The following is a 112243-nucleotide window of genomic DNA, read 5'->3' on the forward strand; positions in this document are numbered from 1 at the left end:
GCCGCGCCGCCCGCGTACGAGGCGCGCCCGCACCCGCGTTCAGCCGTACAGGCGGGCCGCCTTGAGGGCCATGTGGAGCAACAGGCGGTCCTCGCCCTCGTCCAGGTCCAGGCCGGTCAGCTGCTCCACCCGGGCGAGCCGGTAGTACAGGGTCTGGCGGTGGATGCCGAGGGCCGCCGCGGCGCGGCCCGCCTGGCCCGCGCAGTCCAGGAACAGTTCGGCGGTACGGGCGAGTTCCCGGTGCGCCGGCCCGAGCAGGACCCGGGTCGCCGGGTCGCCCGCCGGGTCGGCTGCCGCCAGGGCCGCCAGCATCCGGTAGGGGCCGATCGCCGACCACTGGGCCACCGGGCCGAACCGGGGCTGGGCCGCGGCGGCCTGAGCCGCCGCCGAAGCCTGCGACCAGGCGTCGGCCAGGGCGGCCGGCCCCTGGCGGGGCTCCGCGATCCCCGCGGTCGCCGCGCCGCCCGCCAGCAGCCGGGTCGCGACGCCGACGGCGGGGGCGAGCACCTCCGCGGAGCGGAGCCGGACCAGGACGGCGAGCGCCTGGCCGGCCCCGTGCCCCGGCCGGGGGGCCGTGCACACCGCCGCCGCGCCCGGTACCGACGCCGGCACCTCGCCGGACCACGGCTCCACGCACACCACCGCGTGCAGCCCGTCACCCCCCGGTCCCAGCGCCAGCCGGAGCGCGGCCACCGCCATGTCCTGCTGCCAGCCCTTCCCGGCCGTGAGCACCGCCCGGAACTCCCGGGACAGGTCGGCCCCCGCCTTCGCCTCCTCGGCGAGCAGGATCCCGATGCGCTCGGCCACCTCCATGGCCGCCGCCAGGGCGTCCGGCCCGGGGCCGGGCTCCTGGTCGAGGAGCCACACGTACCCCTGCACGATGCCGCGGTACCGGACCGGCAGGCAGATCCGCCCCCGGAAGACCCCCGCGTCCGGCGCCGCCGGGATCCGCACCGGCCCCGTGGCCCGCGCGATGCCGAACCCCTCGAACCAGGCCCGCACGGCCGCCGTCGACTGCCGGGTCAGGATCGAGCGGGTGCGTACGGGGTCCATCGCGAGGTCGTCGTCGCTGTCGTGCGCGCCGAAGGCGATGAGGCGGAAATCCCGGTTCTCCAGCGTCGCCGGGGCGCCGAGGAGCGCCGAAATCTCATCCACCAGGTCCTGGTAATCGCCCTTCACCCGGACATTCTCCCACCCGGAAAGCCGGTCTTCAGACAGATGTATGAGATCGGGGACACGGATGCGTGACAGCTGTCGATGGCAGAGGATCAAAGCGATCCTTAGGTTTCACGGTGGTTTTACTTGCGTTTTCCTTACGGCCCCGCCCACCCCCCCGCGCGGACCGTATGCCTGCTTCTGCCACCTGTTGGAGGTGCCCCGTGCTGGGTCCCGCGATCCTCGCCGCTTCGCGCAGCGACAAGATGCGCCGAATCGTCTCTGCCGCCCCGGTGACCAAGCCCGTGGTGAACCGGTTCATCCCCGGTGAGACGGTCGACCAGGTCATCCCGATCGTCGTGGACCTCACGGAGAAGGGCCTGGAGCTCACGCTCGACGTGGTGGGCGAGGACATCACCACCGTGGAGCAGTCCCACGCCGCACGTGACGCCTACCTCGAACTCATCGAGCACCTGGCCGGCCTGGGCCTCGGCGAGAAGGCCGAGATGTCGGTCAAGCTGTCGATGTTCGGCCAGGCGCTGGAGGGTGGCCACGAGCTCGCGCTCGCCAACGTCCGCCCGGTCGTCGAGGCCGCCGCGGCCATCGGCACCACCGTCACGCTGGACGCCGAGGACCACACCACCCTCGACTCGATGTTCGCCATCCACGAGGAGCTGCGCCGGGACTTCCCGCAGACCGGCTGCGTGATCCAGGCGTACCTCTTCCGCACCGAGGCCGATGCCCGCCGCCTGGCCGCCGCAGGCAGCCGCGTGCGGATCGTGAAGGGCGCCTACAAGGAGCCCGCCGAGGTCGCCTACCAGGACAAGGCCGAGATCGACAAGGCGTACGTCCGCATTCTGAAGACGCTGATGGAGGGCGAGGGCTACCCGATGATCGGGTCGCACGACCCGCGCCTGATCGCCATCGCGCAGGAGCTCGGCCGCAAGGCAGGGCGCAAGCTGGACGAGTACGAGTTCCAGATGCTGTACGGCATCCGCAGCGAGGAGCACCTGCGCCTCGCCGCCGAGGGCCACCGCATGCGCGTCTACACCGCGTACGGGACGGACTGGTACGGCTACTTCATGCGGCGCCTCGCCGAGAAGCCGGCCAACCTCCTGTTCTTCCTCCGCTCGATGATCACCAAGAACTAGCCAAGAACCAGGTCAAGGAGTTACCAGCCCCATGGATGCTGTGACCCAGGTCCCCGTGCCGGTCAACGAGCCGGTCCACTCGTACGCGCCCGGCACCCCGGAGCGCGCGCGCCTCGAAACGCAGCTGAAGCAGCTGTCCGAGAACCCGATCGACCTGCCCATGACGATCAACGGCGTCAAGCGGATGGGCGGCGGCGAGCGTTTCGACGTCGTGCAGCCGCACGACCACAAGTCGGTCATCGGCACGTACGCGAACGCCACCCAGGCGGACGCCCAGGAGGCCGTCGACGCCGCCCTGGCCGCGGCCCCGGCCTGGCGCTCGATGTCCTTCGACGACCGCGCCGCGATCATCCTGCGCGCCGCCGAGCTGCTGTCCGGCCCGTGGCGCGAGAAGCTGGCCGCCTCCACCATGCTGGGCCAGTCGAAGACCGCGCAGCAGGCCGAGATCGACACCCCGTGCGAGCTCGTCGACTTCTGGCGCTTCAACGTCCACTTCGCCCGCCAGATCCTGGCCGAGCAGCCGGTCGCGAACTCCGCCGGCGTGTGGAACCGCAGCGACCACCGCCCGCTGGAGGGCTTCGTCTACGCGATCACGCCGTTCAACTTCACGGCCATCGCCGGCAACCTGCCGACCGCCCCCGCCCTGATGGGCAACGTGGTCGTGTGGAAGCCGTCGCCGACGCAGACGCACTCCGCGGTCCTCCTGATGGAGCTCCTGGAGGAGGCCGGTCTGCCGAAGGGCGTCATCAACCTGGTGACGGGCGACGGCATCGCCGTCTCCGAGGTGGCCCTGAACCACCCCGAGCTGGCCGGCATCCACTTCACCGGTTCGACCAAGACCTTCCAGTACCTGTGGAAGACGGTCGGCAACAACATCGAGAAGTACAAGTCCTACCCGCGCCTGGTCGGCGAGACCGGCGGCAAGGACTTCGTCGTGGCGCACCCGTCCGCGGACCGCGCCGTCCTGAAGACCGCCCTGACCCGCGGTTCCTTCGAGTTCCAGGGCCAGAAGTGCTCGGCGTCCTCGCGCGCCTACGTCCCGGCCTCGATCTGGAACGACGGCTTCAAGGAGGCCTTCGCGGCCGAGGTCGACGGCATCACGATGGGTGACGTCCGCGACCTGACCAACTTCATCGGCGCCGTCATCGACGAGCGTTCGTTCGCGAAGAACAAGGCCGCGATCGACCGCGCGATCGCCGACCCGACCTGCGAGATCATCGCCGGTGGCACGTACGACGACTCGGAGGGCTACTTCGTCCGCCCGACCGTCATCGCGTGCACCGACCCGGAGAACGAGGTCTTCACGACCGAGTACTTCGGCCCGATCCTGGCGGTCCACGTCTACGAGGACGCCGAGTTCGACGCGATGCTGGCCCAGATGGAGTCGGTGTCGGCGTACGCGCTGACCGGCTCGATCATCGCCGGTGACCGCTACGCGGCGGCGGACGCGATGGAGAAGCTCCGCTTCGCGGCGGGCAACTTCTACATCAACGACAAGTCGACCGGCGCCGTGGTCGGCCAGCAGCCGTTCGGCGGCGGCCGCGCCTCGGGTACGAACGACAAGGCGGGCGCCGCGTCGAACCTGATGCGCTGGACCTCGACGCGCTCCATCAAGGAGACGCTGGTCGCGCCGACGGACTACGCGTACCCGCACATGGGCTGATCCAGCCCCCTGCTGAACCCCGCCCCCGTTCCGGTACCCCCAAGTCCGGATCGGGGGCGGTTCCAGTTCCAGTCGTGCCCCCGTCCGGTCAGGGGATGAGGACCACCTTGCCGAGGTTGCGCCGCTCCTCGATCAGCGCGTGCGCCCGCGCCGCCTCGGCCAGCGGGACCCGGCCGTGCACGGCGGGGCGCAGCGAGCCGTCCGCGTACGCCTTCCACAGCTCGCGCCGCCAGCCCTCGTACACCTCGGGCCGGCCCTGCGCGACGGCCCGGATCTGGAAGCCGATCATCGAGGCGCCGCGCACCAGCAGTTCGTACGCCTCCACCGAGCCGCCGCCCGAGCCGTACGCCACGAGCCGGCCGCCCGTGGCCAGGGCCCGCACGGCGGGGCCGAGCAGCTCGCCGCCGACCCCGTCGAGCACCACGTCGTACGGGTCGCCCCAGGCGGCGGGTTCGCCGTACAGCACGACCTCGTCGGCGCCGAGGCCGCGCACGAAATCGGCCTTGTCCGGGCTGGAGACGGCGGCGACCAGCCGCCCCGCCCCGCGGGCCCGGGCCAGTTGGAGCGCGAGGCTGCCCACCCCGCTCGCGGCGGCCGTGACCAGTACGGACTCCCCGCGGCGGACCTGCCCGGCCTCCCAGGCGCCCCGGGCGACGAGCCCGCTGCGCACGAGCGCAACGGCGTCGACGGAGCTCGCCCCGTCGGGGACGGCGGAGGCGAAGGGGGCCGACAGGAGCGCGTACTCGGCGTACCCGTGGCCGAAGCACAGCCCGGTGACCCGGTCGCCGACGGCGAACCCCCGCACGCCCTCGCCGAGCGCGGCCACGGTTCCCGCGACCTCGCCGCCGAGCGGTAGCGCCCGGTCGCCCTCCCGCACCTTGCGCACGACGGGCAGCGTGACCCCGACGGCCTCGACCGCGACGAGCAACTCCCCGGGGGCGGGGACGGGCACGTCCGCTTCCTCGGCGAACAACACCTCGGGGCCGCCGTTGACCTCATGGCGGATGCGCAGCACAGGACCTCCCGGACCGGTCGGAATCCGTTGGGGATCCCAACGATATAGGAGATCGTAGGGAAGCCCAATGAATTGCTAGGCTGGGCTCATGACCTCGGCCCTCGCACACATCCAGGCCCTCCCGAGCTGGCTCGTCGGGCGGGTCGCGGAGCGCGGTCGCGGCCTGGTCGCCGAGGCGCTCGCCGCGGAGGGGCTGAAGCTCGCCCACCACGCGGTACTGGCGGCGACCGCCGAGTACGGCCCGGTGGCCCAGGCCGACCTCGGCCGCCGTCTCGGCATCGACCCCAAGGACCTGGTCGGGCTCCTCAACCACCTGGAAGGCGCCGGCCTCCTCCTGCGGGCTCCGGATCCGGCGGACCGCCGCAAGAACGCCGTCACCCTCACCCCGGCGGGCGAGGCCGCCCTCACCCGGTGCGCCGCCCTGGCCGAGACGGCCAACGCCGCGTTCCTGTCCCCCCTGACCCCGGCGCAGCGCGAGCAGCTGACGGACCTCCTGACCCGGCTGCACGAAGCCCCGTAGGGCTCAGACCACGGTCATGACCTGGTCCAGGGACTTTCGGACCAGGTCCGGGACCTCGCAGTCCTCCGCCGGATAGCCGACCGGGATGACCGCGAACGCCTTCTCGTTCTCCGGGCGGTGCAGGGCCTCCGAGAGGAAGCGCATCGGGCTCGGGGTGTGGACCAGGGCCGCCAGGCCGCTGAGGTGGAGGGCGGTCAGGAGCATGCCGACGGCGATGCCGACCGACTCGTCCACGTAGTAGTGCTTGCGCTTGGCGCCGTCCGGCCCCAGCCAGTAGCGCTGTTGGAAGACGACGAGCAGGGCCGGGGCGTCGGTCAGGTGGGTCTTGACGGCGTCCGTGCCCAGGGGGCGCAGGGCCGCCAGCCACTCCTCGCCGAGGCGGCCGTCGTACGAGAGCAGCTCCTCCCGCTCGGCGGCCTCGCGGATCCGCCGGCGCACCTGCGCGTCCTTGACCAGCACGAAGGTCCACGGCTGCTGGTGGGCCCCCGACGGCGCGGTCGCGGCGCACGCGACGGCGTCCCGGACGACCTGGTCCGGGACGGGGTCGGGGGAGAAGTGCCGCACGGTCCGCCGCTCGTCCAGGCGCTCCCTCAGCCACGCGGAGCGCGCGAGGGATTCGGCGCTCGGCAGCCGGTCGGGCCGGTAGGCGACGGGGCGGTACGGCTCTCCGTGGTTGGGGGTCCACTGTTCGGTATCGGGCGACATGGGCCGAGTCTGCCGAGGCGGGCCCGCCGGTGGACAGGAGCGTCCCGGTCGATTCGTGGCGGGGAGACACTGGTTCCATGACCGGTACGCGGACACGGCTCGCTCACACCTCGCAACTGGACCCCGGGACGCGGGAGCGGATCCGGGCCCTGCTCGACGCCGCCTTCGAGGGCGACTTCTCTGACGAGGACTTCGAGCACGCGCTCGGCGGCATGCACGCCCTGGTCCACGAGGACGGCGAACTCGTCGCCCACGGGAGCGTGGTGCAGCGCCGGGTCCTGTACCGGGGCCGGGCGCTGCGGGCCGGATACGTCGAAGCCGTGGCCGTACGGGCCGACCGGCGCCGCCGCGGCCTCGGCGGGCTGGTGGTGGGCGCGCTGGAGGGGGTCATCGAGCGGGCCTACGTACTCGGCGCCCTGTCGGCCTCCGCGGAGGGGGCCCGGCTGTACGAGGGGCGCGGATGGGCCGTGTGGGGCGGCCCGATCGGAGCCCTGTCCCCCGCCGGGCCGGTGCGGCTCGCCGAGGAGGAGGGCTCGACGTACGTCTGGTTCCCGCCCGGCGGGGTCCTGGAGGACCCCGCCGGACGGCTCGACTTCGACTGGCGCAACGGGGACGTTCTGTAGCCGGTTCGTCGGCCCGCCAGCCCGCCAGCCCGCCAGCCCGCCAGCCCGCCAGCCCGCCAGCCCGCCAGCCCGCCAGCCCGTCAGCCCGTCAGCCCGTCAGGCTTTCAGCGCGTCAGCCCGAGATGCTGGGCGTGCCCGTCTCGATGTGGCCCGTGTAGCGGCGCGACCAGGTGCCGTCGTTGTCCGCGAGGATCGTGAAGTCGTACCAGCCGTCGTTGTACGCGACCGCGTTGAAGTAGTCCTCGCGCGAGGAGTTCGCCGGGACGGTGTACGTCCACGGGCCGTCCGAGCGGTAGGCGTTCGAGCGGATCGTGAAGGTGACCGGCGCGGCCGACGTGTTCGCCATCTTGAAGTAGACCGCCGTCTTGCCCGTGCCCGGCTCCACCGCGAAGCGGGCCGCCACCTCGATCGCCTTGCCCGCCTTCGACGCGTCGCCGATGAACCGGCGCAGGAAGCGGTTGGGTCCGTACATCGAGATGTCGTACTTCCCGGAGCCGCTGCCGAATCCGATGTTGAAGTAGTCCGTCGCCGTCGCGCCCGGGTCCACGGTGTACTGCCAGGCCGCCGTGTCCCGGTACTGGTGCGGGTGGATCGAGAAGTGTGCCGCCTGCTTTGCCTGCGCGCCCTGGTTGGTCATCGAGAACCAGGCCAGGATCTTGCCGGCCGCGCCGAACTCGAAGCGGTCCAGGTTGCCGTTCACCTGGTACGGAAGGGCGCGCGCCGGGCGGGTTCCGGCCTCCTGCACCGGGAGCGCGTTGTCCTGCGGCGCCGGGTTGGGGAGCGGGCCGCAGGTCGACTGGCCGATGACCTTGGCCGTCGGGGGCAGTCCGGACGGCACCCCGTACACCGGGCGCGCGAAGTCGAAGACGCCGGTCAGATCGCCGGTCACCTTGCGGCGCCAAGCGCTGATGTTCGGGCAGTTCGCCGGGGTGCCGAGGGCCTCCGTCCACTTCTCCATGAACCGGAGCACCGAGGTGTGGTCGAAGACCTCCGAGCTCACCCAGCCGCCGCGGGTCCACGGGGACATGACGATCATCGGCACGCGGAAGCCGAGGCCGATCGGGGTGCCGTCGATGTACTCGCCCGGGGTGCCGGGCGGGGCGACGGGTGGCGGGACGTGGTCGAAGAAGCCGTCGTTCTCGTCGTAGTTGAGGAAGAGGACGGTGGAGTCGAAGACCTCGGGGTTCGCGGCCAGCGCCCGGTAGACCAGGTCCACGAAGTGCGCGCCGTCGCCGGGCGGGGCGTACGGGTGCTCCGAGAAGGCCTCGCTCGCCACGACCCAGGAGACCTGCGGCAGGGTGCCGGCGACGACGTCCGCGCGGATGGCGGCCGCGATGTCGTCGGGGGTGGATCCGGTGGCCTTGGGGACGGACCCCATGCCGCGGTCCCACAGCGGGTTGCCCGGCGCCGCGTCAGTGAACTTCTTGAAGTAGGCGAGCCCGTTGTCCCCGTAGTTGTCCTGGGCGTTCTGGTACACCTTCCAGCTCATGCCGGCTCGCTGGAGGGCCTCCGCGTACGTCTCCCAGGTCAGTCCGGACTCGTCGCCGCCGTCCTTGCTGCCCGCGTCGACCTTGCCGCTCCACAGGAAGGTGCGGTTGGGGCCGGTCGCGCTCAGCGTGGAGCAGAAGTAGGCGTCGCAGATGGTGTAGTTGTCGGCGAGCCCGTAGTGGAACGGTATGTCGCCGCGGTCCAGGTAGCCGAGGGTGCGGGTGTTGCCGACGCCCATGACCCAGTTGTCCATGCGGCCCTTGTTCCAGGCGGCGTGCTGGGAGGTCCAGCTGTGCGGGAGGTCGCCGTTGCACTGGGCGAGGGTCTCGCCGTCGACACCGCCGGCCGCGGGGGTGGAGCTGAGCTTCCACGGGTACTGGCGGCCGCCCCAGTTCGGCTGGTTGAACATGCCCCAGCCGCCCGGGATGTTGCCTGCGGCGCGGTCGCCGAAGCCGCGGACACCCTTCAGCTTGCCGAAGTAGTGGTCGAAGCTGCGGTTCTCCTGCATGAGGATCACCACGTGCTTCACGTCGGTGATCGTGCCGGTCGCGGCGGCAGCGGCCGCCGACGTCGGCGCGATCGCCGGCAGGGCGGCCCCGGCCATCAGCCCGGCGCCGATTCCCACGAAACCTCTGCGGCTGATCGGTGTCACTGGCTACTCGCCTCCAACTCAAGTGCCCCGCTGGCACATTGACGGAAAGAGTGGCGGGCGCCGGGCCAAAGGTCTACATCCGTGCGGTAAGAAGTCGGTGAACATCCGGTTGGCTGGATTCAGTCCCCGAGGCGGACGAGCGTTTTGCCCAGGTTGTCGCCGCGCAACATGCCCAGGAATGCGTCCACCGTGTGATCAATTCCCTGTACAACAGTGGTGTCCATGCCGATCCGGCCGCTCTGCAGGTGAGGGACCAGGAGGTCCTCCATCTCGTCCTGCAAATTGGTGTGATTGCGAACCAATACCCCTTCCAGACGCAACGACTTGTGCACGATCTCGAAGAGGTTGCGCGGCGCGGCCGGCGAGCGGTCCCCGTTGTACATCGAGATCCCGCCGACCCAGGCGATCCGCCCGTACTCGCGCAGCACGTCGATCGCGCCGGCCAGGTGCTCCCCGCCCACGTTGTCCACGTACACGTCGATGCCGTCGGGCGCGGCCTGCGCGAGCTGCTCGCCGACCGGACCGTCGTGGTAGTCGAACGCCGCGTCGAAGCCGAGCACGCCGGTGAGGTGGCGGACCTTCGCGGCCGAGCCCGCGCTGCCGATGATCCGGCGGGCGCCCAGCAGCCGCGCGATGTGCCCGGTCGCGGTGCCGACCCCGCCCGCGGCGGCCGAGACGAAGAGGTCCTCGCCCTCGCGCAGCGCCGCGGTCCGGGTGAGGGCGGCGTACGCGGTCAGGCCGGTGCCGCCGAGGATGCCCAGGTACGCCTCCAGCGGGACGCCCTCGTGGCCGCGCAGCTTCCGGGTGCCGTTCGCGCCGAGCGTGACGAGGGCGTGCGTACGCCAGCCCTCGCGGTGGAAGACCAGGTCGCCCTCGCGCAGCCCCGGGTCGCGGGAGGCGAGCACCCGGCCCACCGCGCGGCCCTCCAGCGGGGTGTTCAGCTCGAAGCCGCCCTCGCCGCCGTCCATCAGCCCGCGGTGGTACGGGTCCACCGAGAGCAGGAGGTTCTGTACGAGGGCGGTGCCCGCGGCGGGGGAGGGCACGGGGGTCGCCACGTACGCGAAATCGCTCGCGACGGGGAAGCCGGAGGGACGGGCGGTCAGATGGACGGCGTGGGCGGTGTGATCCGTGGTCATGGGGAGGACGCTAGGAAGGAATCACCGGCCCGGGCAGGGGGTTGCGCTCATGGAAGCCGCACATCCATGAACACTGCTCATAGAACGAGGTGGAAGCGCCCATGGCGGGAAGCGCGGGCGAGCTCGCCCCGCACGAACTCCGGATCCTGGTCGCCGTCGCCGAGACGGGAGGCTTCACCGCCGCGGCCGCCCGGCTCGGCCTCACCCAGTCGGCCGTGTCGCACTCGGTGCGCGGCAGCGAGGCCAAGGTCGGCGCGGTCCTCTTCGAGCGCGGGCGCGGCGGGGCCTCGCCCACCCCGGCGGGGGAGCGGGCCGTCGGCCTCGCCCGCCGGATCCTGCGGCTGTACGAGGTCCTCGGCGCGGAGGCGCGCGGCGCCGGCCGGACCGCGCCGGATCGGGACGCGGCGGAGGGCGTGCTGCGCGTCGCGGCGTTCCGCAGCGCGGCCCTGCACCTGCTGCCCCCGGCCCTGGAGCGGCTCACGGCCCGCCACCCCGGCATCCGCCCCGAGGTCCGGGTGGTGCGCGAGCTCGGCGCCGGTACGGCCGGAGAGGTGGCCGCGGGCCGCGCCGACCTCGGCATCGCGACGCTGGACGCGACCGGACCGGCGGCGCGGGACCAGGGAGGGACCGGCCTGCTGACCGGGGTGCTCCGGGAGGAGGCGTACTCCCTGGTCCACCCGGCCGGGCACCCGGACCCGAAGGCGCTGCCCCTGCTGGACTGGGACGAGAACTGCGGCTCGTACACCCGTGACTGGTGGCGGGCCCAGGACTGGATCCCGCGCGCCACCGTCAAGGCGGAGGACGACGGGATGGTGTTGACGATGGTCGGGCGCGGACTCGGCATGGCGATCCTGCCCGAGCTGTCGCTCCGCGAGGCCACGGACGCCGTGGACATCACCGGACTGGGCCCTTCGGGGCCGGTGAGACGCGTGGGATACGTCACCACGCCGGAGTCCGCCTCGACTCTCGCCGTACGGGCTCTGATCAGGGAACTTCGCTCCGAGAAGGCGTGAATCGGAGGCTCGTGGAGGGCCCTTTCGAGGCGCTGTCCGTCTCAGATAGTAGGAAGCCCGACTAATTGCGGAGACATACAACCGGAGCTGCCCTAGCTTTGTAGAAGCCGAACGTCTCGCCGATCCGGCGAATGGCGGTCGAGAGCGCGCGCCCTCGGGCAGGCAACCCCTGCCGCGCACCGCTCCCCGCCTCTTCCGGCGCCTTGAAGGAACCCCTCATCCGTGGCCCCGCCACGCCGTGATCTCAAGGAGTCGATCACCATGACCGCATCCACCGCAGCCCGCCGCGTCCGCCACTCCTCCACCGCCGACGCCGACCGCAAGAACGCCGCGGCCGCCCTCCAGCGCGCCCTCGACCGCCGGGACAACGGCGGCTCGACCGGCCACTGAACGGAACCCGGCGCCCCGGACGTCTTGCGCCTGCACCCTTGGTCCACATGGTGGACGCAAGATGTCTGAGGGCTGGGACAGGGAGTACGGTTCCGACATGTCGACCAGCATCAATCTCGCAGTGATCCCCGGTGATGGCATCGGCCAGGAAGTCGTGGCTCAGGGCCTCAAGGTCCTTACCGCGGTCCTGCCCCAGGATGTGAAGCTGGAGACCAAGGAGTACGACCTCGGCGCGCAGCGCTGGCACCGCACCGGTGAGACCCTCCCGGACGCGGAGCTGGAGGAGCTCAAGCACCACGACGCGATCCTGCTGGGTGCCATCGGCGACCCGTCGGTCCCGTCCGGGGTGCTGGAGCGCGGCCTGCTGCTGAAGCTCCGCTTCGCCTTCGACCACTTCATCAACCTGCGCCCGTCGAAGCTCTTCCCCAACACGGCCACCCCGCTCGCCGGCCGCCCGGAGATCGACTTCGTCGTGGTCCGCGAGGGCACCGAGGGCCCGTACACCGGCAACGGCGGCAGCCTGCGCACCGGTACTCCCGCCGAGGTGGCCACCGAGGTCAGCATCAACACCGCGTACGGCGTGGAGCGCGTCGTGCGCGACGCGTACGAGCGGGCCAACGCCCGTCCGCGCAAGAAGCTGACGCTGGTCCACAAGAACAACGTCCTCGTGTACGCGGGCCACATGTGGAAGAACATCTTCGACCGGGTCGGCCAGGAGTACCCCGAGGTCACCACCGACTACCTGCACGTCGACGCCGCGACGATCTTTTTCGTCACGCAGCCCGAGCGCTTCGACGTCATCGTCACGGACAACCTCTTCGGTGACATCCTCACCGACCTGGCCGCCGCCGTGACCGGCGGAATCGGCCTCGCCGCCTCCGGGAACATCAACCCCACCGGCACCTTCCCGTCCATGTTCGAGCCGGTCCACGGCTCGGCCCCGGACATCGCCGGCACCGGCAAGGCCGACCCGACCGCGACGATCCTCTCCGTCGCCCTCCTGCTGCGCCACCTCGGCTACGAGGCCCAGGCCGTCCGCATCGAGGACGCCGTCTCCGCCGACCTCGCGGAGCGCGACGGGACCTTCCGCAGCACCGATCGGATCGGCGACGCGCTCGCCGCCCGAGTAGCCGGCTGACCCGGCAGCTCCACCTCAGGAAGCCGCCGGGTCGCGCGCACGACGCACCCGGCGGCTTTTCCTGTGCGGCCCCGGGTGCCACCATCTCCCCTGGGCCGCATTCACTCCGCTTCACCCCGCTTCTCCGAAGGCACCTCGCGCGCGATAATCGAACGCGAGACCGCGGAATGCGGGGAAGCTCGGACGTCCTGGTACGCCGTGAGCGCGGTCCGCCCTACGAAACCGGTGAAGGACAAGCACTCATGACGACGCCCACGATCGAGCTCAAGCCCTCCTCGAACCCGCTGTCCGATGCGGAGCGCGAGGCGATCCTGGCCAGCCCCGGCTTCGGCCGCCACTTCACCGACCACATGGTGACGATCAAGTGGACCGAGGGGCGCGGCTGGCACGACGCCGAGCTGGTCCCGTACGCGCCGCTGTCGATCGACCCGGCGAACATGACCCTGCACTACGCGCAGACGATCTTCGAGGGCCTCAAGGCCTACCGCCAGCCCGACGGCACCGTCGCCTCGTTCCGCCCGCGGGCCAACGCGGAGCGCTTCCAGGCCTCCGCCCGCCGCATGGCGATGCCGGAGCTGCCGGCCGACCTCTTCATCGAGGCCTGCGACGCGCTCATCAAGCAGGACAGCGCCTGGGTGCCCTCTTCCGGCGAGGCCTCCCTGTACCTGCGGCCGTTCATGTTCGCGTCCGAGGTCGGCCTCGGCGTCCGACCGGCCAACGAGTTCCTGTTCATGGTCATCGCCTCGCCCGCCGGCGCGTACTTCCCCGGCGGCGTCAAGCCTGTCTCCGTCTGGCTCTCCGAGGAGTACGTCCGCGCCGTCAAGGGCGGCACCGGCGCCGCCAAGACCGGCGGCAACTACGCGGCCTCCCTCGTCGCCCAGGCCCAGGCCGCCTCGCACGGCTGCGACCAGGTGGTCTGGCTCGACGCCGTCGAGCACCGCTGGATCGAGGAGATGGGCGGCATGAACCTGTACTTCGTGTACGGCGACCGCATCGTCACCCCGGAGCTCACCGGCTCGCTCCTGCCGGGCATCACCCGCGACTCCCTCCTCACCATCGCCCGCGACCTCGGCTACACCGCCGAGGAGGGACGTATCTCCACCGAGGACTGGAAGCGGGACAACGAGAACGGCACCCTGACCGAGGTGTTCGCCTGCGGCACCGCCGCGGTCATCACCCCGGTCGGCTCGGTCAAGTCCGAGCGCGCCAACTGGACCCAGGGCACCGGCGAGCCCGGCGAGGTCACCATGAAGCTCCGCAAGGCGCTCCTGGAGCTCCAGACCGGCCGCACCGCCGACACCCACGGCTGGATGCACCCGCTGGGCTAGTCCGCGCAGAGCCGCTCACGACGAGGTCCCGGCCGGGAGGCCGGGGCCTCTCGTGCGTCCGGGCCCGTCCGCCGGACCCCGGGGGCAGGCGCCGCACCCGTGTTCGTGCCACCCGTACGGGGGTACGCCGGGAGTGCTCCGCACCGTCGCCCGCCTCCGGCGCGGCGGCCCTCCGAAGGCAGGGCGCGCGGGCCTCGGGGCCCCGCCCGCCCCCGGTGCCGGCGCGCAGGTCCGGCCCGTACGGAGATGCGCTGCACGGACCGGCGTGCGACGTTGATCGCGCCTGCCGATGCGGCGCCGGACACCGGCTCCGAGCGGCACGGCGCGCCCCCACCGGGGTGAATCTCACGTGCGTCGGCCGTCCGGGCCGACGGGAAGGCGGATCCCCATGAAGCGGTTCGTTGCCTCCGGCCTGCTCTGCGCGGCCGCGGTACTCGGCGCCTCGGCGTGCTCCAGCGACGACAACGCGACGCCGCAGGAGGCAGCCTCGTCGGCCAGCGCCGCGCTGTGCACCAACCTGGTCCAGTTGAAGTCGGACAACGCCGCGCTCAAGGCGCTGAATCCGGCCACGGCCACCAAGGACCAGCTGAAGTCGGCCTACGACGCGGTCCAGAGCGACTGGAAAAAGGTCAAGGAGAGCACCTCGGCCCTGAAGTCCGCCGAGAAGGAGGCCGTGACGTCGGCCGCGGAGGACCTGAAGAAGGCCTACGAAAACCTGCCCGGCGACACCACGGGCAAGGACGCGATCACCCAGCTCCAGCCGCAGATCCAGGCGCTGGACACCGCGGCCAACCAGGCGACGACCGCGAACAACTGCCGCTAGCGGGCGGCGGCGACGGCCGCGCGGGCCCCGGGGGGACGTCCCCCCGGGGCCCGCGCCGTGCACCGGTCCCCGGTGGCCGCCGTCAGTCGACGGAGACCGCCACCTTGCCCGCGGCGTCGCCGGCGGGCGCGGCCGCGCCCGCGCCCGTGCTCGCGGTCCGCAGCGTCAGGGCCGTGTAGACCAGGCCGCCGACCAGGCCGGACAGGACGAAGGAGCAGTCCACTCCGCCGGTCAGGGCGAGCAGCGGGCCCTCGTAGAAGGGGGTGGTCACGGCGAGCAGGCCGACTCCGGCGCCCACGGCCCAGGAGGCGGTGGCGGCCACGTTCCATCCTGCGCGGTACCAGTAGATCCCGCCCACCGAGCGGCGGTTGAAGACCTGGAGCGCGTCGGCGTCGTACTGCCCGCGGCAGCGCACGTGGCCGATGAGGGTGATCACGGCCCACGGGGTGCCGATCGCGGTCAGGAGCAGGACGAACGAGGTCATCGCGGACTGCACGTCCCACTCGAAGGAGCCGACGAAGACGAAAGCGGTGGCCACGGCGGCGGCGACCAGCGTGGCCTTGGCGCGCGTCGCCTTGGGCACGATGGCGTCGAGGTCGAGGCCCATGGAGTAGAGCATCAGCCCGGCGTTGCCCACCGAGCCGGCCGCGGCGGCGGCGAGCAACGGCAGCAGGTACCAGAACGGCGCGGCGTCCACGAGGGGCCCGGCGTAGTCGGTCCCGGCCTTGGCGGCGAGCGCGGTGTAGGTGCCGAACAGCTGCGGGATCAGGAGGCCGATCAGCAGGCCGAGGGCCGTGGACCAGAACACCTTGCGGGAGCCGTGCTCGCGGGGGGAGATGTAGCGGGTGTAGTCGCCGAGCAGGGTGATGAAGGCGACGGGCCCGCTGAGCCCGGCGGCGACGGCGGCGAGCAGCCAGGTCGGCCAGAAGGAGCCGAGCAGGTACGGGGTCTGCGGCGGGGCGGCGGTGGTGAAGTCGGGGGCGTAGGCCCAGAGGCCGACGGCGAGCAGGATCACCATGCCGACGGAGAGCACCTTGCTCATGCGCAGCAGCAGCCGGTAGCCGAAGACGGCCCCGACGACGGTACAGGCGGCCAGCACCCCGTACATCACGGCCCGCGACAGGCCGGTGTCCGGCAGTCCGGTGAGCCGGGACAGGACGCCGACCATGACGTCGCCGCCGATCCACAGGGTGAGGGCGGTGTAGCCGAGGGAGAGCAGGAGGCCGACGACCGAGCCGACGAGCCGGCCGCGGACGCCGAACTGGGCGCCGCTGGAGGTGGAGAGGTTGGTCGCCGTGCGCAGGGATACCAGCGCCAGCGGCGCGGTGAAGGCGATGCCGACGAGCGTGCCGGTCACGATGGCGGTGACCGAGGGCCACAGACCCAGCCCGAAGGACGGGGGCAGCCAGCCGAACACGATCACGCCGAGGCAGAGATTGGAGCCGAGCAGGATCGAGATCAGGTCACGGGGACCGCTCGTCCGCTCCTCCTCGGGGATGGTGTCGACTCCGCGCTGTTCGATGGGCATGGGGGGACTCCCTTGGCAGGGCGGGGGGTGGTTCGCATGTGTTTGAGCGACACTCAATGTGACCTAACCCCTGGTCCCAGGTCAATGCTTCATTGCCGAGAAATGAAGAGTTAGAGTGATGCTCTAACCCATCGACTCAAAAGGTGGTGGATCGGCGTGCGGCTGACCCCTACGGAGCGCGACCGGCTGCTGCTGCGCAGCGCCGCGGAACTGGCCAGGGCCCGCAGGGCCCGCGGCCTCAAGCTCAACGTCCCGGAGGCCACCGCGCTCATCGCGGACACGGTCTGCGAGGCCGCGCGCGACGGCAAGCGGCTCGCGGAGGCCATCGAGGAGGCCCGCAGCGTGCTGGGCCCGGCCGACGTGCTGCCGGGCGTCGCCGACGTGGTCACCGAGGTGCACGTGGAGGCCGTCTTCGACGACGGCTCCCGCCTCGCGGTGGTCTCGGCCCCGATCCGCGGCGCGGTGACGCTCGGCGAGGACGCCCCGGGAGCGGTCGTACCCGGCCCCGGCGCCCCCCAGCCGGAGCCGGCGCTGTACCTGCACGTGCGCAACACGGCCTCCGTGCCGGTGAGCGTCACCTCCCACTTCCACTTCTTCGAGGCCAACCCCCGCCTCGACTTCGACCGCGCCGCGGCCTACGGCATGCGGCTGTGCGTGCCCGCGGGCTCGTCCGTGCGGTTCGACCCGCACGGCGGGGCCGAGGTCGGCCTCGTCCCCATCGGCGGCGACCGCGTCGCGATCGGCTTCGCCGGACTGGTCGACGGGCCCCTGGACGCCCCCGGGGCCAAGGACGAGGCCCTGCGCCGCGCCGCGGCCTGCGGCTACCTGGGTACGGGACCCGGCGCCCCGGCGAACGACTCGGCAGACGGAGAGCAGGCGTGAGCAAGCAGACCAGGCACAGCGACCACTGTGCGCCGGGCAGCCGGCACATCGACCCCCACGAGTACGCCTCCGTCTTCGGCCCCCGCGCCGGCGACCGGGTCCGGCTCGGCGACTCCGGGCTCACCGTCCGGGTCGAGCACGACGCCCAGAAGCCCGGCGACGAGTTCCTGGCCGGCTTCGGCAAGACCGCCCGCGACGGCCTGCACCTCAAGGCCGCCGCCGTCCGCGAGACCTGCGACGTCGTGATCAGCAACGTCCTGGTCATCGACGCCGTCCTCGGCATCCGCAAGGTCTCGATCGGCATCCGCGAGGGCCGCATCCACGCGATCGGCCGGGCCGGCAACCCGGACACCCTCGACGGGGTGGACGTCGTGGTCGGCACCGGCACGAGCATCGTGTCCGGCGAGGGCCTGATCGCCACCGCCGGCGCCGTCGACACCCATGTGCACCTGCTGTCCCCGCGGGTCATGGAGGCCTCGCTCGCCGCGGGCGTCACCACGATCATCGGCCAGGAGTTCGGCCCGGTCTGGGGCGTCGGCGTCAACTCGCCCTGGGCGCTGAAGCACGCGTTCAACGCCTTCGACGCCTGGCCCGTCAACATCGGCTTCCTGGCCCGCGGCTCCTCCTCCGACCCGGCCCCGCTGATCGAGGCCCTGGCCGAGGGCGGCGCCTCCGGTTTCAAGGTCCACGAGGACATGGGCGCGCACACCCGCGCCCTGGACACCGCCCTGCGGGTCGCCGAGGAGCACGACGTCCAGGTCGCCCTGCACAGCGACGGCCTCAACGAGTGCCTGTCGGTCGAGGACACCCTGCGCGTCCTGGACGGGCGCACCATCCACGCCTTCCACATCGAGGGCTGCGGCGGCGGACACGTCCCCAACGTGCTCAAGATGGCCGGCGTGCCGAACGTCATCGGCTCCTCCACCAACCCCACCCTGCCCTTCGGCCGGGACGCGGTCGCCGAGCACTACGGCATGATCGTCTCCGTCCACGACCTCAAGCCGGACCTCCCCGGCGACGCCGCCATGGCCCGCGACCGCATCCGCGCGGGCACCATGGGCGCCGAGGACGTATTGCACGACCTGGGCGCCATCGGCATCACCTCCTCCGACGCCCAGGGCATGGGCCGCGCCGGCGAGACCATCCGCCGCACCTTCGCCATGGCTGCCAAGATGAAGGGCGAGCTCGGCCCGCTCGAAGGCGACGGCGAGGGCGACGACAACGCCCGCGTCCTGCGCTACATGGCCAAGCTGACCATCAACCCGGCCATCGCCCACGGCCTGGCCCACGAGATCGGCTCCATCGAGGTCGGCAAGCTCGCCGACATCGTGCTGTGGCGCCCTCAGTTCTTCGGCGCCAAGCCCCAGCTGGTCCTCAAGTCGGGCTTCCCCGCCTACGGGGTCACCGGCGACCCCAACGCGGCCACCGACACCTGCGAACCCCTGGTCCTCGGACCGCAGTTCGGCTCGTACGGTGCCACCGCCGCCGACATCTCCGTCGCCTTCGTCTCGTCCGCCGCGGCCGCCCTCGGCAGCGACGAGATGCCGACCCGCCGCCGCCGCGTCGCCGTCCGCGGCACCCGCGGCATCGGCCCCGGGAACCTCCTCCTCAACTCCCGGGTGGGCGCGGTCGATGTGGACGCGCGCAGCGGTCTCGTCACCCTCGACGGAGACCCGCTGCGCTCGGAAGCGGCCGAATCGGTCTCCCTCAACCGCCTGTACTTCCTGTGATGCGGCACCGCCCGCACATCAGCACGGCCCGTACGTCGCACAGCCTCTAAGGACCCCTGCCATGACTGCAAAGCCCACGGACCACGGCTTCCGGATGCCCGCCGAGTGGACGCCCCACGAGCGCACCTGGATGGCCTGGCCGAGCCCCAACCCGACCTTCACCAATGAACAGGAGCTCGCCGAGGCCCGCGAGGCCTGGGGCGCCGTCGCCCGCGCGGTGCGCACGTACGAGCCCGTGACCCTGGTCGTCTCGCCCGGTGACGCCGAGAACGCGCGCGCACACGTCGGCGACGACGTACAGCTGGTGGAGCGGGAGCTCGACGACGCCTGGATGCGCGACATCGGCCCGACCTTCGTCACGAACGAGGCCGGCGAGCTGGCCGCCGTGGACTGGACCTTCAACGGCTGGGGCGCTCAGGAGTGGGCCCGCTGGGAGCACGACTCCAAGATCGCCCGGCACGTCTCGGACCTCGCCGGCACCCGTACGTTCAGCACCCGGCTGGTCAACGAGGGCGGCGCGATCCACGTCGACGGCGAGGGCACCGTGCTCCTCACCGACACCGTGCAGCTGGGTGCCGGGCGCAACCCCGAGTGGACCCGCCAGCAGGTCGAGGAGGAGATCCACGCCCACCTCGGCACCACCAAGGCCATCTGGCTCCCCTACGGCCTGGCCGGCGACTACGGAACCTACGGCACCCAGGGCCACGTGGACATCGTCGCCGCCTTCGCCCGCCCCGGCCTGGTGATGGTCCACACCCAGCCCGACCCGGCCCACCCGGACCACGAGCGCTGCAAGACCATCGCCGCCATCCTGCGCTCCTCCACCGATGCGCGGGGACGGCGGCTGGAGGTCGTGGAGATCCCGGCGCCGACCGTGCTGGAGGAGGGCGGGGAGTGGGTGGACTACTCCTACATCAACCACTACCTGTGCAACGGCGGCGTGGTGCTGTGCTCGTTCGACGACCCGCGCGACGAGGAGGCCGCCGAGATCTTCCGCGACCTGTTCCCCGAGCGGACCGTGACGCTGGTTGACGCACGTACGATTTTCGCCGGGGGTGGCGGTATCCACTGCATCACCCAGCAGCAGCCGAAGGTCTGACCTGCGGCGGATCGACGAAGGAGTGGCCCATGGCGGCGGGTGGAGTGCGCGCGGTACGGAAGAACGCGCCGCCGCGCGAGGACGTACTCGTCGCCGCCATGGCCACGATCGCCGAGCGCGGCCTGGAGGGGCTGACCATGGCCGGGCTGGGCCGCCAGGTCGGCATGAGCAGCGGCCACCTCCTCTACTACTTCGGCAGCAAGGACGAGCTCCTGCTGCAGACGCTGGAGTGGAGCGAGGCGGCCCTGGGCGCCAGGCGCCGGGCCCTGCTGGCCCGCCGCGGCCCGGCGCGCGAGCGGCTCCAGGCGTACGTGGACCTGTACGTGCCCGAGGAGGCCCGGGATCCGCACTGGACGCTGTGGCTGGAGGTCTGGAACCGCTCGCAGAACGCCGGCCCGCGGGAACGCGAGCGCCAGGCCGCCATCGAGGGCGCCTGGCACCGCGACCTGGTGGCCCTGCTCGCCGAGGGCATCTCGCGCGGGGAGTTCCGGACCGTGGACCCGGACCGCTTCGGCGCCCGGCTGCGGGCCCTGCTCGACGGGTTCAGCATCCAGGTCGCCGTCGGCCTGCCCGGGATGGAGCGGGCGGACATCCTGGCCCACGTCTCGGAATTCCTTGACGAGGCTCTCGTATCGTGAGACGCGCTGCTCTTGCGGTGAGACGGTGTGACACACTGCGGACGTGCCTGCTCACCTCATGATTATGGACAGCAGCGCGCCGGTCCGCAGGGGCCGCTGAACCGTGGAAGAACTCCGCGGAAGCGGCCCCAGTGCCCCAGACCCGCGCGCAGACCTCTCGCACCCGCGAGGGGTCTTTTCGTTTCCCGGCTCCATTCCTGCCGGGAGCGGGCCGCGCGCGATGATGGGGGCAGTGGAGGCGGCCTGCCCCGGGGCGGGCGTCCGGAACCACTCATCCGACAGGAGTCAGATCAGCATGACGACGACAGAGGCGACAGGGCCGGCGGCGCAGGACCCCGCCGACGACACGGACAGCTTCCACGTCTTCGACACCACCCTGCGGGACGGCGCCCAGCGTGAGGGCATCAACCTCACCGTCGCCGACAAGCTGGCGATCGCCCGGCACCTGGACGACTTCGGAGTGGGCTTCATCGAGGGCGGCTGGCCGGGCGCCAACCCCCGCGACACCGAGTTCTTCGCCCGCGCCCGTGCCGAGATCGACTTCAAGCACGCCAAACTGGTCGCCTTCGGCGCGACCCGGCGGGCGGGCGGTTCGGCCGCCGAGGACCCGCAGGTCCGGGCCCTGCTGGCGTCGGGTGCCCCGGTGATCACCCTGGTCGCCAAGTCCCACGACCGGCACGTGGAGCTCGCCCTGCGCACCACGCTCGAAGAGAACCTGGAGATGGTCCGCGACACCGTCTCCCACCTGGTCGCCCAAGGCCGCCGCGTCTTCGTCGACTGCGAGCACTTCTTCGACGGCTACCGGGCCAACGCCGAGTACGCGAAGTCGGTCGTGCGCGCCGCCCACGAGGCCGGCGCCGACGTGGTCATCCTCTGCGACACCAACGGCGGCATGCTGCCCGCCCAGGTGACCGCGGTCGTCGCGACCGTCCTCGCCGACACCGGCGCCCGCCTGGGCATCCACGCCCAGGACGACACCGGCTGCGCCGTCGCCAACACCCTGGCCGCCGTCGACGCGGGCGCCACGCACGTCCAGTGCACCGCGAACGGCTACGGCGAGCGCGTCGGCAACGCCAACCTCTTCCCGGTCGTCGCCGCGCTGGAGATCAAGTACGGGCGGCGCGTCCTCCCGGAGGGCGCGCTCGCCGAGATGACCCGCATCTCGCACGCCATCGCCGAGGTCGTCAACCTGACGCCCTCCACCCACCAGCCGTACGTCGGCGTCTCGGCCTTCGCGCACAAGGCGGGCCTGCACGCCTCGGCCATCAAGGTCGACCCGGACCTCTACCAGCACATCGACCCCGAGCGGGTCGGCAACACCATGCGGATGCTGGTCTCCGACATGGCCGGCCGCGCCTCCATCGAGCTCAAGGGCAAGGAGCTCGGCGTCGACCTCGGCGGGGACCGCGCCCTGGTCTCCCGGGTCGTCGAGCGGGTCAAGGAGCGGGAGCTCTCGGGCTACACGTACGAGGCCGCCGACGCCTCCTTCGAGCTGCTGCTGCGCGCCGAGGTCGAGGGCCGCGCCCGCAAGTACTTCCGTACGGAGTCCTGGCGGGCCATCGTCGAGGACCGCCCCGACGGCACCCACGCCAACGAGGCCACGGTCAAGCTGTGGGCCAAGGGCGAGCGGATCGTCGCCACGGCGGAGGGCAACGGCCCGGTCAACGCCCTGGACCGGGCGCTGCGGGTGGCCCTGGAGCGCTTCTACCCCCAGCTGGCCAAGTTCGAGCTGGTCGACTACAAGGTCCGCATCCTGGAGGGCAAGCACGGCACGGAGTCCACGACCCGCGTCCTGATCGCCACGACGGACGGCATCCGCGAGTGGTCCACGGTGGGCGTCGCCCAGAACGTGATCGCCGCGTCCTGGCAGGCCCTGGAGGACGCGTTCACCTACGGCCTCCTGCACGCGGGCGTCGAACCCGCCGAATAGCAACGCCGGCCCCGCCGCCCCTGCCCTCGCGGCGGGGGCGGCGGGGGTTTATGTCCAGCTCACACAGGAAAGTGGCGGTTCCGGTAGCGTCGGGGATATGAGGACCAGGCTGATATCCGTACGTCCCGGTCGGCTGCTGGCCGCTCTGCTGCTGGCCCTGTCCGCGACCGCCCTCGTGGTCGCCCCGCAGGCATCGGCGGCCACCGGACCCGCCGCCGTGGCGGAGGCCCTCAAGCAGGGCCCGGTCTACGTGGACCCGCGCGCCGAGGCGCAGCTGCCGAAGGCCCAGGCGGACGCGCTCGCGAAGAAGATCAAGGACGCCGGGAAGCCGGTGTTCGTCGCCGTGCTCCCGGCCGGCTCCGAGTTCCCCGCCGACAGCGTGCTGCGTACGGTCCGGGCCGAGACCGGCATCACCGGGCTCTACGCGATCCGGCTCGGCGACGGCTTCAACGCGGGCGCCGACCGGGCGGTCATGCCCCCCAACGCCGTCCGCAACCTCACGGACGCCGTGAAGGCCGGCGGGCCCGTGGACGCGGGCACCGAACTCAACAACTTCGTCGACCAGGCGCTGGCGCAGGCCAAGGGCAGGGCGCCGGCCTCCTGGGGCGACACCGGAGCGGACGGCGGGGCCCCGGTCGGCGGCCTGGTCGCGCTCGGCGCGCTGGCCGTGATCGGGGGCGGCGGTGCGTACGCGCTGGTGCGTCGCAATCGCAAGAAGAAGGAAGAGGCGGAGCGCGAGGCCATCGAGAAGCTGCGCGTGGTCGTGGACGAGGACATCACGGCCTTCGGCGAGGAGCTCGACCGGCTGGACTTCCACCCCGGCGAGCCCGGAGCGGACGACGCCATGCGGGCGGATTACGAACAGGGCCTCGACTCGTACGAGAAGGCCAAGGACATCATGGCCTCGGTGCAGCACCCCGAAGAGGTCAAGGGCGTCACCCAGGCCCTGGAGGACGGCCGGTTCGCGCTGGCCAGCCTCGATGCCCGCCGTCAGGGCCGGCCGCTGCCGGAGCGCCGTTCCCCCTGCTTCTTCGACCCGCGGCACGGGCCGAGCACCCAGGACGCCGAGTGGTCGCCGGCCGGCGGGGCGGCGCGTACCGTCCCGGTGTGCGCGGCGGACGCCGTCCGGCTGGGCGAGGGCAAGGACCCGATGGTCCGTACGGTCGACACCGAGTACGGGCCGCGCCCGTACTACGACGCGGGCCCGGCGTACGGGCCCTGGGCGGGCGGATACTTCGGCGGCGGCATCCTGCCCGGCCTGCTCGTGGGCACGATGCTCGGTTCGATGATGTCGAGCCCCGCCTACGCCTCCGACATGGGCGGCTACGACGGCGGGGACTTCTCCGGCGCCGACTTCAACTCCTCCGACTTCGGGGGAGGGGACTTCGGCGGCGGCGGTGGATTCGACGGCGGCGGCGGGTTCGACGGCGGGGGCGGCTTCTAGCGGCCGCCCCCCGGGACCCGGCGGCGTCAGGCGGTTCAGGCCTGCTTGATGGCCGAGATGTCGAAGGTCAGCTTCACCTTGTCGCTGACCATGACGCCGCCGGCCTCCAGCGCGGCGTTCCAGGTCAGGCCCCAGTCGGAGCGCAGGATCTCGGCGGAGCCCTCGAATCCGACGCGCTCGTTGCCGTAGACGTCGGTGGCCGAACCGTTGAACTCCAGGTCGATGGAGAGCGGCCGGGTGACGTCCTTGATCGTCAGCTCGCCGGTGATGCGGTACGCGTCGCCGCCGAGCTGGGCCGCCTGGGTGGAGCGGAAGGTCATCAGCGGGAAGGCCTCGGCGTCGAAGAAGTCACCGCTGCGCAGGTGGCCGTCGCGGTCGGCGATGCCGGTGTCCACGGAGGCGATCTTCACCTCGATGGAGGCGGCCGAGCGGGTCGGGTCGCTGCCGTCGAGCTGCAGGCTGCCGGAGTAGTCGGAGAAGCTGCCGCGGACGTTGGTCACCATCGCGTGGCGGACCGTGAAGCCGATGCTGCTGTGCGCGGCGTCGATCACGTAGTCGCCGGTGAGGGCCGCGAGGGCCGGGTCCACGTCGAGGGTGGCGACGGTGCTGGTGGCGGCGTCCTGGCTGCGGCGGTTGAAGAGACCCATGGTGTGCTCCTTGGTGCTGTCGTGTCCGATGTTGGTTGAACTTTCAACGAGAACGACGCTAGACCTATTCCGTTCAAATTTCAACATCTAGGCCGGGTGTATGCGGCCCTTTGTAGAACCTCCACAAAGGAGAGGGGTCCCGCCTGGTGGTGTCCACGCATCTCGGGGCGGTTCTGTCCGGGCCGGACAGCGGAACACTTCCGAGACTGTGTGGAATCAACGGAGGTTTTTCTTCGACCGCTTCGTAAGGTCGATACATGACCGTTGTGGACCAGACTCCGAGCGAGCCGACGGACGCCCGCGGGCGCGTGGCCGAGCTGCACTCCCTGCGCGAGCAGGCGCGGCGTGGACCCAGTGACCGGGCGACCGAGGCGCAGCACGCCAAGGGCAAGCTGACCGCGCGCGAGCGCATCGCGCTGCTGCTCGACGAGGGTTCCTTCAAGGAGGTCGAACAGCTGCGCCGCCACCGCGCGAGCGGCTTCGGCCTCGAAAGCAAGAAGCCCTACACCGACGGTGTCATCACCGGCTGGGGCACCGTCGAGGGCCGCACGGTCTTCGTCTACGCGCACGACTTCCGCATCTTCGGCGGCGCCCTGGGCGAGGCCCACGCCACGAAGATCCACAAGATCATGGACATGGCCATCGCGGCCGGTGCCCCGCTGGTCTCCCTGAACGACGGCGCAGGCGCCCGTATCCAGGAGGGCGTCTCCGCGCTCGCCGGCTACGGCGGCATCTTCCAGCGCAACACCAGGGCCTCGGGCGTGATCCCGCAGATCTCGGTCATGCTGGGCCCGTGCGCCGGCGGCGCCGCCTACTCCCCGGCCCTGACGGACTTCGTGTTCATGGTCCGCGAGACCTCGCAGATGTTCATCACCGGCCCCGACGTCGTCCGCGCCGTCACCGGCGAGGAGATCTCCCAGAACGGCCTCGGCGGCGCCGACGTGCACGCCGAGACCTCGGGCGTCGCGCACTTCGCGTACGACGACGAGGAGACCTGCATCTCCGAAGTGCGCTACCTCATCTCGATGCTGCCCTCCAACAACCGGGAGAACCCGCCGGTCCACGAGACCTCCGACCCCGCCGACCGGCGCTCGGACGTCCTGCTGGACCTGGTCCCCGCGGACGGCAACCGCCCGTACGACATGCACAAGGTGATCGAGGAGCTCGTCGACGAGGGCGACTTCCTGGAGATCCACGAGCGCTGGGCCCGCAACATCGTCTGCGCCCTGGCCCGGCTCGACGGCCAGGTCGTCGGCATCGTCGCCAACCAGCCCGCCCACCTCGCCGGCGTCCTCGACATCGAGGCCTCCGAGAAGGCCGCGCGCTTCGTCCAGATGTGCGACGCCTTCAACATCCCGATCATCACCCTGCTGGACGTCCCCGGCTTCCTGCCGGGCGTCGACCAGGAGCACGGCGGCATCATCCGCCACGGCGCCAAGCTGCTGTACGCGTACTGCAACGCGACCGTCCCGCGGATCTCGCTGATCCTGCGCAAGGCCTACGGCGGCGCGTACATCGTCATGGACTCGCAGTCCATCGGCGCGGACATCACGTACGCCTGGCCGACGAACGAGATCGCGGTCATGGGCGCCGAGGGCGCAGCCAACGTCATCTTCCGCAAGCAGATCGCGGAGGCCGAGGACCCCGAGGCGATGCGCGCGCGCATGGTCAAGGAGTACAAGGCCGAGTTGATGCACCCGTACTACGCGGCCGAGCGCGGTCTCGTCGACGACGTCATCGACCCGGCCGAGACCCGCGAAACGCTGATCAGCGCCCTGGCGATGCTCCGCAGCAAGCACGCCGACCTGCCGTCCCGCAAGCACGGCAACCCGCCGCAGTAAAGCGAAGGAGACCTGCCACCCATGACCACCCAGTCCGCCGACACCCTGCTGCGCGTCGAAAAGGGCAACGCCGCCCCCGAGGAGCTGGCCGCGATCACCGCGATCCTGCTGGCCCGCGCCGCGTCCGCCCCCGAGGGCCCTGCCGTGCACCGCATCGGCTCCCAGGCCCGCTGGCGCCGCCTGGAGCGCACCCCCGGCTTCCGCGCCCCCCACAGCTGGCAGGGCTGACCCCTCCGGGACAGACCGAAAAGGCCCCCCGCACTCCTCGGAGTGCGGGGGGCCTTTCGCGTGGGCCGCGGTGCCTACCGCAGGCGGGCCATGAGGGCGTGCTCGACCAGGGTGATGAGCGCGCTCTTGGCGTCCGCGCGGTGGCGGGCGTCGGTGGTGATGATCGGGGCGTCCGGGCCGATCTGCAGGGCCTCGCGGACTTCCTCCGGCGTGTACGGCTGGTGGCCGTCGAAGCCGTTGAGGGCGATGACGAACGGCAGGCCGCTGTTCTCGAAGTAGTCCACGGCCGGGAAGCAGTCCGCCAGGCGCCGCGTGTCGACGAGGACGACGGCGCCGATGGCGCCGCGGACGAGGTCGTCCCACATGAACCAGAAGCGGTCCTGTCCGGGGGTGCCGAACAGGTACAGGATGAGGTCCTGGTCCAGGGTGATGCGGCCGAAGTCCATGGCGACCGTCGTGGTCGTCTTGTCCCCGGTGTGGGTCAGATCGTCGATGCCGGCGGACGCGGACGTCATCACGGCTTCGGTGCGCAGCGGGTTGATCTCGGAGACCGCGCCGACGAACGTGGTCTTGCCCACGCCGAAGCCGCCCGCCACCACGATCTTCGCGGAGGTGGTGGAGCGAGCCGCTCCGCCGTTAGAGCTTGCGAAGTCCACTGAGCACCCTTTCGAGCAGTGTCACATCTGGCTGGCCGCCGGCAGACTCGTCGCCGCCGGGCTGGTGAATGGCGACAAGGCCCGCCTCCGCCAGGTCGGCGACGAGGATGCGGGCGACACCAAGAGGAATGGAGAGAAGTGCCGAGATCTCCGCGACGGATTTGATCTCCTGGCACAGGCGGCAGATGCGCTGGTGCTCGGGCAACTGCCCTTGCATCCGCGCGGGGTCCGCCGTGGTACTGACCAGCGCCTCGATGGCGAGCTGGTAGCGCGGCCGGGTACGGCCGCCGGTCATCGCGTACGGGCGCACCAGCGGGTTGTGCGCCTTGGGGGCCTGCTGCTGCGGAGCCCGGAGGGGCTGCTGCGAGGGCCGGTGGGGCGGCTGGACCTGCTGGGGCTGGCCGTACGGCTGCTGCTGGTAGGGATTGTGCTCCGGAACCTGCCGGCTGGGAGCGGAGGGGAAGTTGAAGCGGTTCTGGTCGTGCTGCCCACCCTGCGGCTGCTGCGCGCCGCCATAAGGATGTCCTCCGGGTGTTGTCACGTCTCCTCCTCCGACTCCAAGAACGCAGTACTCCCTGTGGAACCGCGCCACCGCACCCTATGGTGCGATGACGCGAAACGCACTGCCTGTTTGCTAGTTGAGAAGACTTCCCTGCAGCTCCGAGCGCAGTTCCGGCGTGAGGACACTGCCTGCTCGGTCCACGAGGAGGGCCATCTCGTAGCCCACGAGGCCGATGTCGCACTCGGGGTGCGCGAGCACCGCGAGGGACGATCCATCGGACACGGACATGAGGAAAAGGAACCCGCGGTCCATCTCCACAACGGTCTGGTTGACGGCGCCACCCTCGAAGATGCGGGAGGCTCCAGCGGTCAGCGACGTCAGACCGGAGGCCACGGCCGCCAGCTGATCGGCGCGGTCGCGCGGGAAACCGTCGGACATCGCCAGAAGAAGGCCGTCGGCGGAGACCACCACCGTGTGGGACACCCCGGGGGTGTTGTCCACGAAGTTGGTGATCAACCAGTTCAGGTTCTGTGCCGCCTGGCTCATCGGGCTCACACTAACGCTCCTGGTCATAGCTGTTACTTGACTGCTCAGAACCCGCGCTGCGTCCCTGCTGGACACCGCGCCGCAGGTTGCTCAACCTGCCGCGGACGTCCTCCGGTGCGCGGGAGACCTGGGGGCCGCCCTGCGGGGTCGTCTCCGCCGCGCCCTCGACCAGGTTGGCCTTGGGCACACGCCGAGGGAGACCGGACGGAGTGATCCCGCCCGCCTTCGGCTCACGGAGTTTGGCGGCCTGCTGCCAGCGCTCGTCGTTGTTCGAGCGCCATGCTTCGCTGCCTTCCTCGTCCCGCTCCGGGGCGGCGGGCTGCTGCTGTCGCTGCGGCCGCTGCTCGAAGAGGGATCCGGTGGACTCCGCTTCCTTCTGTGCCGGCTGCCACTGCTGCTGGCTGCCGCGGCGCGGCAGGCCCGCTCCGGTCACTTCGTGGCCGGTGTCGGCAGCGGCGCCCGGACGGTCGAAGCCTACGCGTTCCGGGGCGGGTTCGGGAGCGGCCGGGGGTTCCGATTCGGTCCCGTAGCCCTGCTGGTAGCCGCCGGAGTAGGTGTTCTGCTCGGGCCACTCTGCCTGCGGGGACGGGGATGCGTAGCCACCGTCGTACGCCGGGGCGTCCTGCCGGCGATCCTGGTAACCGGCTTCCGGATAGCCGTAGTCCTGCTGCGGGTACGCCTCGTAGCCCTGCTGGGCCGCGTGGGCCTGCCGGGAGTCGTACGAGGTGTCGTAGCCCTGCTCGGGCTGCTGCTCGTACTCCTGATACGGCTGGTACCCGTGCTCCGGCTGGGGTTCCGCATACTCCTGCTCGGCGAACTCGCCCTGCTGCTCCTGCCCGTAGCCCACCTGGGCTTCGAGCGCGGCCCGGCGCTCCTGCTGGGCCAGGGAGCGGCCGACCGGGTCCAGCCCGGTGCCGTCGCCCTGCTCGTCGGCGCCCCTGCCCTCGTAGCGGGAGTCGTCGAAGCCCAGCTCCGCGGCCGTACGCATCGGGACGGCCTGCTGAGCCTGTTGCTGCGGGATCATCGAGGACACGGTGAAGTCGTCGTCCGGGATCCCCTCGCCACCACCACCATGGGTGATCGCGTCGGGGAGCATGACCAGCGACGTCGTGCCGGCGGCCTCGCCCGAGGGGCGCAGCTGGACCCGGATGCTGTGGCGGTCCGCCAGCCGGCCGACCACGAACAGACCCATGCGCTGGGAGATCGCGGCGTCCACGGTCGGCGGGTTGGCCAGCTTGTGGTTGATGTCCGCGAAGTCCTCGGCGGTGAGGCCGATGCCCTTGTCGTGGATCTCGACCATCACGCGGCCGTCGGGCAGTCGCGTGGCGTTCACGCGGACCTTGGTCTGCGGGGAGGAGAACGTCGTGGCGTTCTCCAGGAGCTCGGCGAGCAGGTGCACGAGGTCGGTCACGGCCTGGCCGTGGATCTCGGCCTCCGAGACGCCCGAGAGCTCGATGCGCTCGTACTGCTCCACCTCGGAGGAGGCGGCGCGCAGGACGTCGACGAGGGGGACCGGCTGGTCCCAGCGGCGGCCCGGTTCCTCACCCGCGAGGATGAGGAGGTTCTCGCCGTTGCGGCGCATACGCGTGGCCAGGTGGTCCAGGCGGAAGAGGTTCTCCAGCTGGTCCGGGTCGGCCTCGTTGTTCTCCAGGTCGGTGATGAGGGTCAGCTGGCCCTCGATCAGCGACTGGTTGCGTATGGAGAGGTTCGTGAAGATCGCGTTGACGTTCCCTCGGAGGAGCGCCTGCTCGGCGGCGAGCCGGACCGCTTCCCGGTGGACCTGGTCGAAGGCGCGGGCGACCTCGCCGATCTCGTCCTGGGAGTTGATCGGGATCGGCGCGACACGGGTGTCGACCTTGCCCGGGTCGGTGCGCGAGAGCTGGTCGACGAGCATCGGCAGGCGCTGCTCGGCGACGTCGAAGGCGGCGGAGCGCAGCCGGCGCATCGCGTTGCTCATCTGGCGGGCCATCATGGCGGCCAGGATGAAGGCGGCGAGCAGGGCCACGACCACGATGGCGCCGGTCCAGATGGCGTCGTTGCGGGCCGAGTCGGAGACGGCGACGGAGTCGGTCACGGCCTTGTCGAGAAGGTTCTTCTCGACCTCGGCGTAGCCCTCGAACTTGGCGGTGGACGCGGCCTGCCAGGCCTGGGGGGTGGTGCCACCCGCGATGATCTTGGTCTTGCTCTCGCCGCCGGCGATCGCCTCGGTCATGCCGGTGAGCGCGGAATTGTTCACGATCGGCGGCGCCTTGAAGGGGGTGCCGGCCTGCTCGGCCGCCCGCTTGGCGGCCGCGAGCTTCTCGGCGCCCTCCTGGGAGCGCCTGCCCATGACCTCCTTGAGGTGGTCCACGTCCGCCTCGGTACCGGCCGCGACGTACTCGCCGATGGCGATGTCTTCGAGGTAGGCGTACGAGGAGAAGGCCACGAGCTGGGCCTTGCGGATCTCCTCGTTCTCGTTCGGGCGCACCAGCAGGTGGGTGCCGACCGCGCGCTGGAGCGAGTTGGCCGCCTTCGCGAGTTCGATCGCGTAGACCATGCGGCCGTAGCTGGTGACGTTGCCGGTGCCCAGGCCGAGTTCGTTGGAGAACGTCATGAGGTAGTGCTGGACCAGCACGTACCCCTCTTCGGTCGGGATCGGGCCGTTCGCGCTCGGCGGGTTCTTCTTCGCCGTCTCCTGCGAGGCGTACGCCGTCTGCCGGACGGCCGCGAGCTTGGGCTCCTCCTGGTGGAAGAGCTCCAGGCGGCGCTCCAGCCCGTGGTTCGAGGGGAGGTTCTTCGAGGCCTGGGCGAACTTCTCCTTGGCCGCGTCGGTGGCCGCATAGGCCTTCGCGACGGACTCGTTGTTCCGGTCGCCCTTGAGGAGCGGCTCGGCCGTGAGGTCGCGCTCGTTCAGGAGGGCCTGGCCGTATTCGGCCGCCGCCTGGACGATGCGGGCCGTCTTCTCGGCGTCCTTGGCCTCGTTCCAGGTGTCGACGGAGCCCTTCACCTGGAAGCCGCCCATCACCAGTCCGACGAGGACGGGGACGAGCAGGATCGCGTTCAGGCGGGTGGGCACACGCCAGTTGCGCGGGGAGAACCTGCTGGTGCTGCCGCTCTTCGCCGGTGGGTCGACGGGTACGTCGACGGACGACGCGGCCGCGCGCTGCGGCGGGGTGAAGTTGCCGCGCGCGGGTTCATCCGCGGGGCTCGAGTTGCTTCGCCTCACTCGACCAACAACCTCTCGGCGGTGCTACCAGCTAGTTAGTTGAATTCCAGCACGGTAAACGGTCCTGTTCCAAACACTTGAAATCGGCCATTCCAAGAGCTTTATGTCCCGCATAAATCGGACATAAAGAGCGAGCTGCGCCAAATAAGGTGCCGGTTGTGAGCGCAGCGGCACCAGGCGACCGCACCCTGTGTCCGGCTGGCTGCAATTCTCTGTCGAAACGTTATGAACCGAGAGGGCGGGCCGTGTCCTATGACACAGCCCGCCCTCTCACGTTGTGAAGAACCCGTGGTACTTGAGTGGCGCCCCTTGAGCGCCGTTGCCCGAGTCGTGTTACTTGAGTCGGGCCATGAGGGCGTGCTCGACGAGCGTGATGAGCGCGCTCTTGGCGTCCGCGCGGTGGCGGGCGTCGGTGGTGATGATCGGGGCGTCCGGACCGATCTGCAGGGCCTCGCGCACTTCTTCGGGGGTGTAGGGCTGGTGCCCCTCGAAGCCATTGAGGGCCACGACGAACGGCAGCCCGCTGTTCTCGAAGTAGTCGACCGCGGGGAAGCAGTCGGCGAGCCGGCGGGTGTCGACGAGCACGATGGCACCGATGGCGCCGCGGACGAGGTCGTCCCACATGAACCAGAAGCGGTCCTGTCCGGGGGTGCCGAACAGGTACAGGATGAGGTCCTGGTCCAGGGTGATGCGGCCGAAGTCCATGGCGACCGTCGTGGTCGTCTTGTCCCCGGTGTGGGTCAGATCGTCGATGCCGGCGGACGCGGACGTCATGACGGCCTCGGTGCGCAGCGGATTGATCTCCGAGACGGCCCCGACGAACGTGGTCTTGCCCACGCCGAACCCGCCCGCCACCACGATCTTCGCGGAGGTGGTGGAGCGGGCAGGTCCGCCATTAGAGCTTGCGAAGTCCACTGAGCACCCTTTCGAGCAGCGTTACATCCGGCGTGCCGCCGGCCTCTCCATTGCCCGGCTGGTGGATGGCCACCATTCCGGCCTCGGCCAGGTCGGCGACGAGGATCCGGGCGACACCGAGCGGCATCGACAGCAGTGCGGAGACCTCCGCGACCGACTTGACCTCTCGGCACAGCGTGCAGATGCGCTGGTGCTCGGGAAGCAGGCCGGACAGGTGCATCGGATCGGCCGTGGTGCTGACCAGCGCCTCGATGGCGAGCTGGTAGCGGGGCCGGGTCCGGCCGCCGGTCATCGCGTACGGGCGAACGAGCGGCTGGTCGCCTTCCGAGTACGACGAATCGCCGTACGAGTCGGAGTAGGCGGGGGGCGGGGTCATTGATCCTCCGGGCTGGACAGCAGTGGTCAGCGTGCCGTCTGACGGGGCGGCCGGTGGGGGGACGGTATGACGGCCTGGCGGTGGTACTGGGTTCCGGGGCGTGCCCCCGGTCCCCCGGCCGGAAGTACCGTCCGGCCGGGAGATGTGGCGTCAGATGAGCAGGCTTCCCTGCAGTTCCGCGCGCAGGTCCGGGGTGAGGACGCTGCCGGCGCGGTCCACGAGGAGGGCCATCTCGTAGCCGACGAGGCCGATGTCGCACTCGGGATGCGCCAGCACGGCCAGGGAGGAACCGTCCGAGACGGACATGAGGAAGAGGAATCCCCGGTCCATCTCGACCACGGTCTGGTTGACGGCGCCGCCCTCGAAGATGCGCGAGGCTCCTGCGGTCAGCGACGTCAGACCGGAGGCCACGGCCGCCAGCTGGTCGGCGCGGTCGCGGGGAAAACCTTCGGACATCGCCAGAAGGAGGCCGTCGGCGGAGACCACCACCGTGTGGGACACCCCGGGGGTGTTGTCCACGAAGTTGGTGATCAACCAGTTCAGGTTCTGTGCCGCCTGGCTCATCGAACTCAACTAACGCTCCTGCTGGTAAGTGGGGTCGATGTGGTAACTGCCGGTCGCCGGGCCGTTGGTGCCGGCCTGACGGCCCTGCTGGATACCCCGTCGGAGGTTGGTCAGACGGCCGCGGACGTCGTCCGGCGCTCGCGAGACCTGCGGGCCCGACTGTGCGTCGGACTGCTGCTGCGCGGTGCCGGCCACGAGGTTCGCCCGCGGTACTCGGCGGGGCAGCCCCGAGGTGGTGATGCCGCCGGCGGCGGGCTGGCGCACGCGCTCGGCCTGCCGCATCAGCTCGTCGTTCGGCGAGGACCGCCAGCTGACGGTCGGCGAGCTGCCGGTCGTCGCCTGGGCGGACTCGGCCGCGGGCTCCTGGCCGCGCTGCGGCAGCGGCTGCTGCAGGCGCTGCTGGGGAGCCGGAGCCGGGGCGGACTGCTGCGGCTGCTGGGGGACCGGTGCCTGACCGGAGGACTGCTGGTCCTCCTGGTGGAACCAGTTCGACTCCAGCGTGTCGAAGATCGGGCTGCGCTCGTTGCCGGTGCTCGGGGCCGGCGGCAGCGCCTCCGGCTGGTGGGCCTGCGGCAGCTGCGGAGCCTGCGGCTGCTGGGGGGCGAATCCGCCGACACCGGGACCGCCGGGCCGCGGGGCCTGGAAGTCCGGACGGGCGAACTGGCCCGTGGTGGACGGGTCCGCCGCACCGCGCGGCTGCGGGCGCTCGAACTGCCCGGTCGAGGACATGTCCTGGCCGGCCGGCGGGCGCGGGGCGTTGAAGTCCGGACGGGGGAACTCGGCCGTCGAACCGGGGCCCGAGAGCTCGTCGTGGCCTCGCGGGACCTCGTGGCCGCCGTGGCGCGCCTGGTCGGCGCCCCAGCTGGTGGTCTGCGGGATCCCGGCGGGGCCGCCGTTCGTACCCGGAAGCTCCGGACGCGCGGCGCCACCGCGCGGCGGCAGCTGCGGCCGCGCGCCGCGCGGGGCCGGGGCGGCGGGCGCCTGGGCCGAGGGGACCGGGCCCGTCGGGGCGGACTGCTGCTGCGGGGGCTGCGGGCGCTCGAAGCCGTTGCCCTGCGGGAAGCCGCCCTGGCCGGAGGCCGTGGGCGAGGGCATCGGACGGGAGCCGGGACCGCCGGCCGGACCGCGGCCCGGCAGCGGGGCACCGCCGCCGAAGGCGCCGTCGCCGAAGGCACCCTGACCCTGGGAGGTCGGGGCACCGGGCCTGCCGGCCATGCCCGGACCGCCCTGCGGACGCGCATTCGGGCCACCCGCCTGCGGACGCGCACCGGGACCGCCCTGCGGACCCTGCTGGCCGGGGGCGCCGTCGCGGCCCGGCAGCGCGGCACGCTGGCCGCCGCCGGAGACCTGGCCGCGCTGCTGGCCGGCGCCGACGGGCTGGCGTGCGCCGCCGCCCGGGACCGCACCCTGCGCGGACGCGCCCGGCATGCCCTGCGGAGCACCGGAGCCCGGGCCGCCGGGGCCGCCCTGACCGCCCTGGCCCGGCATCGGACCCGGCTTCTTGCCGCCCTGGGCGACGTCCACCGGCAGCATGACGAGGGCCGTCGTACCGCCCGAGTCGGACGGGCGCAGCTGGATGCGGATGCCGTGTCGCAGGGACAGGCGGCCGACCACGAACAGGCCCATGCGCCGGGAGACGGAGACGTCCACGGTCGGCGGCGAGGCGAGCCGCTCGTTGATCGCGGCGAGGTCCTCGGGGGAGAGGCCGATGCCGGTGTCGTGGATCTCGACGAGCACGCGCCCGTCGGGCAGTGCGTGACCGGTGACCTTGACCTTGGTCTGCGGGGAGGAGAACGAGGTGGCGTTCTCCAGCAGCTCGGCGAGGAGGTGCACGAGGTCGTTGACGACGCGGCCGGCGACGTCGGTGCCGGGCACCGACGCGAGTTCGATGCGCTCGTACTGCTCCACCTCGGACGCGGCGGCACGGAGCACGTCGACGAGCGGGACGGGGCGGGTCCACCGGCGGCCCGGCTCCTCGCCCGCGAGGACGAGGAGGTTTTCGCCGTTACGGCGCATACGGGTCGCGAGGTGGTCGAGCTTGAAGAGCGAGGACAGCTGGTCCGGGTCGGCCTCGCGCGACTCCAGCTCGGAGATGAGCGAGAGCTGGCGCTGGATGAGGCCCTGCGAACGGCGCGAGAGGTTGGTGAACATCGCGTTGACGTTGCCCCGGAGGAGGGCCTGCTCGGCGGCGAGGCGGACGGCCTCGCGGTGCACGTCGTCGAAGGCCGCGGCCACCTGGCCGATCTCGTCGCGGGTGTGCAGGCCGACCGACTCCACGGACGTGTCCACGTCCTGCGGGTCGGACTCGGACAGCTGCTTGACGAGCTCGGGCAGTCGGTCCTGGGCGACCCGGGTCGCGGTGTCCTGCAGGCGGCGCAGGGAGCGGATCATCGACCGCGCCATGACGAAGGCACCGACGAGGGAGACGCCGAGGACGAGCAGGATCAGGGCACCGTTGATGATGGCGTCCTGCTGCGAGGAGTTCTTGAGCTCGCGGGCCTTCTGCTCCATGTCTTCGAGCAGGGTCAGCTCGATGACCTTCATGGCCTGCAGCTTGGTGTCGTCCGCGTCGTACCAGTCCATCCAGGACCGGTTCTTCTCCTTGCCGAACTGCCCCTGGGTGCTCAGGACGCGGCGCGCGTAGTGGTCGGCGGTGCCGATCTCCGTGTTGCCGTCGCCGAGCGCCGCGAGGAGCTCCTCGGGCTTGCCCTGGTAGACGAGTTCGAAGGTCTTCTTCGACTGGCTCTCGCCGCGGAGCGCGGAGAGGGCGTACAGGCGGTCGTTCTCGGTGAGCGTGCCCGCGCGCTCGCTGCTCTCGGGGAGCGAGGCGGCGATGACGGCGCGCTGGATCGAGGCGTACTCCTTGGCGGAGGAGAAGGCCGCCAGGGCACGCGTACGCTTGATCATCTCCGGGCTGGAGGTGGCCTGCGCCATGTCCTGGGAGAGCGAGAGCAGGGAGACGATCAGCGCGTTGTACTCGGTGACGGTCTGCTGGGCGCCGTTCTGGTACGCCTTCTTGCGGATTTCCTCGATGCCGGTGAGCTGGCGGCCGATCTGCAGGATGTTGTTGCGGATCGACTTGAGGGTCTCGTCCTTGTCCTGCGCGCTGTCGACCTTGTCGGTCGCGGCCTGGAAGGCCTTCGCGGCGGCGTCGGTCTGGTCGCGTACGCCCGTGACGAGGCTGTTGGGCTTGCCCGACCTGTCGACCGACAGCGGACCCGCCGACTTGTCCCGCTCCTCCTGGAGCATGGCGGCCAGGTTGGTGGCCTGCCGGGTCATCGTCGTCAGCAGCTGCATGTGCTCCAGCTGGCTGATGTCGTTGAGCGAGTCGTTGATGCGGAAGCCACCGAGCGTGGTGGCGGCGACGACCGGCAGGGTTAGCAGCGACACGAGTCGCGTGCTGATGCGCCAGTTCTGCATGGCGAATCGCGAACCGGGCCCGCTCGGGGCCTTCGGTATCGCCACGTCCTTGTCGGCCGGCTCTTCGCTCTTCGTCTTGCCCCGGGGCTTGAGTCGCGCCTTCGCCTTCACCGCGTTCACCGTGGTGGAGGAGTCGGGGCCGGCGCCTTCGGCAGCCGGCCCGCGGTTCTGGGCGTGCTGGGGCGAGGAGCCACGGTCGGTCCCGCCGCGCGGCTCCTGCTCCGCCGCAGCGCTGCCATCCCTCTTGAATCGTCCCTGCACTAGCGTCGCAACCTCTGGACCAGGCGTCCCTCCGGGCGACCGGTGGGACGGTGTCGAGTCGTGGGGCATTTCGGCCCCATGGTGGTCGTCGGTGACCGGCGCGTCTCCCTCTCCTTGCCGCCGCGCGCGGCGCTGTCTCGCGCCACCTGCGCGCCGGCTGTTCCCGCGGCGGTCCCGCGAATTCCAGCACAGTGGCGGATCTCCAACAAGGTGCGCGTGTCGGCCTGGAGCAGCGATCACGGAATGCGATGGACGGATTACGCGATGTGGTCCGCCTTTCGGGACGAACCGGACTTACGTCGACCAAACGCGGTGGCTGGCAAGGTGTCCCAGTCGAGATGATCAGGAGCGGAATGGCTGATTCAGTGGCGTAATGTCCGTTTCGCCACCCGGAATTGACTGCCTGTTATGCCCGTATTGCCGGGTCACGGGTGAGCAAACTCACATAGCCGTGGCCATTACTTCCCGGTTGGGCCGGGGAATCGGATGTTTAGCCTTGCCCTTTACAGGGTTGAAGGATCCGACAACCCCACCCGACAACCGAGCCGAGGGCCCGAAACACCGTGAAGACGACGATAATGTTCCGCAACATAGCCAACCCCCGCCGCACCACCCTCGCGCACCTCAAGGACGCCGAAGAGCTGCAGGCGATCGAGGCACCGGAGCACGCCGTCGAGCTGCCCGCCCAGACCGCGAACCCGCGCCGCACGATCCTGATGGACGCGCCGGTCGCCGCCGCGCAGTAAGCCACTCGGCAAAAGGAGCGCGAAGCGCCGCCGCCCGCCGCGTTAGCCTGGACACGCAGACTCCAGCCAGCGGAAATACAGAGGGGCAGACGCAACACGTGCGCATCGCCAGGTTCTCCATCGACGGCAATGTCGCGTTCGGCGCGGTCGAGGGCAGCACCGCCCCCGGCGCCGAGGGTGAGCTCGTCCTCGACATCATCAAGGGCATCCCGTTCGCGGACTTCGAGCTCTCGGGCACGAAGGTCCCCCTGAACAAGGTCCGGCTGCTGCCGCCCGTGCTCCCGAACAAGGTCGTGGCCATCGGCCGCAACTACGCGGAGCACGCGGCGGAGCTCGGCAACTCCGTCTTCGACGACCAAGGCCGTCCCGAAGCGCCCATCACCTTCTTCAAGCCCTCCACCTCGGTGGTCGGCCCGGGCGACCCCATCGCGTACCCCTCCTTCTCCCACGACCTCCACCACGAGGCGGAGCTCGCCGTGGTCATCGGCCGCATGTGCCGCGAGGTCCCGAAGGAGCGCGTCAAGGACGTGATCCTCGGCTACACCTGCGCCAACGACGTCACCGCGCGCGATGTCCAGCAGCGCGAGAAGCAGTGGGCCCGGGCCAAGGGCTTCGACAGCTCCTGCCCCCTCGGCCCCTGGATCGAGACCGATCTGGACCCGAGCGACCTGACCATCCAGTGCACCGTCAACGGCGAACAGCGCCAGCTCGGCCGCACCAGCGACATGGTCCGCTCCATCGAGGACCTGATCGTCCACATCACCGAGGCCATGACGCTGCTCCCCGGCGACGTCATCCTCACGGGGACCCCGGCCGGAGTCGGCCCCCTCAACGTCGGCGACGAGGTCGCCGTCACCATCGAAGGCATCGGCACTCTCACCAACAAGGTGATCAAGCGTGGCTAACGCGAACGTCCGCGTACGTTTCTGTCCCTCCCCGACCGGCAACCCCCACGTGGGCCTGGTCCGGACCGCCCTCTTCAACTGGGCGTTCGCCCGCCACCACGGCGGTACGTTCGTCTTCCGCATCGAGGACACCGACGCGGCGCGCGACTCCGAGGAGTCGTACGACCAGCTGCTCGACTCGCTGCGCTGGCTCGGCTTCACCTGGGACGAGGGCCCCGAGGTCGGCGGCCCGCACGCCCCGTACCGCCAGTCCGAGCGCATGGACATCTACGCGGACGTCGCCCAGCGCCTGCGCGACGGCGGGTACGCGTACGACTGCTACTGCACGACCGAGGAGCTGGACGCCCGCCGCGCCGCCGCCCGCGCCGCCGGCAAGCCCTCCGGCTACGACGGCCACTGCCGCGAGCTGACCCAGGTGCAGCTGGAGGCGTACCAGGGCGAGCACCGCCCCTCGATCGTCCGGTTCCGGATGCCCGACGAGCCGATCACCTTCACCGACCTGGTCCGCGGCGAGCTGACCTTCACCCCGGAGAACGTGCCTGACTTCGGCATCCTGCGGGCCAACGGCGCGCCGCTGTACACGCTCGTCAACCCGGTCGACGACGCGCTGATGCAGATCACGCACGTGCTCCGCGGCGAGGACCTGCTGTCCTCCACCCCGCGCCAGATCGCGCTGTACAAGGCGCTCATGGAGCTGGGCATCGCCACCGGCGTCCCCGAGTTCGGCCACCTGCCGTACGTCATGGGCGAGGGCAACAAGAAGCTCTCCAAGCGCGACCCTGAGTCCTCGCTCAACCTCTACCGCGAGCGCGGCTTCCTCCCCGAGGGCCTGCTGAACTACCTCTCGCTCCTCGGCTGGTCCTTCTCCAAGGACCAGGACATCTTCTCCATCGAGGAGATGGTGGCGAAGTTCGACATCCCGGACGTGAACGCGAACCCGGCGCGCTTCGACCTGAAGAAGGCCGAGGCGATCAACGCCGACCACATCCGGCTGCTCGATCCGAAGGCCTTCGCGGACGCCTGCACCCCCTGGCTGCAGGCCCCGCACGCCAACTGGGAGCCGGAGGACTTCGACGCCGAGGCGTGGGCGGCCATCGCGCCGTACGCCCAGACCCGCGTCACCGTCCTGTCGGACATCACCGCCAACGTCGACTTCCTGTTCCGCAAGGAGCCGGTCGAGGACCAGGCGTCCTGGGACAAGGCGATGAAGGGCGAGCCCGCGGCCCTGCTGACCACCGCCCGCGCGAACCTGGAAACGGCCGACTGGAGCGACCCCGAGTCGCTCAAGCAGGCCGTCCTGACCGCCGGCGAGGCCCACGGCCTCAAGCTCGGAAAGGCCCAGGCCCCGGTCCGTGTGGCCGTCACCGGCCGCACCGTCGGCCTGCCGCTCTTCGAGTCCCTCCAGATCCTGGGCAAGGAGCGCTCGCTGTCGCGCATCGACGCGGCCCTGGCGAAGCTCGCCGCCTAGGCGGCGCCCGTACGTACGTCCCTCGGGGGGCGGCAGCCGGAACCCCGGCCGCCGCCCCCCGACGCGTGGTGCCGCCCGCCGACATCGGCAAACCCTGGAGGCGGCGCCGGGAGATGTCGTAGCGTCGGAGGCATGCCGATCCGCGCAGTGCTGTGGGACATCGACGACACCCTGTTCGACTACACCGGGGCGGACAGCGCCGGCCTCGCGCGCCGGCTCGCCGAGGAGGGCATCGCGGAGCGGTACGGGTCCCCCCTGGAGGCGCTCGCGCTGTGGCGGCAGACCACCACCCGGCACTGGGACCGCTTCGCCGCCGGGGAGGTTTCCTTCCAGGAACAGCGCCGTGACCGCGTACGGGACTTCCTCGGCGAGCCCGGGATGGGCCCCGCCGAGGCCGATCACTGGTTCGACCGGTACGTCGTGCACTACAAGGCGGCCTGGACCCTGTTCCCCGACGTCGTGCCCGTACTGGACGCCCTCGCGGGCGATTACCGGCACGGGGTGCTCTCCAACTCCTCCACCGTCAACCAGGACCCCAAGCTGCGCCGTCTCGGCCTGCGCGAGCGCTTCGAGGTGCTGCTCTGCGCGGCGGAACTGGGCGTCAGCAAGCCGGAGGCGCAGGCCTTCCTCGCCGCCTGCGGGGCGCTCGGCCTGCCGCCGGGCGAGGTGGCGTACGTGGGGGACCAGCCGGAGATCGACGCGCGCGGCGCCCGCGACGCCGGGCTGACCGCGATCTGGCTCGACCGGGACGGAGGGCGCGGGCCGGGCCCCGAGGGCGTGCACCGGATTGCCGGTCTCGCCCGGCTCCCGGAGCTGCTGGCCTCGGATACCCGTTTTGGAGCACGGTCAGGCATCCGGTAATGTTCTTTCTGCGCCGCCGGAGCGGGCCGAAAGGCCGGACGGAGGCGCCACTCGAAAGAAGAGCCCCCAGAGGGGTTGACTTTCGGTGGGGTATAGTGTAATTGGCAACACGAGGGTTTCTGGTTCCCTTATTCTAGGTTCGAGTCCTGGTACCCCAGCGCAGTGCAGCAGTAACGCAGTGCTTTGCCCCCGTTGTGTAGCGGCCTAGCACGCCGCCCTCTCAAGGCGGTAGCGCCGGTTCGAATCCGGTCGGGGGTACAGATCCTTCCCGCAAGATCTCATTGGGTAGCTCCCGGACGTCTTGATGCAGGATCGCTAGGGCCCCCGTTGTGTAGCGGCCTAGCACGCCGCCCTCTCAAGGCGGTAGCGCCGGTTCGAATCCGGTCGGGGGTACTGGTCTGGTATAGACCACATTGGGCTATGGTGTAATTGGCAACACGAAGGTTTCTGGTTCCTTTGTTCTAGGTTCGAGTCCTGGTAGCCCAGCGCAGTACAGAGCAAGCCCCCGTTGTGTAGCGGCCTAGCACGCCGCCCTCTCAAGGCGGTAGCGCCGGTTCGAATCCGGTCGGGGGTACGCACAGAAGAGGCCCTCCGCGTTCATCGCGGAGGGCCTCTTCGCTGTTCCCGTACGCACCCCGACGCCAGCCCTGGGCCGGTACAAGTGCGGGCCCGGAGGCGCGTGTTCGGACGTGTGCGGCGTCGTACGCGCCCCCGGGCCCGGGGGAGGGGGAAGCGGGGGATCAGCCGGAGCGGCGCAGGGCCTCCGACAGGCGGGCGGCCGCGTCGATGACGGCCTGGGCGTGCATCCGGCCCGGGTGGCGGGTCAGGCGCTCGATCGGCCCGGAGACCGACACGGCGGCCACGACGCGGTTCGACGGCCCGCGCACCGGCGCCGAGACGGACGCCACGCCGGGCTCCCGCTCGCCGATCGACTGCGCCCAGCCGCGGCGCCGTACGCCCGACAGGGCCGTCGCCGTGAAGCGCGCGCCCTGCAGCCCGCGGTGCAGCCGCTCGGGCTCCTCCCAGGCCATCAGGATCTGCGCGGCCGAGCCCGCCTTCATCGGGAGTGTCGAGCCCACCGGGACGGTGTCCCGCAGACCCGACAGCCGCTCGGCGGCGGCCACGCAGATGCGCATGTCGCCCTGACGGCGGTAGAGCTGCGCGCTCTCGCCCGTCACGTCGCGGAGATGGGTGAGTACCGGTCCCGCCGTGGCCAGCAGGCGGTCCTCGCCGGCCGCGGCGGCGAGCTCCGCCAGCCGCGGTCCGAGGATGAACCGGCCCTGCATGTCCCTCGCCACCATCCGGTGGTGTTCCAGTGCCACGGCCAGGCGATGTGCCGTGGGTCGTGCGAGCCCTGTCGCCGCGACCAGCCCGGCGAGGGTGGCCGGACCGGACTCCAGTGCGCTCAGTACCAGAGCTGCCTTGTCGAGAACGCCGACGCCGCTAGAGTTGTCCATGAAACGATATTCGCGTCTCACACTGTGAAACGCAAGTTCAATTTTTCCAAGAACCAGCGAGTCTGTATGTACGGGTCCACGAACCACTGGGTCCGGGACGGTGAGCCGGAGGGAAAGCGATGGGTAGGACACTCGCGGAGAAGGTCTGGGACGACCATGTCGTCCGGCGCGCCGAGGGCGAGCCCGACCTCCTCTTCATTGATCTGCACCTGCTGCACGAGGTGACCAGCCCCCAGGCCTTCGAGGGCCTGCGGCAGGCCGGCCGCAAGGTCCGGCGGCTGGACCTCACCATCGCCACCGAGGACCACAACACCCCCACCCTGGACATCGACAAGCCCATCGCGGACCCGGTCTCCCGGGCCCAGCTGGAGACGCTGCGGGCGAACTGCGCCGAGTTCGGCGTACGCCTGCACTCCCTGGGCGATGTCGAGCAGGGCGTCGTCCACGTCGTGGGACCGCAGCTGGGCCTGACCCAGCCGGGCACGACCGTGGTCTGCGGTGACTCGCACACCTCCACGCACGGCGCGTTCGGCGCGCTGGCCTTCGGCATCGGCACCAGCCAGGTCGAGCACGTGCTGGCCACCCAGACGCTGCCGCTGGCCCGCCCCAAGACCATGGCCATCACCGTCACGGGCGAGCTGGCCGAGGGCGTCACCGCCAAGGACCTGATCCTGGCGATCATCGCGAAGATCGGCACCGGCGGCGGCCAGGGCTACATCCTGGAATACCGCGGTGAGGCCATCGAGAAGCTCTCGATGGAAGCGCGCATGACCATCTGCAACATGTCGATCGAGGCCGGCGCCCGCGCGGGCATGATCGCCCCCGACCGGACCACCTTCGACTACCTCAAGGGCCGCGACCACGCCCCCGAGGGCGAGGAGTGGGACGCGGCCGTCGCGTACTGGCAGACCCTGCGCACCGACGAGGACGCGGTCTTCGACGCCGAGGTCGTCATCGACGGCGCCACGCTGGCGCCGTTCGTCACCTGGGGCACCAACCCGGGCCAGGGCGCGCCGCTGTCGGCCAACGTCCCCGACCCTGCTTCGTACGAGGACGCTTCGGAGCGCCACGCCGCCGAAAAGGCCCTGGAGTACATGGGGTTGACGGCCGGGCAGCCGCTGCGCGACATCAAGGTCGACACCGTCTTCGTAGGTTCCTGCACCAACGGCCGCATCGAGGACCTGCGCGCCGTCGCCGGCATCATCGAGGGTCGCAAAGTCGCCGACGGCGTACGGATGCTGGTCGTCCCGGGCTCCGTCCGGGTCGCCCTGCAGGCCGTGGAGGAGGGGCTGGACAAGGTCTTCAAGGAGTCCGGCGCCGAATGGCGGCACGCCGGCTGCTCGATGTGCCTGGGCATGAACCCCGACCAACTGGCCCCCGGTGAGCGCTCCGCGTCCACTTCCAACCGCAACTTCGAGGGCCGGCAGGGCAAGGGCGGGCGGACCCACCTGGTCTCCCCGCAGGTGGCCGCCGCCACCGCGGTACTGGGCCACTTGGCCTCGCCCGCCGACCTGTCCGACGCCACCGCGACCGCCGGAGTCTGAGAACCATGGAAGCCTTCACCACCCACACCGGCCGGGCCGTCCCGCTGCGCCGCAGCAACGTCGACACCGACCAGATCATCCCGGCCCACTGGCTGAAGAAGATCACCCGCGACGGGTTCGAGGACGGGCTCTTCGAGGCCTGGCGCAAGGATCCCGGGTTCGTCACGAACCTCCCCGAGCGCCAGGGCGCGACCGTGCTGATCGCCGGTCCCGACTTCGGCACCGGCTCCTCGCGCGAGCACGCCGTCTGGGCCCTGCAGAACTTCGGGTTCAAGACGGTCATCTCCTCCCGCTTCGCCGACATCTTCCGCGGCAACTCGCTGAAGAACGGTCTGCTGACCGTGGTCCTGCCGCAGGAGACCGTCGACCGGCTGTGGGAGCTGACCGAGGCCGACCCGACCGCCGAGGTGACGGTCGACCTGGTCGCCCGCCAGGTCCGCGCGGCCGGAATCGAGGCGGAGTTCGAACTCGACGACAACGCCCGCTGGCGTCTGCTGGAGGGTCTGGACGACATCTCGCTCACCCTTCAGAACGAAGCGGACATCGCCACGTACGAAAGCGCCCGACCGAGCTTCAAGCCGCGCACGATTAGGGCCTGATTCCAGCCTGATCAGCGCTTATTCGCCTTTGGGTGATCACATCGACCGCACTGTGCCCCCCGCCTTCAGGCGGGGGGCACAGCCGTGTGTTGAGGCCCCGTGAGGCGACAACTCGCCCCAGATGGCACAATCTGTGCATGGAACGCGACAGTCAACTTGAGCTCTACGAACTCGTCGCGGACCGGCTGAAAGAAGCACACGCAAGGGTGCGCACACTGCAAGTCCCGGAGGGCGTAAGGATGGCGCTGTCCCGGAAGCTGTTGGTCGTCACGGCCGCGGCGAAGCACGATCTCGCCGATGCGGCAAGGCGCCTGGACAGGTTGATGAAGGACCTCGACGAGGGTCGATTCCCTGAAGGCGACTGATGCGAAGGAACTCCGTAACGACCTACACCGTTGCGGCACTAGGGTGATTAGCCCGTTTCGTGTTTGATTTGCGGTATATATCCGCCTAACGTGCGAAATAAGCTTGAACACATTCGTTCTGGCGAAGTCTCCGAAGGGGAAGACGTGAACAAGGCGCAGCTCGTAGAAGCGATTGCCGACAAGCTGGGCGGCCGCCAGCAGGCCGCGGACGCTGTCGACGCGGTACTGGACGCGATGGTCCGCGCTGTGGTCGCGGGCGACCGGGTCTCGGTCACGGGCTTCGGCTCGTTCGAGAAGGTCGACCGCCCGGCCCGCTACGCCCGCAACCCGCAGACGGGTGAGCGCGTCCGGGTCAAGAAGACCTCTGTTCCCCGCTTCCGCGCGGGCCAGGGCTTCAAGGACCTGGTCGCGGGCACCAAGAAGCTGCCCAAGGGCGGCGAGGTGTCGGTCAAGAAGGCGCCCAAGGGCAGCCTCTCCGGCGGCGCTTCCGCGACGGTCAAGAAGGCCGCGGCCAAGAAGGCCACCACCGCCAAGAAGGCGGCGGCGAAGACCGCGGTCGCCAAGAAGACCACCGCGAAGACGGCCGTCGCCAAGAAGGTGGTCGCGAAGACCGCCGCGGCGAAGAAGGCCACGCCGGCGGCGAAGAAGACCACCGCCACCGCCAAGAAGACCGCGACGACGGCGAAGAAGACCACCGCCACCGCCAAGAAGACGGCTCCGGCGGCCAAGAAGGCCACCGCGAAGACCACGGCGCCCGCCAAGAAGACGACGGCGCGCAAGACCACCGCGAAGAAGACCACGGCCCGCAAGAAGTAAGGCCACGAGTCACACACGCCGGGCCGGCTTCCCCCTCCTGGGGAAGCCGGCCCGCGGTGCTGTCCGGACTGTCCGTGCAGGTCAGACGGGTCGAAGCGCGAGGTCAGAAGGTCTGCAGGGTGACCAGCGTGATCCTCAGGGCCGGCCCCTCGCCGTCCGTCTCGATCCGGACCCGCTGCCCGGGCCGCAGCAGCCGCAGGCCGCCCGCATCGAAGGCCGGGGCCTCGAAGGGCACCGGGGTGCCGTCGTCCAGCAGCACACTGCCGCTGCGGGTCTGGGAGTCGTACGTGTACGCGGTCGCCTGCATACGGGCACTGTATAGGGCCGTGTGACGGCCCACACCGAGGGCGAGGGCCCTGCGCAGATCCGTTCCGGTGTCCACGTCCCGGCGTACGCTCTCGACGTCCGCCAGGCCTATTTCCGCAGCTCCGGAAGCCGAATGCCGGGCCCGTGACGGACCCCCGAACGAGGGTGCCAATTCCACGTCCGGTGCGGCGGAAAGCAGGGTCGTGCCGATTCCCGCCGCGTCCGCCAGAAATGCACGGGGAAATACGGATGCGGTTTCGAGCACGCGTAGCAATTCCGACGGCCGCAGCGCGGGCAGATCCGCGTTCATCGCGGCCACCGCCGCCCCCGGCCGGGCCCTGCGCGTCTCCCGCGCCCCGTGGGCCAGCGCCGCGTTGAGCCCGGCGGCCGGGGCGTCCGGCACGATCCGCGCCCCCAGCCGCGCCAGTTCCCTTCCGGCCTCGGCGTCGTCCGTGACGACCACCACATCCGCGACCGCCGCGCAGGCCAGCGCCCCCGCCACGGTGTCCTGCGCGAACGCCAGCGCGAGCCCGGGGCGGGATCCGCCCACGGCCGCCGCGAGGCGGCTTTTGGCCACCGCCAGGGGCTTCAGCGGGACCACCAGACTCCAGACCGCGTTCGTGGCGGACCCCTTCCCTCCGGTGCGCGTCCGTCGACGCGTGGACCACGGCCGGGTCATGGCCTGGTCATGCATCGGCCCATTGTCGCCCCTGCCCGGTCGGCCCGGGGGTCCGGTGCTCCGGGCGGGGCGTACGGTGTTCTCGACAGAGACCGGACCTGAGGCCACACTTGTCCGGCCGACGAGGTGCCCAGCCGCGCACCGGTCCTAGAGGAAGGTGTCCGAGTGTCCCGCCGCAGAATCGGCTTCTGGTACCGCCTGGCGGCGGTCATCGCAAAACCGCCGCTGGTGGTGCTCTTCAAGCGGGACTGGCGGGGAATGGATCACATTCCGGGCGACGGCGGGTTTATCACGGCCGTCAATCACAACTCGTATCTGGACCCGCTCTCCTACGCGCACTTCCAGTACAACACCGGCCGGGTGCCCCGATTGCTGGCGAAGGCGGCCCTCTTCAAGGTCCCCATTGTCGGCGCGATCCTGCGCGGCTCCGGCCAGATCCCGGTCTACCGCGAGACCACCAACGCCCTGGACGCATTCCGGGCCGCGGTGGACGCGATCGAGCGCGGCGAATGCGTGGCCTTTTATCCGGAAGGCACCCTCACCCGCGATCCGGACATGTGGCCGATGGCCGGCAAGACCGGCGCGGCGCGGGTGGCGCTGATGACCAAGGCGCCCGTCATTCCGGTGGCCCAGTGGGGCGCGAACCTCGCGATGCCTCCCTACGCCAAGGAGGACAAGGTCCGCCTGTTCCCGCGCAAGACCCTCCAGGTGCTGGCCGGACCCCCCGTGGACCTTTCGGAGTTCTACGACCGGGAGCCCACCCCGGACGTGCTCAAGGAGGTCACCGAGACCATCATGGCGGCCATCACGGAGCTGCTGGAGGAGCTTCGCGGCGAGAAGGCGCCGGAGCAGCCGTACGACCATCGCAAGGCCAGGCTGGAACAGCGGCGCAAGGCCGCGGGGGAGGACCTGAAGTGACACGTCCCGTGAAGGCAGCCGTCTTCGGAACCGGCTCATGGGGCACGGCCTTCGGCATGGTGCTCGCCGACGCAGGCTGCGAGGTGACCCTGTGGGGCCGCCGCCGCGAGGTCGTCGACGCCATCAACACCGGCCGGACCAACCCGGACTACTTCCCGGACGTCGAACTCCCCGCGAACATGCGCGCCACCACCGACCCGGCCGAAGCCGCGGCCGGCGCCGACTTCGCGGTCCTCGCCATCCCCTCCCAGACCCTGCGCGGCAACCTCGCGGAATGGGCCCCGCTGCTGCCCGCCGACGCCGTTCTCGTCTCCTTGATGAAGGGCATCGAACTCGGCAGCGCCAAGCGCATGAGCGAGGTCATCGAGGAGGTAGCCAAGGTCCCCGCCGAGCGCGTCGCCGTCGTCACCGGCCCCAACCTGGCCCGTGAGATCGCCGCCCGGCAGCCTGCCGCAGCCGTCGTCGCCTGCTCCGACGAGGCCGTCGCACGGCGCCTCCAGGCCGCTTGCCACACCCCGTACTTCCGCCCGTACACGAGCACCGACGTCATCGGCTGCGAGCTGGGCGGCGCCGTCAAGAACGTCATCGGCCTCGCCGTCGGCATCGCGGACGGCATGGGACTGGGCGACAACACCAAGGGATCCCTCATCACCCGCGGCCTCGCCGAAGCGACCCGGCTGGGCCTGGCGATGGGCGCCGACCCGCTCACCTTCTCCGGACTCGCGGGCCTCGGCGACCTCGTCGCCACCTGCTCCTCGCCGCTCTCCCGGAACCACACCTTCGGCACCAACCTCGGGCGCGGAATGACGCTGGAGGAGACCATCGCGGTCACCAAGCAGACCGCCGAGGGCGTCAAGTCCTGCGAGTCGGTGGCGGATCTGGGCCGTCGGCACGGGGTCGACATGCCGATCACCGACACCGTCGTCGAGATCGTCCACCACGGCAAGCCGCCGCTGGTCGCGCTGAAGGAACTGATGGGGCGCAGCGCCAAACCGGAACGCCGCTGACTCCTTTCCGGACGTCCGACCGGGTATCGTCGTGGCGATATGAGCAGCGAGAACCTCCCCCAGACCCCTGAGCAGCAGGGCCGCAAGCCCCGCGTGGCCGTCGTGTTCGGCGGCCGCAGCTCGGAACACGCCATCTCGGTCGTCACCGCGGGCGCCGTGCTGCGCTCCATCGACCGGTCCAAGTACGAGGTGCTGCCCATCGGCATCACCACGGACGGCCGGTGGGCGCTGACCGCCGACGAGCCCGCGCGGATGGCCATCGCCGACCGCAAGCTGCCGAGCGTCGAGGAGCTCGCGGACTCCGAGGACGGCGCCGTCGTACTTTCCGTCGACCCGGCCAACCGCGAGGTCGTCTACACCGAGCCGGGAGCCGTCCCCAAGGCCCTGGGCGAGGTCGACGTCGTCTTCCCGATGCTGCACGGCCCGTACGGCGAGGACGGCACCCTGCAGGGCCTGCTGGAGCTCTCCGGCATCCCGTACGTCGGCTCGGGCGTCCTCGCCTCGGCCGTCGGCCAGGACAAGGAGTACATGAAGCGAGTCTTCACCTCCTTCGGCCTCCCCGTCGGCCCGTACCTGACCGTCCGGCCCCGCGAGTGGGACGCCGACCGCGACGCCGCCAAGGCGCGGATCCTGGACTTCGCGGGTGAGCACGGCTGGCCGCTGTTCATCAAGCCCGCCCGGGCCGGCTCCTCCATCGGCATCACCAAGGTCGACGACGTCTCCAGCCTGGACGCGGCGATCGTCGAGGCGCAGCGCCACGACCCGAAGATCATCGTGGAGGCGCTGCTGCGCGGCCGCGAGATCGAGTGCGGGGTGCTGGAGTTCGAGGACGGGCCGCGCGCGAGCGCGCCCGCCGAGATCCCGCCGGTCTCCAGCCACGACTTCTATGACTTCGAGGCGAAGTACATCGACTCCGCCTCCGGGATCGTGCCCGCTCCGCTCACCCCGGAGCAGACCGCCGAGGTGCAGCGGCTCGCGATCGAGGCGTTCGACGCCGCGTCCTGCGAGGGCCTCGTGCGCGCCGACTTCTTCCTCACCGAGGACGGCACGTTCGTCATCAACGAGATCAACACGATGCCGGGCTTCACCCCGATCTCGATGTACCCGCGGATGTGGCAGGAGTCGGGCATCGAGTACCCGGAGCTGGTGGACCGCCTGATCCAGGCGGCCATGAACCGCTCCACCGGTCTGCGCTAGCCGCAGCCGCAGCGACGTACATGCCGACCGCCCGCCGGGATTCCCGGCGGGCGGTCGGTGCACGAAGGGGGCAGGGCCCCGTCAGTACGAGGAGATGCCCTCGGGGACGGTCTTGGCCACGACGGCGGACAGCCCGACGAGCATCCCCGCATCCGTGGCATGCTCCTTGTCGACCCGGACCTCGGTGTAGGCCAGCCGCATCCCGGTGATGAACCGGAACCCCCCGCCGGCGCTGTCGGGGACCTTCTCCAGCAGCCAGCGGACGCCGTTGACCTCGACGCCCTCCTGCTTCGGATCAGCCATCTCGGGGGGCTTGGGGATACCGCACCGCAGTACGATCGCCGAGCCGCCCCACGCGGCGGTCAGATCCGACTCCGGCACTGCCTTGGCCCGCGCCAGGCCGGCCACCGTCTCCGGGAGTTCCCCGTGCAGTGCTGCACAGAACCCCGCGACGTCGGCGGGCGGCGTGGGCGGCGGGTCCACCCGGGCTTCGGAATCACCCGGGGTACAGCCCGCGAGGGCCAGTACCGCGACCAGTACGGGCAGGGCGGGCAGACGCAGGGGCCGGCGGTGGAGGGTCATCACCGGCCAAGAGTAGACGGGGGCTACAGATGGACCACCGGGCAGGTCAGGGTGCGGGTGATGCCCTCCACCTGCTGCACCTTGGCGACGACCATGCGGCCGAGCTCGTCCACGGTGTCGGCCTGGGCGCGCACGATCACGTCGTACGGCCCCGTCACGTCCTCGGCCTGGATCACCCCCGGGATCTGGCTGATGGACTCGGCGACGAACGACGCCTTGCCCACCTCGGTCTGGATAAGGATGTACGCCTGTACCACGGAACCTCCAGGGCGGCCACGAGGATCGATTCCCCTAACCTTCGGATGGGCCCAGGGATTCGGGTGGGCCCGGGGAAGAAGGGACGCCACGGTACCGCGTTGCCGAGCACCACGGGGAGACCCGGGGGCACGGCGCCACGCACGGCGGGGCGTACGGAGAGCAGAAGTTGACGTATCTGTTGACGGTACCCAGAGCTGTGACGGCTCGCGACCGCAAGCGGACTGGGCAAGAAGGGGCACAGCGATGAAGGGCACTGTGGGCGAGCTGGGGGAGTTCGGGCTCATTCGGGAGCTCACCTCACGGCTCACCACCACCCCGGCGGTCCGGCTCGGACCGGGCGACGACGCCGCGGTCGTGTCGGCCCCCGACCGGCGGGTCGTGGCGAGCACCGACATCCTGCTGGAAGGCAGGCACTTCCGGCGCGACTGGTCCACGGCCTACGACGTCGGCCGCAAGGCCGCCGCGCAGAACCTCGCCGACATCGCCGCCATGGGCGCGGTGCCGACCGCCCTGCTGCTCGGCCTCGTCGTCCCGGCCGAGCTGCCGGTCACCTGGCCCACCGAGCTCATGGACGGCATCCGCGACGAGTGCCAGGTCGCCGGCGCGGCCGTGGTCGGCGGCGACGTCGTCCGCGGGGACACCATCACCGTGGCCATCACCGCCCTCGGCGACCTGCGCAACCACGAGCCCGTGCTGCGCTCCGGCGCCCAGCCCGGCGACGTCGTGGCGGTCACGGGCTGGCTGGGCTGGTCCGCGGCCGGGTTCGCCGTGCTCTCGCGCGGGTTCCGCTCCCCGCGGGCCTTCGTCGAGGCGCACCGGCGCCCCGAACCGCCCTACCACGCCGGCCCCGCGGCCGCCGGCCTCGGCGCCACCGCGATGACCGACGTCAGCGACGGCCTGATCGCCGACCTCGGGCACATCGCGGAGGCCAGCAAGGTACGGATCGACCTGCGCTCGGCGGCCGTCGACATCCCGACGCAGATGCACGACATCGGGCAGGCCGTCGGGGTCGACCCCTTGCAGTGGGTGCTCACCGGAGGGGAAGATCACGCCATCGTGGCGACCTTCCCGCCCGACGTGAAACTGCCGGCCCGGTGGAAGGTCATCGGGGAGGTGCTGAACCGGTCCGCGCTGCCCCAGGTGACCGTGGACGGCGCCCCCTGGACGAGCACCGGCGGCTGGGACCACTTCGGCTCCGACCCGTCCACCGAGGAGACCTCCAGATGACCGACGCGCCACCGCTGTGCCTGACCGTCGCCGGATCCGATTCCGGCGGTGGCGCCGGGATCCAGGCCGACCTCAAGACAATGCTGGCACTCGGCGTGCACGGGATGAGCGTGGTGACCGCCGTGACCGCGCAGAACTCCCTCGGGGTGCAGGGGGTCTGGGAACTGCCCGCCGAGGCCGTCAAGGCCCAGTACCGGGCCGTCGTGGACGACATGGGCGTCCACGCGGTCAAGACCGGGATGCTGGCCTCCACCGCGCTGGTGGAGACCGTGGCGGAACTGCTGGCCGCCACCTCGGCCCCCGCGGTCGTCGACCCGGTCGGGGTCTCCAAGCACGGGGACGCGCTGCTCGCCGCCTCGGCGCTGGACGCCGTACGCAAGGAGCTGCTGCCGCGGGCCACCGTGGCCACCCCGAACCTGGACGAGGTGGCCCAGCTCACGGGCGTGGTGGTGGAGAGCGAGGACGACATGCGGCGCGCCGCGGACGCCGTGCTCGCGTACGGGCCGGAGTGGGCGCTGATCAAGGGCGGGCACCTGGCCGCCCACGGGGGCGAGGCCGCCGACCTGCTCACCGACGGGGACACACAGCTGTGGCTGCGGGCGCCGCGCCACGACAACCGGCACACCCACGGCACCGGCTGCACCCTGGCCAGTGCGATAGCCGCCGGGCTGGCCAAGGGGCAGGACGTGCCGCAGGCCGTCATGGAGGCCAAGGAGTACGTGAGCGGCGCCATCGCGGCCGGCTTCGCGCTCGGCGGCGGCATCGGCCCGGTGGACCACGCCTGGCAGTGGCACCGCTGACGGCGGCAGGACGGAAGAGGACCACCGCGTCACATGAGGCGGTGGTCCTCTTCACGTCCGTGTCCGCCGGTCCGGACGAACCAAAAGGCCGGTCCACGAGGTGGACCGGCCTTCTTGGCAACCGGAAAGGGCTGCGCTACGACGGTTGGCGTCAGCGCGAGACCTTGCCGGCCTTGATGCACGAGGTGCAGACGTTGAGGCGCTTCGGCGTCCCACTGACCATGGCACGAACGCGCTGGATGTTCGGGTTCCAGCGACGCGAGGTGCGGCGGTGCGAGTGGGAGATGTTGTTGCCGAAGCTCGGCCCCTTGGCGCAAACGTCGCAGTTGGCAGCCACAGGTCACTCCAAAGACTTCAGATGCACTTACAGTGAAATCCGGCGCACCGGATCAGAAGTCTGAGAAGTCTGAGTGGTTTGCCGGGGGAATGGCCCGACTTTCATCGGGCAACCGGAGCAGCATACAACGACTGCGTCCGTCCAAGAAAACTACCATGGCCGCCGCCGATCCCGCCCGGGCCCCGTGACACCCGGCAGTCCTTGGTTACCCTGCGGTGAACCCTGGCCCGCACGAGGAGGAACGCCCGGTGCAGCACGAGCCGCAGCCGCAGCCCGCCGACGAGCTCGACGCCGAAGCGGTGCGCACCTGGAGCTCGCTGGCCGTGGCCGCGCTGGGCCGGGCCCGCGAGGACATCGACGCGATCAACGTCTACCCGGTCGCGGACGCGGACACCGGAACCAACCTCTACCTGACCGCCGAGTCGGCGGACCGCGCCCTGGCCGACGCCCTCGGAACGCCACCCGCGAGCGTGAGCGAGACCACAGCGGACGGCGACGTGCACGGCCCGCCCCCCGGGGCCGGGAGCACCTCCCTCCCCGAGGCCGTACGGGCCTACGCGCACGGCGCCCTCATAGGGGCCCGCGGGAACTCGGGGACGATCCTGGCGCAGCTGCTGCGCGGCGTGGCCGACGTACTCGGTGACGAGCCGGGCGACCGCGGACCCGGCCGGATGCTGGCCGAGGCGCTGACGCGGGCCGCCGAGGAGGCGTACCGGGCCGTCGCCCACCCCGTGGAGGGCACGATGCTCACCGTCGCCGCCGCGGCGGCACGGGCCGGCGAGGCGGCCGGAGCCGCCGCCGGGTCCGCCGCAGACGTGGCCCTGGCCGCCTACGACGGGGCCCGCGCGGCCCTCGCCGACACCCCGGCGCAGCTGGCCGAGCTGGGCCGGGCCGGAGTGGTCGACGCCGGGGGCTGCGGGCTGGTCGCCGTACTCGGCGCCCTGTGGCAGGCGCTCTCCGGCCGGCAGCCCGCAGACGAGGCCGTCCGCGGCCGGGCCGTGCCCGTACCGCGGCCGCCGCAGCCCTGCGACGCCGAGGAGCAGGGCGGGCCCGCGTACGAGGTGATCTACCTGCTGGAGGCCGCCGAGCCGGCCGTGGCGGAACTGCGCGAGCGCCTCGACGGACTCGGGGACTGCCTGGTGGTGGTCGGCGGCGACGGACTGTGGAACGTGCACGTCCACGTCGACGACCCCGGCGCCGCCGTGGAGGCCGGCGTGGTCGCCGGGCGGCCGTACCGGATCCGCATCACCCACTTCGCCGACGAGCGGCGCCGGGCGCGCGGCGAGCGCGTCCAGCGGGCCGTCGTCGCCGTCGTCCCGGGCGAGGGGCTGGCCGGGCTGTGCGGGGAGGCGGGCGCGACCACCGTGCTCGCCCGCCCCGGAGAGGTCCCGGACGCCCCCGCGCTCGTCGACGCCATCCGCCGCGCGCACGCCCGCGAGGTGGTGCTGCTGCCCGGCGGCGCCGACCAGCGCGCCGTCGCGGCGGCCGCCGCCGAACAGGCCCGCGCCGACGGCGTGCGCGTGGCCGTGATCCCCACCCGGTCCGCGGTCCAGGGCCTGGCCGCCCTCGCCGTCCACGACCCGGAGGGCAGCTTCGACGAGGACGTGGTCGCCATGACCGCGGCCGCCGGCGCCACCCGCTTCGGGGAACTCGCCGTCGCCGAACGGCAGTCGTTCACCTCCGCCGGCATCTGCCAGGCCGGGGACGTGCTCGGGCTCATCGACGGGGACGTCGCCGTCATCGGCGCCGGCCTCGACGAGACCGCCCAGGCGGTCCTGGAGCGGATGCTGGGCTCCGGCGGCGAACTCGTCACCCTGGTCCTGGGGCCGGAGGTGCCGGACGCCCTCGCCGAGCGCCTGGAGGCGTACGTCCAGCACGGACACCTGGCGGTGGACACGGTCACCTACCGCGGCGGGCGGTACTCGGCGCCCCTGCTCATCGGGGTCGAATAGCCGACTTGTCAGCGCCATGGTGTGCAATGAAGGCGTGCCCGCGCTCGACGAAGACCTCAAGAAGACGCTCGGCCCCGCCACCGCCAAGGTGCTGGCCGAGCAGCTCGGCCTGCACACGGCCCTGGACCTGCTGCACCACTACCCGCGGCGGTACGCCGAGCGCGGCGAGCTGACCTCGCTGGCCGAGCTCGCCGACCAGATCGACGAGCACGTGACGGTCGTCGCCCAGGTCGCCGACGCCCGGATCCTGACCTTCAACGGGGGCCGCGGCAAACGCCTGGAGGTGACCATCACCGACGGCAGCGGCCGCCTCCAGCTGGTCTTCTTCGGGGCGGGCGTGCACAAGCCGCACAAGGACCTGCTGCCGGGCACCCGCGCCATGTTCGCGGGCAAGGTCGGCATGTTCAACCGCAAGCTCCAGCTCTCCCACCCCGCGTACGAGCCGCTCGGCGCGGACGCCTCCGACCGGGACGCCGCGACCGCCTTCGCGAACCAGCTGATCCCGATCTACCCGGCCTGCGCCAAGCTGGAGTCCTGGAAGATCGCCAAGTGCGTGGACGCCGTGCTGCCGAGCGCCCGGGAGGCCGTGGACCCGCTGCCGGACGCCTTGCGCGAGGGCCGCGGACTGGTCCCGCTCACCGAGGCCCTGCTCAAGATCCACCGGCCGGCCTCCAAGGCCGAGGTCGAGGATGCCCGCCAGCGCCTGAAGTGGGACGAGGCGTTCGTCCTCCAAGTCGCCCTGGCCCGCCGCCGGCACGCCGACTCCCAGCTCCCGGCCGTCCCCCGCCGCCCCGCCCCGGGCGGCCTGCTCGACGCCTTCGACGCCAAGCTCCCGTTCACCCTCACCGACGGCCAGCAGACCGTCTCCCGCGAGATCTTCGAGGACCTGGCCACGAACCACCCCATGCACCGCCTCCTCCAGGGCGAGGTCGGCTCGGGCAAGACGATGGTGGCGCTGCGGGCCATGCTGGCCGTCGTGGACTGCGGGGGACAGGCCGCCATGCTCGCGCCCACCGAAGTGCTCGCCCAGCAGCACCACCGCTCGATCACCGAGATGATGGGCGAGCTCGCCGAAGGCGGCATGCTCGGCGGCTGCGACCAGGGCACCAAGGTCGTGCTGCTCACCGGGTCCATGGGGATGCCCGCGCGCCGGCAGGCCCTGCTCGACCTGGTCACCGGCGAGGCCGGCATCGTCATCGGCACGCATGCGCTCATCGAGGACAAGGTGCAGTTCCACGACCTCGGCCTGGTCGTGGTCGACGAACAGCACCGCTTCGGCGTCGAGCAGCGCGACGCGCTGCGGTCCAAGGGGAAGCAGCCCCCGCACCTGCTGGTCATGACCGCGACCCCGATCCCGCGCACCGTCGCGATGACCGTCTTCGGGGACCTGGAGACCTCCGTCCTCGACCAGCTGCCCGCCGGCCGCTCCCCGATCGCCACCCACGTCGTACCGGCCAAGGACAAGCCGCACTTCCTGACCCGGGCCTGGGAGCGGGTGCGCGAGGAGGTCGAGAACGGGCACCAGGCGTACGTGGTGTGCCCGCGCATCGGCGACGGCGAGGACGACCCCAAGAAGAAGGCCTCCGCCGAGGACGACGCCGAGAAGCGGCCGCCGCTGGCCGTATTGGAGATCGCCGAGCAGCTGAGGCGGGGGCCGCTCGCCGGGCTGTCCGTGGAGGTGCTGCACGGCCGGATGGACCCGGCCGACAAGGACGGCGTCATGCGCCGCTTCGCCGCGGGCGAGGTCAAGGTGCTGGTCGCCACCACCGTCATCGAGGTCGGTGTGAACGTCCCGAACTCCACGGTCATGGTGATCATGGACGCGGACCGGTTCGGCGTCTCCCAGCTCCACCAGCTGCGCGGCCGCGTCGGCCGCGGCTCCGCGCCGGGCCTGTGCCTGCTGGTCAGCGAGATGCACGAGGCGAGCCCCGCCCGGGCCCGGCTCGCCGCCGTCGCCGCCACCCTGGACGGCTTCGAGCTCTCCCGCATCGACCTCGAACAGCGCCGGGAGGGCGACGTACTGGGCCAGGCCCAGTCGGGCGTGCGCTCCTCGCTGCGCATGCTCGCGGTCATCGAGGACGAGGAGGTCATCGCCCAGGCCCGGGAGGAGGCCGCCCGCGTGGTCGCCGAAGACCCCGAGCTGGAGCGGCTGCCGGGCCTGCGCAGCGCGCTGGACGCCCTGCTGGACACCGAGCGCGAGCAGTACCTGGAGAAGGGCTGAGCCGGCGGCGCCGCCCGGCCCGGCCGGTACCGCTCGGGTCCGTCTTGCGCGGGACGACCTATCGTTGAACTCCGCAGTAGCCCTCACCGTCGTACCGAAGGACCCCAGATGACCCGCGTGATCGCCGGCAGCGCCGGCGGGCGACGGCTGACCGTGCCCCCGGGCACCGGCACCCGCCCGACCTCGGACCGGATGCGCGAAGGCCTCTTCTCGACCTGGGAGTCGCTGCACGGCGTCGAGGGGGCCCGGGTGCTCGACCTCTACGCAGGCTCCGGCGCGGTCGGCCTGGAGGCCCTCTCCCGCGGCGCGGCCCACGCCCTGCTGGTGGAGCCCGAGGCCAAGGCCGCCAAGGCGATCCGGGACAACATCAAGGCGCTGGGCCTGCCCGGCGCCGAGTTCCGGGCGGGCAAGGCGGAGCAGATCGTGGCGGTCCCGGCCGGCGCGGACCCGTACGACGTCGTCTTCCTGGACCCGCCGTACGCCGTCGGCCACGACGATCTTGGCGAGATCCTGCTCACACTCCGCGCCAATGGCTGGCTCACGGACGACGCGCTCGTCACCGTGGAGCGCAGTACGAGGAGCGGGGCCTTCCCGTGGCCCGAGGGCTTCGAGCCGCTGCGCTCCCGCAAGTACGGCGAAGGCACCCTTTGGTACGGTCGCGCCGCCTTCACCAGCGAAGACTCATGATGCCCGCACCGGAGAGCGAGGGACCCAAGTTGCGCCGAGCCGTCTGTCCCGGGTCATTCGACCCCATCACCAACGGACACCTCGACATCATCGGCCGGGCCTCCCGGCTCTACGACGTCGTGCACGTCGCCGTGATGATCAACCAGTCCAAGCAGGGGCTGTTCACCGTCGAGGAGCGGATCGAGCTGATCCGCGAGGCGACCGCCGACTACGGCAACGTCGAGGTGGAGTCCTTCCACGGGCTGCTCGTCGACTTCTGCAAGCAGCGCGACATCCCCGCCATCGTCAAGGGCCTGCGGGCGGTCAGCGACTTCGACTACGAGCTGCAGATGGCCCAGATGAACATGGGGCTCTCGGGAGTCGAGACGCTGTTCGTGCCGACCAACCCCACCTACAGCTTCCTGTCGTCCTCCCTGGTCAAGGAGGTCGCGGCCTGGGGCGGCGACGTCGCCCACCTGCTGCCGCCGCACGTGCACGCGGCGCTGACCGAGCGGCTCGCCGAACGCTGACGGACTGACGGGCCGTCAGCCGGTGTCGGGCGTTCGCCCGGTGGCCGTACAGTCGTCCCGTCCGTCTCAGGAACCGCCCGAGGCCGAGAGAGTGCGAGCCCCCATGGACGTACAGAAGAAGCTCGACGAGATCGTCGCGGCCGTCGGCGGCGCCCGGTCCATGCCCATGTCGGCTTCCTGCGTGATCAACCGCGCGGAGCTGCTCGCCCAGCTCGAAGAGGTGCGCCAGGCGCTGCCCGGCTCGCTCGCGCAGGCGCAGGAGCTCATCGGCGGCCGGGAGCAGATGGTCGAGGACGCCCGCCGCGAGGCGGAGCGGATCATCGAGTCGGCGCACGCCCAGCGCGGTTCGCTCATCTCCGACACCGAGGTCGCGCGCCGCTCGCAGGCCGAGGCGGACCGGATCCTGGCGGACGCCCGCAGGGAGGCCGAGGAGATCCGGGCCGAGGCCGACGACTACGTCGACAGCAAGCTCGCGAACTTCGAGGTCGTGCTCACCAAGACCATCGGCTCGGTCGACCGCGGCCGCGAGAAGCTGCTGGGCCGCGGGCCCGGGCTGGACGAGCAGGGCTACCCCGACGCCGAGGCGCCCGAGCGCAGCCACGACCCGGAGACGCAGCGCCGGCAGGCGGACGCGTACGTGGACACCAAGCTGGCGACCTTCGAGGCGGTGCTCTCCAAGACCCTGGAGGCGGTCGGCCGGGGCCGCCAGAAGCTGCTGGGCCGGGTGCCCACGGACGACCTCGGCGCGCACATCGCCGCCCAGGACGCCGCGGGCTCGCAGCAGTCCCGCTCGGCCAGCGACGCGGACTTCCTGGCGGGCCTGGCGGAGCCGGCGGCCCCGATGGCGCCCGCGCTCCCGGCGCAGGCCCAGCAGGAGCCCGCGTACGACGCGTACGGCTACCAGCAGCCCCAGCAGCAGGACGCCTACCCCGGTGCGGGCACCGGCTCCGCCGCAGCGGCCTACGCCGCGCCCTACGGGGACCCCTACGCCTACCAGCAGCAGGTCCAGCAGTCGGATCCGTACGCGGCGATGGGCTACGAGCAGCAGCCGGACCCGTACGCGGCCTACCAGCAGCAGCCGCAGGCGGCGCAGCACCAGCAGCAGCCCCAGCACGAGCAGCAGCCCGCGCTCGACGAGACCAGCTTCTTCGACACGAGCATGATCAATCTTGACCAGCTGCGCCAGTACGAACAGGGTCGCTGAGGCCGGATTGGGCTCAGAGCGAAGCGCCGGGTATCCTGGCTCTTCGGTCGCGCGTATGCACCGCGATCCATGCTGCCCACAAGTGGCGGAATCTTTGATCTTCAGCGATCTGTGAAAGCAGGAACGGCCCTGAATACCCGCCTCGACCACCGCAACCCCCTCGTGTTCGACACGCACGAGCTGGGTCGGCGTCCTGGTGCCATGCAGCGGCTGTCCCGTGAGATCGCGGCACCGGCGGACTTCGGTCTCGCCGGCGTCATCGGAGTGCCGGAGGGCGCCCCGGTGAAGCTCAGCCTCCGCCTTGAGTCGGTCATGGAAGGGGTGCTTGTCACAGGCACCGCCCGTGCGTCGGCCGTAGGGGAGTGCGTAAGGTGTCTGGAGTCCGTCGAGCGCGAGCTCAAGGCGGACTTCCAGGAGATGTTCTCGTACCCTGACGCCGACGACCGGAGCCGCGCAAAGGCGGAGCCGGCCGACGACGCCGAGGACGACGAGGACACGCTCTTCCTCGAGGACGGCTTGTTCGACCTCGAACCCGTGCTGCGGGATGTGGTGGTGCTCGCACTGCCCATGCAGCCGGTGTGCCGGGAGGACTGTCTCGGACTGTGCCCCGATTGCGGGCTCAGCCTGAACGACGACCCGGACCACCACCATGACGCCGTCGACATCCGTTGGGCGGCATTGCAAGGACTCGTCGTGACCGATCAGGACGGCGAGAAGGACAACATGAGCGGCACTGCCTCTGACGGAGTTCAGGGCGCCGCCGAGAAGCAGGAGAAGTAGCCGTGGCTGTTCCGAAGCGGAAGATGTCGCGCAGCAACACGCGCCACCGCCGGTCGCAGTGGAAGGCTGCGGTCCCCACCCTGGTTTCGTGTGAGCGTTGCCAGGAGCCGAAGCTCCAGCACATCGCGTGCCCGAGCTGCGGCACCTACAACAAGCGCCAGGTCCTCGAGGTCTGAGCGGCTGGTGAGAGGCGCAATGTCTGAGCTGTCCAACGCTGAGAAGCAGGCAGACAGTAACAACGCGGCCTCGTCCCACACGCTTCTGGAAGGGCGGCTCGGGTATCGACTCGAGTCCGCCCTTCTGGTGCGTGCTCTGACCCACCGCTCGTACGCGTACGAGAACGGCGGTCTGCCCACCAACGAGCGCCTGGAGTTCCTCGGGGACTCCGTGCTCGGCCTGGTGGTCACGGACACGCTGTACACGACCCACCCCGACCTGCCCGAAGGCCAGCTGGCCAAGCTTCGGGCCGCGGTGGTCAACTCGCGCGCACTGGCGGAGGTCGGGCGCGGCCTCGACCTCGGCTCCTTCATCCGGCTCGGCCGGGGCGAAGAGGGCACGGGTGGCCGGGACAAGGCCTCCATCCTCGCCGACACCCTTGAAGCGGTGATCGGCGCGGTCTACCTCGACCAGGGCCTCGACGCGGCCTCGGAGCTGGTTCACCGGCTCTTCGACCCGCTCATCGAGAAGTCCTCGAACCTCGGGGCCGGCCTGGACTGGAAGACCAGTCTCCAGGAGCTCACGGCGGCCGAAGGCCTCGGCGTACCGGAATACCTGGTCACCGAGACCGGTCCGGACCACGAGAAGACCTTCACCGCTGCCGCCCGCGTCGGTGGTGTCTCGTACGGCACCGGCACCGGCCGCAGCAAGAAGGAAGCGGAACAGCAGGCCGCGGAGTCCGCATGGCGCGGTATCCGGGCCAAGGCGGACGAGCGGATCGCGGCGGAAGCCGCGGCATCCGCCGCCGCCCAGGTCGCGGTGGCGGCTCCGGCCGACGCCGAGGCCGCTGCCCTGGCCCCGGCTGAGGACGGCGGGTCGCCGACACCCGCCGACCCGACGCCGAACGGCTGAGCCCTTCCTTCGGGATCTCCCGCCCGCCCCTGCCACCGTGCAGGGGCGGGCGGACCCGTTTCCGGGCCCGCCGGGGGAGGCCGGTACGCTCGCCGGGAGCGACCAGAACGCACCAGAACCGCATCGCCCCGGAGGACCGCCGTGCCCGAGCTGCCCGAAGTCGAAGTCGTGCGGCGGGGCTTGGAGCGCTGGGTGGCGGGCCGGACCGTCGGGTCCGTCGAGGTGCTCCACCCGCGCGCGGTACGCCGCCACCCGGCCGGCGCCGCCGATTTCGCCGCGCGGCTGGCGGGCGGGACGATCGGCGTCCCGCAGCGGCGCGGCAAGTACCTGTGGCTGCCCCTGGAGGGGCGGGACCTCTCGGTGCTCGGGCACCTCGGGATGAGCGGACAGCTCCTGGTGCAGCCGGAGGGGGCCGTCGACGAGAAGCACCTGCGCATCCGCGTGCGCTTCGAGGACGCCGCCGGGACCGAGCTCCGCTTCGTCGACCAGCGCACCTTCGGCGGGCTCTCGCTGCACGAGAACACGCCCGACGGGCTGCCCGACGTCATCGCGCACATCGCACGCGACCCCCTGGACCCCCTCTTCGACGAGGCCGCCTACCACGCGGCGCTGCGCGCCAAGCGGACCACCGTCAAGCGGGCCCTGCTGGACCAGTCCCTGATCAGCGGGGTCGGCAACATCTATGCCGACGAGGCGCTGTGGCGGGCGCGGCTGCACTACGAGCGCGCCACCGCCACGCTGACGCGCCCCCGGAGCGCGGAACTCCTCGGCCATGTCCGGGACGTGCTGAACGCGGCCCTCGCTGTCGGAGGCACCAGCTTCGACAGCCTCTACGTCAACGTGAACGGCGAGTCCGGCTACTTCGACCGTTCGCTCGACGCCTACGGGCGCGAGGACGAGCCCTGCCGGCGCTGCGGCACCCCGATGCGGCGCCGCCCGTGGATGAACCGGTCCAGCTACTTCTGCCCGCGCTGTCAGCGGCCGCCGCGCGCGGCGTCGTAGGCCTCCCGCGCGCCGATGACCCGCGGCATGCTGCCTTCGAGGAAGTGGATGAGCGCGAGCAGCCGGTCGGCGATCTCGATGCCGAGCGGGGTCAGCTCGTAGTCGACGCGCGGCGGGTTCGTCGGCTGCGCCTCACGGTTGACGATGCCGTCGCGCTCCAGGGCCTGCAGGGTCTGGGAGAGCATCTTCTCGCTCACGCCGTCGACCTTGCGGCGCAGCTCGTTGAAACGGCACGAGCCGTCGCGCAGGGCGCCCACGGTGAGGCTGCCCCAGCGGCCCGTGACGTGCTCCAGGGTCTCCCGGGACGGGCACGCGCGTGCGAAGGCGTCGAACGGCAGCTCTGTCTCCATGCCGACCAGCTTAACTCCGTACAGCGCTGACCAGAAGAGTGCGCTTTCGGTTGGTAAGTACCTAGAAGCCGAAGTCCTGGGTCCACCAGGGGCCGCCGGCGGCGACGTACACGCCGACGCCGAGGGTGCGGAACTCGCAGTTGAGGATGTTCGCCTTGTGGCCGGGGCTGTTCATCCACGCGTTCATGACCGCCTGGGCGTCGCCCTGGCCGCGGGCGATGTTCTCGCCGCCGAGTCCCGACAGGCCCGCCTTGGTGGCGCGGTCCCACGGGGTGTTCCCGTCGGGGTCGGTGTGGTCGAAGAAGCCGCGGGCCGCCATGTCCTTGCTGAAGGCGGCGGCCAGCGCCGCGAGCGGCGGGTTCGCCCGGACCGGACCGCAGCCGGCCTGCGCACGCTCCTGGTTGACCAGGGTGAGCACGGCGGCCTCGTCCGCGGACTGGCCGTCGCCGGGCTTCGGGGCCGGCGGGGCGGGCGGGGCGGGCGGAGCCGGCGGGGTGGACGGAGCGGGCGGGGCGGGCGGCTTGGGGGCGACCGTCTTCGGCGGCACCGGGACCGGCACCGGGGCCGGCGGCCGGCTCTGCTGCGGCTTCGCCTGCACCTTGGGGGAGGGCGGTGCCGAGGCCGACGGGGTGGGCGGGGCCGAAGGGCTCGCCGAGGCCGACGGGGAAGCGGAGGGCGACGGCGAGGGAGAGGCCGAGGGGGAGGGGCTGCCCGCATCGGGGCCCGCGGAGGCGCGGCCGGAGAGGTTGGCGAGGCCGCCCCCCTGCTGCTCGGCCACGGGGTCCGGCCTCGGCGGGGCGTCCGCCTCGGTCTCGGACTCGGCCTGCGTCTTCACGGCCGAGTCGTCGGCGCTGACGCCGACATAGGGGAAGGAGGTGCCGACCGGCACCATGCCGGTGGTCACCGCCGCCGTACCGAGGACCACGGCCACGGCCCCGCCCAGCAGGGCGGTGCGCACGAGGGTGCGGCGGTTGCCGTCGCGGCCCGGCGCGGCGTGAAGTCGGTGGCGTCCCATCGGCGACGTGCCTTCCTTGAGGCTCAAGATCATCCCTTACTCACCCAAATGGGTGAGTTCACTGGTGCGCGACTGTACGCGATGGGGCGCCGGGGCGATGTGGGGCGAAAGTCTCCGCCCCGTTAGCGTTCACGCATGAATGAAGACGTCCGCATGACCGCGTGGGTGCGCGGCCGTGTACAGGGAGTGGGCTTCCGCTGGTTCACCAGGGCCAATGCACTGGAGATCGGCGGAGTCGCCGGCTTCGCGCTCAACCTCGACGACGGGCGAGTACAGGTGGTGGCCGAAGGTCAACGTGAGAATTGCCACCGGCTGCTCGACTGGCTGCGCTCCGCCGACACGCCCGGGAGGGTGGACGGGGTGACAGAGATCTGGGGTACACCGCGCGGTGGCTACGACGGGTTCGCGATCCGCTGACCGATCGGCTGATCATGTACTGATCACATCTCAGGGGGGTCCGCACCCGGCCGGATCTGCGCGTTCCGCTGTCGACGCATTGCAGGGCGCACTGTTCAGTGGAAGGCTCGGAACAGCGGACGATCTCCACGTCCCTTGGGAGAGCCGGGCTGCCCGCCGATACGGGGCGTGATCGTGTTGACCGTCAAACTTTTTGGTGAGACGCTGGAAGCCCCGCGCACCTGAGCTGTTTGGCAGTGCTGGCACTAGTAAGCGCAGTGACTGACAGTCGCTGCCGGACATCCGCGGGTGCGATTCCCTCACGACCCACACCGCTTCGGTCGGTCACTCAGTGTGGAGGACCATCCATCATGGCAAAGGCGCTTCTCGGTTACGTCGGCGGTTCCGATCCGCGACTCCTCGCCGAGATGCGACGGCTTCAGCAGCGCGTCCAGGACCTCGAGTCCGAGCTCGTACGGATTCAGTCCGAAAATGACGCGCTGAACGCGGCCGCCGCTCAGCACGGAGACTCGCTGCTGGACCGCATCGACATCGACGTACCCCAGGCGGAGCCTGCGCTCACCTGATTCGCTTCTATTCGTCGCTTCGACTCCAGCCCAAGCATGATCTGCAAGGGACGCTTCGGCGTCCCTTCTTTCTTGGCCGCCCCGGGCCGCGGCCTCGCCACCGTTGCACGGGCGCATTGGGCCAGGTGGGGGGCCGATTCCTTTGACGTCAGTTGTGCCCTGCACCTTCATGGGTGAAACCGAACGCAAAAGGTAGAGTCCGGCGGCGTGCACCTCAAGTCCCTGACCCTGCGTGGCTTCAAGTCCTTCGCCTCCGCAACCACCCTGCGCTTCGAGCCCGGCATCACGTGTGTCGTGGGCCCCAACGGCTCGGGCAAGTCCAACGTGGTGGACGCGCTGTCCTGGGTCATGGGGGAGCAGGGAGCCAAATCCCTGCGCGGCGGCAAGATGGAGGACGTCATCTTCGCCGGCACCACCGGGCGGCCGCCGCTCGGGCGGGCCGAGGTGTCACTGACCATCGACAACTCCGACGGCGCCCTGCCGATCGAGTACGCCGAGGTCACGATCACGCGCATCATGTTCCGCGGCGGCAGCAGCGAGTACCAGATCAACGGGGACACCTGCCGGCTGCTCGACATCCAGGAACTGCTCTCCGACTCGGGCATCGGCCGCGAGATGCACGTCATCGTGGGCCAGGGCCAACTGGACTCCGTCCTCCACGCCGATCCGATGGGCCGGCGCGCCTTCATCGAGGAGGCGGCCGGCGTACTCAAGCACCGCAAGCGCAAAGAGAAGGCGCTGCGGAAGCTGGACGCGATGCAGGCCAACCTCGCGCGCGTGCAGGACCTCAACGAGGAACTGCGGCGCCAGCTGAAGCCGCTGGGGCGGCAGGCCGCGGTGGCCCGGCGGGCGGCCGTCATCCAGGCCGACCTGCGCGACGCGCGGCTGCGGCTGCTCGCCGACGACCTGGTGGCGCTGCGGGGCGCGCTCGACGCGGAGATCGCGGACGAAGCGGCGCTGAAGGAGCGCAAGGAGGCGGCCGAGGGCCAGCTGGCGCAGGCCCTGCGGCGCGAGGCGGAGCTTGAGGAAACGGTGCGGCAGTTGACGCCGCGGCTCCAGCGGGCGCAGCAGACCTGGTACGAGCTGTCGCAGCTGGCCGAGCGGGTACGGGGGACCGCCTCCCTGGCCGACGCGCGGGTCAAGTCGGCCTCGGCGGCGCCGGAGGAGGAGCGGCGGGGCCGCGATCCGGAGGACATGGAGCGGGAGGCCGCGCGGATCCGCGAGCAGGAGGCGGAGCTGACGGCCGCGCTGGAGGCGGCGTCGCGGGCGCTGGAGGACACCGTCGAGCACCGTGCGGAGCTGGAGCGCTCACTGGCGGCCGAGGAGCGGCGGCTGCGGGACGCGGCACGGGCCATCGCCGACCGGCGCGAGGGGCTGGCGCGGCTGACCGGGCGGCTGGGCGCGGCCCGCTCCCGGGCGGGGGCGGCGCAGGCGGAGATCGACCGGCTGGTGGCGGCGCGGGACGGGGCCGAGTCCCGGTCGGCCGCCGCGCAGGCGGAGTACGAGGCGCTGGCCGAGGAGGTCGGCGGGCTCGAAGACCCGGCGGTGGACGAGGAGTACGCGCAGGCGCGGGCGGAGCTCGCGGCGGCGGAGGCCGCGCTGGCGCAGGCACGGGACGCGGTGGCGGCCGCTGAGAAGTCGCGGGCGGCGGTGTCGGCGCGGCGGGACGCGCTGGCGCTCGGGCTGCGGAGAAAGGACGGCACGGGGGCCCTGCTCGCCGCGCGGGAGCGGCTGGCGGGGCTGCTGGGGCCTGCGGCGGAGCGGCTGTCGGTGACCCCGGGGTACGAGGTCGCGGTCGCGGCGGCGCTTGGCGCGGCGGCGGATGCGCTGGCGGTGACCTCGCCGGGCGCGGCGGCCGCCGCCATCCGGCACCTGAGGGATGCGGACGCGGGCCGGGCCACCCTCCTGATCACGCACCCCCCGACCGGGGTCCCGATCCCGGGCCAGGCCGATGCGGATGATGCGGATGCGGATGCGGATGCCCGGCCCCGGGCGGGTTCGCTGTCGGGGATCCCCCTGCCGGGCCAGGCGGCAGGCGCGGGCACCCCGGCAGGGCCGGACGGGCTCGACCGGGGCTGGGCCCCGGACCCGGCGCGGGGCTCCGCCTCACACGGCCCTCAGACCTCCGTCGAGCAGGCCTTGCCCGCCGGAGGCTCGGCCCCGGGGGCGCCGTCGACCGGACCGGCGTCGCCCGCAGGGGCTTCCGCCCCGCACCCCGCCCCGCACCCCGCCCCAGGGGCCGTGTCGGTGCGGCCGGCCCCCTCCGCGGACGGCCCCGGGGAGGGGCCCGTGCCCGCAGGGGGGTTGGTCCAGGGGGACGCCGGGCTGGTGCGGGCCGCGGGGTGGGTGCTGCGGGAGTACGTCGTCGTCAGGGGGCTCGACGAGGCGGAGCGAGTGGTCGCGGCGCGGCCCGAGCTCGTCGCCGTGACCTTTGAGGGCGACGTGCTCGGTGCGCACCTCGCGCACGGCGGATCCGCCGGGGCGCCCAGTCTGATCGAGGTGCAGGCCGCCGTCGACGAAGCCGACGCCGAACTGGTGCTGCTGGACGGTGAGTGCGCGGACGGCGCCACGGCTCGGGATCGCGCCCAGGCGCTGCGGGGCGAGCTCGTCGCGCGGGTCGAGGAGATCGGCGAGCGGCGCCGGGCCGGGGAGCAGGCCCGGGCCGGGGTGGCGCAGCAGCTCGGGCGCCTCGCCGGGCAGGCGAAGGGCGCCGCGGGCGAGGCCGAGCGCAGCGCCGCCGCCGCGGCCAAGGCTCAGGAGGCGCTGGAGCAGGCGCTGGCGGAGGTCGAGGAGTGCGCGGAACGGCTGGCCATCGCTGAGGAGATGCCGGTGGAGGAGGAGCCGGACACCGCCGTGCGGGACCGGCTCGCCGCCGACGGGGCCAACGCCCGCCAGACCGAGATGGAGGCCCGGCTGCAGCTCAGGACGCACGAGGAGCGGGTCAAGGGGCTGGCCGGGCGGGCCGATTCCCTGGACCGCGGCGCCCGCGCCGAACGCGAGGCCCGCGCCCGCGCCGAGCGCCGCCGGGCCCGGCTGCGCCACGAGGCCGAGGTCGCCCGCGCCGTCGCCGACGGGGCCCGGCAGCTCCTCGCGCACCTGGAGGTCTCGCTCGGCCGGGCCGAGCAGGAGCGTGCCGCCGCCGAGTACGCCAAGGGCCTGCGCGAACGGGAGCTCGGCGAGGCCCGCAGCCGCGGCCGCGACCTCAAGGGCGAGCTCGACAAGCTGACCGACTCCGTCCACCGCGGCGAGGTGCTCGGCGCCGAGAAGCGGCTGCGCATCGAGCAGGTGGAGTCGCGGGCCCTGGAGGAGTTCGGGATGGAGGCGGCGGCCCTGGTCGCCGAGTACGGACCGGACCAGCCCGTACCGCCGAGCCCTCCCGCCGAGGGGGAGGACCCGGACGCCGGCGCCGAGCCGGGTCCCTTCGTACGGGCGCAGCAGGAGAAGCGGCTCAAGGCGGCCGAGCGCGCGTACCAGCAGCTCGGCAAGGTCAACCCGCTCGCCCTGGAGGAGTTCGCGGCGCTGGAGGAGCGCCACCGCTTCCTGAGCGAGCAGTTGGAGGACCTGCGCAAGACCCGGGCCGATCTGCTTCAGGTCGTGAAGGAGGTCGACGAGCGCGTGGAGCAGGTGTTCACCGAGGCGTACCGGGACACGGCCCGGGAGTTCGAAGGGGTCTTCTCGCGGCTGTTCCCCGGTGGCGAGGGCCGGCTGATCCTCACCGATCCCGACAACATGCTGACCACCGGCGTGGACGTGGAGGCCCGGCCGCCCGGCAAGAAGGTCAAGCGGCTCTCGCTGCTCTCCGGCGGAGAGCGCTCGCTGACGGCCGTGGCCCTGCTGGTGTCCATCTTCAAGGCCCGGCCCAGCCCGTTCTACGTGATGGACGAGGTCGAGGCAGCCCTCGACGACACCAACCTGCAGCGGCTGATCCGGATCATGGAGGAGCTCCAGGAGAGCTCGCAGCTGATCGTGATCACGCACCAGAAGCGGACGATGGAGGTCGCCGACGCGCTGTACGGCGTCTCCATGCAGGGAGACGGCGTCTCCAAGGTCATCAGCCAACGCCTTCGTTGACCTTTCAATTCACTTAATGAACACAACTCGCGATCATGCCTCGGTCAGCTCTGTGAAGAATCGGGTTCATCTCGCCTATTGACTTCAGGAAGTGAAGCCATAGGCTCTGCTGTGCCGTGTTGACGTTCAGGTGGTGGCAAGCAGTTTGCTGTGCGCCACTAGAGGAACACGAGCAAGCAACAACGAGACCCCACACAGCCCGCCGTCGGCGCCGGGCCCAGGAGCGCACCTTGACCAGCACAGCGAACGCACCCGCGTCAGGCGGTGGAAGCGCGTCCCACCCCGACCACCTCGGCCACGTCATCTTCATCACCGCGGCCGCGGCCATGGGCGGCTTCCTCTTCGGCTACGACAGCTCCGTCATCAACGGCGCCGTGGTGGCCATCCGCGACCGCTTCGACGTCGGATCGGCCGCGCTCGCCCAGGTGATCGCCGCGGCCCTGATCGGCTGCGCGCTCGGCGCCGCCACCGCCGGCCGCATCGCCGACCGGATCGGCCGTATCCGATGCATGCAGATCGCCTCCCTCCTGTTCACCGCGAGCGCCATCGGCTCGGCCCTCCCGTTCGCCCTCTGGGACCTCGCCACCTGGCGTGTCATCGGCGGCTTCGGCATCGGCATGGCCTCGGTCATCGGCCCCGCCTACATCGCCGAGGTCTCCCCGCCCGCCTACCGCGGCCGGCTGGCCTCCTTCCAGCAGGCGGCCATCGTCATCGGCATCGCCGTCTCGCAGCTGGTCAACTGGGGCATCCTCAACCTCGCCGACGGCGAGCAGCGCGGCGAGGTCGGCGGCCTGGAAGCCTGGCAGTGGATGCTCGGCGTGATGGTCGTCCCGGCCGTGCTCTACGGCCTGCTGTCCTTCGCCATCCCCGAGTCCCCGCGCTTCCTCGTCTCGGTCGGCCGCACGGACAAGGCCAAGGAGGTCCTGCGCGACGTCGAGGGCTCGGGCATCGACGCCGACGCCCGCATCCGCGAGATCGACCACTCCATGCGCTCCGAGGTGAAGTCCACCTTCAAGGACCTGCTCGGCGGCCGCTTCGGCTTCCTGCCCATCGTCTGGATCGGCATCGGCCTCTCGGTCTTCCAGCAGCTCGTCGGCATCAACGTGATCTTCTACTACAGCTCCTCGCTGTGGCAGTCGGTCGGCATCGACGCGAGCTCGTCGTTCCTGTACTCCTTCGAGACCTCGGTCGTGAACATCATCGGCACGGTGATCGCGATGATCTTCGTGGACCGGCTCGGCCGCAAGCCGCTCGCCCTCATCGGCTCCGTGGGCATGGCGCTGTCGCTGGGCACGGCGGCCTGGGCGTTCTCGTTCAAGACCGGAACCGGCGACGACATCTCCCTGCCGCACGCGCAGGGCATCACCGCCCTGGTCGCGGCCAACCTCTTCGTCCTCTTCTTCGCCCTCTCCTGGGGCGTGGTGGTCTGGGTGCTGCTGGGCGAGATGTTCCCCGGCCGTATCCGCGCCGCCGCCCTCGGTGTGGCCGCCGCCGCCCAGTGGATCGCCAACTGGGTCATCACCGTCACGTTCCCGTCGCTGTCCGACTGGAACCTCTCGGGCGCCTACATGATCTACACGTTCTTCGCCGTGCTCTCGATCCCGTTCATCCTGAAGTGGGTGCCGGAGACCAAGGGCAAGGCGTTGGAGGAGATGGGGTAACCACCCCCGCCAACACCCCCTCTCCTCTACGGCAGGTGCTGCCCCCGCTCAGTCCCTGAGCCGGGGCAGCACCTGTTCGCACAACAGGTGCAGGCTGCGCCAGCCCTCGTCCAGCGGCATCCCGCCGCACAGCGGGTGCAGCACCAGGTTCCCCGCCTCGCCCGCCCCCCGGGCGTACGCGACCGCCTCGTCCGGGGTCAGCACCCGGTACACGCCCTCCGCGCGCAGCTCCGCGACCGAACGCGCGGCCGAACGCACGGCGCTGCGGATGTCCTTCGACTGCCAGGACGCGTACATGCCCGCCTCGTGCAGGAAGCGGTCGCCGTACTCGGCCCAGACCCGGTCCGGGTCCTCCGCGATGTGCAGCAGCGGCGTCTCGGCCGCGGGCATCATGCAGAAGCCCTCCGTCCCGTGCTCCGCGAGCTGCGCCCGGTAGTACGCCTCCAGCTCCGGCAGGTGCGCGCTGGGGAAGAAGGGGAGCCCGAGCCGGGCCGCGCGCCGGGCCGCGGCCTGGGAGCTGCCGCCGACCAGGAGCAGCGGGTGCGGCTGCGTGAAGGGCCGCGGGGTGACCCGTACGGTACGGCCGCGGTACTCGAACGGCTCACCGGTCCACGCCCGCAGCAGGGTCTCCAGCAGCTCGTCCTGGAGGCGGCCGCGCCGGCCCCACTCGACGCCGTGCTGCTCGTACTCCTCGGGCCGGTAGCCGATGCCCGCCACCGTGACGAGGCGCCCTCCGCTCAGCAGGTCGAGGACCGCGATGTCCTCCGCCACCTTCAGCGGGTCGTACAGCGGGCCGATGATCGCCGAGACGGTGACCGCGATCCGGCGGGTGGCGCCGAAGACCGCGCCCGCGAAGGCGAACGGCGAGGGCAGCCAGTTGTCGGCCGCGCCGTGGTGCTCCTCGGTCTGGACGGTGTCGATGCCGCGGTCGTCCGCGTACCTCGCCATCTCCAGCGCGGCCTTGTAGCGGGCGGAGAGGGTCTCGGGGGTGCCGTTCGGGTCGACGAGATTGAAGCGGGCCACGGTGACGGGCATGGAGAAGTCCCCCTTCGCCGGATGTGGGTGCGCGGGCGAAGGGGGACGTTAGCTGACGTGACGTCAGTTGGACAGGGATCCGGCGGGGGCGAGCGCGGGCTCCTCGGCCCCGGCGCCGGTCTCGGGAGCCGTCGCGGCCGCCGTGCGCGGCAGTACGGCGTACAGCACGCCGGAAGTGACGATGCCGGCCGCCCAGCCCAGGCCGTTCTGCCCGATCCAGGTGTCGGCGAGCGGCCCGGCGAACCAGTCGACCTTGGTGAAGAGCAGCCCCACGACCAGGGCCGCGCCCCACGCGGTCATGGCCTGCCAGGCGTACCCGCCCCGGTACCAGTAGGCGCTCGTGCGGGTGGTGTCCAGCAGTGCGGCGCCGTCGTACGAGGTCCGCCGCAGCATGTCGACGCCGAAGACGCCGATCCACGCGGAGAAGGCCACGGCCAGCAGTGTCAGGAAGGAGATGAACGAGCCGAAGAAGCTGGTCGCGACCACCATCAGCAGGAAGCCGAAGACCAGGCTGATGACGGCGTTGACGCTGACGGCCGCCGCGCGCGGGACCTTGATGCCGAGGGTCTGCGCCGTGAAGCCGGCCGAGTACATCGACATCGAGTTGATCAGCAGCATGCCGACGAGCGCGATCAGCAGGTACGGCACGGCGATCCACGCCGGGAGCAGGTTGCCGATGAAGGAGACCGGGTCCTGGGCCGTGGCCAGGTCCGGGGTGCCCACCGCCATGACCGCGCCCATGAGCACCATCGGGATCACGACGACGGCCGCGCCGCCGATCGTCGCGCCGACCATGCCCTTGGCGGAAGCCGTGCGCGGCAGGTAGCGGGTGAAGTCAGGGCCGGACGGGACCCAGCTGATGCCGCCCGCGGCGATGGTGCCGATACCCGCGATCATCATCGCCGTCGAGCCGGCCGGCTTGTCGAAGACGGCGGACCAGTCGGTCTCGGCGACCAGATAGCCGAGCACGAGCACGCTGAAGGCGCCGAAGAGGTACGTCGACCAGGTCGAGCACACGCGCAGCGCGCTGATGCCGAGGCCGGACACCAGGAACGTGCAGCCCACGAAGAGCAGCAGGGTGACCATGATCAGGACGGTGTTCTTCCGCACGCCGAACAGCAGGTCCAGCACGGTGAGCATGGCGAAGGCGCCGCTGACCGCGTTGATGGTCTCCCAGCCCCAGCGTGCGACCCAGATCAGGGCGCCGGGGAAGAGGTTGCCGCGCTGGCCGAACACGGCCCGCGAGAGCGCCATCCCGGGGGCGCCGCCGCGCTTCCCGGCGATCGAGATCAGCCCGACGATCCCGTACGAGACGACGGGCGCGGCGATCGCGACGACCAGCACCTGCCAGATGTTGAGCTTGTTGAAGATCACCAGGCCGGCGCCCATGGTCAGCAGCAGCACGCTGATGTTGGCGGCGACCCAGGTGGGCACGAGCTCGCGGACCCGGCCGCTGCGCTCCCCGTCCGGGACGGGCTCCAGGCCGCGGGTCTCCACCGACGTCTCGGCGGATGTCTCGGCGGGCGTCTGTATCGCGCCGTCGGCGGGCTCGGCAGGCATGCGGTACTCCGGTGGGCAGGGCGTACGGGTAAGTCGCCCATCATCGTAGATGTGCCGCCAAGTCCACAAATAGAGGTTTATGGCCCGGCCGGAACCGCCGGAGACGGGGGTCCGGGGCCGCCGTGGCCGATACTGGACGGGTTATGGACATCCTCATCCTTGCTGTAGTCATCGCCCTGGTCGCGGTCGGCGCGATCAGCGGGCTCGTGGTCAGCAGCCGCAAGAAGAAGCAGCTGCCGCCCTCGGCACCGCCGAGCACGCCGACCATCACTGCCCCGCCCGCCGAACCGCAGGTGGGGGAGGACGCCGTAGAGACGGCGGAAGAGCCCCGCCGCACGATCGACGAGGTCGCCCTCCCCGAAGCGGAGGCTGCGGCTCCCGAGGCGCCCGCCGCCGTCGCCGAGCCCGAGGCGCCGGCCGCCCCCGAGATCGAGGTGCCCGAGCCCACCGCCGGCCGCCTGATCCGGCTGCGCGCCCGCCTCGCCCGGTCGCAGAACTCGCTCGGCAAGGGGCTGCTCACGCTGCTCTCGCGCGAGCACCTCGACGAGGACACCTGGGAGGAGATCGAGGAGACCCTCCTCATCGCCGACGTCGGTGTCGTGCCGACGCAGGAGCTCGTGGACCGGCTCCGCGAGCGGGTCAAGGTGCTCGGCACCCGCACCCCCGCGGACCTGCGCACCCTGCTCAAGGAGGAGCTGCTGACCCTGGTCGGCACCGACTTCGACCGCGCCGTGAAGACCGAGAGCGGCACCGACACCCCGGGCGTCGTGATGGTCGTCGGCGTCAACGGCACCGGCAAGACCACCACGACGGGCAAGCTGGCCCGCGTGCTCGTCGCCGACGGCCGCTCCGTGGTGCTCGGCGCGGCCGACACCTTCCGCGCCGCAGCCGCCGACCAGCTGCAGACCTGGGGCGAGCGCGTGGGCGCCCGTACGGTACGCGGCCCCGAGGGCGGCGACCCGGCCTCGATCGCCTACGACGCGGTCAAGGAGGGCATCGCCGAGGGCGCCGACGTGGTGCTCATCGACACCGCCGGCCGCCTCCACACCAAGACCGGCCTCATGGACGAGCTCGGCAAGGTCAAGCGCGTCGTGGAGAAGCACGGCCCGCTGGACGAGGTCCTGCTGGTCCTGGACGCCACCACCGGCCAGAACGGCCTGACCCAGGCCCGCGTCTTCGCCGAGGTGGTGGACATCACCGGCATCGTGCTGACCAAGCTCGACGGCACCGCCAAGGGCGGCATCGTCGTCGCCGTCCAGCGCGAGCTCGGCGTCCCGGTCAAGCTCGTCGGCCTCGGCGAGGGCCCCGACGACCTCGCGCCCTTCGAGCCGGAGGCGTTCGTGGACGCCCTGATCGGCGACTGAGCGCAGACCGAACGCACGACAGCGCCCCCGGGTTCCGGCCGGAACCCGGGGGCGCTGCCATGACGACACCCCCTAGCGCCGCAGCCGGTGGCAGATGTACGCGAGGGTGCCCAGCAGCAGCCGGGCCTGCGGCGGGCCGCCCGCGGAGTCCAGCGCGGGCGGGCGCAGCCAGCCGACCGGGCCCAGGCCCGCGTAGTCGGACGGCGGGGCGGTCAGGAAGGCGCCGGGGCCCAGGGCCCGCAGGTCGAGGTCGGCGTCGTCCCAGCCCATCCGGTACAGCAGCTGCGGCAGCTCGGCGGCCGCGCCCGGGGCCACGAAGAAGTGGGCCCGGCCGTCCGGGGTCGCGGTGACCGGCCCGAGCGGCAGGCCCATCCGCTCCAGGCGGACCAGCGCCCGGCGCCCCGCCTCCTCCGAGACCTCGATGGCGTCGAAGGCGCGGCCGACGGGGAGCAGCACCGCCGCGCCGGGGTAGCCGCCCCAGGTCTCGGTGACCTCGTCGAGGGTGGCGCCGGCCGGGACGGTCGGTGCGAGGGGCAGCGGATGCGCCCCGGGCGCGGTGCAGCCCGTATGACCGCAGGAGCAGCCGCGGGCGGGGGCCGCGGCGCGGGCGCCGGGGACCACGTCCCAGCCCCAGAGTCCGGTGTACTCCGCGACCGCCGTGCACTCCGACGTCCGGCCGCGGCGCCGCGAGCCGGAACGGAACTCCTTGGTGCTGCGGCTGCCGCCGATCGTGAAGCCCATGCCCATGCCCCCTCCAACGGGTCGGACGCGCAGGTGGTTACGACGTCGGCGGGACGGGATGCGGGGCCGGGTGCGAGCCCGGTGCCCGGAGGGGCTGCCGGCGCACTCCTCGCCGCGCGCGCCCCTGGTGCGCTCCCGTACATCCGATCGTTTTCGCCTCGGTGTCAAGTGAATCGCGCCTGGCGGGCGGCTAGTTCATTCAAAGGGGTGGCGAATGGTGGCGTTTCTGGAATCAACCTCGCGGAGGGGGTGATCGTAGGATTACTTTCAGTGCACCAAACCCCGAAGGCGGGGCGTCCGTGGTTATGCCGGAGGCAATGTGTGGAGGACCTGTGAAGGTCCGTGGCGGCGCTCGCCGCTCCAGCCAGGGTTTCGTGTGAAGAGGCTGAGTGGATGGGGGGCGTTCCAGTGAGCGGCAACGGCGCAAGCGGAACGAGCGTGGAGCCGGAGGTCCCGGGCTCCGCGGCCCGCAATGAGCAACTGACCTCCTGGTTCGTCCGCAGCGGCTGGTCGAAGGGCGAGCTCGCCCGCCAGGTGAACCGGCGCGCCCGGCAGATGGGCGCCCACCACATCAGCACGGACACCTCCCGGGTGCGCCGCTGGCTCGACGGCGAGCAGCCCCGCGAGCCCGTCCCGCGGATCCTGTCCGAGCTGTTCTCCGAGCGCTTCGGCTCCGTCGTCGCCATCGAGCAGCTCGGGCTGCGCACCGCCCACCAGACGCCCTCCGTCTCCGGCGTGGACCTGCCCTGGGCCGGCCCGCAGACCGTCGAGCTCCTCGGGGAGTTCTCCCGAAGCGACCTCATGCTGGCCCGCCGCGGCTTCCTGGGGACCTCCCTGGCCCTCTCCGCCGGCCCCGCCCTCATCGAGCCCATGCAGCGCTGGCTCGTCCCGGTCGCCGCCGCCGATCCGGGCCCCCGCGAGGCGGGTGCGCCCGGCGCCCTCAGCGGCCACCGGCCGCCCCGGCTCTCCGAACCGGAACTCGGCCTCCTCGAAGCCACCACCGTCATGTTCCGCCAGTGGGACGCCCAGTGCGGCGGCGGACTGCGCCGCAAGGCCGTCGTGGGCCAGCTGCACGAGGTCACCGACCTGCTCCAGGAGAACCACCCGGCCCCCGTCATGCGCCGGCTCTTCAAGGTCGCCGCGGAACTCGCCGAACTGGCCGGCTGGATGAGCTACGACATCGGCCTGCACCCCACCGCGCAGAAGTACTTCGTCCTGGCGCTGCACGCCGCGAAGGAGGGCGGGGACAAGCCGCTCGGCTCGTACATCCTCTCCAGCATGAGCCGCCAGATGATCCACCTCGGCCGCCCCGAGGACGCCCTGGAACTCATCCACCTGGCGCAGTACGGCAGCCGTGACTGCGCCGGCCCGCGCACCCAGGCCATGCTGTATGCGATGGAGGCCCGCGCCTACGCCAACATGGGCCAGCCCAGCCGCTGCAAACGAGCCGTCCGGATGGCCGAGGACACCTTCTCCGACGTCGACTTCGGGGGCGAGCCCGAACCCGACTGGATCCGGTTCTTCTCCGAGGCCGAGCTGAACGGCGAGAACTCCCACTCGTACCGCGACCTGGCCTACGTGGCCGGGCGCAGCCCCATGTACGCCTCGCTCGCCGAACCGGTGATGCAGCGGGCCGTGGACCTCTTCGAGAAGGACGACGAGCACCAGCGCTCGTACAGCCTCAACCTGATCGGCATGGCCACCGTGCACCTGCTCCGGCGCGAGCCCGAGCAGGCCGTCGTCCTCGTCGACCGCGCCCTGAAGGTGGCGGAAAAGGTGCGCTCCGAACGGGTCAACACGCGGATCCGAAAGACCGTCGACAGCGCCGCCCGTGAGTACGGCGACGTCGCCGACGTGGTCCAGCTGACCGACCAGCTCGCCTCCCGACTCCCCGAAGCCGCGGAGGCCGTCTGACGGCCCGCGCGGCCGCCCCCGAAGGCCGCCGGCCGCGGCAGCCACCCCGTGAAGCCCGATCAGGCTCCCCCAGCCAGGTCACCCCGGGGGCTGCCGCGGCCGGCTCCCTTTTCTGCGCCTGAACCGGCGCCGCTCTCGCGGAGGCGGCCGCTCGCCGTCGGGGTTCCTCGATCGACGGCTGCCGTGTTCATCGGGCTGTAACAGCCAGGACGCCTTCGTCATCGGCGCGAAACACCCAGCGGCGCCGCCGGAAACCGGCCTGCGCGAATCTCAGGGCCAATAACCGGCCAGCCCCCAGGCCCCCACCCCCCGGCCTTACGCCTTGCGCCGCTCAGGTTTTCACGATCGCCCGCACGCGAACGTACCGACGACGAGGAGACGCCGATGGCATCAGCCATCACGACCCTCGCGGCAGACGCCCCGACGCTCTCTGCCGCGAACACCGGGTTCATGCTCATCTGCTCCGCCCTGGTCATGCTGATGACCCCCGGGCTCGCCTTCTTCTACGGGGGTATGGTCCGCGTCAAGAGCAGCCTCAACATGCTCATGATGAGCTTCATCAGCCTCGGGATCGTCACGATCCTCTGGGTCCTCTACGGCTTCAGCCTCGCCTTCGGCACGGACTCGGGCAGCTTCATCGGCTGGTCCTCCGACTACGTCGGCCTCAGCGGCATCGGCATCACCGAGCTGTGGGACGGGTACACCATCCCGGTCTACGTCTTCGCGGTCTTCCAGCTGATGTTCGCCGTCATCACCCCCGCCCTGATCAGCGGCGCCCTGGCCGACCGCGTGAAGTTCAGCGCCTGGGCCCTGTTCACCGCCCTGTGGGTCACCGTCGTCTACTTCCCCGTCGCCCACTGGGTCTGGGGCGCCGGCGGCTGGCTCTTCGAGCTCGGCGTGATCGACTTCGCGGGCGGCACCGCCGTCCACATCAACGCCGGCGCCGCGGCCCTCGGCGTCATCCTGGTCATCGGCAAGCGCGTCGGCTTCAAGCGGGACCCCATGCGCCCGCACAGCCTCCCGCTCGTGATGCTCGGCGCCGGTCTGCTCTGGTTCGGCTGGTTCGGCTTCAACGCCGGCTCCTGGCTCGGCAACGACGACGGCGTGGGCGCGGTCATGTTCGTCAACACCCAGGTCGCCACCGCCGCCGCCATGCTCGCCTGGCTCGGGTACGAGAAGCTGCGCCACGGATCCTTCACCACCCTCGGCGCCGCCTCCGGAGCGGTCGCGGGCCTCGTCGCCATCACCCCCTCCGGCGGCTCCTGCTCCCCGCTCGGCGCGATCGCCATCGGCGCCATCGCCGGTGTCGTCTGCGCCATGGCCGTCGGCCTCAAGTACAAGTTCGGCTACGACGACTCCCTCGACGTCGTCGGCGTCCACCTCGTCGGCGGAGTCATCGGCTCGCTCCTGGTCGGCTTCTTCGCCACCGGCGGGGTCCAGTCCGACGCGGCCGGCCTCTTCTACGGCGGCGGCCTGGAGCAGCTCGGCAAGCAGGCCGTCGGAGTCTTCTCCGTACTCGCCTACTCTCTCGTGGTGTCCGCGATCCTGGCCTTCCTCCTGGACAAGACGATCGGGATGCGGGTCACCGAGGACGACGAGGTCTCCGGCATCGACCAGGTCGAGCACGCCGAGACCGCCTACGACTTCAGCGGAGCCGGCGGCGGCGCCTCCTCCCGGAGCACCGCCGCACCCGCCCCCGTTGCCGCCGCGAGCAAGAAGGTTGACGCATGAAGCTGATCACCGCGATCGTCAAGCCGCACCGGCTCGACGAGATCAAGGACGCCCTCCAGCGGTTCGGAGTCCAGGGGCTCACCGTCTCCGAGGCCAGCGGCTACGGCCGCCAGCGCGGCCACACCGAGGTCTACCGCGGCGCCGAGTACACCGTGGACCTCGTACCGAAGATCCGCATCGAGGTGGTCGTCGAGGACGACGACGCCGAAGCGGTGATGGACGTCCTGGTCCAGGGCGCCCGCACCGGAAAGATCGGTGACGGCAAGGTGTGGAGCGTCCCCGTGGACGCGGTCATCCGCGTCCGCACCGGCGAGCGCGGCGCGGAAGCGCTTTAGGCGACGGGAGCTCCTGGGTGACGAGCGTCGAAGAGACCACGATGAGTGATTCCGACGAACCGTCCGCCTCGGGACCCAGCGGTTACGCCGCGGCCCGGCTGCGACTCCTCCAGGAGGAGTCGCGGTCCGGGCCTTCGCGGCGTTCCGCGCTGGCCGGGCTGACCGACGACTGGCTGAACGCCCTGTTCGCCACGGCCCTGCGGGAGACCGGGGTCCGGGGCGCCACCCTCGTCGCCGTCGGCGGCTACGGGCGGGCCGAACTCTCCCCGCGCAGCGACCTCGACCTGCTGCTGCTCCACGACGGCAAGGCGGAGCCGCGGGCGCTGAGCGCGCTGGCCGACCGCATCTGGTACCCCGTGTGGGACCTGGGCGTGGCCCTCGACCACTCGGTGCGGACCCCGGCCGAGGCCCGCAAGACCGCCGCCGAGGACCTCAAGGTGCACCTGGGGCTGCTGGACGCCCGGCCGGTCGCGGGCGACGCGGGGCTCCTCGCGGGCCTGCGCACCTCGGTGCTGGCCGACTGGCGCAACCAGGCCGCCAAGCGGCTCCCGCAGCTGCACGCGCTGTGCCGGGAGCGGGCCGAGCGGGCGGGGGAGCTGCGCTTCCTGCTGGAACCCGACCTCAAGGAGGCCCGCGGCGGACTCCGCGACGCCACCGCGCTGCGGGCGGTCGCCGCGTCCTGGCTGGCCGACGCCCCGCGCGAAGGGCTGGCCGACGCCCGCCGGCGGCTGCTCGACGCGCGGGACGCCCTGCACCTGGTGACGGGCCGGGCGACCGACCGGCTCGCGCTCCAGGAGCAGGACCAGGTCGCGGCCCAGCTGGGGCTGCTCGACGCAGACGCACTGCTGCGCGAGGTGTACGAGGCCGCGCGGGTCGTCGCGTACGCCGGGGACGTGACCTGGCGGGAGGTCGGACGGGTCCTGCGGGCCCGGGCGGCCCGGCCGAGGCTGCGCGGGCTGCTGGGATCGCGGGGGGCCGCTGCGGCCGAGCGGGCGCCGCTCGCCGAGGGCGTCGTGGAGTCGGACGGCGAGGCCGTCCTGGCCCTGGCCGCCCGGCCCGACCGGGATCCGGTACTGGCGCTCCGCTTCGGGGCCGCGGCCGCGCAGGCCGGGCTGCCGGTGTCGCTGCACGCCGTACGACGGCTCGCGGCGCAGGCGAAGCCGCTGCCGGTGCCGTGGCCCGCCGAGGCGCGCGAGCAGTTGCTGACCCTGCTGGGGGCGGGGGAGCCGACCGTCGCGGTCTGGGAGGCCCTGGAAGCGGAGGGGCTGATCACCCGGCTGCTCCCCGACTGGGAACGGGTGCGGTGCCGCCCGCAGCGCAATCCCGTGCACACCTGGACGGTGGACCGGCACCTGGTGGAGACGGCGGTACGGGCCTCCGCCCTGACCCGCCGGGTCAGCCGGCCCGACCTGCTGCTGATGGCCGCCCTGCTGCACGACATCGGCAAGGGCTGGCCGGGGGACCACTCCGTGGCGGGCGAGACGATCGCCCACGACGTGGCCGTACGGGTGGGCTTCGACGAGCGGGACGCCTCCGTGCTGGGCGTGCTCGTACGGCACCACCTGCTGCTGATCGACACGGCGACCCGGCGCGACCTCGACGACCCCGCGACGGTCCGGTCGGTCGCGGAGGCCGTGGGGTCGCTCGGCACGCTGGAGGTCCTGCACGCGCTGACGGAGGCGGACGCGCTGGCCACGGGCCCGGCGGCGTGGAGCACGTGGCGGGGCTCGCTGGTGGCGGACCTGGTGGCGCGGGTGGCCTCGGTGCTGCGGGGCGCGCCGCCCGCCGCGGCCGAGCCGGCCATCGCGACGACCGACCAGGAACGCCTCGCGGTGGAGGCGCTGCGCACCGGGGAGCCGGTGCTGGCGCTGCACGCCCGCCAGGAGGAGGACGACGCGGTCGGGGTCGAGCTGGTGGTGGCGGTCCCGGACCAGCCGGGGGTGCTCCCCGCGGTGGCCGGCGTACTGGCCCTGCACCGGCTCACGGTCCGGGCCGCGGACCTGCGCTCGCTGGAGCTGGCGGAACTGACGGGCGAGGTGCTGGTCCTGCGCTGGCGGGTGGCGGCGGAGTACGGGGCGCTGCCGGAGGCGGCGCGGCTGCGGACGGACCTGATCCGGGCGCTGGACGGCTCGCTGGACGTCCCGGCGAAGCTGGCGGACCGCGAGGCTGCGTACCCGCGGCGGCGCGGGGTGGTCCCGCCGCCGCCCCGGGTGACGGTGGTCCCGGAGGTCTCCTCGCTGGCCACGGTCTTGGAGGTGCGGGCTCCGGACGCGGTGGGCCTGCTCCACCGGATCGGGCGCGCCCTGGAATCCTCCGGGGTGCGGGTGCGCAGCGCGCACGTCTCGACGCTGGGCGCCAACGCGGTGGACTCGCTGTACGTGGTCGACCCCGACGGCAAACCGCTGCCGCCGGCCGCCGCGGCGGCCCTGGCCGCCACCCTGGAGGCCGCCCTCCGATGACCCGGGCCGGGGGCCGCCGCTCGGTGTCCGGGGGGAGCCCCGGGGCCGGAAACAGGCGGGGTCCCCGGACGGGGGGAGGGCCCGATACCCTGGGGGGCGACCACACGCCCCCGACCCGAGGAATCGCGACCACCGTGTTCGATACGCTTTCCGACCGCCTCAGCGCGACCTTCAAGTCCCTCCGGGGCAAGGGCCGCCTCTCCGAGCAGGACATCGACGCTGCGGCGCGGGAAATCCGTATCGCCCTCCTCGAGGCCGACGTCGCCCTCCCCGTCGTCCGCTCCTTCATCGCGAACGTCAAGGAGCGCGCCCGCGGCGAAGAGGTCTCCAAGGCCCTGAACCCGGGCCAGCAGGTCCTCAAGATCGTCAACGACGAGCTCGTCTCGATCCTCGGCGGCGAGACCCGGCGGCTGCGCTTCGCCAAGACCGCGCCCACCGTGATCATGCTCGCCGGTCTCCAGGGCGCCGGTAAGACCACCCTCGCCGGAAAGCTCGGCCTCTGGCTGAAGGGCCAGGGCCACGCCCCGCTGCTCGTCGCCTGCGACCTCCAGCGCCCCAACGCCGTCAACCAGCTGAGCGTCGTCGCCGAGCGCGCGGGCGTCGCGGTCTACGCGCCCGCCCCGGGCAACGGCATCGGCGACCCGGTGCAGGTGGCCAAGGACTCCATCGAGTACGCCCGCACCAAGCAGTACGACATCGTCATCGTCGACACCGCCGGCCGCCTCGGCATCGACTCCGAGCTGATGCAGCAGGCCGCGGACATCCGCGACGCCGTCAGCCCCGACGAGATCCTCTTCGTCGTCGACGCCATGATCGGCCAGGACGCGGTCAACACCGCCGAGGCCTTCCGCGACGGCGTCGGCTTCGACGGCGTCGTGCTCTCCAAGCTCGACGGCGACGCCCGGGGCGGTGCCGCGCTCTCCATCGCGCACGTCACCGGCAAGCAGATCATGTTCGCCTCGAACGGCGAGAAGCTCGACGAGTTCGACGCGTTCCACCCCGACCGCATGGCGGGCCGGATCCTCGACATGGGTGACATGCTCACCCTCATCGAGCAGGCCGAGAAGACCTTCAGCCAGGCCGAAGCCGAGAAGATGGCGGCCAAGCTGCAGAAGGGCCCGAAGGAGTTCACGCTCGACGACTTCCTGGCCCAGATGGAGCAGGTCCGGAAGATGGGCTCCATCTCCAAGCTGCTCGGCATGCTCCCCGGCATGGGGCAGATCAAGGACCAGATCAACAACATCGACGAGCGGGACGTCGACCGCACCGCCGCGATCATCAAGTCGATGACCCCGGCCGAGCGCCACGACCCGCACATCATCAACGGCTCGCGCCGCGCCCGTATCGCCAAGGGCTCGGGCGTCGAGGTCAGCGCCGTCAAGAACCTCGTCGAGCGCTTCTTCGAGGCCCGCAAGATGATGTCCCGCATGGCCCAGGGCGGCGGCATGCCCGGGATGCCGGGCATCCCCGGGATGGGCGGCGGCCCCGGCCGGCAGAAGAAGCAGATCAAGCAGGCCAAGGGCAAGCGCAAGAGCGGCAACCCGATGAAGCGCAAGGAAGAGGAGGCGGCGGCAGCCGCCCGCCGCGAGCAGGGCCCGCAGAGCGCGCCGCCCGCGACCGGCGGCAGCCCGTTCGGCCTTCCCGCCGGCGGTGACCGGCCCGGCCAGGACTTCGACCTTCCGGACGAGTTCAAGAAGTTCATGAAGTAGGCCGCAGCCCTACGAGGACGCACGGAAAGGGCCCCGGCGGGATCATCCCGCCGGGGCCCTTCCGCGTACGTCCTGCGGGCGCAATGGTGCGCTATATCCCTTATGGTCGGCCACGAGGACGGCAGTAAGGAGGCCACGTGCCCAGCCCCACCCCCGTACCGCCTCGCGAACGCGCCGACACGCCCTGGCGTTCCGAGGGCGCGCCGCCCGCACCGCCGCCCAAGAGGAAGATGCCCGGGGGATGGCGCGGACTGGTCCTCGCCGCCCTGATCGTCTTCCTGCTCGCCAACGTGGTCCTGTCGTTCTTCAACGAGGGCGACGAGCCGACCGTCTCGTACACGGAGTTCAGCAAGCAGGTCGCCGACGGCAACGTCTCGAAGATCTACTCCAAGGGCGACGCCATCCAGGGCGAGCTGAAGAACAAACAGCCGCTGCCCGACGGCGACAAGGGCGACTACACGAAGTTCGTCACCCAGCGCCCGGCCTTCGCCGACGACGACCTGTGGGCGAACCTCAGCAAGCACAACGTCGTCGTCACGGCCTCCCCGGTCGTCGTCCAGCGCAGCTTCCTGGCCAATCTGCTGATCTCGCTCGCCCCGATGCTGCTGCTGGTCCTCCTGTGGGTGTTCATCGCCCGCCGCATGGGCTCGGCCATGGGCGGCGTCGGCGGGCTGGGCCGCAAACAGCCGCCCAAGCCCGTCGAGCTGGAGGCCGGCAAACGCACCACCTTCGCCGACGTGGCCGGCATCGACGAGGTCAAGGGCGAGCTCAACGACGTCGTGGACTTCCTCAAGAACCCCCAGCAGTACCGGGCCCTGGGCGCCAGGATGCCCGGCGGGGTGCTGCTCGCCGGACCGCCCGGCACGGGCAAGACGCTGCTGGCGCGGGCGGTCGCGGGCGAGGCCGGGGTGCCCTTCTTCTCCGCCTCCGCCTCCGAGTTCATCGAGATGATCGTCGGCGTGGGTGCCTCCCGGGTCCGCGAACTCTTCTCCGAGGCGCGGAAGGTGGCCCCCGCGATCGTCTTCATCGACGAGATCGACACCATCGGCCGGGCCCGCGGCGGCGGGGCCGCCATGGGCGGCCACGACGAGCGCGAACAGACCCTGAACCAGATCCTGACCGAGATGGACGGCTTCTCCGGCTCGGAGGGCGTCGTCGTCCTCGCCGCCACCAACCGGCCCGACGTCCTCGATCCGGCGCTCACCCGCCCCGGCCGCTTCGACCGCACGGTGTCGGTCTCCCCGCCCGACCGGGCCGGGCGCGAGGCCATCCTGCGCATCCACACCCGGGACATCCCGCTCGCCGCCGACGCGGACCTCGACCAGGTGGCCCGCACCACTCCCGGCATGACCGGCGCGGACCTCGCCAACCTGGCCAACGAAGCCGCCCTCCTCGCGGTGAAGCGCAAGCAGAGCCAGGTCACCCAGGCCGACTTCATGGACGCCCTGGAGAAGGTCCAGCTGGGCGCCGCCCGGTCCCTGGTCATGCCGGAGGAGGAGCGCCGCCGCACGGCCTACCACGAGAGCGGCCACGCCCTGCTGGGCATGCTCCAGCCGGGCGCCGACCCGGTCCGCAAGATCACGATCGTGCCGCGCGGCCGGGCACTCGGCGTCACCCTCTCCACCCCCGACGCGGACCGCTACTCGTACACGGAGGAGTACCTGCGCGGCCGCATCATCGGCGCGCTGGGCGGCATGGCGGCCGAGCACGTCGTGTTCGACGTCATCACCACGGGCGCGGAGAACGACCTGGAACAGGTCACCAACCTCGCCCGCGGCATGGTCGGCCGCTGGGGCATGAGCGAGCGCGTCGGCCGCCTCACGGCGATCCCGGCGGACGCGCAGAGTCCGTACGGGCTCCTGGCCGCCCCCGCCACCCTGGACACGGTGGACCACGAGATGCGGCGCATCGTCGACGAGTGCTACGCGGAGGCCTGCCGGCTGCTGCGCGAACACCGGCCGAAACTCGACGCGCTGACCGAGGCCCTGCTGGCGAACGAGACGCTGGACGAGCCGGCCGCCTACGAGGCCGCGGGCGTCCCCCGCCTCTCGAAGGAGGCGAAGTAGCGGCCCGGGCCCCCCGCGGCCGCCGCGGCTACGGCACCCTGGCGATCACGTAGCGGAAGATGTTCGGCAGCCACACGGCGCCGTCCGGCCGCTCGTACGGGTGAAGCGCCTCGGTCAGCTCCTTCTCCACCTGCGCCGGATCGGACGAGGACTCGTACAGCCCCGTCGACAGCAGCCCCCGGACCGCGCTGTCCACGTCCGCGTACCCGAAGGGGCAGAACACCCGTCCCGATCCGTCGGGCGCGAGCCCGGCCCGCGCCACCGCCGCGTCCAGGTCCCGCGGCGCGGGACCGCCGCCCAGGACCGCGGGCACCGTGCACCGCTCCGCCGGGCCCCAGTCGGCCAGCACCACCGCCCCGCCCCGCCGGACCGCCGGCAGGGCCGCGCCCAGGGCCGCCGAGGACGGCGAGAAGGCCAGCAGCACGTCGTACGGGCGCGCGCCGTCCGGCGGGGCCGGGACCACCTCCAGCAGCCGCTCGCGCGCCAGCGCACGCCGCGCCGGATCCGCCTCCACCCCCGTGGCGGCGGCGCCCCGCCCCGCGGCCAGCAGCAGGGCCAGGCCCGACCCGCAGTCCAGGCCGAGCAGCCGGTCGCCCGGCCCGACCTCCAGCCGGTCGTAGACCGCTTCGTACAGCGGTACCAGCATCCGTTCCTGGATCTCCGCCCAGTCCCGGGCGACGAGCGTCGCCGTCGGCGTCGGTGTCATCGAAAGAGCGCTCCTGATTCCTTGTCGCCCCCGTGCCCCCGTTGCCAGAGAACTCCCCATTCGCCCCCGCGTCCAGAGGAGTGCGCCACCCGATTCACGCTCGGCGCGCCCGGCGCCGTACCATTCGCGCCATGGCAAAGGCACCCGTTCTCACCCCCCAGGCGGAGGATTTCCCCCGCTGGTACCAGGATCTGATCAACAAGGCCGAGCTGGCCGACAACGGTCCGGTACGCGGCACCATGGTCATCCGACCGTACGGCTACGGGCTGTGGGAGCGGATGCAGCAGGAGATGGACGCGCGCATCAAGGACGCGGGCGCCCAGAACGCGTACTTCCCGCTGTTCATCCCGCAGTCGTACCTGACGCGCGAAGCCGAGCACGTCGAGGGCTTCGCCCCCGAGCTCGCCGTCGTCACGCACGGCGGCGGCAAGGAGCTGGAAGAGCCGGTCGTGGTCCGGCCCACCTCCGAGACGATCATCAACGACTACTTCTCGAAGTGGGTCCAGAGCTACCGCGACCTGCCCCTTCTGATCAACCAGTGGGCGAACGTGGTCCGCTGGGAGATGCGCCCGCGCGTCTTCCTCCGTACGAGTGAGTTCCTCTGGCAGGAGGGCCACACCGCCCACGCCACGTACGAGGACGCCCGCGACTACGCGGCCCGCATCCACACGGACGTGTACGGCGACTTCATGACGAACGTGCTCGGCATCGACGTCGTGCTCGGCCGCAAGACCGCCAAGGAGCGCTTCGCCGGCGCCATCAACACCCTCACCCTCGAAGGCATGATGGGCGACGGCAAGGCCCTGCAGCTGGGCACGAGCCACGAGCTCGGCACCAACTTCGCCAAGGCCTTCAACACGCAGTACCTGTCGAAGGAAGGCAAGCAGGAGCTCGTCTGGCAGACCTCGTGGGGCGTCTCGACCCGCATGGTCGGCGGCCTGATCATGTCCCACGGCGACGACAACGGCCTCCGTGTCCCGCCGCGCCTCGCGCACATCCAGGTCGTCGTCATGGCGATCAAGGGCGACGAGGCCGTCACGAAGGTCCGCGAGCTCGGCGCGCAGCTGAAGGCCGCCGGCATCCGCGTCCACGTCGACGACCGCGTCGACACCCCCTTCGGCCGCCGCGCCGTGGACTGGGAGCTCAAGGGCGTACCGGTCCGCGTCGAGATCGGCCCCCGCGACCTGGAGGCCGGCACCGCGATGCTGGCCCGCCGGATCCCGGGCGGCAAGGAGCCCGTGCAGATCGAGGCCCTCGCCGACCTGCTGCCCAAGGTCCTCGACGAGGACCAGGCGCAGCTGCTGCGCGAGTCCCGCGAGCGCCGCCTGGCCCGCACCTCCGACGTCTCCACCATCGAGGAGGCCGCCGAGGCCGCCGTCGCCGGCGGCTGGGCGCGGATCCCGTGGGCCGACCTCGGCCCCGAGGGCGAGGCCAAGCTGGCCGAGCAGGCCGTCTCGGTCCGCTGCCTGATCGCCGAGGACGGGTCGGTTCCGGAGACGGACGATGCCCCCGGTACGCTCGCGATCGTCGCGCGCTCGTACTGATCGCTGCAGTCCGACCGGGGACCGGCCCCGGCGCACGGCACGAGCCGCGCGCCGGGGCCGGTCCTTTTGGTCGACGTTACGTACCGACTCATCCTGGGATCGGCGCACCCGTCCTCGTCGGGACGCATGAGACTGAACTGACTGGTACGTGCAAAAAATTTGGAATGGCCCGGAATCGGAACACCGGGGCACCCCGGCTCGTTGTCACGACGTGAGCACGACACCACCTGTTCTCGCCGCAGAGCTGGCGCAGGCGTGGGCCGACATTCAGCGGTACCACCCCGAGCTGCCTGACCTTGCCGCGCCCGAGTCCCTGATCGGAGAGTCCTCGTCCGCCTGCGGCGCCGAGCTCTCCTTCGAGCGACTGCTGCACGAGGCAGTCCACGGCATCGCAGCCGCCCGCGGAGTGCGCGACACCTCGCGGGCAGGCCGCTACCACAACCGCAGATTCCTCGCGATCGCCGAGGAAATGGGGCTGGACCACTCCGACGAGCCGCACGCCAGCAGCGGCTTCTCGCTGGTCTCGCTCAATCCCGAGGCGAAGAAGCGCTACCGCCCCACCATGGAGCGGCTGCAGCGCGCGCTGAAGGCGCACACGGCCGCGACGGCCGCCGACACCAAGCGCAGCTTCCGCGGGCCGGCCGCCCGGCACGGCTCCTCGGGTGGCGGTGTCCGCGTCAAGGCGGTCTGCGACTGCGGGCGCAACGTGCGGGTGGTCCCCTCCGTGCTGGCCCAGGCGCCGATCGTGTGCGGCGGCTGTATGAAGCCGTTCCGCATCCCCGAGATCGCCGTCTCGGCGGCCGCCTCCTGAGCCCGGCCGACTCCCCGCGAGAAGCGCCGCAGGCATGTGGCACAATGGCTAGCTGTACTCGACAGTCGCATAGGACCCCTCTCTCCTCCGGCTGACGCGTCCATCGGGCACCCGAGTACCGCAACCCCACGTGGCATCTCATGTGCCCAACCACGTCAAGTTCAGGAGACACCACTCCAGTGGCAGTCAAGATCAAGCTCAAGCGCCTCGGCAAGATTCGCCAGCCGCACTACCGCATCGTCGTCGCCGACGCCCGCACCCGCCGGGACGGTCGCGCGATCGAAGAGATCGGTATCTACCACCCGACGTACAACCCGTCGCGCATCGAGGTCAACGCCGAGCGTGCGCAGTACTGGCTGTCGGTCGGCGCCCAGCCCACCGAGGCTGTGCTCGCCATCCTGAAGCTGACCGGTGACTGGCAGGCGCACAAGGGCCTCCCGGCCCCCGCGCCGCTGCTGCAGCCGGAGACGAAGGAGAGCAAGCGTCGCTCCTTCGACGAGTTCGCCAAGGCCCTTGAGGGCATCGGCGAGACCAAGGGCGAGGCCATCACGCAGAAGGCGAAGAAGGCCGACAAGAAGGCGGACGAGGCTGAGGCCGCCGCCGAGTCGACCGAGGCCTGATCATGCTCGAGGAGGCTCTTGAGCACCTCGTAAAGGGCATTGTGGACAACCCCGACGAAGTGCAGGTCGCCTCGCGCAACCTGCGTCGTGGGCAGGTGCTCGAGGTCCGGGTCCACCCGGACGACCTCGGGAAGGTGATCGGCCGCAACGGCCGCACCGCACGTGCTCTGCGTACCGTCGTGGGCGCCATCGGCGGCCGGGGGATCCGCGTCGACCTCGTCGACGTGGACCAGGTCCGCTGAGACTTGGTTCATTGAGAACGTGAATCACCGGCACGGGCCGGGGAGGGCATTCGTGCCCGCCCCGGCCCGTCGTCGTCTGAACAGGAGAACTAGGTGGAGCTGGTAGTCGCGCGGATCGGCCGCGCCCACGGGATCAAGGGTGAGGTCAGCGTCGAGGTGCGGACCGACGAGCCGGAGCTGCGGCTCTCGCCCGGTGCCGTTCTGCGGACCGAACCGGCGTCGGCGGGTCCGCTGACCATCGAGACGGGCCGCGTGCACAGCGGGAGGCTGATGCTCCGCTTCGTGGGCGTCAAGGACCGCACCGCCGCCGAGGGGCTGCGCAACATCCTGCTGATCGCCGACGTCGACCCCTCGGAGCTCCCCGAGGAAGAAGACGAGTACTACGACCACCAGTTGATGGACCTGGACGTGGTGCTGGAGGACGGTACCGAGATCGGCCGGATCACCGAGATCTCCCACCTGCCCTCGCAGGACCTCTTCATCGTCGAGCGCCCCGACGGCACCGAGGTGATGATCCCGTTCGTCGAGGAGATCGTCGCCGAGATCGACCTGGAGGAGCAGCGCTGCGTCATCACGCCGCCGCCCGGGCTGATCGACGACCGGGCCGAGATCGTCTCCACGCGTGACGACGGCGCCGAGGCCGGGGAAGAAGCCTGATGCGTCTCGACGTCGTCACGATCTTCCCCGAGTACCTGGAGCCGCTGAACGTCTCCCTCGTCGGCAAGGCGCGGGCCCGCGGGCAGCTCGACGTACACGTCCACGACCTGCGGGACTGGACGTACGACCGGCACAACACGGTCGACGACACCCCGTACGGCGGCGGCCCCGGCATGGTCATGAAGACCGAGCCGTGGGGGGAGGCCCTCGACGAGGCCCTGGCCGACGGATACGAGTCTGGCGCGCGCGGCCCGGTCATGGTCGTACCCACGCCCAGCGGCCGTCCCTTCACCCAGGAGCTGGCCGTCGAGCTCTCCGAGCGGCCCTGGCTGATCTTCACGCCGGCCCGGTACGAGGGCATCGACCGCCGGGTCATGGACGAGTACGCCACCCGCATGCCGGTCTACGAGGTCTCCATCGGCGACTACGTGCTGGCGGGCGGCGAGGCCGCCGTCCTGGTGGTCACCGAGGCCGTGGCCCGGCTGCTGCCCGGAGTGCTCGGAAACGCCGAATCGCACCGCGACGACTCCTTCGCGCCCGGCGAGATGGCCAACCTGCTGGAGGGGCCGGTCTACACGAAGCCCCCGCAGTGGCGCGGCCGGGGCATCCCGGACGTGCTGCTCAGCGGCCACCACGGGAAGATCGCCCGCTGGCGCCGGGACGAGGCCTTCCGCCGTACGGCGCGCCACCGCCCCGATCTGATCGAGCGCTGCGCGGCCTCGGCCTTCGACAAGAAGGACCGCGAGATCCTGAGCATCCTGGGCTGGCGGCCCACCGCCGACGGCCGATTTTGGCGTAGGCCGGAGGCCGTGGAAGAATAGGCGGCTGCTGTGTGCTCGCGTGCGCCCCTGCCACAGGGGGACAGTCGCCCGCCGAGTGTCGCGGCTCCCGAATTCTCTCCGGAAACCCGCACCGGCGGCCTGTGGCGTCGTGCGAAGAAAGCAGACGAAGAACATGTCTCACCTGCTCGATGGCGTCAACGCCGCCTCGATCCGCTCCGACGTCCCGGCCTTCCGCCCGGGTGACACGATCAACGTGCACGTCCGCGTCATCGAGGGCAACCGCTCCCGTATCCAGCAGTTCAAGGGTGTTGTCATCCGTCGCCAGGGCTCTGGCGTCTCCGAGACCTTCACCGTCCGGAAGGTCTCCTTCAGCGTCGGCGTCGAGCGCACCTTCCCGGTGAACTCCCCGATCTTCGAGAAGATCGAGCTCGTCACCCGCGGTGACGTGCGTCGCGCCAAGCTGTACTTCCTCCGTGAGCTCCGCGGCAAGGCCGCGAAGATCAAGGAGAAGCGCGACCGCTGATCTCATCTCCGGGTCCCGGGGGCGGCCGGATAGGCTCCCCCTTGATGGACACCGAAGCAGAGCTCACACAGCGCGGCCACTCCTCCCCCGACACGGGGGAGGGGCGGCCGCGTTCTGCGTTGCGGGGGCGCCGTGCGCTGCCCGCCTGGCGGGCCCTCCTGACGCTGCGCGGAGCCGCGGTGCTCGGCGTGCTCTGCACGGGCTTCCTGCTGCTGGTCAGCAACTTCGTCGTACAGCCCTTCCAGATCCCGAGCCGGTCGATGGAGCCGACGCTCCAGGTCGGGGACCGGGTGCTGGTGAACAAGCTGGCGTACCGTTTCGGCGACGGGCCGAAGCGCGGGGACGTGGTGGTCTTCGACGGCACGGGGTCCTTCGTGCGGGAGCGGGCCGGCGGAGAGCCGATCGGCGAGGCCCTGCACGGCGCGGCCTCCGCGCTCGGGATCGGCGAGCCGTCCGAGACGGACTTCGTGAAGCGGGTCGTGGGCGTCGGCGGGGACGACGTGGTGTGCTGTGACGCCGGGGGGCGGATCAAGGTGAACGGGGTGCCCGTGGAGGAGCCGTACCTTTACCCCGGCGACGCGCCTTCGAAGGTGCCCTTCCGGATCGTCGTACCCCTTGGGACCCTGTGGGTCATGGGTGATCATCGTTCCCAGTCCCGGGACTCCCGGGACCACCTGGGGGAACCGGGCGGGGGGATGGTGCCGGTGGAGAAGGTGATCGGGCGGGCCGACTGGATCGGCTGGCCGGTTTCGCGGTGGGGGTCGGCTCCCGCGGCGACACCGTCCTCCGGTGGCGGTCATGGGTAGCCGGGGGCGGCCCAGAGGCGGCCGGGCCCCCGAGCCGGACCCGGAGCCCGAGCCGAGGCCGACGCCCCAGCCCCCGCCCGCGCCGCGGTTCTGGCGTGCACCCGAGACTCCGGGCGGCCCCGAGCCCCGGCGGGAGCCCGAGTCCGCCGCGGTCCCCGAGCGGCCCGTGCGGGAGCCCGGGTCGCGGCGAGGGGCCAAGGCGCAACCCGTCGCGGCCGAGACCGGTGGCCGCGCCGAGCGGCGCCGGCTGGCCCGGCGGGTCAAGCGGCGCAGGCGCACCCGGCGGGTGGGCGAGGTGCCGCTGCTGATCATCGTGGCGCTGTGCATCGCGCTCGTCCTCAAGACCTTCCTCGTGCAGGCCTTCTTCATCCCGTCCGGATCCATGGAGCAGACGATCCGGATCGGCGACCGCGTACTGGTCGACAAGCTGACGCCGTGGTTCGGCTCCAAGGTCGAGCGCGGCGACGTCGTGGTGTTCAAGGACCCCGGCGGCTGGCTCAAGGGCGAGGCCGCGCGCCCGCCCGCGGACCCGGTCGGCGTCAAGCAGATCAAGCAGACGCTGACCTTCATCGGCCTGCTGCCCTCGGCCGACGAACAGGACCTGATCAAGCGGGTCATCGGCGTCGGCGGCGACACCGTCGTGTGCTGCGACGCCAAGGGCCGCGTCACCGTCAACGGGACGGCGCTCGATGAGCCGTACGTGAGCCCCGGCAACGCCCCGTCCGAAATCCGGTTCGAGGTGCAGGTGCCGCGCGGCCGGCTCTTCGTGATGGGCGACCACCGGGCGAATTCGGCCGATTCCCGCTTCCACCTCGACGAGGCCTTCGACGGCACCATCGACGAGAAGGGCGTCGTGGGCCAGGCCGTCGTCATCGCGTGGCCGTTCGACCACTGGCGCAAGCTCGAACAGCCCCTGACCTTCCGTTCGGTTCCCGATCCGGCCCCGAGCGGGCGACGCGGCCGCCGACGGCGCCGCCGCGGCCCGCCGTTCGCATAGTGTGTCCTCGGTCTCCCGCGCCTTAGGGAACTCCCGCTCGTTAAGGGAGGGGAGGGCCCGTACCCGATTCGGCGCGGGCGGCGATCTGCGAGGTTGAGGAGTGGATGTGGGGGATGTGGCGGTAGGCGCGCGATCCGGACGCGATGAAGGCGAGGAGCGGCCGGACGATGCCGAGCGCGAAGCCGAGGACGGTGGTGCCGAGGCGAAGCCGCACCGTTCGTTCTGGAAGGAGCTCCCGCTCCTCGTCGGCATCGCCCTGCTGCTCGCCCTGCTGATCAAGACCTTCCTGGTGCAGGCGTTCTCGATCCCGTCCGACTCGATGCAGAACACCCTGCAGCGCGGCGACCGGGTGCTCGTGGACAAGCTGACCCCGTGGTTCGGCTCGGAGCCCGAGCGCGGGGAGGTCGTGGTCTTCCACGACCCGGCGAGCTGGCTGGCCGGGGAGCCCACCCCGGAGCCCAACTTCGCCCAGCAGATCCTCAGCAAGATCGGCCTGATGCCGTCCGCGGACGAGAAGGACCTGATCAAGCGGACCATCGCCATCGGCGGTGACACGGTCGAGTGCAAGAAGGGCGGACCGGTCGTCGTCAACGGCAAGGAGCTCGACGAGCCGTACATCTACCCGGGCAACACCCCGTGCGACGACGCCCCGTTCGGTCCGATCACGGTGCCCAAGGGCAAGATCTGGGTGATGGGCGACCACCGGCAGAACTCGCAGGACTCCCGCTACCACATGCAGGACTCCACCCAGGGCTTCGTGCCGGTCGACAAGGTCGTCGGGCGGGCCGTGGTCGTGGCCTGGCCGATCACCCGGTGGGCGACCCTGCCCATCCCGGACACCTTCGACCAGCCGGGCATCGGGAACCAGACCAAGGCGACCGCGATGGGCCTCGGGGCCGCCGGGCTCGCGCCCGTCGGGCTCGGACCGGCCGCGCTGGGCCTGGCCGGAGCGGTTCCGGTCGTGATGTGGCGCCGGCGGAGGCTGACCAGCGGGACTACCGGCAGGTAGGGTGCCGCCCAGGTCGTCGATCCCGGAAGTGTGGGGGCGCTGCAATGGGCGAAACGCTGAAAACGCAGACAAGCGGTACTGAAGGAATACGCGGTGGCAAGGACGGCCGCGGCGGTCTCGGCCATGTGCTGTCGGGAGTCGCCGTGGCCGTCGGCTTTGTGCTCTTCCTGGGTGCCTTCGCCTGGGGGGCGTTCGTCTACCGGCCGTACACGGTGCCGACCGATTCGATGACGCCCACGGTGCAGCCGGGCGACCGGGTGCTCGCGCAGCGGATCGACGGCGGCGAGGTGCGGCGCGGCGACGTGGTCGTGTTCACCGACCACATGTGGAGTGACTCGCCCATGGTCAAGCGGGTCGTCGGCATCGGCGGGGACACCGTGAAGTGCTGCGGCACGGGCGGCCGGCTCACGGTGAACGGCAAGGAGCTCGACGAGCCGTACCTCGAACTCGCCCAGCCCGCGGCGGAGGCCGCGGCCGCCGGTGCGGTACCGGCCTCCGACACGCCGTTCGAGGTGACGGTGCCCGAGGGCAACCTCTTCCTGCTCGGCGACCGGCGCGCCGCCTCGCTCGACTCCCGGGCCCACCTCCAGGAGGCCGGCCAGGGCACCGTGCCCCGGTCGGCGGTCCAGGCCCGGGTCGACGCCCTCGCCTGGCCCTCGATGAAGATGATCCAGCGGCCCGGCACGTACGCCTCCCTGCCCGGCGGGACCTCCCGGCCGGGGCCGCTGCGCCTCCAGCTGGCCGCGGTGACGGCCGGAGCCGCCCTGGTGGTGCTGGGGGCCGCGTACGGGCCCGTCGCACGGGTCCTGGGGCGCGGGCGCCGGCGGGAGCCGGCCGGTGCCCGCTGACGCGGCCGCCGCGGGCGGGCCCCGCAAGGTGTCCCGGGTGATCCTGCTGGACCCCGCGGACCGGATCCTGCTGCTGCACGGATTCGAACCGGACAATCCCGCGGACCACTGGTGGTTCACCCCGGGCGGCGGACTCGAAGGCGGCGAGACCCGGGAACAGGCCGCGCTGCGGGAGCTCGCCGAGGAGACCGGGATCACCGACGTGGACCTGGGTCCGGTGCTGTGGCAGCGGTACTGCTCGTTCCCGTTCGCCGGGCGGCGCTGGGAGCAGGACGAGTGGTACTACCTGGCCCGGACCACGCGGACGCGTACCGAGATGAGCGGGCTCACCGAGCTGGAGCGGCGCAGCGTCAGCGGTGCCAGGTGGTGGACCTCCGAGGAACTTCTCTCGGCCCATGAGACGGTGTACCCGACCAGACTCGCCGAGCTGCTCCGTACGCTGCTCGACGACGGTCCCCCGGGTGCGCCGGTGGTCCTGGCCCCGGAAATCGTCTAGGGGCGCAGGGGCCTGGCGCACAATAGGGGGACGCACGGCTGAAGGGGAACATGCCATGAGCGCCGAGGACCTCGAGAAGTACGAGACCGAGATGGAGCTGAAGCTCTATCGCGAGTACCGCGACGTCGTCGGGCTGTTCAAGTACGTGATCGAGACCGAACGTCGTTTCTACCTCACGAACGACTACGAGATGCAGGTGCACTCGGTCCAGGGGGAGGTGTTCTTCGAGGTCACGATGGCCGACGCCTGGGTTTGGGACATGTACCGGCCGGCCCGCTTCGTGAAGCAGGTGCGGGTGCTGACCTTCAAGGACGTGAACATCGAGGAGCTCAACAAGAGCGATCTCGAACTGCCGGGCAGCTGACGCCCGGCCCTTCGCCGCCGCCCGCCGCGCTCCCGCGACCACCGCCCGGGGCCTCCCGTTTTCACCCTGAGGGGTGAGGGGGTTGTCCACAATGCCCTCGCCGTCCACCAAGATCCACAGGGTGGGCGGGGCCGCGGGATCGTCGGGGGCGGAGGTGGTGCCCGATGGACGCGAAGGGCGTGGCACGGCAGGCGTTGGGGCGTTACGGCGAGGAGCTCGCGGCGCGGCGGCTGACCGAGGCCGGCATGACGGTGATCGCGCGGAACTGGCGGTGCCGCAGCGGCGAGATCGACATCGTCGCGCGGGACGGGGACGCCCTCGTCGTGTGCGAGGTCAAGACGCGCCGGGTGGGGGATTTCGAACATCCCATGGCCGCCGTCCGGCCCGGCAAGGCCGAGCGATTGCGCCGGCTCGCCGGGCGCTGGCTCGCCGACCACGGCGGGCCGCCCCCGGGCGGGGTGCGGATCGATCTCGTGGGGGTCCTGCTGCCGCGGCGCGGTGCGGCCGTGGTGGAGCACGTCCGGGGGGTGGCGTGATGGGGTTCGCGCGAGCCTGCTCGGTGGCCCTGGTGGGTGTGGACGGGGTGGTGGTTGAGGTCCAGGCCGATCTGGAGCCCGGGCTCGCCGCTTTCACCCTGGTGGGGCTGCCCGACAAGACCCTGACCGAGAGCCGGGACCGGGTGCGGGCCGCCATCGTGAACTCGGGGGCTGCCTGGCCGCAGAAGAAGCTCACGGTCGGGCTCAGCCCGGCTTCCGTGCCGAAATCGGGCGCGGGGTTCGACCTGGCGGTCGCGGCCGCCGTGCTGGGCGCCGCCGAGGTGGTCGACCCCGCCGTCATCGCCGATCTGGTGCTCATCGGTGAGCTGGGACTGGACGGCCGGGTGCGGCCGGTGCGGGGCGTCCTGCCGGCGGTCCTCGCGGCGGCCGACGCCGGGTACCGCAACGTGGTGGTGCCGCAGCAGTGCGCCGCAGAGGCCATGCTGGTCCCCGACGTCAGCGTGCTGGGGGTGCGCAGCCTGCGCCGGCTGATCGCGGTCCTCACCGACGGGGAGGTCCCCGAGGAGGAACCACCGGATCAGGCGGGGCGGCCCGATCCGATGCTGGCCGGGCTGGTGGTCCCGGGCGCGGGCATCGGCACCGGGATCTCCCGCGGCGGGCCCCGGGCCGGGGAGGGGGAGCCGCCGGACTTCCCCGACCTCTCCGATGTCGCCGGGCAGCACGGCGCCCGCCGGGCCCTGGAGGTGGCTGCCTCCGGGGGCCACCACCTCTTCCTCAGCGGGCCGCCGGGAGCCGGCAAGACGATGCTGGCCGAGCGGATCCCCTGGATCCTCCCGCCGCTCTGCCGGCAGGACTCCCTGGAGGTCACGGCCGTGCACTCGGTCGCCGGGGTCCTGCCGCCAGGGGAACCGCTGGTCGCCCGGCCCCCGTACTGCGCGCCGCACCATTCGGCGACCATGCAGTCCCTGGTCGGCGGCGGAGCGGGCGTGCCGCGGCCCGGGGCGGTCTCCCTGGCCCACCGCGGCGTGCTCTTCCTGGACGAGGCCGCCGAATTCAGCACCAAGGCGCTGGACGCGCTGCGCCAGCCCCTCGAATCGGGGCACGTGGTGATCGCCCGGGCCGCAGGGGTGGTGCGGCTCCCGGCGAGGTTCCTGATGGTCCTCGCGGCGAACCCCTGCCCGTGCGGACGGCACACCCTGCTCGGGGCCGGCTGCGAATGCCCGGCCTCGGTGATCCGGCGCTACCAGGCCAGGCTGTCGGGGCCGCTGCTCGACCGGGTGGACCTGCGGGTGGAGGTCGAGCCGGTCACCCGCTCCGACCTGCTGGGGCGCGGGGGCCGCGGGGAGACCACCGCGGTCGTCGCCGACCGGGTGCGGGAGGCCAGGGACCGCAGCGCGGCCCGGCTCGCCGACACCCCGTGGCGGCTCAACGCCGAGGTGCCCGGGCACGAGCTGCGCACCCGGTGGCAGGCGGCCCCCGGGGCGCTGGCCCAGGCCGAGCGGGACCTGGAGCGCGGGCTGCTCACCGCCCGCGGGCTGGACCGGGTGCTGCGGGTGGCCTGGACCGTGGCCGACCTGCGGGGCCGGGACCGCCCCGAGGCCCTGGACGTGGCCGTCGCCCTCGAACTGCGCACCGGCATCGCCCGCGGGGCCGCCCTGGCCATGGAGGCGCGGCCATGAGCGCCCCGGCGGGGCCCGAGGAGGCACCCGGAGCGGGACCGGAGGTCGAGCCCGACCCGGAGTTGCTGGCGCGGGCCGCGTTGACCCGGGTGCTGGAGCCCGGGGACGAGCACGGCGGGCGGTGGCTGCGCGAGCACGGCGCCGCCGGGCTGATACGGCTGCTGACCGGCCCGGACACCGCGGCGGCAGCGCTCGCCGGGGTGGGGGAGCAGCGGCTCGCCGGCTACCGCAGACGGGCCGCGCTCGCCGACCCCCGGCGGGATCTGGCGGCGGCCGCCCGCGACGGCGGCCGGTTCATCTGCCCCGGCACCCCGCAGTGGCCGACCCAGCTGGACGACCTCGGCGACGCCCGGCCCATCGGGCTCTGGCTGCGGGGCCGGCCGGACCTGCGGACCTGGGCGCTGCGCTCCGTCGCCGTGGTCGGCGCCCGCGCCTGCACCCCGTACGGGGCGCACATGGCCCAGACCCTGGCCGCCGGACTCGCCGAGCGGGGCTGGGTGGTGGTCTCGGGAGCGGCGTACGGGGTCGACGGCGCGGCCCACCGGGGCGCCCTCGCCTCGGGCGGCGCCACCGCCGCGGTGCTCGCCTGCGGGGTGGACGTCGCCTACCCGCGCGGCCACGCCGAGTTGCTCGGCCGGATCGCCGCGCAGGGGCTCGTACTGGGGGAGCTGCCGCCCGGCAGCCACCCGAGCCCGACCCGGTTCGTGCTGCGCAACCGGGTCATCGCCGCACTGACCCGGGGCACCGTGGTGGTCGAGGCGGCCCACCGCAGCGGCTCCCTGGTCACGGCCCGGCGGGCCCAGCGGCTCGGGCGGTTCACCATGGGCGTCCCCGGCCCGGCCACCAGCGGACTCTCGGGCGGGGTGCACGAACTGCTGCGCGGTGAGGCCGTGCTCGTCACGGACGCCGCGGAAGTGGTCGAGCTCGTCGGCGGCATGGGCGAACTGGCCCCCGAGCGGCGCGGCCCGGTGCTCGCCCGGGACCTGCTGGACCGGGACACCGCGCGCGTCCTCGAAGCCATGCCGGCGGTCGGCCGCCCCGCGCACGCGGACCAAGTGGCCCTCGCCGCCGGCACCGGCACCGATGAAGTCATCGGCAGACTGTACGAACTTCACTCTCTGGGGTTCGTCGAACGGCAGGGCGAGCGCTGGCAGTTGACCACACAATCACCTGAAGGAGGCACACAAACCGGTGGCACTCGGCGAGGCGGTCATTGACCTGGGGTGTTCCGGTGAAAGAGTGAAGCCGATGAGAGACGCGGTCTCCCCGGTGGCAGCCGCCGGGACCGAGCGCCAGGCGCCGGTCCCGGGTCGCCCGCGCGAGTCAGGGCGCCCCGGTGCCCATGCGCGATCCCGTACTCTTCGCGCACCGCGACACTTCCGTCACGCTACGCTCCCAAGGAATCCCGCTCCGGCAAAGGCGAAGCATGCCCCAGCACACCTCAGGGTCTGACCGCGCTGCGGTGCCCCCCGCTGCCCGCGGCAGCGTGCGGACCACCGCACCCTCGTCCCTCGACGTGCTGTGGCGCTCGTACAAGGAGAGCGGTGACGAGCGGCTGCGGGAGCAGCTGATCCTGCACTACTCGCCCCTGGTGAAGTACGTGGCCGGCCGGGTCAGCGTGGGCCTGCCGCCCAATGTGGAACAGGCCGACTTCGTCTCCTCCGGGGTCTTCGGGCTGATCGACGCCATCGAGAAGTTCGACATCGAGCGGTCCATCAAGTTCGAGACGTACGCGATCACCCGCATCCGGGGCGCGATGATCGACGAGTTGCGCGCCCTGGACTGGATCCCGCGCTCGGTCCGGCAGAAGGCGAGGGCCGTGGAGCGGGCCTACGCCACCCTCGAAGCCCAGCTGCGCCGCACCCCGACCGAGCACGAGGTCGCCGGCGAGATGGGCATCGCCGTGGAGGAACTCCACGCCGTGTTCAGTCAGTTGTCGCTGGCCAACGTGGTCGCCCTGGAGGAGCTGCTGCACGTCGGCGGCGAGGGCGGCGACCGCCTCTCGCTGATGGACACCCTGGAGGACACCGCCGCCGACAACCCGGTGGAGGTGGCCGAGGACCGCGAGCTGCGCAGGCTCCTGGCCAGGGCGATCAACACCCTGCCGGAACGCGAGAAGACCGTGGTCACGCTGTACTACTACGAAGGCCTCACCCTGGCCGAGATCGGCAACGTACTGGGCGTCACCGAGAGCCGGGTCAGCCAGATCCACACCAAGTCGGTGCTCCAGCTGCGGGCCAAGCTGGCGGATGTCGGCCGGTGAGCTTGCGGCGCCTCCGTAAAGTGGACGTGTGCCCAGGATTCGAGCGGCCTCCGTGGCCGAGCACCGGTCGATGCAGCGCGGCGCCCTGCTGGACGCCGCGCGCTCCCTGTTGTCCGAAGGCGGGACGGAAGCGCTGACCTTCCCCGCCCTGGCGGAGCGCACGGGCCTTGCCCGGTCCTCCGTGTACGAGTACTTCCGCTCCCGCGCGGCCGTGGTCGAAGAGCTGTGCGCGGTGGACTTCCCCGTGTGGGCCGCCGAGATCGAGGCGGCGATGGAGCGGGCCGGGTCTCCCGAGGCCAAGGTCGAGGCCTACGTGCGCAGCCAGCTGGGGCTGGTCGGGGACCGGCGGCACCGGGCGGTGGTCGCGATCTCGGCCAGTGAGCTGGACGCGGGGGCGCGGGAGAAGATCCGCGCCGCGCACGGCGGGCTCGTGGCGATGATCGTGGAGGCGCTGGGCGCCCTGGGCCACGAGCAGCCCCGCCTCGCGGCGATGCTGCTGCAGGGGGTCGTCGATGCGGCTGTCCGGCGCATCGAGCTGGGCGCCGCGGAGGATCCCGGCGTGGTCACCGAAGCCGCCGTGGCCATGGCCCTGCGGGGCGTGCAGGGCTGAGGCCCGGAACGGCAGCGGGGCCGCGTTCGGCAGGAGTCTCGGTGTCGGGCGCGGCAGGAGGGCCAAGGGGTTCAGGTACGTCGTGCCCGACAGGAGGCCCCAGTGGAGACAGGGACCGCCGCAGTGTGTGCCCTCCGTGAGGACCGCCACCACCTGGCCGCTCGTGACCTCCTCGCCCTCCGAGACCAGCGGCCGGACCGGTTCGTACGTGGTGCGCAGGCCGCCCGGGAGGGTCAGGGACAGGACCCCGCGCCCGGCCACCGGGCCCGCGTGGTGCACCCGCCCCGGGCCGACCGCCCTGATCTCCGCGCCCACCGGGGCGGCCAGGTCCACCCCGCGGTGCCCGGCCGCGTACGGGGTCGGGGGCGGATCCCACCAGCGGGTCACCACCAGGGGCGGCGGGAGCGGCCGGGCCGCGGGTGCGAGGGCCTGGGCCAGGGTCAGCAGCAGCGTGAGCAGCAGTGTCGTCATGCCGTCCAGGTTGCCGCCCGGTCGCGGAGCGTGAGCGGGCCTGTGGACGGCCGGCCGGTTGTGGACAACGGCGTCACCTGGCATACCGCCCGGTCCCGTACACTTCTAACGGCGATCCGGGTCACCGGGTCGACTTCGCACGCCCCAGCACCAGCCGATCAGGCCAGGTGGAAGCGTCTCTCGGTCCCCTTCGTCGGGGGCAGGACGCGGTGGGGCGTCAGGAACCAAACCGAGAAACCAAGGAGATGGCCATGGCCGTCGTAACGATGCGGGAGCTGCTGGAAAGCGGCGTCCACTTCGGTCACCAGACCCGTCGCTGGAACCCGAAGATGAAGCGCTTCATCTTCACCGAGCGCAACGGCATCTACATCATCGACCTGCTCCAGTCGCTGTCGTACATCGACCGCGCCTACGAGTTCGTCAAGGAGACCGTCGCCCACGGCGGCTCCATCATGTTCGTCGGTACCAAGAAGCAGGCCCAGGAGGCCATCGCCGAGCAGGCGACGCGCGTTGGCATGCCGTACGTCAACCAGCGCTGGCTGGGTGGCATGCTCACCAACTTCTCCACCGTCTACAAGCGCCTCCAGCGTCTGAAGGAGCTTGAGGCGATCGACTTCGAGGACGTCGCCGCCTCGGGTCTCACCAAGAAGGAGCTCCTGGTCCTCTCCCGCGAGAAGACCAAGCTGGAGAAGACCCTCGGTGGTATCCGCGAGATGTCGAAGGTTCCCAGCGCCGTCTGGATCGTCGACACCAAGAAGGAGCACATCGCCGTCGGTGAGGCGCGCAAGCTCCACATCCCGGTCGTCGCGATCCTCGACACCAACTGCGACCCCGACGAGGTCGACTACAAGATCCCGGGCAACGACGACGCGATCCGCTCCGTCACCCTGCTCACCCGCGTGATCGCCGACGCCGTCGCCGAGGGCCTCATCGCCCGCTCCGGCGCTGCGACCGGTGACTCGAAGCCGGGCGAGAAGGCCGCCGCCGAGCCGCTCGCCGAGTGGGAGCGCGACCTGCTTGAGGGCGAGAAGAAGGCCGACGACGCCGAGGCCGCCCCGGCCGAGGCCGCTGTCGAGGCCCCCGCTGTCGAGGCCCCCGAGGCCGAGGCCGTCGTCGAGGCTCCGGCCGCCGACGCCGAGCAGGCCTGACCCTCTGAGAGAGCCCGGCGTTCATCCGCCGGGCACTCGCAGCACGGACGATGACGGCGGGGGAGCCGCGCCACAAGCGCGCTCCTCCGCCGTTCACCCGTAGATCTACGACTTCGAGAGAGAATCACAGACTCATGGCGAACTACACCGCCGCTGACGTCAAGAAGCTCCGCGAGCTCACCGGCGCCGGCATGCTGGACTGCAAGAACGCGCTGGTCGACTCCGACGGCGACGTCGACAAGGCCGTCGAGGCGCTCCGTATCAAGGGTCAGAAGGGCGTCGCCAAGCGCGAGGGCCGTTCTGCCGAGAACGGTGCCGTCGTCTCCCTCATCGCCGACGACAACACCTCCGGTGTCCTCGTCGAGCTGAAGTGCGAGACGGACTTCGTCGCGAAGGGCGAGAAGTTCCTCGCCGTCGCCAACGAGCTGGCCGCGCACGTCGCCGCCACCTCCCCGGCCGACATCGAGACGCTCCTCGCGTCCGAGATCGCCCCCGGCAAGACCGTCACGGCCTTCGTGGACGAGGCGAACGCCAACCTCGGCGAGAAGATCGTCCTGGACCGCTTCGCGCAGTTCACCGGCGGTTACGTCGCGTCGTACATGCACCGCACCATGCCCGACCTGCCGTTCCAGATCGGTGTCCTGGTCGAGCTCGACAAGGAGAACGCCGAGGTCGCCCGCGGCGTCGCGCAGCACATCGCCGCGTTCGCGCCGAAGTGGCTGTCCGCCGAGGACGTCCCGGCCGAGGTCGTCGAGTCCGAGCGCCGCGTCGCCGAAGAGGTCACCCGCGCGGAGGGCAAGCCCGAGGCCGCCCTCCCGAAGATCGTCGAGGGTCGTGTCAACGGCTTCTTCCGCGACAACACGCTCCTTGGCCAGGCGTACGCGCTGGACGCCAAGAAGTCCGTCCAGAAGGTTCTGGACGAGGCCGGTGTCACCCTGGTGCGTTTCTCGCGCATCAAGGTCGGCATCTGAGTCCGTCCTGACAACGACGGACACCGGACCCCGGTAGGGTCTGAAGCAGTCGTCCGCGTGCGCGCGGAACGACCGCAGATCTGACGAGGAGGCCATTGCCGTAGAGGGAACCGCGAGGACCCACCGGCAATGGCCTTCTTCGTATGTGCACGAGGAGATCTCCATGAATCAGGGCGTGGACCCCCACACCGCTTCCGACGACAAGAGCGACCACGACAAGAAGGGCCGCCGCTTCATGCTGAAGCTGTCGGGCGAAGCCTTCTCCGGTGGTGGAGGACTGGGCGTCGACCCCGACGTCGTCCATGCCATCGCGCGCGAAATCGCCGCGGTGGTCCGTGACGGCGCGGAGATCGCCGTCGTGATCGGCGGCGGAAACTTCTTCCGCGGCGCCGAACTCCAGCAGCGCGGCATGGACCGTGCGCGGTCCGACTACATGGGCATGCTCGGCACCGTCATGAACTGCCTCGCCCTCCAGGACTTCCTGGAGAAGGAAGGCATCGACTCCCGTGTGCAGACCGCCATCACCATGGGCCAGGTCGCGGAGCCGTACATCCCGCTGCGCGCCGTACGGCACCTGGAGAAGGGCCGCGTCGTGATCTTCGGCGCCGGCATGGGCATGCCGTACTTCTCCACCGACACCACGGCCGCCCAGCGGGCCCTGGAAATCGACGCCGAGGCCCTGCTCATGGGCAAGAACGGCGTCGACGGGGTCTACGACTCCGACCCGAAGAAGAACCCCGACGCGGTGAAGTTCGACGCGCTGGAGTACAGCGAGGTGCTGTCCCGCGACCTCAAGGTCGCCGACGCCACCGCGATCACGCTGTGCCGCGACAACAAGCTGCCGATCCTGGTCTTCGAGCTGCTCGCCGAGGGCAATATCGCCCGCGCCGTCAAGGGTGAGAAGATCGGCACGCTCGTGAGCGACCAGGGCACCCGGGCCTGAGCGTTTCGACGCCGGGCCCGGCCCCCTGGGCCGAGCCCGCCCCGCCCGCCTGAACCATCCATATCTGACATGCAGGAGCACGTGGTGATCGAAGAAATCCTCCTCGAGGCCGAGGAGAAGATGGAGAAGGCCGTCGTCGTCGCCAAGGAAGACTTCGCCGCGATCCGCACCGGTCGTGCGCACCCGGCGATGTTCAACAAGATCGTGGCGGACTACTACGGCGCCATCACGCCCATCAACCAGCTCGCGTCCTTCTCGGTGCCCGAGCCGCGCATGGCGATCGTGACCCCGTTCGACAAGAGCGCCCTGCGCAACATCGAGCAGGCCATCCGCGACTCCGACCTGGGCGTCAACCCCAGCAACGACGGCAACATCATCCGGGTGACCTTCCCCGAGCTGACGCAGGATCGCCGCAAGGAGTACATCAAGGTCGCGCGCACCAAGGCCGAGGACTCCAAGGTCTCGATCCGCGCCGTCCGCCGCAAGGCGAAGGACTCCCTCGACAAGCTCGTCAAGGACAAGGAGTCCGGCGAGGACGAGGTGCGCCGCGCGGAGAAGGAGCTCGACGACACCACCGCGAAGTACGTCGCGCAGGTCGACGAGCTGCTCAAGCACAAGGAAGCCGAGCTCCTCGAAGTCTGATGAACGACTCTCCCTGGGCCACGGAGCCGGTTCCGGCGGGTCCCGCATACGATGCGCTGGTGGGCCCGCACACTCGGCCCATGCCCATCGTGCCCGATGCCGCCGGCCGTGACTTCGACGACCGGGAAGCACGCGATCGGGGGGCCGCCGACGGCGGCCCCCCGTTCCGCGCCGAGACGCCGCCGCAGGAGCCCATGCCCAGCCCCCCGTCCCCGCCCTCGCAGGCACCGCAGGACGCCACGCCGCCGCCGAAGAAGCGGGCGGGGCGAGACCTGCGTGCCGCCATAGGGGTCGGTGTCGGCCTCGGTGCGGTGATCTTCGCTTCGCTGTTCATCGTCAAGGCGGTCTTCGTCGGCGTCATCGTCGTCGCGGTCGTCGTCGGGCTGTGGGAGCTCACCTCCCGCCTCCAGGAGAAGAAGGGCATCAAGGCGCCGCTCGTCCCGCTCGCGATCGGCGGCGCCGCCATGGTCATCGCCGGATACGTCCGGGGGGCCGAGGGCGCCTGGGTGGCCATGGCCCTGACCGCGCTGGCCGTCCTGGTCTGGCGGATGACCGAACCGCCCGAGGACTACCTCAAGGACGTCACGGCGGGTGTGTTCGCGGCCTTCTACGTGCCCTTCCTGGCCACCTTCGTCGCGATGCTGCTCACCGCCGACGACGGACCGGAGCGCGTGGTCACGTTCCTGCTGCTGACCGTGGTCAGCGACACGGGGGCGTACGCGGTGGGCTGGCGCTTCGGCAAGCACAAGCTGGCGCCGCGCATCAGCCCCGGCAAGACCCGCGAGGGGCTGTTCGGCGCGGTGGCCTTCGCGATGGCGGCCGGGGCGCTGTGCATGGAGTTCCTGATCGACGGGGGCGCCTGGTGGCAGGGCCTGCTGCTCGGTCTCGCGGTCGCGGTCAGCGCGACGCTGGGCGACCTCGGCGAGTCGATGATCAAGCGGGACCTGGGCATCAAGGACATGGGCACGCTGCTCCCGGGCCACGGCGGCATCATGGACCGGCTCGACTCCCTGCTGCCGACCGCCCCGGTGGTGTGGCTGCTGCTCGCCGCTTTCGTCGGCACCGGCTGAAACCGGGCCCCGCGGCTCCCGACGGGCGGGCGGTTCATCGGGGGCAACCCCGCCGAGCTGGGACGACGTACGTGCGAAGGCTCCGGGTGGGTCCGGGCGGTTACTCTTGAAAGGCGCGCTGCTTCTGCGGCGCGCCTTTCGTCTTACGAGGAGTACCAGCCATGGCCCGCCCTGTCCCGGGAGAGCTCACCTTCGTCGCCCCTCGCGGGGCCAAGAAGCCGCCCCGGCACCTCGCCGACCTCACGCCCGAGGAGCGTCGCGAGGCGGTCGCCGCGATCGGCGAGAAGCCCTTCCGGGCCAAGCAGCTCTCGCAGCACTACTTCGCCCGGTACGCGCACGACCCGGCCGAGTGGACCGACATCCCGGCGGGCTCGCGGGAGAAGCTCCAGCAGGAGCTGCTGCCCGAGCTGATGAACGTCGTCCGGCACATCTCGTGCGACGACGACACCACGCGCAAGACCCTGTGGAAGCTGCACGACGGCACGCTCGTCGAGTCCGTGCTGATGCGCTACCCCGACCGGGTCACCATGTGCATCTCCTCGCAGGCCGGCTGCGGCATGAACTGCCCGTTCTGCGCCACCGGCCAGGCGGGCCTGGACCGCAACCTGTCCACCGCCGAGATCGTCCACCAGATCGTCGACGGCATGCGCGCGCTGCGCGACGGCGAGGTCCCCGGCGGCCCGGCCCGCCTGTCCAACATCGTCTTCATGGGCATGGGCGAGCCGCTGGCCAACTACAAGCGGGTCGTCGGCGCCATCCGCCGCCTCACCGACCCCGAGCCCGACGGCCTCGGCCTGTCGCAGCGCGGGATCACCGTCTCCACCGTCGGCCTGGTCCCGGCGATGCTGCGCTTCGCCGACGAGGGCTTCAAATGCCGCCTCGCGGTCTCGCTGCACGCGCCGGACGACGAGCTGCGCGACACCCTCGTCCCCGTGAACACCCGCTGGAAGGTCCGCGAGGTCCTCGACGCGGCCTGGGAGTACGCCGAGAAGTCCGGCCGCCGTATCTCCATCGAGTACGCCCTGATCCGCGACATCAACGACCAGGCCTGGCGCGGCGACCTCCTCGGCCGGCTGCTCAAGGGCAAGCGCGTCCACGTCAACCTGATCCCGCTGAACCCGACGCCGGGCTCCAAGTGGACCGCCTCGCGTCCCGAGGACGAGAAGGCCTTCGTCGAGGCCATCGCCCGCCACGGCGTCCCGGTGACCGTCCGGGACACCCGCGGCCAGGAGATCGACGGCGCCTGCGGTCAGCTCGCCGCGAGCGAGCGGTAGGCTGACCCGCGTATATCTGAATACTCATATTCCGACAGGGGAGCGCCACAGCGCTGAGAGTGCGGCAACGCCGCAGACCCTCTGAACCTTGCCCAGGTCATTCTGGGTAGGAAGTTCGGTCACCACCTCAAGCTGTTGCGCCCTGCCCGGGCGCCCCGCTCCACCGGAGCGCCCGGGCAGGGCCGCGTCTTCTCCTGGTCAACCCAGGAGGAATGTTCCGTGAGCACCACCAGGAAGATCGCGGGTGCGGCGCTGGCCGCGGCCCTCGGTGTCAGCACGCTCGCCGCGTGCGGCGGCGGCAAGGGCAAGGACGAGTCCGGGGCCGGCGCGAGCGGTGCGCCGAAGTCCAAGACGGTCACGCTCGTCTCGCACGACTCCTTCAACGTGACCGACACGGTCCTCAAGGAGTTCGAGCAGCAGAGCGGCTACACCGTCAAGGTCCTGAAGTCCGGGGACGCGGGCGCCGCCCTCAACCAGGAGATCCTCACCAAGGGCTCCCCGCGCGGCGACGTCTTCTTCGGTGTGGACAACACGCTCCTCTCGCGCGCCCTCGACAACGGGATCTTCACGCCGTACGAGGCCAAGGGCCTGGCCGACGTGAAGCCCGAGTACGTGCTCGACAAGGAGCACCGGGTCACCCCGATCGACTCCGGCGACATCTGCGTCAACTACGACAAGGCGTACTTCGCCGACAAGAAGCTCGCCCCGCCGCAGACGCTGGACGACCTGGTCAAGCCCGAGTACAAGAACCTGCTGGTCACCGAGAACGCGGCGACCTCCTCGCCGGGCCTCGGCTTCCTGCTCGCCTCCGTCGGCAAGTACGGGGAGGACGGCTGGAAGGACTACTGGAGCAAGCTGAAGGCCAACGGAGTCGAGGTCGTCGACGGCTGGGAGCAGGCCTACAACGAGCGCTTCTCCGGTTCCGCGGGCGGCAAGAAGGCCAAGGGCGACCGGCCGCTGGTCGTCTCGTACGCCTCCAGCCCGCCGGTCGAGGTCCTGTACGGGGAGCCCCAGCCGGCCGAGGCCCCCACGGGCGTGGCCACCGGCACCTGCTTCCGGCAGGTCGAGTTCGCGGGCCTGCTCAAGGGAGCGAAGAACGAGGAGGGCGGCAAGGCGCTCCTCGACTTCCTGCTGAGCAAGAAGTTCCAGGAGGACATGCCGCTCCAGATGTTCGTGAACCCGGTGGTCAAGGACGCGAAGCTGCCGGAGCTGTTCACGAAGCACGGCGTGGTCGTCGAGAAGCCGGAGAACGTCGCTCCCGAGACCATCGCCAAGAACCGTGAGCAGTGGGTCAAGGCATGGTCCTCGCTCGTCGTGAAGTAGGACGCGAGAGCACTCCCGTGAAGGAGAGCGCGCGCGGTACGGCTGTCCGGCTCCTGCTGATGGCCGTGCCGCTCGCCTTCTTCGGGCTGTTCTTCGCCTACCCCGTGGCCGCGATCGTCGGCCGCGGGATCAAGACCGACGAGGGGTGGCAGTTCGGCCGGGTCACCGAGGTGCTGACCCGGCCCGACATCGCCGACGTGCTCTGGTTCACCACGTGGCAGGCGTGCGCGTCCACGGCGCTCACGCTCCTGATCGCACTCCCCGGCGCGTACGTCTTCGCGCGCTTCGAGTTCCCCGGCAAGCAGCTGCTGCGGGCGGTGGTCACGGTCCCGTTCGTACTGCCGACGGTGGTGGTCGGCACCGCCTTCCTGGCGCTGGTCGGGCGGGGCGGGCTGCTGGACGAGCTGTGGGGCGTCCGGCTGGACACCACCGTCTGGGCGATCCTGCTCGCGCACGTCTTCTTCAACTACGCCGTCGTCGTACGGACGGTCGGCGGGCTCTGGGCGCAGCTGGACCCGCGCCAGGAGGAGGCCGCCCGGGTGCTGGGCGCCGGGCGGTTCGCCGCCTGGCGGCGGGTGACCCTGCCCGCGCTCGGGCCGGCGGTGGCCGCGGCCTCGCTGATGGTGTTCCTGTTCACGTTCACCTCCTTCGGCGTCGTGCAGATCCTCGGCGGGCCCTCGTACGCCACGCTGGAGGTGGAGGTCTACCGGCAGACCGCGCAGCTGCTGGACCTGCCGACGGCCGCCGTCCTCACGATGGTGCAGTTCGCGGCGGTCGGCCTGATCCTCGCCGTCCACGCCTGGACCGTGCGCCGGCGGGAGACCGCCCTGCGGCTGGTCGACCCGGCGCGGACCGCGCACCGGCCGAGCGGACCGGGGCAGCGCGCCCTGCTGGGCGGGGTGCTGCTGACGGTCGCGCTGTTGATCGTGGCCCCGCTGGCGGTGCTGGTGGAGCGCTCCCTCGATGCGCCCGGCGGGTACGGGTTCGGCTTCTACCGGGCGCTCCAAGACGTGGGCGCCGGCGGCGGAACGTTTCTGGTGCCCCCGCTGGAGGCCATCTGGAACTCCCTGCAGTACGCGCTCGCCGCCACCGCGATCGCCCTGCTGATCGGGGGGCTCGCGGCCGCGGCGCTGACCCGGCGCGCGGGCCGGTTCGTGCGCGGGTTCGACGCGCTGCTGATGCTTCCGCTGGGGGTGTCGGCGGTGACGGTCGGGTTCGGGTTCCTGATCACCCTGGACGAGCCGCCGCTCGATCTGCGGACCTCGTGGATCCTGGTGCCGCTCGCGCAGGCGCTGGTGGGCGTGCCGTTCGTCGTACGGACGATGCTGCCCGTACTGCGGGCCGTGGACGGGCGGCTGCGCGAGGCGGCCGCCGTGCTCGGGGCGTCGCCGCTGCGGGCCTGGCGGGAGGTGGACCTGCCGCTGGTGCGCCGGGCGCTGCTGATCGCGGCCGGATTCGCCTTCGCCGTCTCGCTGGGGGAGTTCGGGGCGACCGTCTTCATCGCCCGGCCCGACCGTCCGACGCTGCCGGTGGCCGTGGCGCGGCTGCTGGGGCGGGCCGGTGAGATGAACTACGGGCAGGCGATGGCCCTGAGCACGATTCTGATGCTGGTGTGCGCGGTCTCCCTGCTGGTGCTGGAGCGGCTGCGCCCCGACAAGACCTCGGGAGAGTTCTGATGACGTTGCTCGAACTGGCCGGGGTGTCGGTCCGCTTCGGTGAGCGCGCCGTCGTCGACGCGGTCGACCTGGAGGTTGCCGAGCACGAGATCGTCTGCGTGCTCGGGCCCAGCGGAAGCGGCAAGTCCACGCTGCTGCGGGTGGTGGCCGGGCTGCAGCCGGTCTCGGCGGGGCGGGTCCTGCTGGGCGGCGCCGACCAGGCGCGGGTGCCGGCGCACCGGCGCGGGGTCGGCCTGATGTTCCAGGACCACCAGCTGTTCCCGCACCGGGACGTGGGCGGCAACGTCGCGTTCGGGCTGCGCATGCGGGGCTCGGGCCGGGAGGCGTCCGAGGCCCGGGTCGCGGAGTTGCTGGAGCTGGTCGGGCTCCCCGGGGCCCGGGGCCGCTCGGTGGCCTCGCTGTCGGGCGGTGAGCAGCAGCGGGTGGCACTGGCCCGGGCGCTGGCCCCTTCGCCGCGTCTGCTGATGCTGGACGAACCGCTGGGGCAGCTGGACCGGGGGTTGCGCGAGCGGCTGGTGGTGGAGCTGCGGGGGCTCTTCTCCCGGCTCGGGACCACGGTGCTGGCCGTCACGCACGACCAGGGGGAGGCGTTCGCCCTGGCCGACCGGGTGGTGGTGATGCGGGACGGGCGCATCGCGCAGGCCGGGACCCCGCTGGAGGTGTGGCAGCGGCCGGCCTCGGAGTTCGTGGCGCGGTTCCTCGGCTTCGAGAACGTGGTCCCGGCGACGGTGGTGGGCGGGGCCGCGGCCACGGCGTGGGGGAAGGTGCAGGTGCCGGCCGGGTCCCCGGAGGGGGAGCGGCGGATCCTGATCCGGCCGGCGGGGGTGGTGCTGGCGGCTGCCGGGCTGGGCTGTGAGGTGGTGTCGCGGACGTTCCGGGGGACGCATGTCGCGCTGCTGCTCAAGCCGGAGGCGGGGCCGGTGCTGGAGGCGGAGTGCGGGCTGGCCGGGGCGCCGGCCGTGGGGGACCGGGTCGCCGTGTCCTTCGCCCCGGCTGAAGTCGTCGTCCTTCCGGCGGGCTAGGGGGTGTCGTCAAAGTAGCGTCGGCCGCCCGAAGAGGCGGGGCCGGCGGGGTCTGGTGCGTGCGATCGCAAGGCGGAGGAGGGAATCGACGCGGAGCGTCGGTGACCGACGACAACGCGGCGAGCGTGCGTGCCAGACCCCGCCGGCCAGACGGGACTTTGACGACACCCCCTAGTCTTCTGAGTCGGGAATTCTGTTCAGATGTATAAGCTTGCCCTGTGGTACGGACGGGACGGCCGAAGGCCGAATTGACGTTGTCGGACGAGGAGCGGGCCGCACTCGAGGGGTGGGTGCGGCGTCGATCCACGCCGCAGGCGTGGGCCTTGCGGTGCCGGATCATCCTGGCCTGTGCTGAAGGCGCGTCGAACAAGGACGTGGCCGCCCGGCTCGGGTCCACAGCCCATGCGGTGGGCCGCTGGCGGGCACGGTTCGTGCAGTATCGGATCGCCGGCCTGGGTGACATGCCGCGTCCGGGTGGCCCTCGGACGGTGACGGACGAGCAGGTGGCCGCGCTGGTCTCTAAGACGCTGGAGACCACCCCGAAGAAC

102 protein-coding genes, 5 tRNA genes, 3 pseudogenes and 1 riboswitch are annotated in these 112243 nt (G+C 71.5%); of the genes and pseudogenes, 83 read left to right on the forward strand and 27 right to left on the reverse strand.

From position 1 onward, the window contains the following. Window positions 1-39: 39 nt before the first annotated feature. On the reverse strand, window positions 40-1179 hold the full coding sequence (locus ACIBAD_RS12720) for a helix-turn-helix domain-containing protein (RefSeq protein WP_134070932.1): 1140 nt from the start codon (window positions 1177-1179) through the stop codon (window positions 40-42). A gap of 200 nt (window positions 1180-1379) precedes the next feature. On the opposite strand from ACIBAD_RS12720, the gene ACIBAD_RS12725 reads away from it, so the two are divergent. Further along, window positions 1380-2306: a proline dehydrogenase family protein gene (locus ACIBAD_RS12725; RefSeq protein ID WP_134070930.1), complete on the forward strand. Its 927-nt coding sequence runs from the start codon at window positions 1380-1382 to the stop codon at window positions 2304-2306. Between the two features lie 31 nt (window positions 2307-2337). Next, window positions 2338-3969: an L-glutamate gamma-semialdehyde dehydrogenase gene (gene pruA, locus ACIBAD_RS12730; RefSeq protein WP_134070928.1), complete on the forward strand. Its 1632-nt coding sequence runs from the start codon at window positions 2338-2340 to the stop codon at window positions 3967-3969. An 88-nt stretch (window positions 3970-4057) separates the two neighbouring features. Here the strand turns inward: pruA and ACIBAD_RS12735 are convergent, their stop codons facing one another. Continuing rightward, window positions 4058-4984 carry a zinc-binding alcohol dehydrogenase family protein gene (locus tag ACIBAD_RS12735; protein WP_398906308.1) on the reverse strand — a complete coding sequence of 309 codons (927 nt, stop codon included), beginning with the start codon at window positions 4982-4984 and terminating at the stop codon, window positions 4058-4060. 88 nt (window positions 4985-5072) lie between these two features. On the opposite strand from ACIBAD_RS12735, the gene ACIBAD_RS12740 reads away from it, so the two are divergent. Further along, window positions 5073-5504 carry a MarR family winged helix-turn-helix transcriptional regulator gene (locus ACIBAD_RS12740; protein ID WP_398906310.1) on the forward strand — a complete coding sequence of 144 codons (432 nt, stop codon included), beginning with the start codon at window positions 5073-5075 and terminating at the stop codon, window positions 5502-5504. A gap of 3 nt (window positions 5505-5507) precedes the next feature. Here the strand turns inward: ACIBAD_RS12740 and ACIBAD_RS12745 are convergent, their stop codons facing one another. Further along, window positions 5508-6209, reverse strand: coding sequence for a nitroreductase family protein (locus tag ACIBAD_RS12745; RefSeq protein WP_398906312.1), 702 nt, complete (start codon window positions 6207-6209; stop codon window positions 5508-5510). Between the two features lie 77 nt (window positions 6210-6286). Here ACIBAD_RS12745 and ACIBAD_RS12750 point away from each other — a divergent pair, with 77 nt between their 5' ends. Further along, on the forward strand, window positions 6287-6832 hold the full coding sequence (locus tag ACIBAD_RS12750; protein WP_134070922.1) for a GNAT family N-acetyltransferase: 546 nt from the start codon (window positions 6287-6289) through the stop codon (window positions 6830-6832). A gap of 112 nt (window positions 6833-6944) precedes the next feature. Here the strand turns inward: ACIBAD_RS12750 and ACIBAD_RS12755 are convergent, their stop codons facing one another. Beyond that, window positions 6945-8972, reverse strand: coding sequence for a phosphocholine-specific phospholipase C (locus ACIBAD_RS12755; RefSeq protein ID WP_398906314.1), 2028 nt, complete (start codon window positions 8970-8972; stop codon window positions 6945-6947). Window positions 8973-9091: 119 nt separating this feature from the next. Beyond that, window positions 9092-10108 carry an NADP-dependent oxidoreductase gene (locus tag ACIBAD_RS12760; RefSeq protein WP_398906316.1) on the reverse strand — a complete coding sequence of 339 codons (1017 nt, stop codon included), beginning with the start codon at window positions 10106-10108 and terminating at the stop codon, window positions 9092-9094. Between the two features lie 101 nt (window positions 10109-10209). Between ACIBAD_RS12760 and ACIBAD_RS12765 the strand changes: the two genes are divergently transcribed. The 5 genes from ACIBAD_RS12765 to ACIBAD_RS12785 all read left to right on the forward strand — a co-directional run bounded on the left by ACIBAD_RS12765 (window position 10210) and on the right by ACIBAD_RS12785 (window position 14800). Continuing rightward, on the forward strand, window positions 10210-11121 hold the full coding sequence (locus tag ACIBAD_RS12765; RefSeq protein WP_134070915.1) for a LysR family transcriptional regulator: 912 nt from the start codon (window positions 10210-10212) through the stop codon (window positions 11119-11121). 261 nt (window positions 11122-11382) lie between these two features. Further along, complete coding sequence (locus ACIBAD_RS12770) at window positions 11383-11511, forward strand: hypothetical protein (RefSeq protein WP_266625109.1); 129 nt, start codon at window positions 11383-11385, stop codon at window positions 11509-11511. Window positions 11512-11608: 97 nt separating this feature from the next. After that, a complete protein-coding gene (locus ACIBAD_RS12775; protein ID WP_134070913.1) occupies window positions 11609-12649 on the forward strand; it encodes a 3-isopropylmalate dehydrogenase in 1041 nt (346 codons plus the stop codon). A gap of 242 nt (window positions 12650-12891) precedes the next feature. Continuing rightward, the gene (locus tag ACIBAD_RS12780) at window positions 12892-13977 is read left to right on the forward strand and encodes a branched-chain amino acid aminotransferase (protein WP_134070911.1); all 1086 of its coding nucleotides are present in this window, start codon (window positions 12892-12894) and stop codon (window positions 13975-13977) included. Between the two features lie 388 nt (window positions 13978-14365). Then, window positions 14366-14800, forward strand: a complete 435-nt coding sequence (locus tag ACIBAD_RS12785) for a hypothetical protein (protein WP_134070909.1) — start codon at window positions 14366-14368, stop codon at window positions 14798-14800. An 82-nt stretch (window positions 14801-14882) separates the two neighbouring features. Here ACIBAD_RS12785 and ACIBAD_RS12790 read toward each other — a convergent pair whose 3' ends face one another. After that, entirely contained in the window at window positions 14883-16328 is a 1446-nt protein-coding gene (locus ACIBAD_RS12790; RefSeq protein ID WP_398906320.1) for a cytosine permease, read from the reverse strand. 156 nt (window positions 16329-16484) lie between these two features. Between ACIBAD_RS12790 and ureA the strand changes: the two genes are divergently transcribed. The 6 genes from ureA (at window position 16485) to ACIBAD_RS12820 (ending at window position 24051) form a co-directional block, all read left to right on the forward strand. Beyond that, window positions 16485-17210, forward strand: a complete 726-nt coding sequence (ureA, locus tag ACIBAD_RS12795) for an urease subunit gamma (RefSeq protein WP_398906322.1) — start codon at window positions 16485-16487, stop codon at window positions 17208-17210. Between the two features lie 47 nt (window positions 17211-17257). Next, a complete protein-coding gene (locus tag ACIBAD_RS12800; RefSeq protein WP_134074372.1) occupies window positions 17258-18940 on the forward strand; it encodes an urease subunit alpha in 1683 nt (560 codons plus the stop codon). Window positions 18941-19001: 61 nt separating this feature from the next. Continuing rightward, entirely contained in the window at window positions 19002-20039 is a 1038-nt protein-coding gene (locus tag ACIBAD_RS12805) for an agmatine/peptidylarginine deiminase (protein WP_398906324.1), read from the forward strand. Window positions 20040-20068: 29 nt separating this feature from the next. After that, entirely contained in the window at window positions 20069-20677 is a 609-nt protein-coding gene (locus ACIBAD_RS12810) for a TetR/AcrR family transcriptional regulator (RefSeq protein WP_134070905.1), read from the forward strand. Window positions 20678-20972: 295 nt separating this feature from the next. Next, window positions 20973-22607, forward strand: coding sequence for a citramalate synthase (gene cimA / locus ACIBAD_RS12815; protein ID WP_398906327.1), 1635 nt, complete (start codon window positions 20973-20975; stop codon window positions 22605-22607). A 97-nt stretch (window positions 22608-22704) separates the two neighbouring features. After that, window positions 22705-24051 (forward strand): hypothetical protein, encoded by a 1347-nt coding sequence (locus tag ACIBAD_RS12820; protein WP_398906329.1) that lies wholly within the window; start codon window positions 22705-22707, stop codon window positions 24049-24051. A gap of 35 nt (window positions 24052-24086) precedes the next feature. Here the strand turns inward: ACIBAD_RS12820 and ACIBAD_RS12825 are convergent, their stop codons facing one another. Next, window positions 24087-24698 carry a YceI family protein gene (locus tag ACIBAD_RS12825; protein ID WP_134070901.1) on the reverse strand — a complete coding sequence of 204 codons (612 nt, stop codon included), beginning with the start codon at window positions 24696-24698 and terminating at the stop codon, window positions 24087-24089. A 257-nt stretch (window positions 24699-24955) separates the two neighbouring features. Here ACIBAD_RS12825 and ACIBAD_RS12830 point away from each other — a divergent pair, with 257 nt between their 5' ends. Continuing rightward, window positions 24956-26539 (forward strand): acyl-CoA carboxylase subunit beta, encoded by a 1584-nt coding sequence (locus ACIBAD_RS12830; RefSeq protein ID WP_134070899.1) that lies wholly within the window; start codon window positions 24956-24958, stop codon window positions 26537-26539. Between the two features lie 21 nt (window positions 26540-26560). Then, window positions 26561-26767: an acyl-CoA carboxylase subunit epsilon gene (locus ACIBAD_RS12835; RefSeq protein WP_398906332.1), complete on the forward strand. Its 207-nt coding sequence runs from the start codon at window positions 26561-26563 to the stop codon at window positions 26765-26767. Between the two features lie 74 nt (window positions 26768-26841). On the opposite strand, the gene ACIBAD_RS12840 is transcribed toward ACIBAD_RS12835, so the two are convergent. The 8 genes from ACIBAD_RS12840 to ACIBAD_RS12875 all read right to left on the reverse strand — a co-directional run bounded on the left by ACIBAD_RS12840 (window position 26842) and on the right by ACIBAD_RS12875 (window position 37212). After that, window positions 26842-27423 carry an ATP/GTP-binding protein gene (locus tag ACIBAD_RS12840; RefSeq protein ID WP_037792108.1) on the reverse strand — a complete coding sequence of 194 codons (582 nt, stop codon included), beginning with the start codon at window positions 27421-27423 and terminating at the stop codon, window positions 26842-26844. Beyond that, window positions 27404-27964, reverse strand: a complete 561-nt coding sequence (locus ACIBAD_RS12845; RefSeq protein WP_134070897.1) for a DUF742 domain-containing protein — start codon at window positions 27962-27964, stop codon at window positions 27404-27406. The genes ACIBAD_RS12840 and ACIBAD_RS12845 overlap by 20 nt, the downstream gene beginning before the upstream one ends. 93 nt (window positions 27965-28057) lie before the next feature. Beyond that, window positions 28058-28471, reverse strand: coding sequence for a roadblock/LC7 domain-containing protein (locus tag ACIBAD_RS12850; RefSeq protein ID WP_008739857.1), 414 nt, complete (start codon window positions 28469-28471; stop codon window positions 28058-28060). A 10-nt stretch (window positions 28472-28481) separates the two neighbouring features. Continuing rightward, window positions 28482-31676 carry a nitrate- and nitrite sensing domain-containing protein gene (locus ACIBAD_RS12855; RefSeq protein WP_398906335.1) on the reverse strand — a complete coding sequence of 1065 codons (3195 nt, stop codon included), beginning with the start codon at window positions 31674-31676 and terminating at the stop codon, window positions 28482-28484. A 333-nt stretch (window positions 31677-32009) separates the two neighbouring features. After that, entirely contained in the window at window positions 32010-32591 is a 582-nt protein-coding gene (locus tag ACIBAD_RS12860) for an ATP/GTP-binding protein (protein WP_134070895.1), read from the reverse strand. After that, complete coding sequence (locus tag ACIBAD_RS12865; protein ID WP_048475965.1) at window positions 32572-32967, reverse strand: DUF742 domain-containing protein; 396 nt, start codon at window positions 32965-32967, stop codon at window positions 32572-32574. The genes ACIBAD_RS12860 and ACIBAD_RS12865 overlap by 20 nt, the downstream gene beginning before the upstream one ends. 150 nt (window positions 32968-33117) lie before the next feature. Then, window positions 33118-33531 (reverse strand): roadblock/LC7 domain-containing protein, encoded by a 414-nt coding sequence (locus ACIBAD_RS12870; RefSeq protein WP_008739864.1) that lies wholly within the window; start codon window positions 33529-33531, stop codon window positions 33118-33120. A 9-nt stretch (window positions 33532-33540) separates the two neighbouring features. Beyond that, entirely contained in the window at window positions 33541-37212 is a 3672-nt protein-coding gene (locus tag ACIBAD_RS12875; protein WP_134070893.1) for a nitrate- and nitrite sensing domain-containing protein, read from the reverse strand. A gap of 563 nt (window positions 37213-37775) precedes the next feature. Between ACIBAD_RS12875 and ACIBAD_RS12880 the strand changes: the two genes are divergently transcribed. The 9 genes from ACIBAD_RS12880 (at window position 37776) to ACIBAD_RS12920 (ending at window position 41766) form a co-directional block, all read left to right on the forward strand. Beyond that, window positions 37776-37958: a hypothetical protein gene (locus tag ACIBAD_RS12880; RefSeq protein WP_398906338.1), complete on the forward strand. Its 183-nt coding sequence runs from the start codon at window positions 37776-37778 to the stop codon at window positions 37956-37958. A gap of 98 nt (window positions 37959-38056) precedes the next feature. After that, a complete protein-coding gene (locus ACIBAD_RS12885; RefSeq protein WP_134070891.1) occupies window positions 38057-38863 on the forward strand; it encodes a fumarylacetoacetate hydrolase family protein in 807 nt (268 codons plus the stop codon). After that, window positions 38856-40331 carry a glutamate--tRNA ligase gene (gene gltX / locus ACIBAD_RS12890; protein WP_398906341.1) on the forward strand — a complete coding sequence of 492 codons (1476 nt, stop codon included), beginning with the start codon at window positions 38856-38858 and terminating at the stop codon, window positions 40329-40331. The genes ACIBAD_RS12885 and gltX overlap by 8 nt, the downstream gene beginning before the upstream one ends. Window positions 40332-40463: 132 nt before the next feature. Then, window positions 40464-41192 (forward strand): HAD family hydrolase, encoded by a 729-nt coding sequence (locus ACIBAD_RS12895; RefSeq protein ID WP_398906343.1) that lies wholly within the window; start codon window positions 40464-40466, stop codon window positions 41190-41192. An 86-nt stretch (window positions 41193-41278) separates the two neighbouring features. After that, window positions 41279-41350, forward strand: a tRNA-Gln gene (locus tag ACIBAD_RS12900). A gap of 27 nt (window positions 41351-41377) precedes the next feature. Further along, window positions 41378-41450, forward strand: a tRNA-Glu gene (locus ACIBAD_RS12905). Between the two features lie 62 nt (window positions 41451-41512). Then, a tRNA-Glu gene (locus ACIBAD_RS12910) sits at window positions 41513-41585 on the forward strand. A gap of 21 nt (window positions 41586-41606) precedes the next feature. Continuing rightward, window positions 41607-41678 (forward strand) — tRNA-Gln (locus ACIBAD_RS12915). Between the two features lie 15 nt (window positions 41679-41693). Then, window positions 41694-41766: transfer RNA gene (locus ACIBAD_RS12920), tRNA-Glu, on the forward strand. 166 nt (window positions 41767-41932) lie between these two features. Here ACIBAD_RS12920 and ndgR read toward each other — a convergent pair. Beyond that, entirely contained in the window at window positions 41933-42649 is a 717-nt protein-coding gene (gene ndgR / locus ACIBAD_RS12925; RefSeq protein ID WP_037837458.1) for an IclR family transcriptional regulator NdgR, read from the reverse strand. A 119-nt stretch (window positions 42650-42768) separates the two neighbouring features. Between ndgR and leuC the strand changes: the two genes are divergently transcribed. The 4 genes from leuC to ACIBAD_RS12945 all read left to right on the forward strand — a co-directional run bounded on the left by leuC (window position 42769) and on the right by ACIBAD_RS12945 (window position 45973). After that, window positions 42769-44193, forward strand: a complete 1425-nt coding sequence (gene leuC / locus ACIBAD_RS12930) for a 3-isopropylmalate dehydratase large subunit (RefSeq protein ID WP_398906345.1) — start codon at window positions 42769-42771, stop codon at window positions 44191-44193. Between the two features lie 5 nt (window positions 44194-44198). Next, window positions 44199-44792 carry a 3-isopropylmalate dehydratase small subunit gene (gene leuD / locus ACIBAD_RS12935; protein WP_134070883.1) on the forward strand — a complete coding sequence of 198 codons (594 nt, stop codon included), beginning with the start codon at window positions 44199-44201 and terminating at the stop codon, window positions 44790-44792. Window positions 44793-44929: 137 nt separating this feature from the next. Then, complete coding sequence (locus ACIBAD_RS12940) at window positions 44930-45157, forward strand: hypothetical protein (protein WP_045945905.1); 228 nt, start codon at window positions 44930-44932, stop codon at window positions 45155-45157. Between the two features lie 144 nt (window positions 45158-45301). Further along, a complete protein-coding gene (locus ACIBAD_RS12945) occupies window positions 45302-45973 on the forward strand; it encodes an HU family DNA-binding protein (protein WP_134070881.1) in 672 nt (223 codons plus the stop codon). Window positions 45974-46277: 304 nt separating this feature from the next. Here the strand turns inward: ACIBAD_RS12945 and cofC are convergent. Further along, window positions 46278-46958: pseudogene (gene cofC, locus ACIBAD_RS12950) on the reverse strand (2-phospho-L-lactate guanylyltransferase); the annotation flags it as partial. 165 nt (window positions 46959-47123) lie between these two features. Here cofC and ACIBAD_RS12955 point away from each other — a divergent pair. Genes ACIBAD_RS12955 through ACIBAD_RS12965 form a run of 3 tightly spaced genes read left to right on the forward strand, consistent with a single transcriptional unit; the run spans window position 47124 to window position 50080 of the window. After that, complete coding sequence (locus ACIBAD_RS12955; RefSeq protein ID WP_134070879.1) at window positions 47124-47876, forward strand: lysophospholipid acyltransferase family protein; 753 nt, start codon at window positions 47124-47126, stop codon at window positions 47874-47876. Further along, entirely contained in the window at window positions 47873-48883 is a 1011-nt protein-coding gene (locus ACIBAD_RS12960; RefSeq protein WP_134070877.1) for an NAD(P)H-dependent glycerol-3-phosphate dehydrogenase, read from the forward strand. The genes ACIBAD_RS12955 and ACIBAD_RS12960 overlap by 4 nt, the downstream gene beginning before the upstream one ends. 39 nt (window positions 48884-48922) lie before the next feature. Beyond that, window positions 48923-50080, forward strand: a complete 1158-nt coding sequence (locus ACIBAD_RS12965) for a D-alanine--D-alanine ligase family protein (RefSeq protein WP_398906349.1) — start codon at window positions 48923-48925, stop codon at window positions 50078-50080. An 81-nt stretch (window positions 50081-50161) separates the two neighbouring features. On the opposite strand, the gene ACIBAD_RS12970 is transcribed toward ACIBAD_RS12965, so the two are convergent. Next, window positions 50162-50662, reverse strand: a complete 501-nt coding sequence (locus ACIBAD_RS12970; protein WP_134070873.1) for a DUF3515 domain-containing protein — start codon at window positions 50660-50662, stop codon at window positions 50162-50164. 23 nt (window positions 50663-50685) lie between these two features. Next, window positions 50686-50919: an Lrp/AsnC family transcriptional regulator gene (locus tag ACIBAD_RS12975; protein WP_030162831.1), complete on the reverse strand. Its 234-nt coding sequence runs from the start codon at window positions 50917-50919 to the stop codon at window positions 50686-50688. A gap of 244 nt (window positions 50920-51163) precedes the next feature. On the opposite strand from ACIBAD_RS12975, the gene ACIBAD_RS12980 reads away from it, so the two are divergent. Next, complete coding sequence (locus ACIBAD_RS12980) at window positions 51164-52147, forward strand: thiamine-phosphate kinase (RefSeq protein WP_030162829.1); 984 nt, start codon at window positions 51164-51166, stop codon at window positions 52145-52147. Beyond that, entirely contained in the window at window positions 52144-52947 is an 804-nt protein-coding gene (thiD, locus tag ACIBAD_RS12985) for a bifunctional hydroxymethylpyrimidine kinase/phosphomethylpyrimidine kinase (protein ID WP_030162827.1), read from the forward strand. Before ACIBAD_RS12980 ends, thiD begins: the two co-directional genes overlap by 4 nt. 151 nt (window positions 52948-53098) lie before the next feature. Here the strand turns inward: thiD and rpmB are convergent, their stop codons facing one another. Then, complete coding sequence (rpmB, locus tag ACIBAD_RS12990; RefSeq protein ID WP_030298506.1) at window positions 53099-53284, reverse strand: 50S ribosomal protein L28; 186 nt, start codon at window positions 53282-53284, stop codon at window positions 53099-53101. Window positions 53285-53532: 248 nt separating this feature from the next. Here rpmB and ACIBAD_RS12995 point away from each other — a divergent pair, with 248 nt between their 5' ends. The 9 genes from ACIBAD_RS12995 to mutM all read left to right on the forward strand — a co-directional run bounded on the left by ACIBAD_RS12995 (window position 53533) and on the right by mutM (window position 62707). Beyond that, window positions 53533-55236 carry a DAK2 domain-containing protein gene (locus tag ACIBAD_RS12995; protein WP_398906353.1) on the forward strand — a complete coding sequence of 568 codons (1704 nt, stop codon included), beginning with the start codon at window positions 53533-53535 and terminating at the stop codon, window positions 55234-55236. Between the two features lie 16 nt (window positions 55237-55252). Continuing rightward, window positions 55253-57457, forward strand: a complete 2205-nt coding sequence (gene recG / locus ACIBAD_RS13000; protein WP_398906355.1) for an ATP-dependent DNA helicase RecG — start codon at window positions 55253-55255, stop codon at window positions 57455-57457. A gap of 108 nt (window positions 57458-57565) precedes the next feature. Continuing rightward, window positions 57566-58144 carry a 16S rRNA (guanine(966)-N(2))-methyltransferase RsmD gene (rsmD, locus tag ACIBAD_RS13005; protein WP_398906357.1) on the forward strand — a complete coding sequence of 193 codons (579 nt, stop codon included), beginning with the start codon at window positions 57566-57568 and terminating at the stop codon, window positions 58142-58144. A 29-nt stretch (window positions 58145-58173) separates the two neighbouring features. Continuing rightward, window positions 58174-58653 carry a pantetheine-phosphate adenylyltransferase gene (gene coaD / locus ACIBAD_RS13010; RefSeq protein WP_208328977.1) on the forward strand — a complete coding sequence of 160 codons (480 nt, stop codon included), beginning with the start codon at window positions 58174-58176 and terminating at the stop codon, window positions 58651-58653. Between the two features lie 103 nt (window positions 58654-58756). Beyond that, entirely contained in the window at window positions 58757-59857 is a 1101-nt protein-coding gene (locus ACIBAD_RS13015; protein ID WP_134070867.1) for a cell division initiation protein, read from the forward strand. A 69-nt stretch (window positions 59858-59926) separates the two neighbouring features. After that, the gene (locus ACIBAD_RS13020) at window positions 59927-60637 is read left to right on the forward strand and encodes a DUF177 domain-containing protein (RefSeq protein ID WP_053692092.1); all 711 of its coding nucleotides are present in this window, start codon (window positions 59927-59929) and stop codon (window positions 60635-60637) included. Between the two features lie 2 nt (window positions 60638-60639). Beyond that, on the forward strand, window positions 60640-60813 hold the full coding sequence (gene rpmF, locus ACIBAD_RS13025) for a 50S ribosomal protein L32 (RefSeq protein ID WP_003965982.1): 174 nt from the start codon (window positions 60640-60642) through the stop codon (window positions 60811-60813). 19 nt (window positions 60814-60832) lie between these two features. Next, window positions 60833-61705, forward strand: coding sequence for a ribonuclease III (gene rnc / locus ACIBAD_RS13030; RefSeq protein WP_398906361.1), 873 nt, complete (start codon window positions 60833-60835; stop codon window positions 61703-61705). Window positions 61706-61846: 141 nt separating this feature from the next. Next, complete coding sequence (mutM, locus tag ACIBAD_RS13035; RefSeq protein WP_134070863.1) at window positions 61847-62707, forward strand: bifunctional DNA-formamidopyrimidine glycosylase/DNA-(apurinic or apyrimidinic site) lyase; 861 nt, start codon at window positions 61847-61849, stop codon at window positions 62705-62707. Here the strand turns inward: mutM and ACIBAD_RS13040 are convergent. Together ACIBAD_RS13040 and ACIBAD_RS13045 are read right to left on the reverse strand one after the other, a co-directional pair. Further along, a complete protein-coding gene (locus ACIBAD_RS13040; protein ID WP_134070861.1) occupies window positions 62680-63057 on the reverse strand; it encodes a helix-turn-helix domain-containing protein in 378 nt (125 codons plus the stop codon). The two genes, mutM and ACIBAD_RS13040, sit on opposite strands and share 28 nt — an antisense overlap. 61 nt (window positions 63058-63118) lie before the next feature. After that, complete coding sequence (locus ACIBAD_RS13045; RefSeq protein WP_398906364.1) at window positions 63119-64072, reverse strand: CAP domain-containing protein; 954 nt, start codon at window positions 64070-64072, stop codon at window positions 63119-63121. Window positions 64073-64207: 135 nt separating this feature from the next. Here ACIBAD_RS13045 and ACIBAD_RS13050 point away from each other — a divergent pair, with 135 nt between their 5' ends. The 4 genes from ACIBAD_RS13050 to ACIBAD_RS13065 all read left to right on the forward strand — a co-directional run bounded on the left by ACIBAD_RS13050 (window position 64208) and on the right by ACIBAD_RS13065 (window position 70787). Further along, the gene (locus tag ACIBAD_RS13050; RefSeq protein ID WP_134070857.1) at window positions 64208-64489 is read left to right on the forward strand and encodes an acylphosphatase; all 282 of its coding nucleotides are present in this window, start codon (window positions 64208-64210) and stop codon (window positions 64487-64489) included. 350 nt (window positions 64490-64839) lie between these two features. Further along, window positions 64840-65055 carry a hypothetical protein gene (locus ACIBAD_RS13055; protein WP_030162422.1) on the forward strand — a complete coding sequence of 72 codons (216 nt, stop codon included), beginning with the start codon at window positions 64840-64842 and terminating at the stop codon, window positions 65053-65055. 207 nt (window positions 65056-65262) lie between these two features. After that, complete coding sequence (locus ACIBAD_RS13060) at window positions 65263-69126, forward strand: AAA family ATPase (RefSeq protein ID WP_398906367.1); 3864 nt, start codon at window positions 65263-65265, stop codon at window positions 69124-69126. 230 nt (window positions 69127-69356) lie between these two features. Then, window positions 69357-70787, forward strand: a complete 1431-nt coding sequence (locus ACIBAD_RS13065; protein ID WP_134070855.1) for a sugar porter family MFS transporter — start codon at window positions 69357-69359, stop codon at window positions 70785-70787. A 48-nt stretch (window positions 70788-70835) separates the two neighbouring features. Here the strand turns inward: ACIBAD_RS13065 and ACIBAD_RS13070 are convergent, their stop codons facing one another. Both ACIBAD_RS13070 and ACIBAD_RS13075 read right to left on the reverse strand, forming a co-directional pair. Next, complete coding sequence (locus tag ACIBAD_RS13070; RefSeq protein WP_134070853.1) at window positions 70836-71822, reverse strand: LLM class flavin-dependent oxidoreductase; 987 nt, start codon at window positions 71820-71822, stop codon at window positions 70836-70838. 63 nt (window positions 71823-71885) lie between these two features. After that, complete coding sequence (locus ACIBAD_RS13075; RefSeq protein WP_398906370.1) at window positions 71886-73382, reverse strand: cytosine permease; 1497 nt, start codon at window positions 73380-73382, stop codon at window positions 71886-71888. A gap of 143 nt (window positions 73383-73525) precedes the next feature. On the opposite strand from ACIBAD_RS13075, the gene ftsY reads away from it, so the two are divergent. Beyond that, window positions 73526-74746: a signal recognition particle-docking protein FtsY gene (gene ftsY, locus ACIBAD_RS13080; RefSeq protein WP_134070849.1), complete on the forward strand. Its 1221-nt coding sequence runs from the start codon at window positions 73526-73528 to the stop codon at window positions 74744-74746. Between the two features lie 72 nt (window positions 74747-74818). On the opposite strand, the gene ACIBAD_RS13085 is transcribed toward ftsY, so the two are convergent. Continuing rightward, on the reverse strand, window positions 74819-75487 hold the full coding sequence (locus ACIBAD_RS13085; RefSeq protein WP_134070847.1) for a bifunctional DNA primase/polymerase: 669 nt from the start codon (window positions 75485-75487) through the stop codon (window positions 74819-74821). Window positions 75488-75880: 393 nt separating this feature from the next. Between ACIBAD_RS13085 and ACIBAD_RS13090 the strand changes: the two genes are divergently transcribed. The 6 genes from ACIBAD_RS13090 to ftsH all read left to right on the forward strand — a co-directional run bounded on the left by ACIBAD_RS13090 (window position 75881) and on the right by ftsH (window position 85701). After that, complete coding sequence (locus tag ACIBAD_RS13090; protein ID WP_398906373.1) at window positions 75881-77401, forward strand: hypothetical protein; 1521 nt, start codon at window positions 75881-75883, stop codon at window positions 77399-77401. A 384-nt stretch (window positions 77402-77785) separates the two neighbouring features. Continuing rightward, entirely contained in the window at window positions 77786-79132 is a 1347-nt protein-coding gene (locus ACIBAD_RS13095) for an ammonium transporter (RefSeq protein ID WP_134070845.1), read from the forward strand. Next, window positions 79129-79467, forward strand: a complete 339-nt coding sequence (locus ACIBAD_RS13100) for a P-II family nitrogen regulator (RefSeq protein ID WP_134070843.1) — start codon at window positions 79129-79131, stop codon at window positions 79465-79467. The genes ACIBAD_RS13095 and ACIBAD_RS13100 overlap by 4 nt, the downstream gene beginning before the upstream one ends. A gap of 17 nt (window positions 79468-79484) precedes the next feature. Then, window positions 79485-81926, forward strand: coding sequence for a [protein-PII] uridylyltransferase (locus ACIBAD_RS13105; RefSeq protein WP_398906376.1), 2442 nt, complete (start codon window positions 79485-79487; stop codon window positions 81924-81926). A 134-nt stretch (window positions 81927-82060) separates the two neighbouring features. Further along, the gene (ffh, locus tag ACIBAD_RS13110) at window positions 82061-83635 is read left to right on the forward strand and encodes a signal recognition particle protein (protein ID WP_134070839.1); all 1575 of its coding nucleotides are present in this window, start codon (window positions 82061-82063) and stop codon (window positions 83633-83635) included. Between the two features lie 230 nt (window positions 83636-83865). Next, window positions 83866-85701: an ATP-dependent zinc metalloprotease FtsH gene (gene ftsH / locus ACIBAD_RS13115; RefSeq protein WP_398906434.1), complete on the forward strand. Its 1836-nt coding sequence runs from the start codon at window positions 83866-83868 to the stop codon at window positions 85699-85701. Between the two features lie 28 nt (window positions 85702-85729). On the opposite strand, the gene ACIBAD_RS13120 is transcribed toward ftsH, so the two are convergent. Then, entirely contained in the window at window positions 85730-86407 is a 678-nt protein-coding gene (locus ACIBAD_RS13120) for a methyltransferase type 11 (protein ID WP_134070835.1), read from the reverse strand. Window positions 86408-86538: 131 nt separating this feature from the next. On the opposite strand from ACIBAD_RS13120, the gene proS reads away from it, so the two are divergent. The 18 genes and pseudogenes from proS to ACIBAD_RS13210 all read left to right on the forward strand — a co-directional run bounded on the left by proS (window position 86539) and on the right by ACIBAD_RS13210 (window position 101155). After that, window positions 86539-87951 carry a proline--tRNA ligase gene (gene proS / locus ACIBAD_RS13125; protein WP_134070833.1) on the forward strand — a complete coding sequence of 471 codons (1413 nt, stop codon included), beginning with the start codon at window positions 86539-86541 and terminating at the stop codon, window positions 87949-87951. A gap of 211 nt (window positions 87952-88162) precedes the next feature. Beyond that, window positions 88163-88762 carry a hypothetical protein gene (locus ACIBAD_RS13130; RefSeq protein WP_134070831.1) on the forward strand — a complete coding sequence of 200 codons (600 nt, stop codon included), beginning with the start codon at window positions 88163-88165 and terminating at the stop codon, window positions 88760-88762. 179 nt (window positions 88763-88941) lie between these two features. Continuing rightward, entirely contained in the window at window positions 88942-89382 is a 441-nt protein-coding gene (gene rpsP, locus ACIBAD_RS13135) for a 30S ribosomal protein S16 (RefSeq protein ID WP_030162461.1), read from the forward strand. Between the two features lie 2 nt (window positions 89383-89384). Continuing rightward, on the forward strand, window positions 89385-89624 hold the full coding sequence (locus tag ACIBAD_RS13140) for an RNA-binding protein (protein WP_030011889.1): 240 nt from the start codon (window positions 89385-89387) through the stop codon (window positions 89622-89624). Window positions 89625-89717: 93 nt separating this feature from the next. Beyond that, window positions 89718-90281, forward strand: a complete 564-nt coding sequence (gene rimM, locus ACIBAD_RS13145) for a ribosome maturation factor RimM (protein WP_134070829.1) — start codon at window positions 89718-89720, stop codon at window positions 90279-90281. Next, window positions 90281-91102, forward strand: a complete 822-nt coding sequence (gene trmD / locus ACIBAD_RS13150) for a tRNA (guanosine(37)-N1)-methyltransferase TrmD (protein WP_134070827.1) — start codon at window positions 90281-90283, stop codon at window positions 91100-91102. The genes rimM and trmD overlap by 1 nt, the downstream gene beginning before the upstream one ends. Before the next feature lie 133 nt (window positions 91103-91235). Then, window positions 91236-91586 (forward strand): 50S ribosomal protein L19, encoded by a 351-nt coding sequence (gene rplS / locus ACIBAD_RS13155; protein ID WP_008737520.1) that lies wholly within the window; start codon window positions 91236-91238, stop codon window positions 91584-91586. Window positions 91587-91630: 44 nt separating this feature from the next. Next, entirely contained in the window at window positions 91631-92392 is a 762-nt protein-coding gene (gene lepB, locus ACIBAD_RS13160; RefSeq protein ID WP_398906382.1) for a signal peptidase I, read from the forward strand. Beyond that, a pseudogene (gene lepB / locus ACIBAD_RS13165) lies at window positions 92385-93533 on the forward strand (signal peptidase I); the annotation flags it as partial. The gene lepB (ACIBAD_RS13160) and the pseudogene lepB (ACIBAD_RS13165), both read left to right, overlap by 8 nt. Next, entirely contained in the window at window positions 93505-94398 is an 894-nt protein-coding gene (gene lepB, locus ACIBAD_RS13170; protein WP_398906436.1) for a signal peptidase I, read from the forward strand. The pseudogene lepB (ACIBAD_RS13165) and the gene lepB (ACIBAD_RS13170), both read left to right, overlap by 29 nt. A 44-nt stretch (window positions 94399-94442) precedes the next feature. Next, a complete protein-coding gene (lepB, locus tag ACIBAD_RS13175; protein WP_398906384.1) occupies window positions 94443-95246 on the forward strand; it encodes a signal peptidase I in 804 nt (267 codons plus the stop codon). Then, the gene (locus tag ACIBAD_RS13180) at window positions 95236-95742 is read left to right on the forward strand and encodes an NUDIX hydrolase (protein ID WP_134070821.1); all 507 of its coding nucleotides are present in this window, start codon (window positions 95236-95238) and stop codon (window positions 95740-95742) included. The genes lepB (ACIBAD_RS13175) and ACIBAD_RS13180 overlap by 11 nt, the downstream gene beginning before the upstream one ends. A 55-nt stretch (window positions 95743-95797) precedes the next feature. Further along, on the forward strand, window positions 95798-96106 hold the full coding sequence (locus tag ACIBAD_RS13185) for a DUF2469 domain-containing protein (protein ID WP_006139554.1): 309 nt from the start codon (window positions 95798-95800) through the stop codon (window positions 96104-96106). A gap of 164 nt (window positions 96107-96270) precedes the next feature. Beyond that, window positions 96271-96642, forward strand: coding sequence for a YraN family protein (locus ACIBAD_RS13190; RefSeq protein ID WP_134070819.1), 372 nt, complete (start codon window positions 96271-96273; stop codon window positions 96640-96642). Next, on the forward strand, window positions 96642-98282 hold the full coding sequence (locus ACIBAD_RS13195; RefSeq protein WP_398906387.1) for a YifB family Mg chelatase-like AAA ATPase: 1641 nt from the start codon (window positions 96642-96644) through the stop codon (window positions 98280-98282). The genes ACIBAD_RS13190 and ACIBAD_RS13195 overlap by 1 nt, the downstream gene beginning before the upstream one ends. After that, window positions 98279-99499 (forward strand): DNA-processing protein DprA, encoded by a 1221-nt coding sequence (gene dprA, locus ACIBAD_RS13200; RefSeq protein WP_134070815.1) that lies wholly within the window; start codon window positions 98279-98281, stop codon window positions 99497-99499. Before ACIBAD_RS13195 ends, dprA begins: the two co-directional genes overlap by 4 nt. Before the next feature lie 209 nt (window positions 99500-99708). After that, entirely contained in the window at window positions 99709-100545 is an 837-nt protein-coding gene (whiG, locus tag ACIBAD_RS13205; RefSeq protein WP_134070813.1) for an RNA polymerase sigma factor WhiG, read from the forward strand. A 52-nt stretch (window positions 100546-100597) separates the two neighbouring features. After that, window positions 100598-101155, forward strand: a complete 558-nt coding sequence (locus ACIBAD_RS13210; protein ID WP_398906438.1) for a TetR/AcrR family transcriptional regulator — start codon at window positions 100598-100600, stop codon at window positions 101153-101155. A 126-nt stretch (window positions 101156-101281) separates the two neighbouring features. Here the strand turns inward: ACIBAD_RS13210 and ACIBAD_RS13215 are convergent. Continuing rightward, a pseudogene (locus ACIBAD_RS13215) lies at window positions 101282-101710 on the reverse strand (peptidoglycan DD-metalloendopeptidase family protein); the annotation flags it as partial. Between the two features lie 167 nt (window positions 101711-101877). Here ACIBAD_RS13215 and rpsB point away from each other — a divergent pair. The 10 genes from rpsB to ACIBAD_RS13265 form a co-directional block, all read left to right on the forward strand. Then, entirely contained in the window at window positions 101878-102774 is an 897-nt protein-coding gene (rpsB, locus tag ACIBAD_RS13220) for a 30S ribosomal protein S2 (RefSeq protein WP_134070811.1), read from the forward strand. 134 nt (window positions 102775-102908) lie between these two features. Continuing rightward, window positions 102909-103745 (forward strand): translation elongation factor Ts, encoded by an 837-nt coding sequence (gene tsf / locus ACIBAD_RS13225; protein ID WP_134070809.1) that lies wholly within the window; start codon window positions 102909-102911, stop codon window positions 103743-103745. A gap of 163 nt (window positions 103746-103908) precedes the next feature. Next, window positions 103909-104688, forward strand: coding sequence for a UMP kinase (gene pyrH / locus ACIBAD_RS13230; protein ID WP_030162523.1), 780 nt, complete (start codon window positions 103909-103911; stop codon window positions 104686-104688). Between the two features lie 84 nt (window positions 104689-104772). Further along, window positions 104773-105330: a ribosome recycling factor gene (gene frr / locus ACIBAD_RS13235; protein ID WP_030162526.1), complete on the forward strand. Its 558-nt coding sequence runs from the start codon at window positions 104773-104775 to the stop codon at window positions 105328-105330. Continuing rightward, a complete protein-coding gene (locus ACIBAD_RS13240) occupies window positions 105330-106400 on the forward strand; it encodes a phosphatidate cytidylyltransferase (protein WP_398906392.1) in 1071 nt (356 codons plus the stop codon). Before frr ends, ACIBAD_RS13240 begins: the two co-directional genes overlap by 1 nt. 161 nt (window positions 106401-106561) lie before the next feature. Then, window positions 106562-107674, forward strand: coding sequence for a 23S rRNA (adenine(2503)-C(2))-methyltransferase RlmN (gene rlmN, locus ACIBAD_RS13245; protein WP_030298414.1), 1113 nt, complete (start codon window positions 106562-106564; stop codon window positions 107672-107674). Between the two features lie 26 nt (window positions 107675-107700). After that, a riboswitch (TPP riboswitch) is annotated at window positions 107701-107805 on the forward strand. A gap of 88 nt (window positions 107806-107893) precedes the next feature. After that, entirely contained in the window at window positions 107894-108997 is a 1104-nt protein-coding gene (locus tag ACIBAD_RS13250; RefSeq protein WP_398906395.1) for a thiamine ABC transporter substrate binding subunit, read from the forward strand. A 59-nt stretch (window positions 108998-109056) separates the two neighbouring features. Beyond that, entirely contained in the window at window positions 109057-110673 is a 1617-nt protein-coding gene (locus tag ACIBAD_RS13255) for an iron ABC transporter permease (RefSeq protein WP_134074367.1), read from the forward strand. Next, window positions 110673-111695, forward strand: coding sequence for an ABC transporter ATP-binding protein (locus ACIBAD_RS13260; RefSeq protein WP_398906397.1), 1023 nt, complete (start codon window positions 110673-110675; stop codon window positions 111693-111695). Before ACIBAD_RS13255 ends, ACIBAD_RS13260 begins: the two co-directional genes overlap by 1 nt. A gap of 218 nt (window positions 111696-111913) precedes the next feature. After that, a partial coding sequence (locus tag ACIBAD_RS13265; RefSeq protein ID WP_398906399.1) for a helix-turn-helix domain-containing protein occupies window positions 111914-112243 on the forward strand: 330 nt, incomplete at its 3' end.

Source organism: Streptomyces sp. NPDC051109, assembly GCF_044455885.1.
Classification (GTDB): Bacteria; Actinomycetota; Actinomycetes; order Streptomycetales; family Streptomycetaceae; genus Streptomyces.

What these genes read in the sequence shown, in the direction of transcription:
- ACIBAD_RS12810 (WP_134070905.1), top strand. Translation starts at nt 20,069, where the DNA reads ATGGCGGCGGGTGGAGTGCGCGCGGTACGGAAGAACGCGCCGCCGCGC.
- proS (WP_134070833.1), top strand. Translation starts at nt 86,539, where the DNA reads ATGGCAAAGGCACCCGTTCTCACCCCCCAGGCGGAGGATTTCCCCCGC.
- ACIBAD_RS12765 (WP_134070915.1), top strand. Translation starts at nt 10,210, where the DNA reads ATGGCGGGAAGCGCGGGCGAGCTCGCCCCGCACGAACTCCGGATCCTG.
- ACIBAD_RS13050 (WP_134070857.1), top strand. Translation starts at nt 64,208, where the DNA reads ATGAATGAAGACGTCCGCATGACCGCGTGGGTGCGCGGCCGTGTACAG.
- ACIBAD_RS12750 (WP_134070922.1), top strand. Translation starts at nt 6,287, where the DNA reads ATGACCGGTACGCGGACACGGCTCGCTCACACCTCGCAACTGGACCCC.
- ACIBAD_RS13185 (WP_006139554.1), top strand. Translation starts at nt 95,798, where the DNA reads ATGAGCGCCGAGGACCTCGAGAAGTACGAGACCGAGATGGAGCTGAAG.
- rplS (WP_008737520.1), top strand. Translation starts at nt 91,236, where the DNA reads ATGTCTCACCTGCTCGATGGCGTCAACGCCGCCTCGATCCGCTCCGAC.
- pyrH (WP_030162523.1), top strand. Translation starts at nt 103,909, where the DNA reads ATGAATCAGGGCGTGGACCCCCACACCGCTTCCGACGACAAGAGCGAC.
- ACIBAD_RS12980 (WP_030162829.1), top strand. Translation starts at nt 51,164, where the DNA reads ATGAAGGGCACTGTGGGCGAGCTGGGGGAGTTCGGGCTCATTCGGGAG.
- ftsH (WP_398906434.1), top strand. Translation starts at nt 83,866, where the DNA reads ATGCCCGGGGGATGGCGCGGACTGGTCCTCGCCGCCCTGATCGTCTTC.
- ftsY (WP_134070849.1), top strand. Translation starts at nt 73,526, where the DNA reads ATGGACATCCTCATCCTTGCTGTAGTCATCGCCCTGGTCGCGGTCGGC.
- ACIBAD_RS12760 (WP_398906316.1), bottom strand. Translation starts at nt 10,108, where the DNA reads ATGACCACGGATCACACCGCCCACGCCGTCCATCTGACCGCCCGTCCC.
- ACIBAD_RS12830 (WP_134070899.1), top strand. Translation starts at nt 24,956, where the DNA reads ATGACCGTTGTGGACCAGACTCCGAGCGAGCCGACGGACGCCCGCGGG.
- ACIBAD_RS12970 (WP_134070873.1), bottom strand. Translation starts at nt 50,662, where the DNA reads ATGACCCTCCACCGCCGGCCCCTGCGTCTGCCCGCCCTGCCCGTACTG.
- ACIBAD_RS13240 (WP_398906392.1), top strand. Translation starts at nt 105,330, where the DNA reads ATGAACGACTCTCCCTGGGCCACGGAGCCGGTTCCGGCGGGTCCCGCA.
- ACIBAD_RS13140 (WP_030011889.1), top strand. Translation starts at nt 89,385, where the DNA reads ATGCTCGAGGAGGCTCTTGAGCACCTCGTAAAGGGCATTGTGGACAAC.
- ACIBAD_RS12745 (WP_398906312.1), bottom strand. Translation starts at nt 6,209, where the DNA reads ATGTCGCCCGATACCGAACAGTGGACCCCCAACCACGGAGAGCCGTAC.
- ACIBAD_RS13020 (WP_053692092.1), top strand. Translation starts at nt 59,927, where the DNA reads ATGCTGCCCACAAGTGGCGGAATCTTTGATCTTCAGCGATCTGTGAAA.
- ACIBAD_RS12820 (WP_398906329.1), top strand. Translation starts at nt 22,705, where the DNA reads ATGAGGACCAGGCTGATATCCGTACGTCCCGGTCGGCTGCTGGCCGCT.
- rnc (WP_398906361.1), top strand. Translation starts at nt 60,833, where the DNA reads ATGTCTGAGCTGTCCAACGCTGAGAAGCAGGCAGACAGTAACAACGCG.
- lepB (WP_398906384.1), top strand. Translation starts at nt 94,443, where the DNA reads ATGGGCGAAACGCTGAAAACGCAGACAAGCGGTACTGAAGGAATACGC.
- thiD (WP_030162827.1), top strand. Translation starts at nt 52,144, where the DNA reads ATGACCGACGCGCCACCGCTGTGCCTGACCGTCGCCGGATCCGATTCC.
- ACIBAD_RS13085 (WP_134070847.1), bottom strand. Translation starts at nt 75,487, where the DNA reads ATGGGCTTCACGATCGGCGGCAGCCGCAGCACCAAGGAGTTCCGTTCC.
- ACIBAD_RS13190 (WP_134070819.1), top strand. Translation starts at nt 96,271, where the DNA reads ATGGACGCGAAGGGCGTGGCACGGCAGGCGTTGGGGCGTTACGGCGAG.
- ACIBAD_RS12805 (WP_398906324.1), top strand. Translation starts at nt 19,002, where the DNA reads ATGACTGCAAAGCCCACGGACCACGGCTTCCGGATGCCCGCCGAGTGG.
- ACIBAD_RS13260 (WP_398906397.1), top strand. Translation starts at nt 110,673, where the DNA reads ATGACGTTGCTCGAACTGGCCGGGGTGTCGGTCCGCTTCGGTGAGCGC.
- ACIBAD_RS12865 (WP_048475965.1), bottom strand. Translation starts at nt 32,967, where the DNA reads ATGACCCCGCCCCCCGCCTACTCCGACTCGTACGGCGATTCGTCGTAC.
- ACIBAD_RS13195 (WP_398906387.1), top strand. Translation starts at nt 96,642, where the DNA reads ATGGGGTTCGCGCGAGCCTGCTCGGTGGCCCTGGTGGGTGTGGACGGG.
- ACIBAD_RS12870 (WP_008739864.1), bottom strand. Translation starts at nt 33,531, where the DNA reads ATGAGCCAGGCGGCACAGAACCTGAACTGGTTGATCACCAACTTCGTG.
- ACIBAD_RS12825 (WP_134070901.1), bottom strand. Translation starts at nt 24,698, where the DNA reads ATGGGTCTCTTCAACCGCCGCAGCCAGGACGCCGCCACCAGCACCGTC.
- pruA (WP_134070928.1), top strand. Translation starts at nt 2,338, where the DNA reads ATGGATGCTGTGACCCAGGTCCCCGTGCCGGTCAACGAGCCGGTCCAC.
- ACIBAD_RS12780 (WP_134070911.1), top strand. Translation starts at nt 12,892, where the DNA reads ATGACGACGCCCACGATCGAGCTCAAGCCCTCCTCGAACCCGCTGTCC.
- ACIBAD_RS13100 (WP_134070843.1), top strand. Translation starts at nt 79,129, where the DNA reads ATGAAGCTGATCACCGCGATCGTCAAGCCGCACCGGCTCGACGAGATC.
- ACIBAD_RS13090 (WP_398906373.1), top strand. Translation starts at nt 75,881, where the DNA reads ATGGGGGGCGTTCCAGTGAGCGGCAACGGCGCAAGCGGAACGAGCGTG.
- ACIBAD_RS12940 (WP_045945905.1), top strand. Translation starts at nt 44,930, where the DNA reads ATGGAACGCGACAGTCAACTTGAGCTCTACGAACTCGTCGCGGACCGG.
- ACIBAD_RS12790 (WP_398906320.1), bottom strand. Translation starts at nt 16,328, where the DNA reads ATGCCCATCGAACAGCGCGGAGTCGACACCATCCCCGAGGAGGAGCGG.
- ACIBAD_RS12740 (WP_398906310.1), top strand. Translation starts at nt 5,073, where the DNA reads ATGACCTCGGCCCTCGCACACATCCAGGCCCTCCCGAGCTGGCTCGTC.
- ACIBAD_RS13095 (WP_134070845.1), top strand. Translation starts at nt 77,786, where the DNA reads ATGGCATCAGCCATCACGACCCTCGCGGCAGACGCCCCGACGCTCTCT.
- ACIBAD_RS13120 (WP_134070835.1), bottom strand. Translation starts at nt 86,407, where the DNA reads ATGACACCGACGCCGACGGCGACGCTCGTCGCCCGGGACTGGGCGGAG.
- tsf (WP_134070809.1), top strand. Translation starts at nt 102,909, where the DNA reads ATGGCGAACTACACCGCCGCTGACGTCAAGAAGCTCCGCGAGCTCACC.
- rsmD (WP_398906357.1), top strand. Translation starts at nt 57,566, where the DNA reads ATGACCCGCGTGATCGCCGGCAGCGCCGGCGGGCGACGGCTGACCGTG.
- ACIBAD_RS12770 (WP_266625109.1), top strand. Translation starts at nt 11,383, where the DNA reads ATGACCGCATCCACCGCAGCCCGCCGCGTCCGCCACTCCTCCACCGCC.
- ACIBAD_RS13045 (WP_398906364.1), bottom strand. Translation starts at nt 64,072, where the DNA reads ATGGGACGCCACCGACTTCACGCCGCGCCGGGCCGCGACGGCAACCGC.
- leuC (WP_398906345.1), top strand. Translation starts at nt 42,769, where the DNA reads ATGGGTAGGACACTCGCGGAGAAGGTCTGGGACGACCATGTCGTCCGG.
- ACIBAD_RS12965 (WP_398906349.1), top strand. Translation starts at nt 48,923, where the DNA reads ATGAGCAGCGAGAACCTCCCCCAGACCCCTGAGCAGCAGGGCCGCAAG.
- ndgR (WP_037837458.1), bottom strand. Translation starts at nt 42,649, where the DNA reads ATGGACAACTCTAGCGGCGTCGGCGTTCTCGACAAGGCAGCTCTGGTA.
- lepB (WP_398906382.1), top strand. Translation starts at nt 91,631, where the DNA reads ATGGACACCGAAGCAGAGCTCACACAGCGCGGCCACTCCTCCCCCGAC.
- ACIBAD_RS13070 (WP_134070853.1), bottom strand. Translation starts at nt 71,822, where the DNA reads ATGCCCGTCACCGTGGCCCGCTTCAATCTCGTCGACCCGAACGGCACC.
- cimA (WP_398906327.1), top strand. Translation starts at nt 20,973, where the DNA reads ATGACGACGACAGAGGCGACAGGGCCGGCGGCGCAGGACCCCGCCGAC.
- rpsB (WP_134070811.1), top strand. Translation starts at nt 101,878, where the DNA reads ATGGCCGTCGTAACGATGCGGGAGCTGCTGGAAAGCGGCGTCCACTTC.
- ACIBAD_RS13015 (WP_134070867.1), top strand. Translation starts at nt 58,757, where the DNA reads ATGGACGTACAGAAGAAGCTCGACGAGATCGTCGCGGCCGTCGGCGGC.
- ACIBAD_RS12850 (WP_008739857.1), bottom strand. Translation starts at nt 28,471, where the DNA reads ATGAGCCAGGCGGCACAGAACCTGAACTGGTTGATCACCAACTTCGTG.
- ACIBAD_RS13040 (WP_134070861.1), bottom strand. Translation starts at nt 63,057, where the DNA reads ATGGAGACAGAGCTGCCGTTCGACGCCTTCGCACGCGCGTGCCCGTCC.
- rlmN (WP_030298414.1), top strand. Translation starts at nt 106,562, where the DNA reads ATGGCCCGCCCTGTCCCGGGAGAGCTCACCTTCGTCGCCCCTCGCGGG.
- ACIBAD_RS12785 (WP_134070909.1), top strand. Translation starts at nt 14,366, where the DNA reads ATGAAGCGGTTCGTTGCCTCCGGCCTGCTCTGCGCGGCCGCGGTACTC.
- ACIBAD_RS12895 (WP_398906343.1), top strand. Translation starts at nt 40,464, where the DNA reads ATGCCGATCCGCGCAGTGCTGTGGGACATCGACGACACCCTGTTCGAC.
- ACIBAD_RS13075 (WP_398906370.1), bottom strand. Translation starts at nt 73,382, where the DNA reads ATGCCTGCCGAGCCCGCCGACGGCGCGATACAGACGCCCGCCGAGACA.
- whiG (WP_134070813.1), top strand. Translation starts at nt 99,709, where the DNA reads ATGCCCCAGCACACCTCAGGGTCTGACCGCGCTGCGGTGCCCCCCGCT.
- ACIBAD_RS13255 (WP_134074367.1), top strand. Translation starts at nt 109,057, where the DNA reads ATGGCCGTGCCGCTCGCCTTCTTCGGGCTGTTCTTCGCCTACCCCGTG.
- recG (WP_398906355.1), top strand. Translation starts at nt 55,253, where the DNA reads ATGGTGTGCAATGAAGGCGTGCCCGCGCTCGACGAAGACCTCAAGAAG.
- ACIBAD_RS12835 (WP_398906332.1), top strand. Translation starts at nt 26,561, where the DNA reads ATGACCACCCAGTCCGCCGACACCCTGCTGCGCGTCGAAAAGGGCAAC.
- leuD (WP_134070883.1), top strand. Translation starts at nt 44,199, where the DNA reads ATGGAAGCCTTCACCACCCACACCGGCCGGGCCGTCCCGCTGCGCCGC.
- dprA (WP_134070815.1), top strand. Translation starts at nt 98,279, where the DNA reads ATGAGCGCCCCGGCGGGGCCCGAGGAGGCACCCGGAGCGGGACCGGAG.
- trmD (WP_134070827.1), top strand. Translation starts at nt 90,281, where the DNA reads ATGCGTCTCGACGTCGTCACGATCTTCCCCGAGTACCTGGAGCCGCTG.
- ACIBAD_RS12775 (WP_134070913.1), top strand. Translation starts at nt 11,609, where the DNA reads ATGTCGACCAGCATCAATCTCGCAGTGATCCCCGGTGATGGCATCGGC.
- ACIBAD_RS13055 (WP_030162422.1), top strand. Translation starts at nt 64,840, where the DNA reads ATGGCAAAGGCGCTTCTCGGTTACGTCGGCGGTTCCGATCCGCGACTC.